The sequence below is a fragment of the Micromonospora sp. WMMA2032 genome (genome assembly GCF_002688545.1).
In the GTDB taxonomy this organism is placed as follows: Bacteria; Actinomycetota; Actinomycetes; order Mycobacteriales; family Micromonosporaceae; genus Micromonospora; species Micromonospora sediminicola.
The window spans coordinates 513,154-626,249 of sequence record NZ_CP024052.1; the positions used below are offsets into that span (position 1 = coordinate 513,154).

Annotated in this window: 101 protein-coding genes, 6 pseudogenes and 1 riboswitch (2 of these 108 only partly in view); of the genes and pseudogenes, 73 read left to right on the forward strand and 34 right to left on the reverse strand. The window is 74.9% G+C overall.

Annotated features, from left to right (window positions below; translation table 11 throughout):
* From CO540_RS02285 to CO540_RS02300, 4 genes are all read left to right on the forward strand, one after another.
* Positions 1-2,788 carry the 3' portion of a helix-turn-helix transcriptional regulator gene (locus tag CO540_RS02285; protein WP_099160706.1) on the forward strand. The gene continues 152 nt to the left of window position 1, outside the view, so only the last 2,788 of its 2,940 coding nucleotides appear in the window; its start codon lies beyond the left edge, outside the window; its stop codon occupies positions 2,786-2,788.
* 112 nt (positions 2,789-2,900) lie between these two features.
* Positions 2,901-3,671 carry a DUF5995 family protein gene (locus tag CO540_RS02290; RefSeq protein WP_091574122.1) on the forward strand — a complete coding sequence of 257 codons (771 nt, stop codon included), beginning with the start codon at positions 2,901-2,903 and terminating at the stop codon, positions 3,669-3,671.
* Positions 3,672-3,769: 98 nt separating this feature from the next.
* The gene (locus tag CO540_RS02295) at positions 3,770-4,201 is read left to right on the forward strand and encodes a hypothetical protein (RefSeq protein WP_253866376.1); all 432 of its coding nucleotides are present in this window, start codon (positions 3,770-3,772) and stop codon (positions 4,199-4,201) included.
* 63 nt (positions 4,202-4,264) lie between these two features.
* Entirely contained in the window at positions 4,265-6,361 is a 2,097-nt protein-coding gene (locus CO540_RS02300; protein WP_099160708.1) for an APC family permease, read from the forward strand.
* A gap of 67 nt (positions 6,362-6,428) precedes the next feature.
* On the opposite strand, the gene CO540_RS02305 is transcribed toward CO540_RS02300, so the two are convergent.
* The 6 genes from CO540_RS02305 to CO540_RS02330 all read right to left on the reverse strand — a co-directional run bounded on the left by CO540_RS02305 (position 6,429) and on the right by CO540_RS02330 (position 11,682).
* Entirely contained in the window at positions 6,429-7,388 is a 960-nt protein-coding gene (locus tag CO540_RS02305) for a TIGR03557 family F420-dependent LLM class oxidoreductase (RefSeq protein WP_099160709.1), read from the reverse strand.
* A gap of 179 nt (positions 7,389-7,567) precedes the next feature.
* Complete coding sequence (locus CO540_RS02310; RefSeq protein WP_091574126.1) at positions 7,568-7,774, reverse strand: hypothetical protein; 207 nt, start codon at positions 7,772-7,774, stop codon at positions 7,568-7,570.
* Positions 7,775-7,897: 123 nt separating this feature from the next.
* Entirely contained in the window at positions 7,898-9,100 is a 1,203-nt protein-coding gene (locus CO540_RS02315) for a low temperature requirement protein A (RefSeq protein WP_099160710.1), read from the reverse strand.
* 210 nt (positions 9,101-9,310) lie between these two features.
* Complete coding sequence (locus CO540_RS02320) at positions 9,311-10,213, reverse strand: helix-hairpin-helix domain-containing protein (RefSeq protein WP_099160711.1); 903 nt, start codon at positions 10,211-10,213, stop codon at positions 9,311-9,313.
* 234 nt (positions 10,214-10,447) lie between these two features.
* The gene (locus CO540_RS02325) at positions 10,448-10,795 is read right to left on the reverse strand and encodes a TcmI family type II polyketide cyclase (RefSeq protein WP_099160712.1); all 348 of its coding nucleotides are present in this window, start codon (positions 10,793-10,795) and stop codon (positions 10,448-10,450) included.
* Between the two features lie 62 nt (positions 10,796-10,857).
* Complete coding sequence (locus CO540_RS02330) at positions 10,858-11,682, reverse strand: BTAD domain-containing putative transcriptional regulator (protein WP_371682267.1); 825 nt, start codon at positions 11,680-11,682, stop codon at positions 10,858-10,860.
* A gap of 435 nt (positions 11,683-12,117) precedes the next feature.
* Between CO540_RS02330 and CO540_RS02335 the strand changes: the two genes are divergently transcribed.
* The 8 genes and pseudogenes from CO540_RS02335 (at position 12,118) to CO540_RS02370 (ending at position 19,877) form a co-directional block, all read left to right on the forward strand.
* The gene (locus tag CO540_RS02335) at positions 12,118-12,480 is read left to right on the forward strand and encodes a TcmI family type II polyketide cyclase (RefSeq protein WP_091574131.1); all 363 of its coding nucleotides are present in this window, start codon (positions 12,118-12,120) and stop codon (positions 12,478-12,480) included.
* On the forward strand, positions 12,477-14,177 hold the full coding sequence (locus CO540_RS02340; RefSeq protein ID WP_099160714.1) for an acetyl-CoA carboxylase carboxyltransferase subunit alpha: 1,701 nt from the start codon (positions 12,477-12,479) through the stop codon (positions 14,175-14,177). The genes CO540_RS02335 and CO540_RS02340 overlap by 4 nt, the downstream gene beginning before the upstream one ends.
* Positions 14,177-14,650: an acetyl-CoA carboxylase biotin carboxyl carrier protein gene (gene accB / locus CO540_RS02345; RefSeq protein WP_099160715.1), complete on the forward strand. Its 474-nt coding sequence runs from the start codon at positions 14,177-14,179 to the stop codon at positions 14,648-14,650. The genes CO540_RS02340 and accB overlap by 1 nt, the downstream gene beginning before the upstream one ends.
* Positions 14,650-15,993 (forward strand): annotated as a pseudogene (locus CO540_RS02350) (acetyl/propionyl/methylcrotonyl-CoA carboxylase subunit alpha); the annotation flags it as partial. The gene accB and the pseudogene CO540_RS02350, both read left to right, overlap by 1 nt.
* A 254-nt stretch (positions 15,994-16,247) precedes the next feature.
* Positions 16,248-16,955 (forward strand): SRPBCC family protein, encoded by a 708-nt coding sequence (locus CO540_RS02355; protein WP_099160717.1) that lies wholly within the window; start codon positions 16,248-16,250, stop codon positions 16,953-16,955.
* Positions 16,952-17,365: a cupin domain-containing protein gene (locus CO540_RS02360; protein ID WP_099160718.1), complete on the forward strand. Its 414-nt coding sequence runs from the start codon at positions 16,952-16,954 to the stop codon at positions 17,363-17,365. Before CO540_RS02355 ends, CO540_RS02360 begins: the two co-directional genes overlap by 4 nt.
* Positions 17,362-18,633, forward strand: a complete 1,272-nt coding sequence (locus tag CO540_RS02365) for a beta-ketoacyl synthase (protein ID WP_099160719.1) — start codon at positions 17,362-17,364, stop codon at positions 18,631-18,633. Before CO540_RS02360 ends, CO540_RS02365 begins: the two co-directional genes overlap by 4 nt.
* Positions 18,630-19,877, forward strand: a complete 1,248-nt coding sequence (locus tag CO540_RS02370) for a beta-ketoacyl synthase N-terminal-like domain-containing protein (protein ID WP_099160720.1) — start codon at positions 18,630-18,632, stop codon at positions 19,875-19,877. The genes CO540_RS02365 and CO540_RS02370 overlap by 4 nt, the downstream gene beginning before the upstream one ends.
* Before the next feature lie 27 nt (positions 19,878-19,904).
* Here the strand turns inward: CO540_RS02370 and CO540_RS02375 are convergent, their stop codons facing one another.
* The gene (locus tag CO540_RS02375; protein ID WP_099160721.1) at positions 19,905-20,345 is read right to left on the reverse strand and encodes a GNAT family N-acetyltransferase; all 441 of its coding nucleotides are present in this window, start codon (positions 20,343-20,345) and stop codon (positions 19,905-19,907) included.
* 256 nt (positions 20,346-20,601) lie between these two features.
* On the opposite strand from CO540_RS02375, the gene CO540_RS02380 reads away from it, so the two are divergent.
* Complete coding sequence (locus CO540_RS02380) at positions 20,602-21,999, forward strand: class I adenylate-forming enzyme family protein (protein ID WP_099160722.1); 1,398 nt, start codon at positions 20,602-20,604, stop codon at positions 21,997-21,999.
* An 8-nt stretch (positions 22,000-22,007) separates the two neighbouring features.
* On the opposite strand, the gene CO540_RS02385 is transcribed toward CO540_RS02380, so the two are convergent.
* Complete coding sequence (locus tag CO540_RS02385) at positions 22,008-22,613, reverse strand: 4'-phosphopantetheinyl transferase superfamily protein (RefSeq protein WP_099160723.1); 606 nt, start codon at positions 22,611-22,613, stop codon at positions 22,008-22,010.
* A gap of 17 nt (positions 22,614-22,630) precedes the next feature.
* On the opposite strand from CO540_RS02385, the gene CO540_RS02390 reads away from it, so the two are divergent.
* From CO540_RS02390 to CO540_RS02445, 12 genes are all read left to right on the forward strand, one after another.
* Positions 22,631-22,894: an acyl carrier protein gene (locus CO540_RS02390; protein WP_091574142.1), complete on the forward strand. Its 264-nt coding sequence runs from the start codon at positions 22,631-22,633 to the stop codon at positions 22,892-22,894.
* The gene (locus tag CO540_RS02395; RefSeq protein WP_099160724.1) at positions 22,894-23,139 is read left to right on the forward strand and encodes a hypothetical protein; all 246 of its coding nucleotides are present in this window, start codon (positions 22,894-22,896) and stop codon (positions 23,137-23,139) included. The genes CO540_RS02390 and CO540_RS02395 overlap by 1 nt, the downstream gene beginning before the upstream one ends.
* Complete coding sequence (locus tag CO540_RS02400; RefSeq protein WP_099160725.1) at positions 23,132-24,262, forward strand: beta-ketoacyl synthase; 1,131 nt, start codon at positions 23,132-23,134, stop codon at positions 24,260-24,262. The genes CO540_RS02395 and CO540_RS02400 overlap by 8 nt, the downstream gene beginning before the upstream one ends.
* A gap of 119 nt (positions 24,263-24,381) precedes the next feature.
* The gene (locus CO540_RS02405) at positions 24,382-24,882 is read left to right on the forward strand and encodes a beta-ketoacyl synthase chain length factor (protein WP_099164551.1); all 501 of its coding nucleotides are present in this window, start codon (positions 24,382-24,384) and stop codon (positions 24,880-24,882) included.
* Positions 24,879-26,498, forward strand: a complete 1,620-nt coding sequence (locus tag CO540_RS02410; protein ID WP_099160726.1) for a class I adenylate-forming enzyme family protein — start codon at positions 24,879-24,881, stop codon at positions 26,496-26,498. Before CO540_RS02405 ends, CO540_RS02410 begins: the two co-directional genes overlap by 4 nt.
* Positions 26,495-27,760: a beta-ketoacyl synthase gene (locus tag CO540_RS02415; RefSeq protein ID WP_099160727.1), complete on the forward strand. Its 1,266-nt coding sequence runs from the start codon at positions 26,495-26,497 to the stop codon at positions 27,758-27,760. Before CO540_RS02410 ends, CO540_RS02415 begins: the two co-directional genes overlap by 4 nt.
* Before the next feature lie 64 nt (positions 27,761-27,824).
* The gene (hppD, locus tag CO540_RS02420) at positions 27,825-28,925 is read left to right on the forward strand and encodes a 4-hydroxyphenylpyruvate dioxygenase (RefSeq protein ID WP_099160728.1); all 1,101 of its coding nucleotides are present in this window, start codon (positions 27,825-27,827) and stop codon (positions 28,923-28,925) included.
* Complete coding sequence (locus CO540_RS02425) at positions 28,922-29,845, forward strand: phytanoyl-CoA dioxygenase family protein (RefSeq protein ID WP_099160729.1); 924 nt, start codon at positions 28,922-28,924, stop codon at positions 29,843-29,845. Before hppD ends, CO540_RS02425 begins: the two co-directional genes overlap by 4 nt.
* 2 nt (positions 29,846-29,847) lie before the next feature.
* The gene (locus CO540_RS02430; RefSeq protein WP_099160730.1) at positions 29,848-30,645 is read left to right on the forward strand and encodes a DUF3050 domain-containing protein; all 798 of its coding nucleotides are present in this window, start codon (positions 29,848-29,850) and stop codon (positions 30,643-30,645) included.
* Positions 30,642-31,613: a thiamine pyrophosphate-dependent dehydrogenase E1 component subunit alpha gene (locus tag CO540_RS02435; protein ID WP_099160731.1), complete on the forward strand. Its 972-nt coding sequence runs from the start codon at positions 30,642-30,644 to the stop codon at positions 31,611-31,613. The genes CO540_RS02430 and CO540_RS02435 overlap by 4 nt, the downstream gene beginning before the upstream one ends.
* Positions 31,613-32,578, forward strand: a complete 966-nt coding sequence (locus tag CO540_RS02440) for an alpha-ketoacid dehydrogenase subunit beta (protein ID WP_099160732.1) — start codon at positions 31,613-31,615, stop codon at positions 32,576-32,578. The genes CO540_RS02435 and CO540_RS02440 overlap by 1 nt, the downstream gene beginning before the upstream one ends.
* A 3-nt stretch (positions 32,579-32,581) precedes the next feature.
* Positions 32,582-33,931, forward strand: a complete 1,350-nt coding sequence (locus tag CO540_RS02445) for a hypothetical protein (protein WP_099160733.1) — start codon at positions 32,582-32,584, stop codon at positions 33,929-33,931.
* Here CO540_RS02445 and CO540_RS02450 read toward each other — a convergent pair.
* Positions 33,921-34,754, reverse strand: coding sequence for an alpha/beta fold hydrolase (locus CO540_RS02450; protein WP_099160734.1), 834 nt, complete (start codon positions 34,752-34,754; stop codon positions 33,921-33,923). The two genes, CO540_RS02445 and CO540_RS02450, sit on opposite strands and share 11 nt — an antisense overlap.
* Before the next feature lie 58 nt (positions 34,755-34,812).
* On the opposite strand from CO540_RS02450, the gene CO540_RS02455 reads away from it, so the two are divergent.
* On the forward strand, positions 34,813-35,481 hold the full coding sequence (locus tag CO540_RS02455; RefSeq protein WP_253866378.1) for a TetR/AcrR family transcriptional regulator: 669 nt from the start codon (positions 34,813-34,815) through the stop codon (positions 35,479-35,481).
* Positions 35,482-36,170: 689 nt separating this feature from the next.
* Here CO540_RS02455 and CO540_RS02460 read toward each other — a convergent pair.
* Genes CO540_RS02460 through CO540_RS02475 form a run of 4 tightly spaced genes read right to left on the reverse strand, consistent with a single transcriptional unit; the run spans position 36,171 to position 40,142 of the window.
* A complete protein-coding gene (locus tag CO540_RS02460; protein ID WP_099160735.1) occupies positions 36,171-36,896 on the reverse strand; it encodes an SGNH/GDSL hydrolase family protein in 726 nt (241 codons plus the stop codon).
* A 41-nt stretch (positions 36,897-36,937) separates the two neighbouring features.
* A complete protein-coding gene (locus CO540_RS02465) occupies positions 36,938-37,327 on the reverse strand; it encodes an MmcQ/YjbR family DNA-binding protein (protein WP_099160736.1) in 390 nt (129 codons plus the stop codon).
* A gap of 35 nt (positions 37,328-37,362) precedes the next feature.
* On the reverse strand, positions 37,363-38,586 hold the full coding sequence (locus tag CO540_RS02470) for an MFS transporter (RefSeq protein ID WP_099160737.1): 1,224 nt from the start codon (positions 38,584-38,586) through the stop codon (positions 37,363-37,365).
* The gene (locus CO540_RS02475) at positions 38,583-40,142 is read right to left on the reverse strand and encodes a class I adenylate-forming enzyme family protein (protein WP_099160738.1); all 1,560 of its coding nucleotides are present in this window, start codon (positions 40,140-40,142) and stop codon (positions 38,583-38,585) included. Before CO540_RS02475 ends, CO540_RS02470 begins: the two co-directional genes overlap by 4 nt.
* A 309-nt stretch (positions 40,143-40,451) precedes the next feature.
* Between CO540_RS02475 and CO540_RS02480 the strand changes: the two genes are divergently transcribed.
* The 7 genes and pseudogenes from CO540_RS02480 (at position 40,452) to CO540_RS02510 (ending at position 48,426) form a co-directional block, all read left to right on the forward strand.
* Positions 40,452-41,735, forward strand: a complete 1,284-nt coding sequence (locus CO540_RS02480; protein ID WP_172967976.1) for an SGNH/GDSL hydrolase family protein — start codon at positions 40,452-40,454, stop codon at positions 41,733-41,735.
* A gap of 67 nt (positions 41,736-41,802) precedes the next feature.
* Positions 41,803-43,025 (forward strand): annotated as a pseudogene (locus CO540_RS02485) (cytochrome P450).
* Positions 43,022-43,995: pseudogene (locus CO540_RS02490) on the forward strand (alpha/beta hydrolase). Before CO540_RS02485 ends, CO540_RS02490 begins: the two co-directional pseudogenes overlap by 4 nt.
* A pseudogene (locus tag CO540_RS02495) lies at positions 43,988-45,088 on the forward strand (alpha-hydroxy acid oxidase). Before CO540_RS02490 ends, CO540_RS02495 begins: the two co-directional pseudogenes overlap by 8 nt.
* 1 nt (position 45,089) lies before the next feature.
* The gene (locus CO540_RS02500; protein ID WP_099160741.1) at positions 45,090-46,403 is read left to right on the forward strand and encodes a PLP-dependent aminotransferase family protein; all 1,314 of its coding nucleotides are present in this window, start codon (positions 45,090-45,092) and stop codon (positions 46,401-46,403) included.
* 69 nt (positions 46,404-46,472) lie between these two features.
* Entirely contained in the window at positions 46,473-46,724 is a 252-nt protein-coding gene (locus tag CO540_RS02505) for a hypothetical protein (RefSeq protein WP_091574162.1), read from the forward strand.
* Between the two features lie 40 nt (positions 46,725-46,764).
* The gene (locus tag CO540_RS02510; protein ID WP_099160742.1) at positions 46,765-48,426 is read left to right on the forward strand and encodes a ribulokinase; all 1,662 of its coding nucleotides are present in this window, start codon (positions 46,765-46,767) and stop codon (positions 48,424-48,426) included.
* A 37-nt stretch (positions 48,427-48,463) separates the two neighbouring features.
* Here the strand turns inward: CO540_RS02510 and CO540_RS02515 are convergent, their stop codons facing one another.
* The 4 genes and pseudogenes from CO540_RS02515 to CO540_RS02530 form a co-directional block, all read right to left on the reverse strand.
* Positions 48,464-49,900 carry a glycine hydroxymethyltransferase gene (locus CO540_RS02515; RefSeq protein ID WP_099160743.1) on the reverse strand — a complete coding sequence of 479 codons (1,437 nt, stop codon included), beginning with the start codon at positions 49,898-49,900 and terminating at the stop codon, positions 48,464-48,466.
* 18 nt (positions 49,901-49,918) lie between these two features.
* A riboswitch (ZMP/ZTP riboswitch) is annotated at positions 49,919-50,008 on the reverse strand.
* Between the two features lie 45 nt (positions 50,009-50,053).
* Entirely contained in the window at positions 50,054-50,554 is a 501-nt protein-coding gene (locus tag CO540_RS02520) for a hemerythrin domain-containing protein (protein WP_099160744.1), read from the reverse strand.
* 68 nt (positions 50,555-50,622) lie between these two features.
* Positions 50,623-51,485 (reverse strand): annotated as a pseudogene (locus tag CO540_RS31265) (NAD(P)H-hydrate dehydratase).
* Positions 51,469-52,200, reverse strand: coding sequence for a histidine phosphatase family protein (locus CO540_RS02530; RefSeq protein ID WP_091574168.1), 732 nt, complete (start codon positions 52,198-52,200; stop codon positions 51,469-51,471). The pseudogene CO540_RS31265 and the gene CO540_RS02530 overlap by 17 nt, the downstream one beginning before the upstream one ends.
* A 124-nt stretch (positions 52,201-52,324) precedes the next feature.
* Here CO540_RS02530 and CO540_RS02535 point away from each other — a divergent pair, with 124 nt between their 5' ends.
* From CO540_RS02535 to CO540_RS02545, 3 genes are all read left to right on the forward strand, one after another.
* A complete protein-coding gene (locus CO540_RS02535) occupies positions 52,325-52,555 on the forward strand; it encodes a hypothetical protein (RefSeq protein WP_091577528.1) in 231 nt (76 codons plus the stop codon).
* A 131-nt stretch (positions 52,556-52,686) separates the two neighbouring features.
* Positions 52,687-53,016, forward strand: coding sequence for a hypothetical protein (locus tag CO540_RS02540; protein ID WP_099160745.1), 330 nt, complete (start codon positions 52,687-52,689; stop codon positions 53,014-53,016).
* Between the two features lie 35 nt (positions 53,017-53,051).
* Positions 53,052-54,035, forward strand: coding sequence for a DNA polymerase domain-containing protein (locus tag CO540_RS02545; protein WP_099160746.1), 984 nt, complete (start codon positions 53,052-53,054; stop codon positions 54,033-54,035).
* Positions 54,036-54,039: 4 nt separating this feature from the next.
* Here the strand turns inward: CO540_RS02545 and CO540_RS02550 are convergent, their stop codons facing one another.
* Complete coding sequence (locus tag CO540_RS02550; RefSeq protein ID WP_091577530.1) at positions 54,040-54,546, reverse strand: Lrp/AsnC family transcriptional regulator; 507 nt, start codon at positions 54,544-54,546, stop codon at positions 54,040-54,042.
* Positions 54,547-54,618: 72 nt separating this feature from the next.
* Between CO540_RS02550 and pdhA the strand changes: the two genes are divergently transcribed.
* The 4 genes from pdhA (at position 54,619) to CO540_RS02570 (ending at position 60,069) form a co-directional block, all read left to right on the forward strand.
* Complete coding sequence (gene pdhA, locus CO540_RS02555) at positions 54,619-55,824, forward strand: pyruvate dehydrogenase (acetyl-transferring) E1 component subunit alpha (RefSeq protein ID WP_099164553.1); 1,206 nt, start codon at positions 54,619-54,621, stop codon at positions 55,822-55,824.
* Positions 55,824-56,828, forward strand: a complete 1,005-nt coding sequence (locus tag CO540_RS02560) for an alpha-ketoacid dehydrogenase subunit beta (protein WP_099160747.1) — start codon at positions 55,824-55,826, stop codon at positions 56,826-56,828. The genes pdhA and CO540_RS02560 overlap by 1 nt, the downstream gene beginning before the upstream one ends.
* A gap of 53 nt (positions 56,829-56,881) precedes the next feature.
* A complete protein-coding gene (locus CO540_RS02565; RefSeq protein ID WP_253866682.1) occupies positions 56,882-58,315 on the forward strand; it encodes a dihydrolipoamide acetyltransferase family protein in 1,434 nt (477 codons plus the stop codon).
* 482 nt (positions 58,316-58,797) lie between these two features.
* Entirely contained in the window at positions 58,798-60,069 is a 1,272-nt protein-coding gene (locus tag CO540_RS02570) for an Ig-like domain-containing protein (protein ID WP_172967777.1), read from the forward strand.
* Between the two features lie 60 nt (positions 60,070-60,129).
* Here the strand turns inward: CO540_RS02570 and CO540_RS02575 are convergent, their stop codons facing one another.
* Positions 60,130-61,155 (reverse strand): SMP-30/gluconolactonase/LRE family protein, encoded by a 1,026-nt coding sequence (locus CO540_RS02575; RefSeq protein WP_253866384.1) that lies wholly within the window; start codon positions 61,153-61,155, stop codon positions 60,130-60,132.
* A gap of 281 nt (positions 61,156-61,436) precedes the next feature.
* Here CO540_RS02575 and CO540_RS02580 point away from each other — a divergent pair, with 281 nt between their 5' ends.
* Positions 61,437-61,793 (forward strand): STAS domain-containing protein, encoded by a 357-nt coding sequence (locus CO540_RS02580; protein WP_099160749.1) that lies wholly within the window; start codon positions 61,437-61,439, stop codon positions 61,791-61,793.
* A gap of 70 nt (positions 61,794-61,863) precedes the next feature.
* On the opposite strand, the gene CO540_RS02585 is transcribed toward CO540_RS02580, so the two are convergent.
* Both CO540_RS02585 and CO540_RS02590 read right to left on the reverse strand, forming a co-directional pair.
* Positions 61,864-62,232, reverse strand: coding sequence for an FKBP-type peptidyl-prolyl cis-trans isomerase (locus CO540_RS02585; protein WP_091574174.1), 369 nt, complete (start codon positions 62,230-62,232; stop codon positions 61,864-61,866).
* Positions 62,233-62,393: 161 nt separating this feature from the next.
* Positions 62,394-62,951 (reverse strand): DoxX family membrane protein, encoded by a 558-nt coding sequence (locus CO540_RS02590; RefSeq protein ID WP_172967778.1) that lies wholly within the window; start codon positions 62,949-62,951, stop codon positions 62,394-62,396.
* A gap of 216 nt (positions 62,952-63,167) precedes the next feature.
* Between CO540_RS02590 and CO540_RS02595 the strand changes: the two genes are divergently transcribed.
* Positions 63,168-63,866 (forward strand): CBS domain-containing protein, encoded by a 699-nt coding sequence (locus CO540_RS02595; RefSeq protein ID WP_098746209.1) that lies wholly within the window; start codon positions 63,168-63,170, stop codon positions 63,864-63,866.
* A gap of 115 nt (positions 63,867-63,981) precedes the next feature.
* Here the strand turns inward: CO540_RS02595 and CO540_RS02600 are convergent, their stop codons facing one another.
* Together CO540_RS02600 and CO540_RS02605 are read right to left on the reverse strand one after the other, a co-directional pair.
* On the reverse strand, positions 63,982-64,455 hold the full coding sequence (locus CO540_RS02600) for a universal stress protein (protein ID WP_099160750.1): 474 nt from the start codon (positions 64,453-64,455) through the stop codon (positions 63,982-63,984).
* Positions 64,456-64,564: 109 nt separating this feature from the next.
* Complete coding sequence (locus tag CO540_RS02605; RefSeq protein WP_091574176.1) at positions 64,565-65,281, reverse strand: helical backbone metal receptor; 717 nt, start codon at positions 65,279-65,281, stop codon at positions 64,565-64,567.
* 87 nt (positions 65,282-65,368) lie between these two features.
* Here CO540_RS02605 and CO540_RS02610 point away from each other — a divergent pair, with 87 nt between their 5' ends.
* Complete coding sequence (locus CO540_RS02610) at positions 65,369-66,025, forward strand: nitroreductase family protein (protein ID WP_099164556.1); 657 nt, start codon at positions 65,369-65,371, stop codon at positions 66,023-66,025.
* Positions 66,026-66,029: 4 nt separating this feature from the next.
* Here the strand turns inward: CO540_RS02610 and CO540_RS02615 are convergent, their stop codons facing one another.
* The gene (locus CO540_RS02615) at positions 66,030-67,109 is read right to left on the reverse strand and encodes a DICT sensory domain-containing protein (RefSeq protein WP_099160751.1); all 1,080 of its coding nucleotides are present in this window, start codon (positions 67,107-67,109) and stop codon (positions 66,030-66,032) included.
* A 137-nt stretch (positions 67,110-67,246) separates the two neighbouring features.
* Between CO540_RS02615 and CO540_RS02620 the strand changes: the two genes are divergently transcribed.
* Positions 67,247-68,113, forward strand: a complete 867-nt coding sequence (locus CO540_RS02620) for a DUF2726 domain-containing protein (protein WP_099160752.1) — start codon at positions 67,247-67,249, stop codon at positions 68,111-68,113.
* Positions 68,114-68,412: 299 nt separating this feature from the next.
* Positions 68,413-69,681, forward strand: a complete 1,269-nt coding sequence (locus tag CO540_RS02625; protein ID WP_099160753.1) for a hypothetical protein — start codon at positions 68,413-68,415, stop codon at positions 69,679-69,681.
* 277 nt (positions 69,682-69,958) lie between these two features.
* On the opposite strand, the gene CO540_RS02630 is transcribed toward CO540_RS02625, so the two are convergent.
* Positions 69,959-70,306: an Lsr2 family protein gene (locus CO540_RS02630; protein ID WP_099164557.1), complete on the reverse strand. Its 348-nt coding sequence runs from the start codon at positions 70,304-70,306 to the stop codon at positions 69,959-69,961.
* 245 nt (positions 70,307-70,551) lie between these two features.
* Here CO540_RS02630 and lon point away from each other — a divergent pair, with 245 nt between their 5' ends.
* A complete protein-coding gene (lon, locus tag CO540_RS02635; RefSeq protein WP_099160754.1) occupies positions 70,552-72,885 on the forward strand; it encodes an endopeptidase La in 2,334 nt (777 codons plus the stop codon).
* Between the two features lie 61 nt (positions 72,886-72,946).
* Here lon and CO540_RS02640 read toward each other — a convergent pair whose 3' ends face one another.
* Entirely contained in the window at positions 72,947-74,662 is a 1,716-nt protein-coding gene (locus CO540_RS02640) for a DEAD/DEAH box helicase (RefSeq protein WP_099160755.1), read from the reverse strand.
* 115 nt (positions 74,663-74,777) lie between these two features.
* Positions 74,778-75,605 carry a hypothetical protein gene (locus CO540_RS02645; protein WP_099160756.1) on the reverse strand — a complete coding sequence of 276 codons (828 nt, stop codon included), beginning with the start codon at positions 75,603-75,605 and terminating at the stop codon, positions 74,778-74,780.
* 132 nt (positions 75,606-75,737) lie between these two features.
* Between CO540_RS02645 and CO540_RS02650 the strand changes: the two genes are divergently transcribed.
* The 3 genes from CO540_RS02650 (at position 75,738) to CO540_RS02660 (ending at position 78,079) form a co-directional block, all read left to right on the forward strand.
* Positions 75,738-76,880 carry a sensor histidine kinase gene (locus CO540_RS02650; protein WP_099160757.1) on the forward strand — a complete coding sequence of 381 codons (1,143 nt, stop codon included), beginning with the start codon at positions 75,738-75,740 and terminating at the stop codon, positions 76,878-76,880.
* Positions 76,877-77,482, forward strand: a complete 606-nt coding sequence (locus CO540_RS02655; RefSeq protein WP_091574184.1) for a response regulator transcription factor — start codon at positions 76,877-76,879, stop codon at positions 77,480-77,482. Before CO540_RS02650 ends, CO540_RS02655 begins: the two co-directional genes overlap by 4 nt.
* A 63-nt stretch (positions 77,483-77,545) precedes the next feature.
* Positions 77,546-78,079 carry a 2'-5' RNA ligase family protein gene (locus CO540_RS02660; protein ID WP_099160758.1) on the forward strand — a complete coding sequence of 178 codons (534 nt, stop codon included), beginning with the start codon at positions 77,546-77,548 and terminating at the stop codon, positions 78,077-78,079.
* Between the two features lie 37 nt (positions 78,080-78,116).
* Here CO540_RS02660 and CO540_RS02665 read toward each other — a convergent pair whose 3' ends face one another.
* On the reverse strand, positions 78,117-80,312 hold the full coding sequence (locus CO540_RS02665; protein ID WP_099160759.1) for a family 43 glycosylhydrolase: 2,196 nt from the start codon (positions 80,310-80,312) through the stop codon (positions 78,117-78,119).
* A 133-nt stretch (positions 80,313-80,445) separates the two neighbouring features.
* On the opposite strand from CO540_RS02665, the gene CO540_RS02670 reads away from it, so the two are divergent.
* From CO540_RS02670 to CO540_RS02690, 5 genes are all read left to right on the forward strand, one after another.
* Positions 80,446-81,189, forward strand: coding sequence for a helix-turn-helix transcriptional regulator (locus CO540_RS02670; protein ID WP_099160760.1), 744 nt, complete (start codon positions 80,446-80,448; stop codon positions 81,187-81,189).
* Between the two features lie 160 nt (positions 81,190-81,349).
* Positions 81,350-82,432: a cytochrome P450 gene (locus tag CO540_RS02675; RefSeq protein ID WP_253866386.1), complete on the forward strand. Its 1,083-nt coding sequence runs from the start codon at positions 81,350-81,352 to the stop codon at positions 82,430-82,432.
* Positions 82,429-83,223 (forward strand): isocitrate lyase/phosphoenolpyruvate mutase family protein, encoded by a 795-nt coding sequence (locus CO540_RS02680; protein ID WP_099160761.1) that lies wholly within the window; start codon positions 82,429-82,431, stop codon positions 83,221-83,223. The genes CO540_RS02675 and CO540_RS02680 overlap by 4 nt, the downstream gene beginning before the upstream one ends.
* Positions 83,224-83,335: 112 nt before the next feature.
* The gene (locus tag CO540_RS02685) at positions 83,336-84,298 is read left to right on the forward strand and encodes a hypothetical protein (protein ID WP_099160762.1); all 963 of its coding nucleotides are present in this window, start codon (positions 83,336-83,338) and stop codon (positions 84,296-84,298) included.
* Between the two features lie 4 nt (positions 84,299-84,302).
* Positions 84,303-85,916 (forward strand): asparagine synthetase B, encoded by a 1,614-nt coding sequence (locus tag CO540_RS02690; protein ID WP_099160763.1) that lies wholly within the window; start codon positions 84,303-84,305, stop codon positions 85,914-85,916.
* 8 nt (positions 85,917-85,924) lie between these two features.
* Here the strand turns inward: CO540_RS02690 and CO540_RS02695 are convergent, their stop codons facing one another.
* On the reverse strand, positions 85,925-86,791 hold the full coding sequence (locus tag CO540_RS02695; protein WP_099160764.1) for a transglutaminase domain-containing protein: 867 nt from the start codon (positions 86,789-86,791) through the stop codon (positions 85,925-85,927).
* Between the two features lie 131 nt (positions 86,792-86,922).
* Here CO540_RS02695 and CO540_RS02700 point away from each other — a divergent pair, with 131 nt between their 5' ends.
* Both CO540_RS02700 and CO540_RS02705 read left to right on the forward strand, forming a co-directional pair.
* On the forward strand, positions 86,923-87,396 hold the full coding sequence (locus tag CO540_RS02700) for a DUF1203 domain-containing protein (RefSeq protein ID WP_099160765.1): 474 nt from the start codon (positions 86,923-86,925) through the stop codon (positions 87,394-87,396).
* 48 nt (positions 87,397-87,444) lie between these two features.
* Entirely contained in the window at positions 87,445-88,437 is a 993-nt protein-coding gene (locus CO540_RS02705; RefSeq protein ID WP_099160766.1) for a carcinine hydrolase/isopenicillin-N N-acyltransferase family protein, read from the forward strand.
* 77 nt (positions 88,438-88,514) lie between these two features.
* On the opposite strand, the gene CO540_RS02710 is transcribed toward CO540_RS02705, so the two are convergent.
* A complete protein-coding gene (locus CO540_RS02710; RefSeq protein WP_099160767.1) occupies positions 88,515-89,960 on the reverse strand; it encodes an LVIVD repeat-containing protein in 1,446 nt (481 codons plus the stop codon).
* A gap of 139 nt (positions 89,961-90,099) precedes the next feature.
* Between CO540_RS02710 and CO540_RS02715 the strand changes: the two genes are divergently transcribed.
* The 6 genes and pseudogenes from CO540_RS02715 to CO540_RS02740 all read left to right on the forward strand — a co-directional run bounded on the left by CO540_RS02715 (position 90,100) and on the right by CO540_RS02740 (position 96,632).
* Positions 90,100-90,795 carry a DUF305 domain-containing protein gene (locus tag CO540_RS02715; RefSeq protein WP_099160768.1) on the forward strand — a complete coding sequence of 232 codons (696 nt, stop codon included), beginning with the start codon at positions 90,100-90,102 and terminating at the stop codon, positions 90,793-90,795.
* A 272-nt stretch (positions 90,796-91,067) separates the two neighbouring features.
* Positions 91,068-91,310, forward strand: coding sequence for a hypothetical protein (locus tag CO540_RS30090; RefSeq protein WP_141684584.1), 243 nt, complete (start codon positions 91,068-91,070; stop codon positions 91,308-91,310).
* Positions 91,311-91,349: 39 nt separating this feature from the next.
* The gene (locus CO540_RS02725) at positions 91,350-92,573 is read left to right on the forward strand and encodes a sensor histidine kinase (protein ID WP_099160770.1); all 1,224 of its coding nucleotides are present in this window, start codon (positions 91,350-91,352) and stop codon (positions 92,571-92,573) included.
* Entirely contained in the window at positions 92,570-93,235 is a 666-nt protein-coding gene (locus CO540_RS02730) for a response regulator transcription factor (protein ID WP_099160771.1), read from the forward strand. The genes CO540_RS02725 and CO540_RS02730 overlap by 4 nt, the downstream gene beginning before the upstream one ends.
* Positions 93,236-93,382: 147 nt before the next feature.
* Positions 93,383-94,146, forward strand: a pseudogene (locus tag CO540_RS02735) (ABC transporter ATP-binding protein).
* A gap of 5 nt (positions 94,147-94,151) precedes the next feature.
* Entirely contained in the window at positions 94,152-96,632 is a 2,481-nt protein-coding gene (locus tag CO540_RS02740) for an FtsX-like permease family protein (RefSeq protein ID WP_099164559.1), read from the forward strand.
* Between the two features lie 118 nt (positions 96,633-96,750).
* Here the strand turns inward: CO540_RS02740 and CO540_RS02745 are convergent, their stop codons facing one another.
* Positions 96,751-98,157, reverse strand: coding sequence for a serine/threonine-protein kinase (locus CO540_RS02745; protein WP_099160772.1), 1,407 nt, complete (start codon positions 98,155-98,157; stop codon positions 96,751-96,753).
* A 518-nt stretch (positions 98,158-98,675) separates the two neighbouring features.
* Here CO540_RS02745 and CO540_RS02750 point away from each other — a divergent pair.
* From CO540_RS02750 to CO540_RS02785, 8 genes are all read left to right on the forward strand, one after another.
* Positions 98,676-99,308 (forward strand): RNA polymerase sigma factor, encoded by a 633-nt coding sequence (locus CO540_RS02750; protein WP_099160773.1) that lies wholly within the window; start codon positions 98,676-98,678, stop codon positions 99,306-99,308.
* 591 nt (positions 99,309-99,899) lie between these two features.
* Positions 99,900-100,058 carry a hypothetical protein gene (locus tag CO540_RS30720; RefSeq protein WP_253866388.1) on the forward strand — a complete coding sequence of 53 codons (159 nt, stop codon included), beginning with the start codon at positions 99,900-99,902 and terminating at the stop codon, positions 100,056-100,058.
* Between the two features lie 158 nt (positions 100,059-100,216).
* On the forward strand, positions 100,217-101,452 hold the full coding sequence (gene egtA, locus CO540_RS02760) for an ergothioneine biosynthesis glutamate--cysteine ligase EgtA (protein ID WP_099160774.1): 1,236 nt from the start codon (positions 100,217-100,219) through the stop codon (positions 101,450-101,452).
* A complete protein-coding gene (egtB, locus tag CO540_RS02765) occupies positions 101,449-102,777 on the forward strand; it encodes an ergothioneine biosynthesis protein EgtB (RefSeq protein ID WP_099160775.1) in 1,329 nt (442 codons plus the stop codon). The genes egtA and egtB overlap by 4 nt, the downstream gene beginning before the upstream one ends.
* A 9-nt stretch (positions 102,778-102,786) precedes the next feature.
* Positions 102,787-103,533, forward strand: a complete 747-nt coding sequence (gene egtC, locus CO540_RS02770; RefSeq protein WP_099160776.1) for an ergothioneine biosynthesis protein EgtC — start codon at positions 102,787-102,789, stop codon at positions 103,531-103,533.
* 37 nt (positions 103,534-103,570) lie between these two features.
* Positions 103,571-104,536: an L-histidine N(alpha)-methyltransferase gene (gene egtD, locus CO540_RS02775; protein WP_099160777.1), complete on the forward strand. Its 966-nt coding sequence runs from the start codon at positions 103,571-103,573 to the stop codon at positions 104,534-104,536.
* Positions 104,537-104,753: 217 nt separating this feature from the next.
* A complete protein-coding gene (locus CO540_RS02780; protein WP_098744627.1) occupies positions 104,754-105,341 on the forward strand; it encodes a TMEM165/GDT1 family protein in 588 nt (195 codons plus the stop codon).
* A 107-nt stretch (positions 105,342-105,448) separates the two neighbouring features.
* Positions 105,449-105,655 (forward strand): hypothetical protein, encoded by a 207-nt coding sequence (locus tag CO540_RS02785; RefSeq protein WP_099160778.1) that lies wholly within the window; start codon positions 105,449-105,451, stop codon positions 105,653-105,655.
* A gap of 56 nt (positions 105,656-105,711) precedes the next feature.
* Here CO540_RS02785 and nhaA read toward each other — a convergent pair whose 3' ends face one another.
* Positions 105,712-107,013: a Na+/H+ antiporter NhaA gene (nhaA, locus tag CO540_RS02790; RefSeq protein ID WP_099160779.1), complete on the reverse strand. Its 1,302-nt coding sequence runs from the start codon at positions 107,011-107,013 to the stop codon at positions 105,712-105,714.
* 156 nt (positions 107,014-107,169) lie between these two features.
* Entirely contained in the window at positions 107,170-109,020 is a 1,851-nt protein-coding gene (locus CO540_RS02795; RefSeq protein ID WP_099160780.1) for a nucleoside-diphosphate sugar epimerase/dehydratase, read from the reverse strand.
* A 185-nt stretch (positions 109,021-109,205) separates the two neighbouring features.
* Here CO540_RS02795 and CO540_RS02800 point away from each other — a divergent pair, with 185 nt between their 5' ends.
* Positions 109,206-110,654 carry a polysaccharide biosynthesis tyrosine autokinase gene (locus CO540_RS02800; protein ID WP_099160781.1) on the forward strand — a complete coding sequence of 483 codons (1,449 nt, stop codon included), beginning with the start codon at positions 109,206-109,208 and terminating at the stop codon, positions 110,652-110,654.
* Here CO540_RS02800 and CO540_RS02805 read toward each other — a convergent pair.
* Positions 110,635-111,189 carry a low molecular weight phosphatase family protein gene (locus CO540_RS02805; RefSeq protein ID WP_091577562.1) on the reverse strand — a complete coding sequence of 185 codons (555 nt, stop codon included), beginning with the start codon at positions 111,187-111,189 and terminating at the stop codon, positions 110,635-110,637. The two genes, CO540_RS02800 and CO540_RS02805, sit on opposite strands and share 20 nt — an antisense overlap.
* Positions 111,190-111,333: 144 nt before the next feature.
* Between CO540_RS02805 and CO540_RS02810 the strand changes: the two genes are divergently transcribed.
* Both CO540_RS02810 and CO540_RS02815 read left to right on the forward strand, forming a co-directional pair.
* Positions 111,334-112,578: a glycosyltransferase family 4 protein gene (locus tag CO540_RS02810; protein WP_099160782.1), complete on the forward strand. Its 1,245-nt coding sequence runs from the start codon at positions 111,334-111,336 to the stop codon at positions 112,576-112,578.
* 95 nt (positions 112,579-112,673) lie between these two features.
* Positions 112,674-113,096 carry the beginning of a DUF4012 domain-containing protein gene (locus CO540_RS02815; protein ID WP_099160783.1) on the forward strand. 1,362 nt of this gene lie beyond the right edge of the window, so 423 of the gene's 1,785 nt are visible here — the first part of the coding sequence; the start codon lies at positions 112,674-112,676; the stop codon falls past the right edge of the window.

Sequence of the window (113,096 nt, forward strand, 5' to 3'; positions counted from 1 at the left end):
CGAGGTCGGCGAGCGGCTGCGGCAGTCGGGCGCCCTGGTGCTCACCGGCACCTGTCTGGACATCGGCGACGCCTCGCCGTTGCACCCGGTGCGCCAGGCGCTGCGCCGGCTCGACACCGACGTGGCCGAGGCGCGCACCACCTCGGCGGTCCGCGGGCTGTTGCAGGTCTTCGACGAGGAGACCCCGGGCCCGGACGGCGCCGGCGCGCTGCTGGAGCGGGTCTCGCAGGGCCTGCACCTGGTCGCCGGCGGTCGGCCGCTGGTGCTCGTCCTGGACGACCTGCAGTGGGTCGACCGGAGCACCCGCCAGCTCCTGCTCTATCTGCTCGCCGGCCTGGGCGACCTGCAACTGTCCGTGCTCGCCGCGATCCGGGCCGAGTCGCTGCGCGGCGCGCACCCGCTGCGCCGGGTGCTCACCGAGCTGCGCCGGCTGCGGTCGGTGCGGGTGATCGACCTGCTGCCGCTGGACCGCGCCGGCACCGACGAGCTGGCCGCCGCGATCGTCGGCGCGCCGCTGCCCCCCGAGGCCGCCGACCAGGTGTGGCAGCGCAGCGGTGGCAACCCGTTCGTGGTGGAGGAGCTGGCCCGCGACCGGCGCGACGGCCGGGACGGGCTCTCCGACACGCTGCGCGAGGTCTTCCTGGACCGGGTCGACGCGCTGCCCCAACCGGCGCACGCCGTGGTGCACGCGGTCGCCGCCGGGGTGGAGCCGGTCGAGCACTGGCTGCTGGCCCAGGTGGTCCGGCTGCCGGAGGACGAGCTGCTCGACGCGGTCCGTGAGGCGGTGGCGCACCGGCTGCTGGTCGGCGCCGACGACGGCTACCGGCTGCGGCACCGGCTGGTCGCCGAGATCCTCGCCCACGAGCTGCTGCCGGCCGAGCGGGCCGCGCTGCACCGCCGTTACGCCGAGGCGCTCACCGCCGCGCCGGCCGAGCTGCACCAGGCCCGACTGGCCCACCACTGGCGGCAGGCCGGCGAACCGGCCCGCGCGCTGCCGGCCGCGATGGCCGCCGCCCGCGAGGCGGAGCGGCTGCACGGGTACGCCGAGGCGCACCGCCACTGGTCCGTCGCGCTGGCGCTGGCCGCGACCCCCGCCCCGCCGGACGGCGGCCGGCCCGCACCGGTCGAGGTGGACCGCGCCGAGCTGCTCAGCCACGCCGCCGAGGCCGCACACCACAGCGGCGAGCACGCCCGGGCGTTGACCCTGCTGGAGGAGCTGGCCGCCGACGCGTCCGGCCCACCGGCCTGCGCGCTGCACATCCGGCGGGCCCGCTACCTGGCCGCCGCCGGCCGCTCCGCCCCGGCCGAGGAGGAATACCGCCGGGTGCTGGAGTCGGCCGACTGCACCCCGCGCGAGCGGTGCACCGCCGCCGCCCGGCTGGCCGAGCTGCTGCTGCACCTGGGCCGCTACGCCGAGGCCGGCGACCAGGCCCGGGAGGCGCTCGACCTCGCCGCCGACGTGCCCGGCTCCACCTCGGAGGTGGTGCTGGCCAGCGCCGCGCTCGGGTTCAGCGAGGCGTTCCTGGAGGATCAGACCGCCGGCCTGGCGGTGATGCGCCGGGCGCTGGAGACCGCCGAGTCCTCCGGCCGGCCGGAGGACGTGGCCTGCGCCTACCTGCACCTGGCCGAGCTGCTCACCGGCCCGCTGAACATCCTCGAGGAGGGGGTGGTGGTGGCCCGCCGCGGCGCCGAACGGGTCGCCGAGCTGGGTCTCGGTCGCACCTGGGAGACCCGGCTGCTGGCCGTCGCCACCAACGGGCTGTTCCGGGTGGGGCAGTGGGCCGAGGCGGAGAAGGTCGTCGCCACCGCGTTGCGGCACCGCCCGTCCGGCGCCGACGCGGTCGAGCTGCTGCTGGCCCGGTGCCGGCTCTCCGTCGGCTACGGCGACGTCGAGGCCTCCGACCGCGACCTGGAGGCGGTCGCCACGGTGCTGGCCGGCGGTGGCGCCCGGCACGTGCTGCCGATGCTCATCCTGCGCGCCGGGCTGGCCATGTGGCAGGGCCGGCACGACCTGGCCCGGCAGGCCGTCCAGCGGGGCCTGACCGAGAGCCGCTCCGACGACGTGATCGTGCTGGCCACGCTGGCCTGGCACGGGCTGCGCGCCGAGGCCGAGGCGGCGGCCAGCCGCACGGTCGAGGTGGACCCGCCCGCGGTGCGCCGGTTGCGCGAGGTGGTCGAGCGGGTGACCCGCAAGAGCGAGAAGGCCGGCGCGCCGGTGCGCTACGTCGCCGACGGCTTCCTCGCGCTCTGCGACGCCGAGCTGAGCCGGCTCGACGACGGCCGGGGCGACCCCGAGCTGTGGGGCCGGTCGGCCACCGAGTGGGACCGGCGCAACCATCCCTATCCGGCGGCGTACTCGCGGTTGCGGCAGGCCGAGGCGCTGCTGGCCCGGCGCAGCCGGGTGGCCACCGCCGGCAAGCTGCTCCGCCAGGCCCACGCGATGGCGCAGTCGCTCGGCGCGGTGCCGCTGAGCGCCGAGATCCGTACCCTCGCCGGTCGGGCCCGGGTGACCCTGGACGACGCGCCGTCGCCCGCGCCGGTGCCCCGGCCGCGCACGGCGCCGACCGTCCCGACCGCGCCGACGGTGGACGAGCTGGCGGTGCTGACCGCGCGGGAACGGGAGGTGCTGGCCGCGGTCGCCGAGGGGTTGACGAACAAGGAGATCGGTCAACGGCTGTTCATCAGCGAGCGGACCATCGGCGTGCACGTGTCGCACATCTTCGACAAGCTCCAGGTCCGCACCCGGGTGCAGGCCAGCGCGATCTTCCTGCGCAACCGCCCGGAATAGACGTACGTCGGCAATACGTCGTTCTACTGATCCGGCGCGTGTGCGGCGGCTGGCAGGCTGTGCCGCGGAATCGGGTGGCGTCGTGGGGGGCGCCGACCATCGTGGAGGAGAGATGACCGAACCGGTCTGGGGTCCTGTGCACCAGGACATCGTCGGGTTGCTCGCCGACCACCCCGCCGACGTGCCGGCGGTCGTCGACCATCTCACCAAGCTGCAGGACATGCTGGTCCGGCTTCCTCCGCTGGAGGCGAGCTGCCCGCTGGCCGACTTCAACAAGCTCTACCTGGTCATCACCAGCACCGTGCTCGACGGTCTCTACGAGGACCGGTTCGTCGACCCGGCCTTCCTGGCCCGGCTCGACGTGGAGTTCGCGGCGCGCTACTTCGAGGCGCTGCGGTTCTGGACCGACGCCAGCCCGAGCACGCCCAAGGCCTGGTCCTGCCTGTTCAAGCGGATGCGCGGCCCGGACGCCCGCCCGCTGCCCTCGGCCGCCGCCGGGGTCAACGCGCACATCAACTACGACCTGCCGTTCGCGTTGGTGACCACGCTGGAGAGCCTGGAGTCCGAGCCGGTCGACGGCAGCGACCAGCACCGCGACTACCTGGAGATCAACAAGATCTTCGCCGAGCGGATCCCGGAGCTGCGCCGTGGCTACCTGGACCACTGGCAGCTCATGATCGACATGGTCAACGGCGACATCGACGACTGGTACCAGGGCGAGCTGGTGGAGTACACCCGGAACGTGGCCTGGCGCAACGCGCAGAAGATCTGGCGCTGCCGGCACGACCCGGACGCCCGCGAGTGTGAGCGGACGCGGTTGGACGACAACGCCGCGCTGCTCGGCCGGCTGCTGCTGTCGCCCCTCGGGGCGTTCCTGCAGTAGCCGGGACGGGGGGTCCCCGCGTCCCGCCGTCCGGGCGCGGGACGCGGGGACACCGTCCGTCGGGGTGTCGAGCCCGTCCGGCCGGGTACGACGTGGCCGTGCCGCATCCCGCCCCGACCGGCCCGCCCGGCCCGGTCCGCCGTTTCCCGTTCCGCTTCGACCCCGCGTTCCGGGTGCCGCTGGCCCTGCTCGGCGTGCGGCCCGAGACCGCCGCGGTGGAACTCGCCCCGGACGCGCTCGTCGTCCGGTTCGGCCCGTGGCGCCTGCGGACCACCCCGGGCAACGTCGCCGGAGTCGAACTGAGCGGCCCGTACCGCTGGTGGCGGGCGATCGGCCCGCACCTGTCGCTGGCCGACGGCGGCGCGACATTCGGCACCAGCGTCGCCGGCGGCCTCTGCCTCCGGTTCACCGAGCCGGTGCCGGCGCTGGCACCCGGCCCCTGGCCGCGACACCCGGCGCTCACCGTGACCGTCGCCGACCCGGCGGCGCTGCGCGAGGCGCTGGCTCCCGGCACTTCCGGCGGCGCTTGACCGGTTCCGCCGGGCCGCGCCCCGGCCACCGCCTACCGTGATCAGGAGGCCGGAGGGGAGCAGATGGCGCAGGCAGAGGACGGGGAGCAGCCCCGGCGTACGCGGGACCGACGGCGCGAGGCACACGCCGCCGCCGCGGCCCGGGCGGGCCGGCACGCCGAGCACGGCGACCGGTCCGGCCGCGCCCCGGGCACGCTGCCGGAGCGGGTGGAGACGCCGGCCCGGCCGACGGCGCCGGCCGACCGCCTGCACCGCTGGCTGTTCCAGCATCGCGTCGAGCCGGTCGGCCCGGAGATACGGGAGCACCAGGCACGCGCCCACCCGTGGTGGCAGGTGATGTGCCTGACCGGCGTCGACTACTTCTCCACCCTGTCCTACCTGCCCGGCATCGCGGCGGTGGCGGCCGGCGCGCTGAGTCCGCTGGCCACCCTGCTCATCGTGGCGCTGACGCTGTTCGGGATGCTGCCGATGTACCGCCGGGTGGCCCGGGAGAGCCCGCACGGGCAGGGGTCGGTGGCCATGCTGGAGCGGCTGCTGCCGTTCTGGCGCGGCAAGATCTTCGTGCTGGTGCTGCTCGGGTTCGTCGCCACCTCGTGGATCATCACGATCACGCTCTCCGCCGCCGACGCCAGCGTGCACCTGCTGGAGAACCCGGTCCTGCCGGCGTCGTTCCCGCACGGCGCCTCGGCCGCGGTGGCGGTGACCGTGGTGCTGCTGCTGGTGCTGGGTGGCGTGTTCCTGCTCGGCTTCAGCGAGGCGGTGCAGGTGGCCATCCCGCTCGTCGCGGTCTTCCTGGCGTTGAACGCGGTGGTGGTGGCCGTCGGGGTGGCCGAGATCGTCGCCGACCCCGGGCTGCTCGGCGACTGGACCGAACGGCTCACCCGGGTCGGTGGCGCGGGCGACGTGCTGACCACCAGCGTGCTCGCCTTCCCGCTGCTGGTGCTGGGCCTGTCCGGTTTCGAGACCGGGGTGAGCATGATGCCGCTGGTCCGGGGCGACGGCGACGACCCGGAGCGCCGGCTGGCGGCCCGGATCCGCAACACCCGGCGGCTGCTCACCGCCGCCGCGCTGATCATGTCGGTCTACCTGGTCGCCACCACGTTCGTCACCACCGTGCTGATCCCCCCGGCGGCGTTCCAGCCCGGCGGCGGGGCCAACGGCCGGGCGCTCGCCTTCCTCGCCCACGAACACCTGGGCGAGGCGTTCGGCACCGTCTACGACATCAGCAGCGTCCTCATCCTCTGGTTCGCCGGCGCCTCGGCGATGGCCGGGCTGATCAACATCGTGCCGCGCTACCTGCCGTCGTACGGCATGGCGCCGGAGTGGGGACGTGCGGTCCGCCCGGTGGTGCTCGTCTACACCGCGATCAGCATCGCCATCACCGTCGCCTTCCGGGCCGACGTCAACGCCCAGGCCGGCGCGTACGCCACCGGCATCCTGGCCATGATGGTCTCGGGCGCGATCGCGGTGACCATCTCGGCGCTGCGGGCCGGGCACCGGGGTGCCGGCGTCGGGTTCGCGGTGCTCACCGCCGTGCTGCTGTACGCGCTCGCGGAGAACGTCGTGGCGAAGCCCGACGGCATCACCATCTCCGGGTTCTTCATCGCCGGCATCGTCGCGGTCTCGCTGATCTCCCGGGTCACCCGGACCACCGAGCTGCGCGCCGAGCGGATCGAGTTCGACGACGCCGCCCGCCGGTTCGTCGACGAGTCCGTCGCCCGTGACCGGCGGCTGCACCTGATCGCGAACAAGCGGCAGAGCGGCTCGGTCAAGGAGTACCGGGTCAAGGAGCGGGCGCAGCGGTCCATGAACCCGGTGCCGGGCGCCGCCGACGTGCTCTTCCTGGAGATCGACGTGAGCGACCCGTCCCAGTTCAGCCAGGTGCTCAAGGTGCACGGGGTGGAGGTCGGCGACTATCGCATCCTGCGGGCCAGCAGCCCGGCCGCGCCGAACGCGATCGCCGCCATCCTGCTCGCGCTGCGCGACGCCACCGGGGTCCGCCCGCACTGTCACTTCGAGTGGTCCGAGGGCAACCCCATCGCGCACCTGCTGCGCTACCTGATCCTGGGCCGCGGCGACACACCGCCCGTGGTCCGGGAGATCATCCGCAAGTCCGAGCCGGACCCGACCCGCCGCCCCGGCATCCACGTCGGCGGCTGAGCCGCGATGCAAGGAGGGGCCCCTTATTAACAGACGTCTGTTAATAAGGGGCCCCTCCTTGCATCGGCTAGCCGAGCGCGCGGACGCGGGCGAGCAGGTCGCCGGCGCAGAAGTCGAGGAAGCCGTCCGGATCCGGGCCGGCGTTCTGCAGCACGATGTGGTCGTAGCCCGCCTCGACGTACGCCCGCGCCTTCTCCACATGCGGCTCCGGCGCCGGGCCGACGGAGAACTGCTGCCGGATGTGGTGGTCCTCCACCCAGGCGGTGGCCGCGTCGAAGTTCACCGGGTTGGGCAGCTCGCTCATCACCTTCCACCCGGTGACCGCCCAGCGGCTGGTCTCCTTCGCCGCGCGTACCGCCTGCTCCTCGTCGGTGGCCCAGGCCATCGGCACCTCGGCGTAGCGCGGGCCCTGACCGCCGGCCTCCCGGTAGTGCCCGACGATGGACGCCTTCGGCTCGGTGGCGAACAGCCCGCTGCCCAGTTCGGCGGCGAGCGTCGCGGACGCCCGGCCGCTGGCCGCGACGGCGATCACCGGCGGCTGCTCGGGCAGGTCCCACACCCGGGCGTCCTCCAGCTGGAGGTGCCGGCCCTCGTAGGACTGGTAACCGCCCTGCCAGAGCAGCCGGATGATCTCCAGCGCCTCGCGCAGCCGCTCGTGCCGGCCCCGTACGCTCGGGAAGCCCAGCCCGACCACGTGCTCGTTCAGCCGCTCGCCGGCGCCCACCCCGAGCGTGAACCGGCCGTCGGAGATCAGCGCCAGCGTCGCCGCCGCCTGCGCGACGATCGCCGGGTGGTACCGGACCGAGGGGCAGGTGACCCCGGTGGCCAGGCCGAGCGTGCTGGTGCGGGCGGCGATCGCGCCCAGTGCGCTCCAGGTGAAGCAGGAGTGTCCCTGCACCTCCAGCCACGGGTGGTAGTGGTCGCTCATCTCGACGAAGTCGAAGCCGGCCTCCTCCGCGCGGACCGCCTGCCGGATGAGTTCCTGCGGCCCGAACGCCTCCGAGGCGAGCTTGTAGCCGATCTTCATGCCGGGGTTCTCCGTCCCGTCGTCAGCGGACCGCTGCCGTTCCCGCCTGGCCCGACGGCAAACCCCACAAACCCAGCCTCCTAGGACGCCTGACGGATGGTGCGGTGCGCGACTCCGGGCACGGAACGGCCCGCGCTCGCCAGGCGGGCGCGGGCCGAGGGGAAGTACGGGGTGGAGGCCTACTTGGACGGCTCCGGGAGCTTGCAGTCGATCTTCGGGTTGGCGCCGATGTAGTTCAGCGGGCCGGCCACGATGGTGACCAGGATCGTGCCCGCCTCCGCGCAGTTGGTGTCGTCGTTGCCGTAGTAGCCGCGCTGCCCGGCGGCGATCGCGCCGATGATGAGCCAGATGACGACCAGAACGCCGACTATCGAGGTGCCGCGCATCAGTTGCCTCCACTGGGGTTGTGGTGGATTCGAGGTGGAGGGCATGTACCCCGCGCGGGTGATCCGCCAAACGGAACACCGGTGCCGGCACGGCCGATTCCGATTACCTACCGGCGCGGTGACTCAGTGCGGCGGCGCCGGCTCCTCGGGCGGACGGCCGCGGCTGCGCCGGTGGTCGGCGACGGCCACCCCGGCGAGCACCAGCATCGCCCCGACGGCGGCGTAGAGCGGCGCGAGGAACAGCGCCGCCGGCGCGATGCAGAGCAGCACCAGGACCCCGCCGGGGCGCGACAGCGACACTCGGCTGAACACCTCGTACTCGAAGGCGGCCCGACCGGCCAGGAACAGCGCCGGGCCGCCGAGGATGATCGCCAGCCAGGCCGGCGGGGTGTGCCCGGTCGGCTCCAGCAGCACCAGGTCGAAGCCGGCCGCGCTGGTCACCACCCCGGCCACCATCAGCAGATGCGTGTACGGGGCGGTGTTCAGGAACCGGCTCGGCTGGGTCGACCGAGCGATGGCCTCCGGCAGCAGCTCACCGGACTTGTGCACGTAGATGCGCCAGAGCAGCAGCGTGGTGGCGAACGCGGTGCTGAACGCGAGGAGGTTCTCCACCTCCGAGTGGTGCAGGCTGAACACGGTGCCGGAGACCAGCACCGCGTCGCCCAGCGCGATGATGAAGAACTGCTGGTAGCGCTCGGAGAGGTGCTCGGCGGTGACGTTGCGCTGGGCGTCCGGCACCGAGCCCAGGCCGGGCACCGGGTAGGCCAGCCGGAAACCGAGGTAGTCGATGGCCAGCGCCAGCGCCCAGAACCACAGCCGTGCGGCGCCGTGTGCCGCCACCGCCCCGATCAGCCAGGGCACCGCCGACACGGCGAACCAGATGAAGATGCGGATGGCGCGGCGCCGGGTCTGCGGGTGGCGGCGGACCGCCGGCATGAGGAACAGGCCGCGTCCGAGATGGATCGCCACGTACGTGCCGGCGAAGACCAGCCCACGGGCGCCGAACGCCTCCGGAATGGCGGTGGTCATCAGCAGCGCGCCGAACATCACCGCCACGATGAGGAGCTTGATCTCACCGCGCTGCGGATCGTAGAGGTCGGTGACCAGCGTGGTGATCGCCCAGGTCCACCAGATCGCCATCAGCATGACCAGCGACTGGGCGGCCCGCTCCCAACTGACCTCGCCCATCAGGTTGCGCGAGATCAGGGCCAGCGCGACCACGTAGACCAGGTCGAAGAACAGCTCCAGCAGGGTCACCCGGCGCGGCGCCTCCGGATCGCGGACCGGCGGCCGCCGGCCGGCGGGCTCCGGTGTTCCGGTGGGCACGAGCTGCTCCTGCGGGCGGGATCGGGCGCGGCGGGCCGTCCGTCCTGGCCCTTCACCGACCGTAGCGACGCCCGTCCGTCTCCGGTCGGCTTTCCGCCATTCCGGGCAGGTGGCCGGGCCCGTCCGGAACGGGACGGCCGGCGGGGACGCGGGTGAACAGGTCGGGCCGGCGGCGACCATCGGTCACCACCGGCCCGGTGCGGGCGCGGACTACTCGCCCGCGGGCAGGACCTGGTCGGCCTCGGCGCGGGCGCCGGCGAGCACCTTCGCCTGCTGCGGCCAGGTGGCCAGCCCGGGCGCGGCCCGCAGGCCGGCGGCCTTCACGGTCTCCCGCAGCGCCGCCTCGTCCAGCTCGGCGAGCTGGCGGTAGGTGCGGATGCCCGCGTCCTGCAACGCGGTGGCCAGCTTCGGCCCGATGCCCTGGATACGCCGGAAGTCGTCCGGCGTCGCACCGTCCGACAGATCGTTCTCGGCCGAGGCCCGCGGCGCCGGCACCACCGCCGGCGCGGTGTCCGATCCGGTCGGTCCGGCCACCGGCTCCACGGCGGCCACGGTGGCGGGTTCCGGCTCGGCGCCGACCGGCTCGGTGACGGCGGGCGACCGCGGGTCGGCGGGTTCGGCGTCGACGCCCACCGGCGCGGGCTCGACGGGCGCGGACTCCGCGACCGGCTCGGGCGCGACCGGGGACGGCTCGGCGCTGATGCCGACCGGCTCGCGGTCCGGTTCCGCCGCGGCGACCGGTTCCGGCGCGGCGACCGGTTCCGGCGCGGCGACCGGCTCGTCGACAGTCACGGGCCCGGCAGCGGGGGTCACGGGCTCCGAGGCGGTCACGGGCTCCGAGGCTTCCGCCGGCTCCGAGGCGGCGGCCGGCTCCGTGGTGGTCGGCGCGGGCTGGTCGGTCACGGCGGCCGGAGCCGGCGTCTCGTCGACCACCGCGGCCGGACGGGGCTCGTCGACGACGGCGGTCACCTCGGGGGCCGGGGTGGCGGCGGCGTCCACAGTGGGCGCGGAGCTGCCGGCGCCGGCCCGACGGCCGCTCACCACCCAGCCGACGACCAGTCCGATGAGCAGGGCCAGGATCACGACCAGCCACTGCCCGAAGCTCGACGGCATGGCCTACCTCCTTCTATGTGCGTGCACGACGGTCACGAGAAAACTCGGGGCAGCTTCGCACACGCGCGCACGGGGCGACAGGCAGGCCGGGGGTCGGGCGTCGACGGTGGGATCGGCCGTGTCGGCCGGTGGTCGGTGGATGACCGAGCGTGTGCCGTCGGCGATGGGGGAGGGCGCCCCGGGACCTGGTGCCGTGCGGGGTCCCGGGGCGCCCCGTCCGTCGCCCGTGGCCGGTCAGCGGATCCGGTCGGGCGTGGGGGTGTCGGCGGCGTCCCAGCTGTAGAAGCAGCCGGCCACGGCGTCCCGGGGGGAGTGCCAGGTCGGCAGGTACGGCGAGGTGTGCGCGGAGAGCCGCTCGTTGACGCGTTCGTAGAGCGGGTGGTCGCGCAGGTCGGCGGCGAGGTCGGGCGCGACGTCGCCGGTCTCCATCAGGTGCACGCACAGGTCGTGCAGGTAGTAGAGGGACCGGTGCCGGATCCCGGTGAGGTGGGGCAGCTCGGTCGCGTCGGACTCGGCGAAGATCTGTGCCACCCGGCCCTGCGACCCGGGCACGATCCGGCTGACCACCAACAGTCGACTCATCGGGACCCCTCTCGCCGCGCTGCTGCTGCGTCCACGGTGCCGGCCCGGCTGTCACCTCGCCGTCACGGCGTACCCCTGGGTATTGATGGCGGTGGTGCGGCGCGTTGCGGGCGGGCGGGGCCGGCGGGCCGGCCGCGGTCGGCCCGCCGTTGCGGCGGTTCCGGCCGGCTGGCCCGACGGATCGGGGCGAGGGTGTCGTCCAGCAGGGCCGTCATCGCCGGGGAGGGTTCCAGGCGCAGTTCGCGCAGGAGCAGGTCCCGGTAGACGTAGAAGGAGTGCACCGCCTCGAACGCGTTGCCCTCGGCCAGGTGGATGCGGACGACCAGGCGGTGCGGGGTCTCCCGCAGCGGCTCGGCCGCCATCGCCTCCAGCGCGGCCTCCAGGGCCTCTCCGTGGCGGCCGGCGGCGAGGTGGTTGCCGGCCAGTTCCTCCAGCATGTGCAGGCGGAGCTGGCGGAGCCGTTCCCGTTCCAGCAGGACCCAGTCGTCGTACCAGCCGGGGAGCAGGTCGTGCCGGCCGGCGCCGGCGGCGCCCCGGGGGGTCGCGCCGTCGCGGACCCGGGCGGCGGTCACCACCAGCTCGTCCACGTCGAGGTGGACGGTGGGTCCGAGGCGTACGGTGTCGCCGCCGGTGCGCAGCGGGCAGCACGGGTCCTGGCGCAGCCGCCACAGGGCGGTCCGCAGGGAGGAGAGCGCCCGTTCCTCGGAGGTCTCGGGCCAGAGCAGCCCGGCGAGGTGGCTGCGGGTGGCGCCGGGGCGCAGCCCGATGAGGGCGATGACCCGTTGCAGGCCCCGGGGCACCACCACGGGCACGCCGTCGTGCAGCAGCTGGAAGCCGCCGAGCAGGTGCAGTGACACCCGGGGGGCGGGGTCGCCCGCCGTCGGCATCCTCGAACCACCGGACACGGCGCACCCCCCTGCACCGGAACATTCGTCCCGACCGTCCTGTGTGTTGCCCGGCTCTGCTCGCCCGCGACCCCGGTGTCGGAACGTTCCGCCTCGGCCGGAGAGGTCCGTCGCGGCCGGGCTGACCGAGACGAAGAATATCAACGCCTGTTACTCTCAGTCAACGGCCCGCAACATCGATGACAGTCCGTAACTGACTCGTAAGTCGCCCGTGATCTGCGAAAAAGTGTCGCCAACGAGAAGCGGAACTCGATCTTCCCATAGGCCACGCACAGTTTGCGTCAACGCAGCGTCACCATGTTTCCGCTCTGCTCGTGCCCGGTTGACGCCCGGGTGACGCCCCCGGCGGCACCGTGAGCCATCCGTGCGGCGCGACCGGTTCGCCGCGCACCGGGACGTACGCAGGGGAGGCCGCGAATGGACCGCTCGCTCATCGTCGCCAAGGTGGTGCCCACCGCCGAGGACCGGGTCGCCGAGATCTTCGCCGAGTCCGACGCGACCGAACTGCCCGGCCTGGTCGGCGTGCGGCACCGCTCCCTCTACCGCCTGCACGACCTCTACGTCCACCTGCTGGAGACGGAGTCGCCGGCGCAGGGCGCGGTCGAGGACGCGCGGGGGCATCCCGAGTTCGTCCGGATCAGCGAGCGGCTGCGGCCGTACATCTCGCCGTACCTGCCGACCTGGCGCTCGCCGCGCGACGCCATGGCGCACTGCTTCTACCGGTACGACGCCCCGGGTCACCAGGCCCACCGGTACGACGCCGCCGGGCGGCGGCCGTGACCACCACGGCACCCCGGGACGAGCAGCTCTGGTCGCGGTGCGACGGCTGCGCCTCGCTGCTCTACCGCAAGCGGCTGCGCCGCAACCTGGACGTCTGCCCGGAGTGCGGCTCGCACACCCGGCTGGACGCGCCGGACCGGGTGGCGCAGCTGGTCGACCCGGACTCGTTCACCCCGCTGCCGGACCGGGCGGTACGGGTGGACCCGATCGACTTCGTCGACGCGGTGCCGTACCCGCACCGGCTCGGCGCGGCGCGCGCGGGCACCGGCCTGGACGAGGCGGTGCTCTGCGGCACCGCCCGGCTCGGCGGGCACCCGGTGGCGCTGGCGGTGATGGACTTCCGGTTCCTCGGCGGCAGCCTCGGCTGCGCGGTCGGCGAGCTGATCACCCGCACCGCCGAGCGGGCGCTGGCCGACGGCTGCCCGCTGGTGCTGGTCACCGCGTCCGGCGGGGCGCGGATGCAGGAGGGCGCGCTGTCGCTGATGCAGATGGCCACGGTCAGCCAGGCCCTCGCGGGCCTGCGCGAGGCGGGACTGCTGACGGTCAGCGTGGTCACCGACCCCACGTACGGCGGGGTGGCCGCGTCGTTCGCCACCAACACCGACCTGGTCCTCGCCGAGAGCGGCGCCCGGTTGGGCTTCGCCGGTCCGCGGGTGATCCGCCAGGTCACCGGCGCCGCGTTGCCCGAGGGCTTCCAGACCGCGGAGTATCTGCTGCGCCACGGCCAGGTCGACATGGTGGTGCCCCGGCACGCGCTGCGGGGACGCCTGGCCGCGGTGCTCGCCGCCGCCGACGCCGGCCGGCGACCGCCGGTGACCCGCCCGGCGCAGGCGTCGCCGCCGCGCCCGGCCGCCCCGGCGCCCCGCGACGCCTGGGAGACGGTACGCGTGGCCCGGCACCCCGGCCGGCCGACCACCCTCGACTACCTGGAGACCGCGTTCGACGGCTTCGTCGAGCTGCACGGCGACCGGCTCGGCGCGGACTGCCCGGCGATCGTCGGCGGCATCGCCCGCCTGGACGGCCGGCCGGTGATGGTGATCGGCCACCAGAAGGGACACACCACCGCCGAGCTGGTGGCCCGCAACTTCGGCATGGCCAGCCCGGCCGGGCACCGCAAGGCGTTGCGGCTGGCGCGCCTGGCGGCCCGGCTCCGGCTGCCCGTGGTGACGCTGGTGGACACGCCGGGCGCCGACCCGGGGGTCACCGCCGAGCAGCAGGGCCAGGCGGCGGCGATCGCGGAGAACATCCTCGCGCTGAGCGTCCTGCCCACCCCGGTGGTCGCGGTGGTCACCGGGGAGGGCGGCAGCGGCGGCGCGCTGGCGCTCGCGGTCGCCGACCGGGTGCTCATGCTGGAGCACGCCGTCTACTCGGTGATCAGCCCGGAGGGCTGCGCCGCGATCCTCTGGCCGGACAGCTCCGCCGCGCCGCAGGCCGCCCGGGCACTGCGCCTCACCGGCGCCGACCTGTGCCGCCTCGGCGTGGTCGACGAGCTGGTGCCCGAGCCGTACCCGGCCGCGCACGGCGACCCGGTCGGTGCGGCCGAGCTGCTGGGCCGGGCGGTCGCGGCGAACCTCGCCCCGCTGCTCTCGGTGCCCCCGGCCACGCTGGTACGCCGCCGCCGGCAGCGCTTCCGCCGCTTCGGCGCGGCCCGCTCCACGGCGACCCCGCCGGTCGACGGCCCGGCGGAGGTGGCGTGATGGCGGACGCCGGACCCGAGCAGGTGTTGGACGGGCTGCGCCGGCAGGCCCGCAAGCTGGTCGCCGACCTCGACGGACCGGTGCGCCGGGTGCGGCTGCGCAGCGGCGAGGCGCTGCTGGAAGTCGAGTGGCACGATCCGGTGCCGCCGCCGAGGACGGACGCCGACCCCGCCGCGTCGCCCGTGGGGCCGGCCGCGCAGGCGGCGCCGGCGACCGACCGGGCGACGGTACGGTCCCCGGTGGTCGGCACGTTCTACCGCGCCCCCGAGCCCGGGGCGATGCCGTTCGTCGCGGTCGGCGACCTGGTCCGGCCGGGCCAGGTGATCGGCATCGTCGAGGCCATGAAGCTGATGAACGAGGTGACCGCCGGCCAGGCCGGACGGGTGGCCGAGGTGCTGGTGGAGGACGGCAAGCCCGTCGAGTACGACCAGCCGCTGATCGCCCTGGACCCGGTCACCGGACGGGACGCCTGATGTTCGACAAGGTGCTGATCGCCAACCGCGGCGAGATCGCGTTGCGGGTGCTGCGCGCCTGCCGGGAGATGGGCGTCCGGACGGTGGTGGTGCACTCCAGCGCCGATGCCGACTCGCTGCCGGTGCGGCTGGCCGACGAGGCGGTCCGGATCGGGCCGGCGGCCAGCCGGCGCAGCTACCTCAACGCCGCCGCGATCGTCGAGGCCGCCCGGCAGACCGGCGCGCAGGCCGTCCACCCCGGCTACGGCTTCCTCTCCGAGGACGCCGACTTCGCCGAGATCTGCGCCGAGAACGGGCTGGTCTTCATCGGCCCGCCGCCGCAGGTGATGGCCGCGCTGGCCGACAAGTCCACCGCCCGCGCGTTGATGAGCGGCGCCGGCCTGCCGCTGCCGCCGGGCAGCGTGCGGACGCTGCCGACCGCCGCCGAGGCACAGGAGGTGGCCGCCGAGGTCGGCTACCCGGTCATCGTCAAGGCCGCCGCCGGCGGGGGCGGGCGCGGGATGACGGTGGTGCGCACGGCCGCCGAGCTGCCCCGCGCGTACGCCCGCACCCGCGCCGCCGCGCAGGTCGCGTTCGGCGACGACCGGGTGTACGTCGAGCGGTACCTCGCCGACGCCCGGCACGTGGAGGTGCAGGTGCTCTGCGACGCCCACGGCAACGGCGTCCACCTGGGCACCCGGGACTGCTCGGTGCAGCGCCGGCACCAGAAGCTCATCGAGGAGGCACCCGCGCCCGCGCTGCGACCGGCCACCCTGGACACGCTCGCCGAGGTCGCCCTGCGCGGCGCGCTGTCGGTCGGCTTCACCGGCGCCGGCACGGTCGAGTTCCTGGTGGACGAGGCGGAACGGGCCCACTTCCTGGAGATCAACTGTCGGATCCAGGTGGAGCATCCGGTGACCGAGATGATCACCGGCGTCGACCTGGTCCAGGAACAGTTGCACGTGGCCGCCGGCACGCCGCTGCGTCTGCGGCAGTCCGACGTCCGGCCGCACGGGGTGGCGATCGAGTGCCGGGTCAACGTGGAGGACCCGGACCGCGACTTCGCGCCCGCGCCCGGCCGGCTGGAGCGGTTCCGGCCGCCGGGCGGCCCGTTCACCCGGGTCGACACGCACGGCCACGTCGGCTACCTGGTCAGCCCGCACTACGACTCGCTGCTGGCCAAGGTGGCGGTCTGGGCGCCGGACCGGGACGCCGCGCTGGACCGGCTCGACCGGGCGCTGGCCGAGTTCGACGTGGCCGGCCCGGGGGTGCGCACCACCATCCCGTTCGCCCGGCGGGTGCTGCGCGATCCCGCGTTCCGGGCCGCCCGGCACACCACCGGCCTGGTCGAACGCCTGCTCGCCCCGGCCGCTGACGCCGCCGCCGACGTCGTGCCCGCCGGGAGCGCCGACGAGGCCGTGCCCGTGGGGAGCGCCGACGCCGCCGGTGGGGTCGACAGCGCGCCGGCCGTCGGTCGGACCGACGGCGCCGTCCACGCCGACGCCGCCCGGCCGAGGCTGCGCTCGGCGGTGCCCGACCCGCGCGCCGAGACCGACCCGGCCGGCCGTACCCCCGTTCCCGCCGCGCCCGCCGCCGGCCCGACCACCTGGAGGAACCGATGACCGTCGCCCCCGACCGCCCGCTCGCCAGCGAGATCACCGACATCCTGGTGACGCACTGCGGCCTGGACCCCGACGCCGCCGCCAGCACCCCGGCCGCGAGCCTGGAGGAGCTGGGCATGGACTCCCTGGCGCTGCTCGAGCTCTCCGCGGTCGTGGCCGACCGGTGGCGGGTGAAGATCCCCGAACAGGCCGGCCAGCTCAGCATCGCCGGCGTCGCCGACCTGGTGGCCCGCAGGGCGGACCCGCCCGGGCACACCGAGAACGCGATCGACATCGACGCACCGCTGCCGTTGGTCTGGGACATCACCAACGACGTGGCCCGGTGGACCGAGCTGTTCACCGAGTACGCGCTGGTGGAGATCCTGCACGCGGAGGGGGACACGGTCCGCTTCCGGCTCACCATGCACCCGGACGAGAACGGCGTGGCGTGGAGCTGGGTCAGCGAGCGCACCGCCGACCCGGCGACCCGGCAGGTGCACGCCCGCCGCGTCGAGACCGGGCCGTTCGAGTACATGCGCATCCACTGGCGGTACGAGGAGGTCGACGGCGGCACCCGGATGACCTGGGTGCAGGACTTCGCGATGAAGCCCACCGCGCCGGTCGACAACGCCGGCATGACCGCACGGATCAACACCAACAGCAAGGTCCAGCTCGCCGTGATCAAGGAGCGGATCGAGCGGGCGCACGCGGGAGGCGCGCGATGACCGACATCACCACCGCCCGGGTATCCGTCCACGACGTGTCCGCCGACCGCCGTCGCGGCGGGGAGCTGCGGGTGCTGCTCGGCCCGAAGACCGTCGGCAGCACCTCCGGCTTCATGGGCGTGGCCGCGCTCGCGCCGGGGGAGCGGATCGCCGAGCACTACCATCCGTACAGCGAGGAGTTCCTCTACGTGGCGCGTGGCGCGATCACCGTCGACCTGGACGACGTCGAGGTGCCGCTGGCCGCCGGGGAGGCGCTCTACGTGCCGAAGTACGTGCGGCACCGGCTGCGCAACACCGGCGACGAGCCCGCCGAGGTGGTCTTCCACCTGGGGCCGCTCGCGCCCCGACCGGAACTCGGCCACGTCGACACCGAGAGCGCCGCCCCCCCACCACCGCGGGAGCCGTCGTGACCGGCCGGCGTACCGTGGTCACCGGCGTCGGCGTGGTCGCGCCCGGCGGCGCCACCCGGGACCGCTTCTGGAAGACCATCACCGAGGGGCGGACCGCCACCCGGCGGATCAGCTTCTTCGACCCGTCGCCGTTCCGCTCGCAGATCGCCGCCGAGTGCGACTTCGACCCGGACGCCGCCGGGATCACGCTGGCCGAGCGGCAGCGCGCCGACCGGTACGTGCAGTTCGCGCTCGCCTGCTCCGCCGAGGCGCTCGCGGACAGCGGGTTGACGCTCACCGACGCCGAGCGGGAGCGGGCCGGCGTGGTGCTCGGCACCGCCGTCGGCGGCACCATGGCCCTGGAGCAGGAGTACGTCCGGGTCAGCGACTCCGGCCGGCACTGGCTGGTCGACCACGCCCTCGGCGGGCCGTACCTCTACCAGGCGCTGGTGCCCAGCAGCCTGGCCGCCGACGTGGCCTGCCGGCACGGGCTGCACGGCCCGGCCCAGGTGGTCTCCACCGGCTGCACCTCCGGCATCGACGCGATCGGGTACGCCCACCAGCTCGTCGCCGACGGCGAGGCCGACGTGGTGCTCGCCGGGGCCGCCGACTCGCCGATCTCCCCGGTCACCGTCGCCTCGTTCGACGCGATCGGCGCGACCAGCCCGGACAACGACGACCCGGAGCACGCGTCCCGGCCGTTCGACGCCGACCGGCACGGGTTCGTCCTCGCCGAGGGCGCGGCGGTGCTGGTGCTGGAGGAGGCCGAGCACGCCCGCCGCCGGGGCGCGCACGTCTACTGCGAGGTCGCCGGCTACGCCAGCCGCAGCAACGGTTTCCACATGACCGGCCTGCGTCCGGACGGCGCCGAGATGGCGGTGGCCATCACCGACGCGCTGCGCCAGGCCCGGCTCGCCCCCTCGGCCGTGTCGTACGTCAGCGCGCACGGCTCCGGCACCCGGCAGAACGACCGGCACGAGACGGCGGCGTTCAAGCGGGCGCTCGGCCCGGCCGCGTACCGGGTGCCGATCAGCTCGATCAAGTCGATGGTCGGGCACTCGCTCGGCGCGATCGGCTCGATCGAGATGGCCGCCTGTGCGCTGGCCATCGAGTACGGCGTGGTTCCGCCGACCGCCAACTGGGCCACCCGCGACCCGGAGTGCGACCTGGACTACGTGCCGAACGAGGCCCGGGAGGTGCCGGTGGACGTGGCGTTGTCGGTGGGCAGCGGCTTCGGCGGCTTCCAGTCCGCGATGGTGTTCCGCCGGCTTGCGGTGACCCAGTCATGACGGCGCGGGCGGTGGTGACCGGCATCGGCGTGGTTGCGCCGAGCGGCGTCGGCACGGACGCGCACTGGTCCACCGTGCTGGCCGGCACCCGGCGCACCGGCCCGATCACGCTGTTCGACCCGGCGCGCTACCCGACCCGGGTGGCCGGCGAGGTGGCCGACTTCGACCCGGCCGGGTTCACCGACCCCCGGCAGCGGGTGCAGACCGACCGCTGGACCCACCTCGGCTTCGCCGCCACCCGGCTGGCGCTGGCCGACGCCGGCCTGCCCGAGGTGTCACCCGACCCGTACGGCTGGGCGGTCACGCTGGCCAGCTCGTCCGGCGGGAACCTGTTCGGGCAGCGGGAGCTGCAACGGCTCTGGGGCGGCCCGACCCGCACGGTCGGGGCGTACCAGTCGATCGCCTGGTTCTACGCGGCCAGCGTCGGGCAGCTGTCGATCCGGCACCAGTTCAAGGGGCCGTCCGGGGTCACCGTGTCCGAGTCGGCCGGCGGGCTGGACAGCCTGGCGCACGCGGTGCGCACCATCCGCCGGGGCACGCCGGTGGTCGTCGCCGGGGCGACCGAGTGCCCGCTGAGCCCGTACGCGCTCGCCTGCCAACTGCGCTCCGGCCTGCTCAGCGACGTCGCCGACCCGGAGCGCGCGTACCGGCCGTTCGACGCCGCGGCCAGCGGGTACGTGCCGGCCGAGGGCGGCGCGGTGTTCGTGGTGGAGGAGCTGGGGCACGCGCTGGGCCGGGGCGCGCGGATCTACGGGGAGATCACCGGCTGGGCGGCCACCCACGATGCCGCCCCCACCGACCCGGAGGCCGGACCCGACCCGACCCACTACGCCCGGGCGCTGCGCCTGGCCCTGGACCGGGCCGCGGTCCGTCCGCACGACGTGGACGTGATCTGGCCGGACGCGCTCGGTGTGCCGGCGTACGACCGGGCCGAGGCGAGCGCGCTGCGGGCCGTGTTCGGCGACCGGACCCCGCCGGTGACCACGCAGAAGCCGTTGACCGGCCGGGCCCACCAGGGCGGGTCGGCGCTGGACGCGGCCACCGCGCTGCTGGCGTTCCAGCGGGGCGTGCTGCCCGTCTCCGCCGGCCCGGACGACCCGGCGCCCGGGTGCGAGCTGACCTTCCTGCGCGAGCCCCGCCGGCCGCGCAGCCGGATCGCGCTGGTCGGCGCGCGCGGCTTCGACGGGTTCAACAGCGCGCTGGTGCTGCGCGGCGCCGCGCCCCCGCCGACCGGGGAGGGCTGACCGGGCAGTCCGGTCCGGTGTGCCGGGTCACGACGGCCGCGCCGCCAGGTAGGCCGTCTTGGCGTCGCCGGAGAACCCGCAGGCCCGGTAGAAGGCGTGGGTCACGGGCCGGCGTGACCCGGTCATGAGCATCGCCTTGTAACAACCGGCGTCCCAGGCGGCCTGGAGCGTGCCGGCCATGATCCGCTTGCCCAGACCGGTGCCGCGCCGCGACTCGTCGACGACGACGTTCTCGATGACCGCGTAGGGGGACGCCGATCGGCTGATGTTCGGGATCACGTTGAGGTACGTGGTGGCGACGACGGCACCGTCCAGGTCGAGCACGAACAGGTGCAGCCCCGCGGTGGCCAGGATCCGCGCGAAGGCCCGCGCGTCGGAGCCGTCGGTCAGGTGCGGGTCGTCGGGGTTCAACTGCCGGTAGAGGCGGACGATCTGCGCGAAGTCGCTGTGCCGGGCCACACGGAACATGCCCCGAGCGTAGCCATCGGCCGGACCGCGACGCACTGCGCGCAGCACAGCGTCGGGCGGCCGGCGGGCTACCTTGCCGGCGTGCGTCCGATCCTGCCTGTCCGATCGATCCTGGGCAATCCACCAGCCGCTGTTTTGGATCTAGCCATTTGCATCTGGCGATGCCGAGAAGGGCCGCCGTAGGGTTCCGTCAGCACCCCGAAAGACGTACCCGGTGGGCGGATCCGCCCACATCGAGGCTGGGCGGTGGCCGGTCGTGAGTGCACATCCCGTGGCGGACGATCCCGCGTCGACGACGGTGGACTGGGTGGACGACATCCTGTTCACCGGCCGCGACACCGACGTGTGTCTCCGCCTGCCGGAGCCGGTCGACAAGGGCACGCTGCGTCGCCTCGTCGGCGAGGCGCAGGCCCGCCTGACCGGGGCCGGGCTGCGTCCGGGCGGCGCCGCGGCGCTGCGCCTGCCGCCCTCCCTGGCGTACGTGGCGCACCTGCTGGCCACCTGGCGCGCCGGCGGCCAGGCTGTGCTGCTCGACCACCGGCTCACCGACCACGAGGTCGACCGGGCCCTGCGCCGGCTCACCCCGCAGGTGGTGGTCGCGCCGGTCCGCACCGGCGGCGGCGCGCTGCGCGTCTTCGTCGACGTCACCGCCGGCGTCACGTCCTACTCCGACCGTCCCGCCGGCAGCCCGCACGCGGTGATCCAGCTCAGCTCCGGCTCCACCGGCCCGTCCAAGGTGATCGGCCGCACCGCCGCCGACCTGGTCGCCGAGGTGCGCCGCTACACCCGGATCGACGGCGTCGCGCTGCCCGGCGAACGGATCATCCTGCTGCCGTCCATGGTGCACGTGCTCGGCCTGGTCGGCGGCCTGCTCTACGGCCTGCACGCCGGGGTCGAGCTGTGCCCGCCGGAGCGGCTCGGCGGCGACGCGATCCTCGCCGCGGTCGCCGCCCAGGACACCCCGGCCACCGTGCTCGGCGTGCCGTTCCACATCGGACTGCTCGCCTCCACCGTGCCCACCGGCCCGCTGCCGCAGCTGCGTCGCATGACCACCGGCGGCGAACTGGTCCCGGCCGCGGTCGCCCGGGCCTTCACCGACCGGTACGGCGTCCCCCTGGGCAACATGTACGGGATGACCGAGGTCGGGGTCATCGGCACCGACCTGTACGGCGCGCACCGCCCCGCCGTCGCCCCCGCCCCCGGCATCGAGGTGCGGGAACGCGACGGCGAGCTGTGGGTCAGCTGCCCGGCCAACCCGTACGTCGGGCTCGCCGACCCGACCCGCTGGGCCGACGGCTGGCTGCACACCCGCGACGCCGGCGCGGTCGACCCCGGGACCGGGCTGGTCACCGTGCGGGGGCGGCTCGACTCGCAGGTGTCGGTCGGCGGCCTCAAGGTCGACCTCACCGAGGTGGAGGCCACCGTGGCCGGGCTGCCCGGCGTCACCGCCGCCGTGGTGGTCTGGGACGACGGGATCAGCGCCTACGTGCAGACCGACGGCACACCCACCGAGGAGACGCTGGACATCCTGCTCGCCGAGCGGCTGGCCGGGTTCAAGCGGCCCCGCACGCTGCACCTGCTCGAACAACTGCCCCGCACCACCACCGGGAAGCTGGTCCGCGCGGTGCCGGCCCTGCGGGAGGCGGCGTCGTGACCGGCCCGCTAGGCGAGCACCACCCCGACCGGCCCGGCGGCGCCGAGCACCGCGACCGCGAGCACCAGATCGTCCCCACCGGCGGGATGACCGACGCGCGCGTCCGGACGCCCGGGGACCGGCCACAGCTCGCCGCCGCCGTGCGGGGGCGGCATCCGGCGGCGCAGCCCGCCGCCGCGCAGCCCCCGACCGAGCGCCTTGCCGACCGCCTCCTTCGCCGTCCACAGGCGCAGGAAGTCCAGCTCCCGCCCGGTCTCGTCACGGGCCGCCAGCCAGTCCGCCTCGTCCGGGGCGTACCAGCGGCGGGCCAGGGACGTGGCGGGCAGCGGACGGCGCCGCTCCACGTCCACCCCGACCGGGCCGGCCGCCCGGGCGGCCACCACGACCACCCCGTCGACGTGGCTGACGCTGACCGGCAGCGTCCGCCCGTCGTCGGCGCGCACCTCCGGGCGCCCGCCGGGCCTCCGGTCCACCCCGATCCCCGCCTCGGGCCGGCCGAGCAACGCGCCACCCGCGCGCCTGAGCAGCCGCCGCGTCAGCTCCCGCTGGTCGCCGGTGGCACGGCCGGTCCACACGTACACGGTGTCCCGACCGGGCACCGGTAGCTGGTTCACGGAAAGAGGTTAACCCCATGCGCGACGAGGTCCGCACCTTCGTCATCGAGCAACTGGCCGACATGAACTACGACGTCGAGGACCTCGACGACGACACCACCCTGGGCCCCTCCGGCGTCGACCTGGAGTCGCTGGCCCTGGCCGACCTCGCGGTCCGGGTCGAGGACCGCTACGGCCTGAAGTTCGCCGACGACGAGTCGGAGAAGCTGGCCCTGATGACGGTCGGCGAGTTCACCACCATGGTGGCCGACCGCGCGGCCGCCGACGGCGACGACTCCTGATGTCCGGTCGGCCCGACCTGGGGCGAGCTGACCTGGTGAGCATGCTCGCCGAACTGACCGCGAAACCCGTCGACCGGGTGCCCGACCGGATCGGCTCGATGGAGCTGGCCTGGCTGGTCCACCTCGTCGAGCAGCGCTACGACCGCCGGCTGGAGCTGAGCGACGACCAGCTCGCCGGCATCCGCACCGTCGACGACGCGTTGGCGATGTTCCGCAGCTCGCTGACCGCTCCCGCAGATGGCTGAGCGGGAGACCGTACGGATCACCGGCACGCACGCGCTCAGCGCCCTCGGCAGGGGCGCCGACGCGCTGCTGTCCGGGGTGCTCTCCGGCGCCCCGGCGTTCGGGCCGGTGCGCCGCTTCGACACCACCGGCCGCCGGGTCACCGTGGCGGCCACCCTGCCGGAGGTCGGCACGCTCGCCGCCGAACTCACCGACGCGATCGACGCCGCCGCCCGGGCCGCCGGGCTGGGCCGGGCCGACCGGGCCGGGTCCGCCCTGTTCCTGGCCACCCACGGCGGGCCGCACTCGCTGCCCGTACCCCTGGGGCGGGACGAGCCGACGGTGCCGGCGCTCGCCGGTCACCTGGCCGCCCACTGCGGGCTCGGCGGGCCCACCCGGATCTACACCACCGCCTGCGTCTCGGCCAGCACCGCGGTCGCCGACGCGGCCACGCTGATCCACCGCGGCGACCTGGACCGGGTCGTGGTCGCGGCCGGCTACCTGGTCGAACCCGACCAGTACGCGCTCTTCGACGCCGGCCGGGCGCTCGCCGCCGACGGCGCGGTCCGGCCGTTCAGCGCCGGCCGCACGGGGCTGCTGCTCGGCGACGGGGTGGCCGCGGTGGTGCTGGAGTCGGCGGGCGCCGCGGCCCGGCGGGACGCCGAGACGCTCGCGACGGTGGCCGGGTGGGGCCGGGCGGGGGACGCGTACCACCCGTGCCAGCCGCATCCGGACGGGACCGGGCTGGCCCGGGCGGTCGAGGCGGCGCTGCGCCGGGGCGGGCTGCCCCCGGACGCGGTCGGCTACGTCAACGCCAACGCCACCGGCACCCCGTTCAGCGACGCCTCCGAGGCGGCGGCGCTGACCCGGGTGTTCGGCGCGGACGCCGGCCGGCTGCCGGTCAGCTCCACCAAGTCGGTGCACGGGCACGCGCTGGAGGCGTCCGGTCTGCTGGAACTGCTGGTCACCGTGCTGGCCCTGCGGCACGGCAAGCTGCCGGTCACCGCCGGCTGGCTCGGCCGCGACCCGCAGTGCCCGCTGGACGTCATCCGCGACGCACCCCGCCCCGCGCGTACCGCACACGCCCTGACCCTCAACGCCGCCTTCGGCGGCGCCAACACGGCCCTCCTGGTGAGCACCTCATGACCGCCCCCACTCCCACCCCCCACCCTGGCTCCCCGCGATCTTGCACTTCCGGCCCCGGCGAAACGGGCACAACGCCCGCCGAGGGGGCACCAACCGCAAGATCGCGCAACGACGGGGTGGTGGTGCTCGCGGAGGCGCGGTGGCCCGAGGCGGGGGACGGGGGTGCGGGGCCGGCGGGGGTGCCGGGGTTCGTGCACTCGCCGTTCGCGCCGCTGGTGGCGGCGGTGGCCGAGCGGTGCCTCGCGCGGCGGTACGGGGACGGGCCGCTGCCACCGGGCAACCGGACGGCGGTGGTGCTGGTCAGCACCGGCGGGGACTCCGCCAGCGCGGCGCACGTGCGCGCCACGGTGGCCGCCGGTGGGCGGGTCGGGCCGCTGTTCTTCTTCCAGTCGGTGCCGAACAGCGTGGCCGGGCACGTCGCGGTGCGCCGGGGACTGGACGGGCCGGTGGTGTGCCTGAGCCCCACGGGGGACCCACGGGCCGCGGGTGAGGCCGAGGCGGACCTGCTGCTGCACGACGGCGACGCCGCGCAGGCGTTGCTGATCCTGATCGAACTGGCACCGGACGGCACGTCGGGCGAGGCGACCGCGGTGCTGCTGGGGGAGGAGACACGTCAATGAGGACGAAGGGACTGCGCGGCGCGCTCGCGGCCGACGCCGAGCTGGGCGCGGGCAACGTGCTCGCCCGGGTGCTGGCCCACGGCGCCGACCCGGACGGCCCGGGGCTCACGTTCGACACCGAGGTGGACGGCCACCCGGCCGAGACCCCGCTGACCCTGGGCCAGCTCGACCGGATGGTCGCCGCCCGGGCGGCCTGGCTGCACGAGCGCGGGGTGACGCCACGCGACCCGGTCGCCGTCTGGGCCGGCACCGCCGCCGACATGGTGCTGTCGTTCCTGGCGCTGACCCGTCTCGGCGCGATCCCCGCGCTGATGAACGGCAGGCTGCGCCCGGAGATCGCCGCCGAGTACATCCGCCGGCTGCGGGCCGCCGGGGTGCTCGCCGACGCCGAACGGGCCACCGCCCTGGCCGGCCACGACCTGGGCGCACCGATGCTCGGCGAGCCGGCGCGGGCCGGCGCCGGCGACCCGGCCGCCGCGCCCGCGCACTACCGGCACCACCCGGACGACCCGATCGTGATCACCCACACCTCCGGCACCACCGGCGTGCCGAAGGCGGTGCTGCACTCGCACGCCAGCCTGTTCGCCGCCACCCGGCACCTGCTGTCCATGCCGCAGGCGCAGGGCACCACCCGCATCCTCAACGCGTTGCCCGCCCCGCACACCGCCACCGTGCTCATGGTCAACCAGGCGCTGGGCAACCGGGCCCAGATGTACCTGCTGTCCGAGCAGGGCGGCGAACGGGTGCTGGACGCGATCCAACGCTGGCGGCCCGACGGCGTGTTCGGGTTCTCCGTCACCTGGGCCGAGCTGGCCCGCTTCGACCTGTCCGGCTACGACCTGGACTCGGTGCGGCTGTGGTTCAACACCGGCGACTGCTCGCACGAGCCGCACGTACGGCGGCTGGTCGCGGTCGGCTCGCGGGACGTGGTCACCCGCGAGGGCGTGACCCGGGTGCCCGGGTCGGTCTTCATCGACGGGCTCGGCTCCAGCGAGATGGGGCACTCCATGTTCCACGTCACGCACACCGTCGACACCAACCGGTACGGGCGCTGCGTCGGCCGGCCGTACCGGTTCACGACGGTGGCCGTGCTCGACGCCGAGGGCAACGAACTGCCCGCCGGTCAGGTCGGCTGGCTGGGCATCGACTCGCCGTCGCTGTTCCGCGGCTACTGGAACGATTCGGTCACCACCTACCGGTTCCGGCTGCGCGGCTGGTACCTCACCGGCGACCTGGTGTACGCCGACGACGACGGCCGCTACTACCACCTGGACCGGGCGGTCGACTCGGTCGAGGTCGGCGACGGGAAACGGTTCTTCACGGCGCTGTCCGAGGAGCGGATCCTCGCCGCCTGCGCCGACGTCACCGACTGCACGGTGGTGATCGTCAAGGCGGACGACGGCACGGTCACCACCGACGTGCTGCTGGAGTTGGCCGCCGGGGCCGACCCGGACGCGGACCGCACCGCGCGGATCCGCGCCGCGCTCGGCCCGGACGTGGCCGCCACGCTGCGCCGGGTGGTGCCGGTCCGCGCCGACGACATCCCGGTCACCGTCACCGGCAAGGTCCGCAAGGTGGCGCTGCGGGAGCGCTACCTGACCCAGGCCCCGTCGTGACCGCGCTGATCACCGGCATGGGGCTGTTCACCCCGGCCGGGCGGGGCGTCGAGGAGACGTTCGCGGGGCTGCTGTCCGGCCGCTCCGGGCTGCGTCGCCCACCCGAGGGCCACCCGGCGCGGGACAGCCTGGAGGTCGCCGGGGTGCTGCCGGAGATCGACCCGCGCACCGTCGCGTCCGGGCCGGAGACCAGGGTGCTCGACCGGATCGTGCTGCTCGCCCTGATCACCGCGGCCGAGGCGCTCGCCGACGCCGGCATCGAGGTGGGGCGCGACGTCGACCCGGACCGGATCGGGGTGATCATCGGCGGTGTCGGCGGGATGTCCACCCTGGAGAGCCAGGTCCTGGCCCGGGCCGCGCGCGGCCGGGCGGCGGTCAGCCCGTACCTGCTCACCGGGATCCTGCCGAACATGCCCTCGGCCCGCGTCGCGATCGCGCACGGCATCCGCGGCTACAGCTCGGCGGTGGGCACGGCCTGCGCCTCCGGCGCCCAGGCCGTCGCCGACGGGGTACGCCTCATCCGCGCCGGCGAGGCCGACGTGGTGGTGTGCGGGGCGAGCGAGGCGCCGCTGTTCGGCACGTTCGCCGACACGTTCGGCAACGCCCGGGCGCTGGCCCGCGGCTGGGACGAACCCACCGAGGCGAGCCGGCCGTTCGACAAGCGGCGCAACGGGTTCGTGCTGGCCGAGGGCGCGGCGCTGCTGGTGCTCGAACGGGCCGGGCACGCCGCCGCCCGGGGCGCGACCGGCTACGCCGAGGTCGCCGGCTACGGGGTGAACACCGACGCCTACCACCCGACCGCGCCCCGGCCCGACGGCGCGGGCGCCGCCGCGTGCATGCGTCGGGCGCTGGCCGGCGCCGGTGTCGGGCCGGACGACGTCGGTTACGTCAACGCCCACGGCACCGGCACGAAACGCGGAGACGTCGCCGAGACCACCGCGCTGGCCGAGGTGTTCGGCGTCGGCGCGGTGGCGGTCAGCTCCACCAAGGCGCTCACCGGACACCTGCTCGGCGCCTCCGGGGTGCTGGAGGCCGCGGTCACCGCGCTGGCGCTCGGGCGCGGCCTGCTGCCGCCCACCTACCACCTGGACGACCCGGACCCGGAGTGCGAGGCGGACCACGTCCGCGCCGCGCCCCGGCCCACCCGGACCGACCACGCGCTGACGAACTCGTTCGGGTTCGGCGGCCAGAACGTCAGCCTGCTGCTGCGCCGGCTCCCGGAGCCGGCCCGCCGGGCCGCCACCCCGGTCGCCGCCGGCTGACCGTACTCCATCCCGGGCGTCCGCCCGGGTCGTGATCACGGGGGGAACAGGGGGAAACCCGTCCATGCACATCAACGGCATCGACCATCTCGAACTGTACGTGGGGGACGCCCGGCAGGCGGCCTTCTACTTCGACACCGCGGTCGGGTTCCGGCTGCGCGGTCAGGGCGGACCGGAGACCGGGCTGGCCGGGCAGCGTTCGCTGCTGCTGGCCCAGGCCGGCATCCGGCTGCTGCTGACCACCGGCCTGTCCGCCGAGCACCCGGCCGCCACCTACGTGCACCGGCACGGCGACGGCATCGCGGTGGTCGCGCTGGCCGTCGACGACGCCGCCGGGGCGTACGCGGAGCTGGTGGCCCGGGGTGCGACCGGGGTGACGCCACCGCGGACCTTCACCGACGGGAACGCCGAGGTGGTGCTCGCCGAGGTCGGCGGCTTCGGCGACGTGCTGCACCGGCTCGTCGAGCGGCGCGGTGACCACGACGTGTTCCTGCCCGGCGCGATCGAGCCGGTGGCCGCCCCGGACGGCGACGCGCTGCTGGCCGAGGTCGACCACCTGGCGGTCTGCGTGCCACCCGGGCAGCTCGACGAGACGGTCGCGCACTACGAGAAGGTGTTCGGCTTCGCCGAGATCTTCACCGAACACATCGAGGTCGCCGGCCAGGCGATGAACTCCAAGGTGGTGCAGAGCCCGTCCGGGCAGGTCACCTTCGTGCTGCTGGAGCCGGACACGGGTGCCCGGGCCGGGCAGATCGAGGACTTCCTGCGCTGGCACGCCGGCGCCGGGGTGCAGCACCTGGGGCTGCGCACCGACGACATCGTCACCGCGGTCGGCGCGCTCGCCGGCCGGGGGGTGCGGTTCGCCCGCACGCCCGGCGCCTACTACGACCACCTGGAACAGCGGGTCGGTCGGCTGGACGCGCCGGTGGACCGGCTGCGGGAGCTGAGCATCCTGGTCGACTCCGACCACGACGGGCAGCTCCTGCAGATCTTCACCGAGTCGATGCACGTGCGCCGCACCCTCTTCCTCGAACTCATCGAGCGGCGCGGGGCGCGCACCTTCGGCAGCGGCAACATCAAGGCGCTCTACGAGGCCAAGGAACGCGAACTGACCGCGGCGGGGGCGATCCCCGCCGCCGCGGCCGGAGGAGGGGTTGGAGCATGACCACCATCGATCCCGGGTTGACCGCCGAGGAGGAGGCGTTGCTGCCCTCCGACGACGACGTCCGGCACTACGCCGAGCACGGCTGGTACCTGTCGAAGAAGCTGCTCACCGACGACGAGGTGGACGAGCTGGTCGCCGCCACCGACCGCTACTACGCCGGGGAACGCGACCGGCGGCTGCCGGTGCGCCCGCCGAAGCTCGCCTACTGGGAGCCGTCGAAGGGCGACGTGCAACGGCACAACGACTACGTGCACCACGAGCACGACGGCATCGCCCGGATCCTGCGCAAGCCGCTGATCGGGGCGGTCGCCGCCCGGCTCGCGCGGGCTTCCGAGATCCGGATCTTCCAGTCGACGCTGATCTGGAAGCCGCCGATCGCCGGCGAGCCGTCCAACATCGTGCCCTGGCACTTCGACAAGCACTACTGGGCGTCCTCGTCGTCGGAGCACATGCTCACCGCGTTCATCCCGTTCCACGACTGCGGCGAGGAGATGGGCACCATCACCATGGTCGACGGCTCGCACCGCTGGCGGGAGATCGGCGCCGACGACACCGTGGTCCGGCACTTCGCCGACCGGGACCGCGGCCAGCTCGAGGCGATGCTCGCCGAGAACGCGGCCCACAACCACGCCGAGATCCGCAAGATCCCGATGGTGATCCCCAAGGGACACATGAGCTTCCACCACTGCCGCACCTACCACGGAAGCGGCGCGAACGTCAGCGGGCGGCCCCGGCGGGCGATCTCGCTGCACCTGCAGGACGGCGACAACGCCTGGCGGGAGTATCCGCTCTCCGACGGCACGCTCGCCGCGTACAACCACGACGTGCTGGTCCGCCGCACCCACGAGGGGCGGCCGGACTACGCGGACCCCGATTACTGCCCGGTCATCTGGCGCGACCGCGCCCAGCAGGGAGGCTGACAATGTCACGGTACGACTGGGGTAGGACGCACCCGGGCATCGAGCGGCTGGAGCGGGCGGTGACCGAGCGCCGCGACGTGGTGGTCAAGCACCCGCTCTACGCCAACCTGGACACCCACGACGCGCTCGTCACGTTCATGGAGCACCACGTCTTCGCGGTCTGGGACTTCATGTCCCTGCTGAAGTCCTTGCAGCGCCAGCTGACCTGCGTCACCGTGCCGTGGATCCCGACCGGCCCGACCGGCAGCCGCCGCCTGATCAACGATATCGTCATGGTCGAGGAGAGCGACGAGCTGGGCGAGGGCTACATCAGCCACTTCGAGCTGTACGTGCGGGGCATGACCGAGGCCGGCGCGGACACCACGGCGGTGGAGAAGCTGGTCGACCTGCTGCGGGCCGGCCGGCCGGTGACCGAGGCGCTCGGCGCGGCCGGCGTGCCGGCCCCGTCGGCGGCGTTCGCCGGCACCACCTGGCGGATCATCGAGACCACCCCGGTGCACTGCCAGGCGGCCGCGTTCGCGTTCGGCCGGGAGGACCTCATCCCGGAGATGTTCACCCAGGTCGTCGCCGTCAACGAGCGCAGCAACCGGCTGAACACGTTCGTCGACTACCTGGAGCGGCACATCGAGGTCGACGGGGAGCAGCACACCCCGATGGCCATGCAGATGCTCGCCGACCTGTGCGGCGACGACGACACGAAGTGGCAGGAGTGCGCGGACACGGTGAACGCCGCGCTGACCGCCCGCGCCCGCCTCTGGGACGACATCCTCGCCGCGATCAAGGAGGGCCGTCCGGCGTGACCGACTCCGACCCGGTCCGGCTCTACCGGACGGTCCGGCTGATCCGCCGCTTCGAGGAGCGGGCGATCGAGCTGGTCGACTCCGGGGAGATCGTCGGCGGCATCCACCCGTACCTCGGGCAGGAGGGGGTGGCCGCCGGGGTCTGCGCGGAGCTCGCCGCCGACGACCTGGTCACCGGTACCCACCGCGGGCACGGGCACGTGCTGGCCAAGGGCGCCGACCCGGCCCGGATGCTGGCCGAGCTGTGCGGCCGGGTCACCGGGCTCAACCGGGGCCGGGGCGGGTCGATGCACGCCGCCGACTTCGGCGTCGGTGTGCTCGGCGCCAACGCCATCGTCGGGGCCGCCGGCGCGATCCTCACCGGTGCGGTGTGGGAGCGCCGGCGGCGCGGCGCCGACATCGTCGGCGCGACGTTCTTCGGCGACGGCGCGGTCAACGAGGGCATGCTGCTGGAGGCGTTCAACCTGGCCGCGCTCTGGCGGGTGCCGGTGCTGTTCGTCTGCGAGAACAACGGCTGGGCCACCACCATGCCGGTCGCCGGCGCGGTCGCCGGCACGATCGGCGGCCGGGCCGCCGCGTTCGGCATGCCGGCGTCCGCCGTCGACGGGCAGGACCCCGAGGCGGTACGCGAGGTCACCGCCGCCGCCGTCGCGCGGATGCGCGCCGGCGGCGGCCCCGAGCTGATCGAGGCGCACACCCACCGGTTCGACGCCCACCACACCTTCGAACACCGGGTACGCCTCGACTACCGCCCGCCCGAGGAGGTGGCGGCCGGGCGCTCCCGGGACCCGGTCGACATCCAGGGCGCCCGGCTGCCCCCGGCGGTACGCGCCGAGGTCGACGCCGCCGTCGAGGCGGTCCTCGACGCGGCCGTCGACTTCGCGCTGGCCGGACCGCACCCCGACCCGGCGACCGCCCTGGACCACCTGTACGCCAGCGGGCTCACCGCCCGGACCGGAGGTGGCTGATGCCCCGGCTCTCCTACCGCAGGGCGCTCACCCGGGCGCTCGCCGACGAGATGACCCGCGACGAGTCGGTCGTGGTGCTCGGCGAGGACATCCGGGTGGCCGCCGCCAACGTCACCACCGGCCTGCTCAAGAGGTTCGGCCCGGACCGGGTCCGCGACACCCCGCTGTCCGAGCAGGCGTTCACCAGCTTCGCCACCGGCGCGGCGCTGGCCGGGGCCCGCCCGGTGGTGGAGTTCCAGATCCCGTCGTTGCTGTTCCTGGTCTTCGAGCAGATCGTCAACCACGCGCACAAGTTCCCGCTGATGACCGGCGGCCAGTGCGCGGTGCCGGTCACCTACCTGGTGCCCGGCTCCGGCTCCCGCACCGGCTGGGCCGGGCAGCACTCCGACCACCCGTACGCGCTGTTCGCCCACGTCGGGGTGACCACCGTGGTGCCGGCCACCCCGGCCGACGCGTACGGGCTGCTGGTCTCCGCGATCCGCTGCGACGACCCGGTGGTGGTCTTCGCGCCGGCCGGCGCGCTCGACCTGCGGGCGGACGTCACCGACCTCGTGCCGGTGCCGTTGGGCCGTGGCGTGGTCCGCCGGCCGGGTGACGACGTCACCGTGGTCGCCGTCGGGCACCTGGTGCACGACGCGCTCGCGGTCGCCGACGAGCTGGCCGACCAGGCGTCGGTGGAGGTCTTCGACCCCCGCACGCTGTACCCGTTCGACTGGGACGGGCTGGTGGACTCGGTGACCCGTACCGGGCGACTCGTCGTGGTCGACGACGGCAACCGGTCCTGCGGCATCGCCGGGGAGATCATCGCGACCGTGGTCGAGCGGGTCCGACTGGCCGCGCCACCCCGGCGCGTCACCCGGCCCGACGGTGCCGTGCTGCCGTTCGCGCCGGCCCTGGACCGGGCCGTGCAGCCCGGCCGGGACCAGCTCGCCGCCGCCATCCAACTGACCCTCAAGGACGGATGAACCATGGACCCGAACTACCCGTGGCCGCCGCTCGGCCAGGCGTGGACCGACCTGCCCGAGTCCACCCGCGCGGCGATGGTGGCGGCCGGCGCCGAGACGTGGGAGAAGATCTTCCACGGTCGGGCCACCTACAACAGGCAGTGGCGGCTGGCCCGCCCGCCGGTGCTCACCGCGGACGCGTTCGGCGAGCTGAACGAGGTCTGCGACCGGATCGCCCAGCTCATCCTGGAGGCGTGCCGGCGCCGCGCCGGCACCGCCGGTGAGCTGCGCCGGCTGCTCGACGTGCCGGAGGGGGAGACCCGCCTGCTCGACCCGGACGAGGCGCTGCACGACGGGCTGCTCGCCGCGTACCGCCCGGACGTGCTCTTCTCCGGCGGCGTGCCGTGCATCGTGGAGTACAACATCGACAGCAGCCTCGGCGGCGGCTTCGACGCCGACACGGTGATCCAGCGCTACGCGGAGCTGTACCGCTCGCGCGACCTGCTCGACGGCCTGCGGCCCGCGCCGTCCCTGCTGGACCAGCGGTTCGTGGCGATCCGGGACACGCTCGGCCTGCCCGAGGGCGCCCGGGTGGCGCTGCTGATGGACTTCGAGGCGGACTATCCCGGGCTGGACGACCCGGAGACGTTCATCCGTATCCTCTCGCCGCTGGTCGACCAGGCCCGGCCGTTCGGCATCGACCTGGTCATCGCCCCGCTCGCCACCGCCACGCTGGACGAGGAGAGTCGGCTCGTCGTCGGCGGCGCGCCGGTGGACGCGCTGTTCCGGTTGTTCGTGCCGAACCGGGTCACGCCCAGCGCCGGCCTGGACGCGGTGGCCGGCGCGCTGGCCGCCGGGACACTGCCGATGTTCGTCAGCAGCGCGGCCTGGCTGCTCAGCAACAAGCTCAACTACGCCTGGCTCTGGGCCGACCTCGACCTGCTGCCGGAGCCGGACCGGGCGCTGATCCGCCGTTACGTGCCGCACACCGTCGCGCTCACCGCCGACCAGCTCGACCGGGCGCTGGCCGGGCAGGCCGACCTGGTCGCCAAGCCGGCCGGCGGCTCGGCCGGGCACGGGGTGCTGATCGGCCGGGAGATGAGCGCGGTGGCCTGGGAGGACGGGGTGCGCGCCGCGATCGACGCGGGCGGCAACATCCTGCAGCGCTATCACGAGGCGGACCGGGTGGCGATGGACTTCGTGCAGATCGAGACCGGGGAGACGGTCACCGCCGAGGTGCCCTGGAGCCTCGCCCCCTACCTGTTCGGGCGCACCGGCTCCGGTGCGCTGGCCCGGGTCGGCTATCCCGGTTGCGAGGGCGTGCTCAACCTGGCCCGGGGTGTCCTCATGACCGGCGTTCTCCTCACCGACTGATCCCGCCGACGGCCGGGGTGGTGAAGAAGGCGGCCAGCGGGGTGGTGAGGGCCGGCGGGGCGACGGCGATGCCGTTGTGCGGGCTGCCGGGGACACGCAGCGTGCGGGCCCGGGGGAGGACGGTGGCCAGGAGGTCGTTGGTCTCGGTGAAGAACGGTGCGGCCTTGGCGCCGCTGATCAGCAGCGTCTCGGCGGTGATGCCGGCGTACTGCTCGGCCGGCCCCTCGTGGGCCACGATCTGGCGTGACTCGGCGAGCGTCATGCCCACCAGCGAACCCATCGTCCGGCCGACCTCGGTCCGCAGGAACGCACGGGTGAGGGCCGTGCGCACCGCCAGCGGAAGCCGGGACGCGGCGGACTGCGGGTTGACGGCGGCGGCCACGATCGCCAGGGCGCGGGCGGTGTCGCCGGCCCGGACGGCGGCGTCGGCCGGATCCAGGAACGCCGTCGACATGCCGTGGCCGTCGAGTCGCAGCGGGGCGTCGTAGACCGCGATCCGCTCCAGCGGCAGCCGCAACGCGGCGCGCAGCACCACGAACGCGCCGTAGCTGTGCCCGACCGCCCAGCGGGTGCCGGTGTGCGCGAGCACCGCGCCGAGGTCGTCGATCTCCTGCTCCACCGTGTACGGCTCGCGCCGTGGCGGCGCGTCCGCCCGACCTCGCCGGTTGTACAGGTGCACGGTGAACCGGTCGGCGAGCCGGGCGGCGAGGCGACGGTACTCCGCGATCGTCACCCCGCCGCCGTGCACCACCACGAGCCCCGGCCCGGTGCCCGTGGAGTGCACGACGATGCCCGCGCCGTCCGGCGCCGTGATCCGGTGCATGACTGTCCCCTCTCCGCCCGGCAAACTGCGAACGTCGTTTGCAGTTTACAGTGGGAGGGTGAGCGACGCATCCACCGGAGGGTCGATCTGGTCCCGGCCCCGGCGCGGCACCCGCGGCCCGACCCCGACGCACGGCCGGGACGAGATCGCCGCCGCCGCGGTCGCGCTGGCCGACGCCGGCGGGCTGGACGCCGTGTCGATGCGCGCGGTGGCCGGCGCGCTGGGCATGGCCGCCGGCTCGCTCTACCGGCACCTGTCCTCCCGCGACGACCTGCTGGACCTGATGGTCGACCGGTGCGTGGGAGAGTTGCGGCCGTACCCGACCGACGACGGGAGCTGGACCGACCAGTTCCTCCTGCTGGCCCGCCGCCAACTCGCGCTGCACCGTCGCCACCCGTGGCTGCCGGACGCGCTCGCCCGACCGGCGGTGCCCGGGCCGAACACGCTCGCCTACTTCGACGCCTGCCTGCGCATCCTGGCGCCGGTGCCGGCCGGCGTCGCCGCGAAGTTCGAAGCGATCGCCATGGTCACCGGCGTGGTCTCGCTCTTCGCCCGCAGCGCGGCGGCCACCGGCACGGTGACGTTCGACCACGTCGACCTGGCGGACTACCCGCACCTGGCGGCGGCGTTCGCCGCCCCCGCGCCGGCCCTGCCGCCCGGGGACGACCTGTTCGCCCGCACGCTGCGCGCGCTGCTCACCGGCCTCCTGACCGCCGACCGGCCCTGAGGTGCCCTGCCGGCCACCGACGGGCGGTTCCTGGTGTGCCCGACCGCGCCTGGTCGTGTCCGGTCTCGGTGGTGGCGTTCGGGTGGGGCGGCGTGATGCGTCTTCGACTGTCTTTCGAGGGGCGGTTCCTGGCGTGCCTGACCGCGCCTGGTCGTGTCCGGTCTCGGTGGTGGCGTTCGCGTCGGGCAGCGCGACGCGTTTCCACTGCCTTTCGAGCTGATATCAGAAACGACTCAGAGCGTGCCGGCCACGGGCGGATCCCGGCGACGGCGTCGGTGAGTCGTTGGTGATATCAGCTCGAAAGGCATTCGCAGGTGATCGGCCTCCGCCACAGGCTCCGGGAGTCGTCCAGCCCGGCCGGGCCCGGCGCGTGTGCTCGCGCGAACCCGGCCCATGCCGGAGTCGCCGGCCCGACCGCGCCGTGAGCCGCACGCCTGAGCCGCACGCCTGAGCCGCACGCCTGAGCCGCACGCCTGAGCCGCACGCCTGAGCCGCACGCCTGAGCCGCACGCCTGAGCCGCGCCGTGAGCCGCGCCGCCTGAGCGCGTCGCCTGAGCCGCGCCGCCTGAGCCGCGCCGCCTGAGCCGCGCCGCCTGAGCGGCGCGCCTGAGCCGCTCACGTCCGGACCCGACCGGCGCGCAGAGCCGCGCCACGGACGGCGTCGGGCCGGGGCGGGCCGGTGGGGCCGGCTATGTGGCGGGGGTCGGTCCGTGCCGGAGATCGTCGCCGGCGGGTGGCCGGGAGGTGTCGCGGGTGGCGAGGACGCGCAGCGTCTCGGCGGTCGCGACCGCGTCGCTACGGGCGCTGCCGTGCCGGCCGTCGCCGCTGTAGAGCGACGGGTCCGCGACCAGCGGATGGTCGGTCAGGTGCACGTGCAACGTGCCGAGGCGCTGCGCCACCGCGCGGGTGTGCGTGGACAGCCGGCGCATCCGCTCGCCCAGGCCGGCCCGCAGCGCGTCCGGCACGGCCGGGCTGTGCGACACGTCGAACATGCCCACCGTGATCACGTCCGCCCCGGCGTCGCGCAACGCGGCGACCATCGCGGACAGTTCGGCGTCGACCGCGTCCGGGTCGTAGCCGGGCCGGAACGCGTCGTTGCCGCCGCACACCACCAGCGCCAGGTCCGGGCCGAAGGCCAGCGCGTCGGTCAGTTGGGTGGCCCGTACCTCGTGCGCGCGCAGCCCACGCCGACCCAGGTTCAGGTATGCCAGATCGGGCCGCACCCCGCGTAGCTCGGCCGCGATCCGGTCGGCCCACTGGACGTCCGGGTAGCCGTCGACCGGCTCGCAGAGCCCCTCCGCGACGCTGTCGCCCAGCACCACGAACCGGTGCCACGGATGCCCGCGCAACAGCTCGCCCGCCTCACCGGGGCGCAGGCACCACGGGTCCGTCGCCTCGGTCAGCGTCGATGGCATGCCCGGCAGGCTAGCCGAGCCGACGCGCCGGAGGAAGACCGTCAGGCGCCGGCCCGGTGCGCGGCGGCGAGCCGCTTCGGGGCGCGGGCATACCACGCCTCGGTGAGCAGCTCGGTCAGCTCGGCCGCCCCGATCCGGTCGAGCCGCACCAGCACCGCCGGGTAGCCGTCGAGGTGGGGCACGGTGAAGTAGACCGCCGGGTCGTCGGCGAGCAGTGCCTCCTTGGCGCCCAGGTCGGGCACCCGGGCGGCGAGGATCGGCCCGTCGGGGGCGGCGTCGCCGAGCGCGTCGAGGTCGGCGCGGCGCAGCGGCCGTTCCCAGGCGAACATCTTGTCACGCACCCGCCACGCCGGCAGGTCGTCGTAGGACCCGCGCTCGGTGGTCTCGGGCAGGGCCAGCGCGACCCGCCGGACGTCGTCCCAGCTCGCCATGGGCCGACCCTACGCCCACCCACCGACACCGCCGCTCAGGCCGGCGTGGCCGCGACCGGCTCCGACGCCGGGCGGTCGGTCGACGAGCGGGCGAACAGCAGCGGCACCACGGTGAGCACCAGGCAGGCCACCGCCATCACCAGCAGCGCCCGGTGCAGCCCGAGCGCCGCCACCGACCAGCCGCCGAGCAACGCGCCGACCGGCAGGCCCAGGAAGGCCACCGAGCCGGAGATGCCCAGCACCCGGGTCTGCAACGCCTCCGGCACCCGCTGGTAGAGCGCCGCGCCGAGCAGCGGGTTCACCGCCGCGATCCCGATGCCGGACAGGAACGTCACCACCAGCACCACGACCAGGTCGTCGCTGAGCGCCAGGGCGAGCAGCCGGGGCGTGCCGCTGAGCGCCAGCCCCAGCGCGAACACGGCCTGCCCCGGCAACCGCGTGCCGAGCACGGTGAACAGCAGGTTGCCCAGCAGCGCGCCGGCGGAGAACACACCCAGCAGCAGCCCGAACCCGGCCGGGTCGCCGAGCACCTCACTCACCCAGAGCGGAATCCAGACCGCGACGCTGGCGTTGGCGAACATGTTGGACGCCGACACCACGATCAGCATGGTCAGCAGCGTCCGATCGGTGCGCAGGTACGCGAAGCCGCCGCGCAGCGCCCGCAGATAACGCTCCCGGGGCGCCGGGTGCGCCGGCGTCGGCGGCCGGACCAGCAGCCCGATCAGCAGCGCGCACACCGCGAACGTGGCCGCGTCGATCCAGATCGCCCGGGTCAGCCCCACCCAGTCGATGAGCAGACCGCCCAGCACCGCGCCGAACAGCGTCATGCCCCGGGCCAGCCCGTCGTAGGCGGAGGTGAGTCGGATCAACGGCACCCCGGCCCGCTCCGCGGCCGGCTTGAACAGCACGTGCTTGACCCGGTCGCCGATGCCGCGCAGCCCGCCCGCGACGGCCACCAGCACCAGCAGCGTGCCGAACCCCAGCCAGGGCGCCAACGCCACCACCGCCATCGCGGCGGCGCTCGCGGCGTCCACGACGACGGAGGTACGGCGTACCCCGAACCGGTCCGCCCACGGGGTGGCCAGCGCGCTGGAGAGCATGTACGGCAGCGTCTCCGCGGCCGCGACCAGGCCCATCCGGGTGGGGCTGCCGGTGGTCTCCAGCACCAGCCAGGGGATGGCGACCACCGAGATCCGGGTGCCGAGGTTGGACAGCAGGTCGGCGCCGACCAGGGTGTACAACTCCCGGCGCGGGTTCACGCCGAGGTCCCCACCGAGTCGGTGTCGGCCGGGTGCGCGGCGGCGTACCGGGCCCGCAACGCCCGTTTGTCGACCTTCGCGGACCGGTTCAGCGGCAGTGCGTCGACGAACTCCACCGCGCCCGGCGCCCACGTCCCGCTCAGTTCCCGGGTCACCAACGCGATCAGCTCGTCGCCGGTGACGGTCGCGTCCGGCGCGGGCACCACGTACGCGTGGGGCAGTTCCCCGGCCACCGGGTCCGGCACGCCGATCACCGCGGCGGCGCGGACCTCGGGGTGGCCGGCGAGCACGTCCTCGATCGGGCGGGAGTAGATCGGCCAGCTGCGCTGCCGGGTGAGGATCCGGTCCTGCAGCCGGTCGACCAGGTAGAGGAACCCGTCGGCGTCGAGGTGGCCGATGTCCCGGGTGCGCACCCAGCCGTCGACGAGCGACTCGGCGGTCAGCTCGGGCTGCCCGTGGTAGCCGGCGAAGCTGAGCTTCGTGCGCACCCACACCTCGCCGTCGACGCCGGCCGGCAGCACCCGCCCGTCGGCGTCCCGGATCTGCACCGTCACGTCCCCGTACGGCCGGCCGCAGGACCGCAGCCGCTCCGGATGCTCCGGGTCCTCGGTGAGCCCGGGCAGCGCGCAGATGACCACCGCCTCGCTGAGCCCGTAGACGATCCGTAGGCACGGGCCGAACCGGGCGATCGCCTGACGCAGCCGGGCCGGCGCGGCCGGCCCGGCGCCCACGTTGAACATGAACATCGCGGAGAAGTCGGCGCCCGGCAGGTCGGGGTGGTCGAGCACCTCGTAGAGCATCGGCGGGGTGACGAACGTGGAGGTGAGCCGCTCGGCGTCCACGGTGGCGACGAACGCGGCCGGGTCCCACCGCTCGCGCAGGAACAGCACCCCGCCGGTGAACAGGTTGAACAACGTGGTGATCTGGCCGCTGGCCAGCCACATCGGCGAGTGCGACAGGTGTCGCAGCAGCGGGAACCCGGCGCCCCGGAAGTCGGCGGCCAGCGCGAGCACCTGCCGGTAGAAGCTCTCCCGGTGGTGCACCAGCTTCGGCGTGCCGGTGGTGCCGCTGGTCTGCAGGAACGACTCCGGCGCGGGCACGTCGGCCGGCGGCGGCGCCGGCTCCGCGCCGCCGGCGGTCAGGTCCGGCCCGGCGCCGCCCGGCCCGAGGCAGAGCACCGGTACGCCGGCCAGGCCCGCGGCGAGCTGCCCGCCCAGCGGGTCGCGCGGGTCGTGCACGAAGACCTCCGGTTCGGCCAGCGCGACGAACTCGTCGATCTCGCGGCGGGAGGTGACCGGGGCGATCCACATGCTGCGGCAGCCGAGCAGGTGCAGCGCGAGTTGCAGCAGCGGCCCCTCGAGCGTGTTGCCGAGCATCACCAGCACCGCCGCGCCCGGCCGTACGCCGTGCCGGCGCAGCGCGGCGGCCAGGGCGCGCACCTCGGCGGCGACCTGGGTGTAGGTCAGCCGGCGGTCGCCCGCCACCAGCGCCTCCCGATCACCGAATCCGGCGAACAGGTCCAGCGCCTCGTGCACGTAGTTCGGGCGGTCGGTCATGGCAGCCCCCATCGTGGTCCGCGAACGGCGTCCGGGCAGGTCGGAGCCGGGATACGACGGCAGGTGCCAAAGTCGGCGACCGCACCGCCGCCGGTTCCGAGCCTAGGCATCGGCGGTCCACGGCGGACAGAGCCGATCGGCGTCGGCTCGCGCCCCCCGGGCATTTGATCAGGTCGATCAGGTTGATTGACGCTCGTCATCGCAGACGGCTAGTTTCCCGTCCATCGACCGGGCGGTGACGCCGACCGCGCCACGCCCGGGGCTGCCGACCATGGAGGATCGATGCCGACCCCGAAGAGATGGCACGTCATAGCTTCCGCCGCAACGCTGCTGCTCGCCGGCACCCCGGCGGTGACCGCGAGCGCCGGCCCCACCGACACCGACCGCGCCGGGCACGGGCGCGCGGAGTGGGCCGGGAGCTGGGCCGCGGCGGTGACCCGCGGCAACACCGTGGGGCTGACCAACACCGGCCTGAACGACCAGAGCATCCGGATGACCGTGCAGACCACGGTGGGCGGTCCCCGGCTGCGGGTCCGGCTCACCAACCTCTACGGCGAGCAGGCGGTGAAGGTGGGCCACGCGACGATCGCCCGGCCGAACACCGCCACCACCGACGACCTGTCCGACGTCGACCCGGCCAGCGTCCGCGAGCTGCGGTTCTCCGGCGGCACGTCGGCGACCATCAACAAGGGCGCGGAACTGCTCAGCGACCCGCTGCCCTATCCGGTGGCCGAGCAGGAGGACCTGGTGGTCACCCTGTACTTCCCGGTGCTCACCGGCCCGGTCACGTTCCACGGCCAGTCCCGGGTCACCAACTTCATCGGCGCGACCGACCTGACCACGACCCCGGGCGGCGCCGGATTCACCGTCAAGCCCAACTGCTGCTGGATGTTCCTCTCCGGCATCGACGTCGAGCGGCGGGCCACCCCGGGCTCGGTGGTGGTGCTCGGCGACTCCATCGGCGACGGCAACGGCAGCACGGTCAACACCGACCAGCGGTGGCCGGACCTGCTCGCCGAGCGCCTGATCGACGCGCGTCCGGAGGTCCGCACCCCGGGGGTGCTCAACCTCAGCCTGGCCGGCAACCGGCTCAACCACGAGGGCACCGAGCCCGGCGCGGGCGGCTTCCCCGGCTACTACGAGCTGGGCCCGAACGCGTTGGCCCGGCTCAACGAGGACGTGTTCCCGCAGACCGGGGTGCGCACCGTCATCACCCACCTGGGCATCAACGACATCTGGATGAGCGGCGACAGCGCGGAGGCGATCATCGCCTCGCTGCGGCAGCTCAACCAGCAGGTCAAGGCCCGCGGCCTGACCAGCCTGGTCGGCACGATCACGCCGTACGAGGGCAACGGCGGGCCGGGGGTGTGGACCGAGGAGAAGGACGCCACCCGCAACGCGGTCAACACCTGGCTGCGTGGCGCCGGGCGGGCCGAGTTCGACGGCGTGCTCGACTTCGACGCCGTGCTGCGGGACCCGGCACGGCCGAGCCGGCTGCTGCCGGCGTACGACGCCGGGGACCACATCCACCCGAACGACGCGGGCGCGCGGGCGATGGCGAACGCCGTCCCGTTGCGGCTGCTCGGGCTGTGACACCGGGCGGGGGCGGCGTCGGCACGGCGGCCGCCCCCGCCGCCATTCCTGGGGAGGAACGACCGCCGTGGACGTCAGCGAGATCCTCACCGGCCTGTACAGCGAGCAGGGCCGGCAGAACCCCTATCCCTTCTACGCGCCCTGCACGCGCACGGGCCGATCAACCACATTCCCGTCCGGGCCGAGCACAGCACCGTGACCGCCGTCGCCGGCGGCTACGACGTGGTGGACCGGATCCTGCGCGATCCCGACTGGTACAAGGGCCTCCCGCCGGGCTGGGAGGAGCAGGAGATCCTGCGTACCTTCCTCACCTCGATGATGTTCGTCAACCCGCCGGACCACACCCGGATGCGGGCCGTCTTCGCGAGGACCTTCACGCCGCGCCGGCTCGGCGCGCTGGAGCCGGTGGTGGTGCGGATCGTGGAGGAGCGGCTGGACCGGATGGCCGAGGCCGGCGGGCACGGCGCCGAGGTCGACTTCGTCGCCGACTTCGCGTACCCGGTCCCGGCCCTGGTGATGGCCGAGTTCGTCGGCCTGCCGGCGGCGGACCTGGCCTGGTACCGGCAGCGGGTCGACTGGATCGACGAGTACATGGACGTCTCCGGCAAGACGCCGGAGCGGCTGGCCCGGGCCAACCAGGCCGCCGAGGAACTGCGGGTCTACTACCGGGACCTGATCGCCCACCGGCGCCGCTCACCCGCCACCGACCTGATCAGCGGGCTGGTCGAGGTGCTCGACGCGGGCGACGTCGACCTCACCGAGGACGAGCTGATCAGCAACCTGATCGTGCTGTTCAACGCCAGCTTCGTCACCACCGTCTACATGTTCAGCAACGGGCTGCCGCTGCTGCTGGACCACCCCGAGGTGACCGCCGCGCTGCCCGGCGACGACGCGCTGGCCCGCGGCTGCGTGGACGAGGTGCTGCGGATGGAGAGTCCGGTGCACTTCCTGGCCCGCTCCGCGCCCGCCGACACCGACGTGGACGGCGTTCCGGTCGCGCGCGACGACAACGTGCTGCTGCTGATCGCCGCCGCCAACCGGGACCCGGCCCGGTTCCCCGACCCGGACCGCTTCGATCCGCGCCGCGCCGGGCCGCCGTCGCTGGCGTTCGGCGTCGGGCTGCACTTCTGCCTCGGCTCGGCGGTGTCCCGGCTGGAGGGACGGATCGCGCTGCCCCGGCTGTTCGCCCGGTTCCCCCGCCTCACCGTCACCCAGCCCTGGACCTACAGCGGGAGCCTGTTCCTGCGCGGCATCGACAAGCTCTTCGTCACCACCGGGGAGGCCGGATGACGCTCGACCCGCAGGTCCTCGCGTGGCGGGCCGCGCGCGCCGCCACCGGCACCGCGCCGCTCTACACCCAGACCCTCGCCGAGGCCCGCGCCGCCGACCTCGCCGCGATCCGCGCCGGCTCCGGCGCGGTCGAGCCGGTCGCCGAGGTACGCGACACGCACGTGCCCGGCCCGGGCGGGCCGCTGCCGGTGCGGATCCACCGGCCGCCCGGCGACGGCCCGCTGCCCACGCTGGTCTGGTTCTTCGGTGGTGGCTGGACGCTCGGCAGCGTGGACACCGCCGACGGGATCTGCCGCCGCCTGGTCAACCTGGCCGGCTGCCAGACCGTGACCGTCGGCTACCGGCTCGCCCGGAACACCCGTTCCCGGCCGCGGTGGAGGACTGCCACGCCGGGCTGCGCCACGTCGCCGCGCGGGCCGACGAGTTCCGCGTCGACCCGGGCCGGCTCGCGGTCGGCGGCGACAGCGCCGGCGGCAACCTGGCCGCCGCGGTGACGCTGCTGGCCCGCGCCGACGGCGGTCCCCGGCTCGCCGCCCAGGTGCTGGTCTACCCGAACACCGACCAACGCCCCGGCGAGCGCCCGACCGACGACGAGGACCCGCTGCTGTTCAACCGGCACTCGGTGCGGTGGTACCGGGACCACTACCTCGCCGACCCCGGCGACGCGGCCCACCCGCTCGCCTCGCCGCTGCTCGCCGAGAACCTGTCCGGACTGCCCCCGGCGCTCGTGGTCACCGCCGGGCACGATCCGCTGCGCGCCGAGGGCCGGCGGTACGCCGAGCGGCTGCGGGAGGCCGGCGTGCCCACCGAGACGGCCGACTACCCGGGCATGGTGCACGGCTTCTTCGCCATGCCCGGCGTGTTCGACGCCGGCCGCGAGGCCCAGGAGCGGGCCGCCGCGTTCCTGCGTCGGCGGTTCGGCCTCGACCCGGCACCGGCCCCGGCGAGCGTCGGGACCGAGCATGGCTGAGTCCGGTTCGTTCGTGCCGCCGGTCAGCCTGGCCGACTTCGCCGCGTTGGCCGGGCGGCGCTGCCGGCCGACGTGTGGGACTTCGTCGACGGCGGCAGCGGCACCGAGACCGCGCTGGCCGCGAACCGGGCCGCGCTGGACCGGGTGGCGGTGCTGCCCCGGATGCTGGCCGGTGTGGACGACCCGTCCACCGGGGCGGCGCTGCCGGGCGGCCCGGCCGCGCTGCCGGTGGCGGTCGCGCCGATGGCGTACCAGCGGTTGCTGCACCCCGACGGCGAGCCGGCGCTCGCGGCGGCGGCCGGCGTGGCCGGCGTGCCCTACGTGGCCAGCACGCTGTCCAGCACGCCGATCGAGGAGATCGCCGCCACCGGCGCGACGGTCTGGTTCCAGCTCTACTGGCTGCGCGACCGAGGCCTGGTCGCCGACCTGCTGGACCGGGCGGCGGCCGCCGGCTGCGCCGCGCTGATGGTGACCGTGGACGTGCCGGTGCTCGGCCGTCGGCTGCGCGACGCACGCAACGGCTTCGCGCTGCCGCCGCACGTCACCGCCGCCAACCTGCCCGGCGACCGGGACGACCTGGCCCACCAGGGCACTCCCGGCGTGTCCGCGGTGCAGGCGCACACCGGCGCGGTCTTCGCCCCGGCGCTGGGCTGGGCCGACCTGGCCTGGCTGCGGGCGCGTACCCCGGTGCCGTTGCTGGTCAAGGGCATCCTGGACGCGCGCGACGCGGTCCGCGCGGCGGACGCCGGCGTGGACCGCGGTGGTGGTCTCCAACCACGGCGGCCGGCAGCTCGACGCGCCCCCGGCCACCGCCACTGTGCTGCGGAGGTCGTCGACGCGGTGGCGGAGCGGTGCGCGGTAATGCTGGACAGCGGCATCCGCAGCGGCACCGACGTGCTGCGGGCGCTCGCCCTCGGCGCCACCGGTGTGCTGGTCGGCCGGCCGCTGCTGTGGGCGCTCGCAGCCGGCGGCCGGGCCGGCGCCGAGGCCGCCCTGGCGCTGCTCGCCGCCGAGCTGCGCGACGCCCCTCATCCTCAGCGGCTGCCCGGACCCGGCCGCGGCCCGGCGGCTGCGCACCCGGATCGGAGGCTGACGTGGAGCCGGTGGACCTGGCCGTCACGGCGCTGCACGGCAGCGTCGACGACCCCGCGCTGAACTCGATGAACTTCCTTAACGAGGTGGCGCAGCACTACCCGGAGGCGGTGTCGCTGGCCGCCGGCCGGCCCTACGAGGAGTTCTTCGACTCGGCGCTGCTGCACGCGCACCTGGACCGGTTCCGCCGGCACCTCGCCGACGACCTCGGCCTGGACCGGGCGCAGGTCGACCGCACGCTGTTGCAGTACGGGCGGACCAAGGGGATCGTGCACCACCTGATCGCCCGGCACCTGGCCGTGGACGAGCGGATGAGCGTCGACCCGGAGACGATCGTGGTGACGGTCGGCTGCCAGGAGGCCATGTTCCTGGTGCTGCGCGCGCTGCGGGCCGACCCGGCCGACGTGCTGTTCGCGGTCGCGCCCACGTACGTCGGGCTCACCGGCGCGGCCCGCCTGGTCGACCTGCCGGTGCGCCCGGTGGCCGGCGGGCCGGACGGGGTGGACCTGGCCGACCTGCGCGCCGGGGTGCGCCGGGCCCGCGCCGAGGGGCTGCGGCCCCGGGCCTGCTACGTGATGCCGGACTTCGCCAACCCGTCCGGGGTCAGCATGGACACCGCGCACCGCCACCGGCTGCTGGACCTGGCCGCCGCCGAGGACCTGCTGCTGATCGAGGACAACCCGTACGGCCTGTTCCCGGCGGCCGGCACGGACCGGCGGCCGACGCTCAAGGCGCTGGACACCGCGCGGCGGGTGGTCTACCTCGGCTCGTTCGCCAAGACCGTGCTGCCCGGCGCGCGGGTCGGCTACGTGGTCGCCGACCAGCGGGTGGGCGGCTCCGACGGCACGGTCGGCCCGCTCGCCGACCAGCTCGCGAAGATCAAGAGCATGGTCACGGTGAACACCTCGCCGATCAGCCAGGCGGTGATCGGGGGCGCGCTGCTGGCGCACGACTGCTCGCTGGTGGCCGCCAACGTGCGGGAGCGGTCCGCGTACGCCCGCAACCTGGGTCACCTGGTCGACGGCCTGGCGCGGCGCTTCCCGGCTGGCGGGCCGGTGCGCTGGACCGTGCCGGCCGGCGGCTTCTTCGTGGTGGTCACCGTGCCGTTCCCGGTGGACGACGCGCTGCTGCACCGCTCGGCCCGCGAGTACGGCGTGCTCTGGACGCCGATGGCGCACTTCTACGACGCCGGCACGCCGGTGCGCGCGCTGCGCCTGTCGGTGAGCGCGGTCACGCCGGCGCAGATCGACCTGGGCCTGGACCGGCTCGCCGCGCTGGTCGGCGACGTGACGGCCGGCGTGGGTGCGCCGGCGTGACGGCGCACTGTCGCCGTTCCGGCACCACCCGTGTTCCCCGGCGCGGCGCGCTCCGTTGATAATGGACGGATGGTTGCCTGGGAGTACGCGTTGCTGGTCCGTCGCTATCAGGGGCAGGGCCGCAATTTCCACGTCACGTTCGTCTGGTACGGCCCGGACGGCTCGCGCTCCGACGTGACCGCGTACGGCGACACCGCGATCGCCCACCTCAACCGGGTCGGCCGCGAGGGCTGGGAGCTGGTCTCCGCCGCCGAGGACGTGAACAACGTGCAGGGCAGCACCGAGGTGCACCGCTACCACCTCAAGCGCCCGCTGCGCTGACCCGATAGCGTCTCCCCGCCGGCAGGGGAGGGGAGCAGCGGTGGGTCGCTACGTGGTCGGGGTGGACCTGGGCACGCTCTCCGGGCGGGCCGTGGTGGTCGACGTGGTCGACGGCGCCGAGCGGGGAAGCGCGGTGCACGCCTACCGGCACGGAGTGCTGACCGAGCGGCTCCCGGGCGGGCCGGCGCTGCCGCCCGGCTGGGCGCTGCAGGACCCGGCCGACCACGTGGAGGTGCTGCGGACCGCCGTACCCGCCGCCGTCCGTGCCGCCGGGATCGATCCGGCCGAGGTGGTCGGCGTCGGGGTGGACGCCACCTCGTGCACGGTGCTGCCCACCCTGGCCGACGGCACCCCGCTCGCCGAGCTGCCCGACCTGCGGGACCGGCCGCACGCCTGGCCGAAGCTCTGGAAGCACCACGCCGCCCAGCGGCAGGCCGAGCGGATCACCGCCCTGGCCGAGGCGCGCGGCGAGAGCTGGCTGGCCCGCTACGGCAGCCGGGTGTCCGCCGAGTGGCAGCTGGCCAAGGCACTGGAGGTGCTGGAGGAGGACCCGGTCGTGTTCCACCGGGCCCGACACTGGGTGGAGACGGCGGACTGGCTGGTCCGACGGCTGTGCGGGCGGGCCACCCGCAACGCCTCCGCCGCCGGGTTCAAGGGGCTGCGGCAGGACGGCCGTGACCCGGACGCCGGCTTCCTCGCCGCGCTGCACCCGGAGCTGCCCGGCCTGCTGGCGAAGCTGGACCACGGCCCGCTGCTGCCGCCGGCCGCCCGCGCGGGCCTGCTGACCGGGGAGGCGGCCGGCTGGACCGGCCTGCCCGCCGGCGTCCCGGTCGCGGCCGGGGCCATCGACGCGCACGTGACCGCGGCGGCGGCCCGGACGGTCGCGCCCGGCCGGATGCTCGCCGTGCTCGGCACCAGCACCTGCCTGATCCTGAACGCGGAGCACCGCCACGAGGTGCCCGGCGTCTGCGGGGTGGTCGCGGACGGGGTGACCGCCGGCCACTGGGGCTACGAGGCCGGGCAGAGCGGGGTCGGCGACATCTTCGCCTGGTACGTCGAGCGCGGGCTGCCCGCCGCGTACGCCGAGGAGGCCGCCCGGCGCGGCCTGTCGCCGCAGGACCTGCTGGACGCGCTCGCCGCCGACCAGCCGGTCGGCGGGCACGGGCTGCTGGCGCTGGACTGGCACAGCGGCAACCGTTCGGTGCTGATGGACCACGAGCTGAGCGGCGTGCTGGTCGGGCTCACGCTGGCCACCCGGCCGGAGGACATCTGGCGGGCGTTGCTGGAGGCGACCGCGTTCGGCGCCCGCACCGTGCTCGAGGCGTTCGGGTCCGCCGGCCTGGCCGTGGACGAGCTGACCGTGGCCGGCGGTCTCACCGCGAACCGGTTGCTGCTGCGCGTCTACGCCGACGTGCTGCGCCGCCCGCTGCACGTGCTGGCCGCCGCGCACCCGGCCGCGCTGGGCGCGGCGATCCACGCGGCGGTCGCCGCCGGCGTGTACCCGGACGTGGAGCGCGCCTCGGCGGCCATGGGCGCGGCACACCGCGAGACGGTCCATCCGGACCCGGCCCGCGCCGACGCCTACGACGACCTGTACGCCGACTACCGCGCCCTGCACGACCACTTCGGCCGGGGCGGCACCGACCTCCTGCACCGCCTCCACGCCCGCCGCGCCCCCGCCGACCCGCCCTCCCCACGGTGACCGGGGAGTTCGGGTCGGCGGCGGCAGCCGGTCGGAGTCAGGCCAGGTCGACGGTGGGGTAGAGGGGGAAGGGGGTGAGCAGGTCGGCGGCCTGCTTGCCGACCTGCTCGGCGACCGCCGGGTCGAGGACGTACTTCGCCTTGGACGCGGCGCCGTCCGGGCCGGTGCCGGCCGTGGTCTGGCTGAGCACGGTGTGGATCAGCTCGGCGGTGGCGTCCATCTCGGTGGCGCCGAGCCCCCGGGTGGTCAGCGCCGGGGTGCCGATCCGGATGCCGGAGGTGTACCAGGCGCCGTTCGGGTCCTGCGGCACCGCGTTGCGGTTGGTCACGATGCCGGAGTCGAGCAGCGCCTGCTCGGCCTGCCGCCCGGTCAGCCCGTAGTTGGACACGTCGATGAGCACCAAATGGTTGTCGGTGCCGCCGGTGACCAGCGTCGCGCCCCGGCGCAGCAGCCCGTCGGCGAGGGCCTGGGCGTTGTCGACGATCCGCTGGGCGTAGTCGGCGAAGTCGGGGCGCCGGGCCTCGGCCAGCGCGACCGCCTTGGCGGCCATCACGTGCGGCAGCGGGCCGCCGAGCACCATCGGGCATCCCCGGTCGACCTGGTCGGCCAGCTCCGGACCGCACAGCACCATGCCGCCGCGCGGGCCGCGCAGCGACTTGTGCGTGGTGGTGGTGACGATGTGCGCGTGCGGCACCGGGTCGAAGTCGCCGGTGAAGACCTTGCCGGCGACCAGCCCGGCGAAGTGCGCCATGTCGACCATGAAGGTGGCGCCGACCGAGTCGGCGATCTCCCGCATGATCCGGAAGTTCACCTTCCGGGGGTACGCCGAGTAGCCGGCGACCAGGATCAGCGGCCGGAACTCGCGGGCCGCCTCGGCCACCCGGTCGTAGTCGATCAGCCCGGTCGCCGGGTCGGTGCCGTAGCTGCGCTGGTCGAACATCTTGCCGGAGATGTTCGGCCGGAAGCCGTGGGTGAGGTGGCCGCCGGCGTCCAGCGACATGCCGAGCATCCGCTGGTCGCCCAGCTCCCGGCGCAGCGCGAACCAGTCCGCCTCGGTGAGGTCGTTGACGTGGCGGGCCTGGGCCTTCTTCAGCGCGGGGGACTCGACCCGGTCGGCCAGGATCGCCCAGAAGGCGACCAGGTTGGCGTCGATGCCGGAGTGCGGCTGCACGTATGCGTGGGCGGCGCCGAACAGCTCCCGGGCGTGTTCGGCGGCGAGCGCCTCGACGGTGTCCACGTTCTGGCAGCCGGCGTAGAAGCGCCGACCGACGGTGCCCTCGGCGTACTTGTCGCTGAACCAGTTGCCCATGGCCAGCAGGGTCGCGGGGGAGGCGTAGTTCTCGCTGGCGATCAGCTTCAGCGACTCGCGCTGGTCGGCCAGCTCCGCGCCGATGGCGTCGGCCACCCGCGGCTCGACGGCGCGGATCACCTCCAGCGCGCTGCGGAAGGCGGTGGACTCGGCGTTGCGCGACATGCGACCTCCTGGTGACGTGCGGAAGGCCCAGGCGCTCGGCATGCGTCCTCATGACGAGGCCGCTCCCCGATGGTGCTCCATCTCCACGCGCCAGTCACGGCCCGCGCCGATCCTACCGGGTGGGCCCGCGCCGGACCTGCGGGGTTGGGCCGCTCAGGCGACGACGGCGTCGCGCGCCTTCTTCAGCGCCTTCGGGGCGGTCGGCGTCGTCGGGGCCTTCGGCCGCAGGTCGAGCATCCGCTGGCCGATCTCCTGGAGCTGGTTACGCCCGAGCGCCTCGCGGACCTTCGGGAACCACTCCTGCTCCTCCTCCTCGACGTGGTGCAGCACGTTCTCGATCAGCACCGTCGTCTTGGCCACGTACCGTTCGTCGTCGGCGTCCATGGTGAACAGCTCGAAGCAGAGCACGTCCGCGACGTGGTGCTCCTCGTACGACTCGAGGATGTCGTCCTCGACGTCCGGCACCAGCTTGCGGACCTCGGGGTACATCACCTCGTTCTCCAGGTAGGTGTGCACCGTCAGGGCCTCGAGGATCTGCGTGACGATCTTCCCGTGCGCGCCCGCCGGGCCGTCCTCGGCGTCCTGGAACGCCTTGAACAGGCGGCGGATCTCCTTGTGGTCCTCCTTGAGCAGGACGATCGCGTCGGTGGACACCGGTGCCTCCTAGGGTCGACTGATGTCGGCCCCCGTACCCCCGACCGGATCGGCACAAACCGTGCGGATCACACCGTGGCCAGCGTGTACGGGATCTCGTCGAGCAGCTCGCGGGCGAGGAAACCGATCCGGCCGTAGCGGGGGACCAGCCGCTGCCCGCTCACCGCGTGCGCGAACGCGGCCCAGCAGGCGGCCTGCGCGGGGTCGGCGCCCCGGGAGAGCAGCCCGGCGAGCAGTCCGGCGCGCACGTCGCCGCTGCCGGAGGTGCCCAGCCCGGCGTCCCCGCTCTCCTCCCGCCAGGCCCGGCCGTCCGGGGTGGCGATGTGGCCGTAGAGCGAGACCACCGCGTCGTAGCGGCCGGCCAGCTCGATCGCCTCGGCGTCCAGGTCGTCGCCGGGGTCGCGGTCGAGCAGGTGGCGGGCCTCGGTGAGGTTGGGGGTCAGCACCACCCTGCGGCCCGAGCCGACCAGCAGGTCCGGCTCGTGGCTGAGCGCGCCGAGCGCGTACGCGTCGAGCACCAGCGCGGTCTCCGGCCCGGCCGCGTCGAGGACCAGGCGCAGCAGTTCCCCGGTGGTGTCGATGTCGTTCAACCCGGGCCGACCGTCACCACGTCCGCGTCGGCGACCAGCCCGCCGAGCAGGTCGCCGGGATCGCCCCGGACCGCGCCGTCGCGGTTCTCCGGCAGGCCGACCACCAACGCCTCGGGCACCTGGATGCTGAGCGCGGCGGCGGTGGACTCGGCGGCGGCGAGTTGCAGCACGCCGGCGCCGGCGCGCAGCGCGGCCACGCCGGCCAGCAGCACCGCCCCGGGCGTGAACCGGGAGCCGCCGACGACCAGCACCGTGCCTCGGGCCTCCTTGCCGCCGGTCGGTACGGGCAGCGCCCAGTCCCGCAGCAGCGCGGGGGTGATCACGTCAGACCGGCTCGGCATGGACCTCGTCCTCCCTGGTGGGTTGCGCCCCCTGCCGGTGCAGGTGGGTGACGTCGTTGAACAGCTCCGGCGTGAGGCGGCCGGACTCGTCGGCGCGCCAGCCGGTGACCGAGCAGTTGGCGATCACGTGGTCACGGGTGAGCGCCATCAACTCCTCCTCGGTGAGCCCCTCCACCAGGTAGCGCAGCAGGAACACCAACGCGTCGTGGCCGAACAGCAGCACCCGCCCGCCCTCGTGGTCGCGGCGCAGGTCGCCCAGCAGGGCCCGCAGCCGCAGCGCCACGTCGGTCCAGGACTCGCCGCCCGGCGGGCGGTAGTAGAACTTGCCGAGCCGGGCGCGTCGCTCGGCCTCCTCGGGATGGCGCCGGCGCACGCCGTGGCCGGTCAACCCGTCGAGGATGCCCAGCTCCCGGTCGCGCAGCCGTTCGTCGCGGCTCATCGGCACGCCGGTCCCGGCCAGGGCCAGCTCGGCGGTGCGCACCGCCCGCAGGTACGGCGACACCACCGCCACGTCCGGCCGGCGCCCCTCGGGCAGGCCGGCCAGCCACCGGCCGGTCGCCCGGGCCTGCTCCTCGCCGGTCGACGACAGCGGCACGTCCGCGTCCCGGTGGGTGAGGTCGATCAGCTCGGCGCCGGACGTCTCGGCCGCGGTGGCCGCCACGTTCGCCGTGCTCTCGCCGTGCCGGACGATCCAGAGCGATGCCAACTCCGCCATGCGGCCTCCGGTACCCGGGGTCCGGGACGGGTAACCGTGCCGGTCGCCACCGTGCGTGAACGTGCCGGGAAGGGGTAAGCGGGCGGTTCCGGAAGTCGACACAGGGAGGTGTGCCGTGGCGACCATGGTCCGTGAGCCGATGAGCCCGGTGAAGGACAAGAACTACGACCTGATCCACGCGCTGCAGATGTCACTCCAGCACATCTGGCAACTGGAGACGTACATCGCGGACGCGGAGGACCGGGGCGACTCCGAGCTCGCCACCTGGTTCCGCAAGATCCAGGAGAACAACCGCAAGGCCGGCGACCAGGGCAAGAAGCTGCTGGCCGAGCGCCTGCAGCGGGAGAACGGCTGACCGTCTTCCCGATCGGCCGGGTGGGTGCGCCCACCCGGCCGACGCGTGCCCGGGCGAGGGACAGCGCCGTACGCATCGATCCGGCAGGATGTCCGGCAGGCCGGGGCGGTCCCGGTCGCCGGGGGGCGGGCATGTCGACGGTGGTCCGGGGTCTGCGCGAGGCGCTGGTGCTCTTCGTGATCGCGGCGGTGGTGATCGCGGTCGCGGTCGGCATCTGGGTCGCGGTCGCCGGTGGTGACTTCGTGCACCGGCTCGGCGCGTCGTTCATCCTGGCCGGCCTCCTGATCGGGGTGACCGGCGACCTGACGCTGAGCCGGATCGGCATGCTGGACGCGCGGTCGGCGTTCGGCCTGCCGCCCGAGCGGGACGACGGCGGCGGCGGGCGGGTCCTGACCGGTGTCGGCGTCTTCCTCTTCGTCTCGGTGCCGCTGATCGTGGTCGGGGCGCTGCTGATCACCTGACGAGATGCCCGCGTGCGGCCGGTCCACGTCGTACGGTGTGGGGCGTGGCGACCACGGCGGCCGAGGAACTCCGGGTGGGGGAGCGGCTGGTCCGCGTCTCCAGCCCCGACAAGCCCTACTTTCCCGAGCGCGGGCTGACCAAGCTGGACGTCGTGCGCTACTTCCTCGCCGTCGGTGACGGCATCCTGCGCGCGCTGCGGGACCGGCCGACCATGCTGGAACGCTGGCCGCGCGGGGTGTTCGAGGGCGCGAAGGTGGCCACCCGGCAGACGAACAAGGGCGACGCGTTCTACCAGAAGCGGCTGCCGGCGGGCGCGCCCGACTGGGTCCGCACCGCGCACATCACCTTCCCCAGCGGCCGGACCGCCGACGAGGTGGCCCCGAGCGAGCTGGCCGTGGTGATCTGGGCGGCCAACCTCGGCACGCTGCGGTTCCACCCCTGGCCGGTGTCGAAGGCCGACGTCGAGCGCCCCGACCAGCTGCGCATCGACCTCGATCCGATGCCCGGGGTGGACTTCGCGCAGGTGGTGCCGGTGGCCCACGAGGTGCGGGCGTTCCTCGCCGAGCTGGGCATGGAGGGCTTCCCGAAGACCACCGGCGGTCGTGGCATCCACGTCTACCTGTCGATCGAGCCGCGCTGGAGCTTCGGGGAGTGCCGGCGGGCGGTGCTGGCGCTCGGCCTCCAGATGCAGCGCCGGCTGCCCGACCTGGTCACCACCACCTGGTGGCGGGACCAACGCGACCGGCCGGTCTTCGTCGACTACAACCAGATGGCCCGCGACCACACCATGACCTCGGCGTACTCGATCCGGCCGACGCCGCGGGCGCTGGTCTCGGCGCCGCTGGACTGGGCCGAGCTGGACGACGCCCGCCCGGAGGACTTCGACGTGGTGAGCATGCCGGCCCGGTTCGCCGAGCGCGGCGACCCGCACGCCGGCCTGGACACACGGCGATATTCCCTGGAACGCCTGCTGGAGCTGGCCGACCGCGAGGGCCTGGAGTCACCGCCGGAGCGTTGAGCGCTCAGGCCCAGGGGCTCAACGTGCCGTCGAACTCCTCGAAGACCAGCCAGGTGCGGGTGGAGAGCACCCCGGCGATGCTCTGGACCCGGTCCAGCACCACGTCGCGCAGCGTGGCGTTGTCCGGCGCGCGCACCAGGGCGAGCACGTCGTGCTCACCGCTGAGCAGCGCCGCGTGCTCGATGTAGCGCACCTGGGCCAGCTCGGCGGAGACCTCCCGCCAGGTGTTCTGCTCGATGGTCAACGCGATGTAGGCCGACGTGCCCAGGCCGGCCGGCTCCGGGGCGACCCGCGCGGTGAAGCCGGTGAGCACGCCGTCGCGCAGCAGCCGCTCCACCCGGGCGTACGCGTTGGTGCGCGAGACGTGCACCCGTTCGGCGAGCGTCCGGATGGACAGCCGGGCGTCGGCGACCAGCTCCCGCAGGATCCGCCGGTCGACCTCGTCGAGCGGCCCGACCGAACGTCCCGTTCCGCCCGCCCCGCCCGGTGTGGTGCCGGTCTCCTGGCTCACTCCGCCCGCCTCCCCGTGCCATTCGTCCCGCGTTCATCCCGGATGTTGAGTCAATCATCCCTGAGCAGGAGCATAGGGCCACCACACGTCCAGGAGGTCCCCGCCGTGACGACCACACCCCAGGCGGTCCGCAGGGCATCCCCGCGCACCCGCCGGCCGGCCACCCCGGCCGCTCCCGACCCGACGGCCGGCCTGCTGCCGCAGTCCGAGCCGGTCCGGCTGCTGAATCCGGACGGCACTCCGCTGCCGCCCCGCGACGACTACCCCGAGCCGCCGGTCGAGACGCTGCGCGAGATGTACCGCCGGATGGTCGTCGGCCGCCGCTTCGACACCCAGGCCACCGCGCTGACCAAGCAGGGCCGGCTCGCCGTCTACCCGTCCGCCCGGGGCCAGGAGGCCTGCCAGGTCGGCGGCGTGCTGGCGCTGCGCGACACCGACTGGGTCTTCCCGACCTACCGGGAGTCGATGGCGCTGACCGCCCGCGGCCTCGACCCGGTCGAGGTGCTCACCCTGCTGCGCGGCGACTGGCACTGCGGGTACGACCCGGCCGTCACCCGCACCGCGCCCCAGTGCACCCCCCTCGCGACCCAGTCCGTGCACGCCGCCGGCCTCGCCTACGGCGAGTCCTACCAGGGGCGGGACACCGTCGCGCTGACGTTCATCGGCGACGGCGCCACCAGCGAGGGCGACTTCCACGAGGGCGTCAACTTCGCCGCCGTGTTCAAGGCCCCGGTGGTCTACCTGGTGCAGAACAACAAGTACGCGATCAGCGTGCCGCTGTCCCGGCAGACCGCCGCGCCGACCCTGGCCTACAAGGGCGTCGGCTACGGCGTGCCCAGCGAGCAAGTCGACGGCAACGACCCGGTGGCCGTCCTCGCGGTGCTGAACCGCGCCGTCGCGCACGCCCGCGCCGGCAAGGGCCCCTACCTGATCGAGGCGCACACCTACCGGATGGAGCCGCACACCAACGCCGACGACCAGACCCGCTACCGGGACGCCGAGGAGGTCGAGGCGTGGCGCGACCGCGACCCGATCGCCCGTCTGGAGGCCTACCTGCGGGCCCGCGGCGTGCTGGACGACGCGGCCGTCGCGGCCGTCGCACAGGAGGCCGAGGAGTACGCCGCCGCGCTGCGCCGCCGGATGGACTCCCAGCCCACCGTCGACCCGCTGAGCCTGTTCGACCACGTCTACGCCGAGCCGACGCCGCAGCTGGTCGAGCAGCGTGAACTGGTCCGGGCCGAGCTGGAAGCGGCCCGCGACGAGGAGGGGGACGCCTGATGGCCACCATGACCATGGCGAAGGCGCTCAACGCCGCGCTCGCCGACGCGATGCTCGACGACGAGCGGGTGGTCGTCTTCGGCGAGGACGTCGGCCAACTCGGCGGCGTCTTCCGGATCACCGACGGGTTGCAGGCCCGCTTCGGCGACAAGCGCTGCTTCGACACCCCGCTCGCCGAGGCGGGCATCGTCGGCTTCGCCGTCGGCCTGGCCATGTCCGGGCTGCGGCCGGTGGTCGAGATGCAGTTCGACGCGTTCGCGTACCCGGCGTTCGAGCAGATCGCCTCGCACGTGGCGAAGCTGCGCAACCGCACCCGCGGCGCGCTCAGCGTGCCGATGGTGATCCGGGTGCCCTACGCCGGCGGCATCGGCGGCGTCGAGCACCACTGCGACTCCTCCGAGGCCTACTACGCGCACACCCCGGGGTTGAAGGTCGTCACCCCGGCCACCGTCGAGGACGCGTACTCCCTGCTGCGCGCCGCTGTCGACGACCCCGACCCGGTCGTGTTCCTGGAGCCGAAGAAGCTCTACTTCGGAAGCGGCGAGGCGGAGCTGCCGGCGCGCACCGCGCCGATCGGCACCGCCGTCGTGCGCCGCCCCGGCACCGACGCCACCCTCGTCGCGTACGGGCCGGCGGTGCCGGTGGCGCTGGCCGCGGCCGAGGCGGCCCGGGAGGAGGGCTGGGACCTGGAGGTGGTCGACGTGCGCAGCATCGTGCCGTTCGACGACGCCACCGTCACCGCCTCGGTACGCCGCACCGGACGGTGCGTGGTGATCCAGGAGGCGCAGGGCTTCGCCGGCGTCGGCGCCGAGATCGCCGCCCGGGTGCAGGAGCGATGCTTCCACGCGCTGCACGCCCCGGTGCTGCGGGTCTCCGGACTGGACATCCCCTACCCGGCGCCGATGCTGGAGCACACCCACCTGCCCTCGGTCGACCGGGTGCTGGACGCCGTCGCCCGGCTGCAGTGGGACGACCAGCCCGACACCCGGTGGGTGGCGGCATGAGCGAACGCACCGAGCGAAGCGAGGGCCGTGAGGCCATGCCCGGCCGGCACGGCATGAGCGCCGCTGTCGGTACACGCGACTTCCTCCTGCCGGACCTGGGGGAAGGGCTGAGCGAGGCGGAGATCGTCGAGTGGCGGGTCGCCGTCGGTGACGTGGTCACCGTGGACCAGAGCGTGGTCGAGGTGGAGACCGCCAAGGCCGTCGTCGACGTGCCCTGCCCGTACCCCGGCCGGGTGGTGGCCCTGCACGGCGCGGCGGGCGAGGTCCGCCCGGTCGGCCAGCCGCTGATCACCATCGAGCCGCTCGACGGCGACGACGCCCCGGACCCGCATGCCACCTACCGCGAGGAGGAGCGGGCCGGCTCCGGCAACGTCCTGATCGGGTACGGCACCGGCCACGGCGGTCCGGGTCGGCGGCGACGTCGACCCCGCCTCGCGGTGGCTTCCGAGCCCGCCCCGACGGCCCCCGCGGCCGTCCCGGCCGGTCCTGCGGCCCCGACGGGTCGCGCGGTCCCGGGTGGCTCGTCGACGCCGCCCGGCTCGCTCGCGGCCGCGGACCGGGACTCCGAACCGGCGCGGGCCTCCGGACCGGCGGCGGCGCCGCTGGTCATCTCGCCGATCGTGCGGCGGCTGGCGAAGGAGCACGGGATCGACCTGGCGTCGGTGCGCGGCACCGGCCCGGGCGGCGTGATCCGCCGGGTCGACGTGGAGGCGGCCCGGACCGCTCCGCCAGCCCGGCTGGCCGCCGTGCCGGACGCCCCGGACGCGCACGTCGGGCTCGCCCCGACCGGCGACGGCGACGTGGTCGTCCCGCTCACCGGCATCCGCAAGGTGATCGCCGACAAGCTCTCCCGCAGCCGGCGGGAGATCCCCGAGGTGACCATCTGGGTGGACGTGGACGCGACCGGGCTGCTGGAGACCCGGGCCGCGATCAACGCCGCCTCCCCGGACGCGCCGGTGAGCATCCTCGCCCTGCTGGCCCGGATCTGCCTCAGCGGGCTGCGGCGGTACCCGCAGCTCAACGCGCGGGTCGACACCGAGGGGCAGCGGATCGTCCAGTCCGCCGGGGTGCACCTGGGCATCGCGGCGCAGACCGACCGCGGGCTGGTGGTGCCGGTGCTGCGCGACGCCCAGCGGCTGACCACCCGGGAGCTGGCCGCCGCGCTCGCCGAGACCACCGCGTCGGCCCGTGCGGGCACGCTGCCCCCGGCGCGGCTGAGCGGCGGCACGTTCACGCTCAACAACTACGGCGTCTTCGGGGTGGACGGTTCCACGCCGATCATCAACCACCCGGAGGCGGCGCTGCTCGGCGTCGGCCGGATCGTGGACAAGCCCTGGGTGGTGGACGGACAGCTCGCCGTCCGCAAGGTGACCCAGCTCAGCCTCACCTTCGACCACCGGGTCTGCGACGGCGGGGTGGCCGGCGGGTTCCTGCGCCACGTGGCCGACTGCGTCGAGCAGCCGGCCCTGCTGGTCGCCAACGTCTGACCCCCCGCCCCCGGCCCCGGCCCCCACCGAGGGGGCCGGGGCCGCTCGCGTCCCCGCCGCCGCGCCCGCGATCTTGCACTTGCTGCCCTCGATGTGCCCGATTCGCACCCTTCTCGAGGGCCGCAACTGCAAGATCGCGGCAGTGGTGCGGGTGGCGTGGGTGTGAGCCGGCTCGACCGGCGTGCGACGTCCAGCGCTGCCCGTCTCGCCGGGCCGGCCCCCCGTCGATCATGAGGTTGGCGGGGGCGAATCGGGGGCGTGCGCCGTCAACTTCATGATCGACGGATGAGGGGCGGGCGGGGCGCGGGGCGGGCGGTGGTGCGCGAATCGGGCGGAGGGGGCGTGGGGCGCAAGCCGGGACGGGAATTACCTGTCCGGCACGATTCGCGCAGCCGTTTCCGAGCAATTCCGCCGAAGGTGCCACAGCGTGACGCCGGGCCTACAGAATGTGGGCGAGGGGACGCGGAAATGGGGGGCGAAATATGTTTGTGAGGCGACGACTGACGCTATTCGCGATGACTGTCGCAGTCGCGCCACTGGCGGTCGGCGCGTGCACCGCCGGCCCGAAGTCGGTGGCGCGCAAGGCCGAGGCGGCCCCGCCGTCGGTCACCGTGACACCGATCGACCGGGCCCGGGACGTGCCGATCAGCGCGGAGGTGGGCACGAAGGTCAGCAACGGCAGGGTGACCGCTGTGAAGCTCACCGACGACAAGGGCCGCCCGGTGCCGGCGCAACCGCGCGAGGACGGTTCCGGCTGGGTGCCGGACCGCCCGTTGGCGAATTCCCGGGCGTACACGGCCGAGGTGACCGTTACCGGCGATTCCGGAAAGACCACCACGCGCAAGACGACGTTCACGACGATGGCCAAATCCACCAAACCGGCCATCACCAGTGAATTGTATTTCCGGGACAACCAGACGTACGGGACGGCGATGCCGGTGGTGCTCGGTTTCGACCCGCCGATCCCGGAGCAGGCCCGCGCGGACGTGCAGCGCCGGCTGTTCGTCAAGACCGACCCGCCGCAGCCGGGCACCTGGTCCTGGGTGGCCGACGGCAAGCAGGCCGAGTACCGGGCGCCCGACCGGTGGAAGCCGGGTACGAAGATCAGCGTGCGCAGCGCGCTGGAGGGGCTGCCCATCGGCAAGGAGGCGGTGGGCGACGCGGACCGGGTGGCGTCGGCCAAGGTGGGGCGGCAGGTGTCGCTGGACATCGACAACACCACCAAGCAGATGGCCGTCTACCAGGACGGCAAGCTGCTCAAGAAGGTCCCGGTCAGTCTCGGCAAGCCGAGCACGCCGAGTTCCAGCGGCACCATGGTGATCATGGAAAAGCACGAGCACACCACGTTCGACACCCGGGGTGAGCCGGACGGCGGCTACGTGGTCGACGTGGACGACGCCCAGCGACTGACCTGGGGCGGCGAGTTCATCCACTCGGCGCCGTGGTCGGAGGGGGAGCAGGGCTTCAACAACACCTCGCACGGCTGCACCAACGTCTCGGCCACCGCCGCGGACTGGCTGATGGGCATCACCCAGGTCGGCGACCTGGTGACCGTCAAGGGCACCGAGGTGCAGCTCCAGCAGGGCAACGGCTTCACCGCCTGGAACGTCGGGTGGAACGAGTTCGCCAAGGGCAGCGCGCTGCCCGTACCGGCGGGCCTGAAGCCCACGCAGAGTCCGACGCCGCACCCGGGCGCGGTGGCCGGCGGGTCGTCGCCCGCCCCGGCCCCGAGCCGGAGCAACAGCGGCGGCTGAACCGGGGGAGGAACGGCCACCGGGCCGGCGTCGCGTCCGCGGCGCCGGCCCGGCGCCGTCTCAGTCCAGGTCGACGCGGGCCACGCCGGTCGCGGTCAGGCTGCCCAGCCAGAGCTGCCGGCCGTGCTGCCGCACGCCGGTGACCATCGGGTACGCCCCGCTCGGGCCGTGCAGCGTGCGCAGCACCCGCCCCGCGTCGTCGACCAGCGCGACCAGCCCGTAGCGGCGGGGCTGCGGCTGCACCGCGCCCGGCAGCAGGGCGACGATCTGCCGCACCCGGGGATGGGGCAGCAGCCGCTCCATGATCGGCAGGCGTGGGCTGGGCAGCGCGATCCAGTACGTCCCGTCGCCGACCGCGGAGACGTTGTCCGGGTAGGCCGGCAGGTCGGCCAGCACGGTGGCCCGCCCGCCCGGCAGCTCGACCCGCAGCAGCCGGTGGGTGGCGGTCTCGACCAGCATCAGCGCCGACTCGTCCGGGGTGAGGGCCAGCCCGTTGGGGAAGTAGAGCCCGTCCGCCACCACGTCGGTGCGCCCGCTGCGCCGGTCGTAGGCCAGCACCCGGCCGTTGGGTCGGTGCTCCAGCAGGTCGCGTTTCCACTGGGACAGCGGGAACCGGTCGGAGCTGTCGGTGAAGTAGACGGTGCCGTCCCGGGCGACCGCCGCGTTGTCGGCTAGGTGCACCGGCGGCCCGCTGCCGGTCAGCTCGTGCACCGCGCCGGCCGGGTCGACCCGCAGCAGCCCCCGGTAGGCGTCGCAGACCAGCAACCCGCCGTCGACCGGGTCCAGCTCGATGCCGAGCGGCCGGCCGCCGGTCTCGGCGAGCAGCGTGGGCCGGGTGCCGGCCGGGGCGTCCGCCGGCCACCACCAGAGCCGGCCGTCCTCGTCGCCGCTGATCGCCCGGCCCTCGGCGTCGACGACCACGTCCTCCGGCCCGTGCCCGCCGGCGGGCAGCGGCAGCAGGTCGGCGCGATCGAGGCGGGTGTCGCCGGGGGCCCAGGGCCCGTCCAGCGGCGGCGGCACGGTGGCCGGCTCACGGACCGGCCGGATCAGCAGGGGCGCACGCGGGCGGGGCACAGACACGGCCATCGGCTCATTGTGGCCCGGCCGACGCGTCGACGGCAGTCCCGGCCGGCGTGTCCGCGTGGCGGGCCGGTCCGTGGGGCCGGCTGCTCGCGCTCAGAGGGCTGCCGGCGGCGCGGGCGGGTGGGCTGCGGCCTCGCGCGGGCCGGTCCGGAGAGGGCCCGGTGCGGAGCCGGCGGGCGGCTGCGGGATGACCCTGAGCGGCCTCGGGGTCGGCACCCGGGCGCTACCCGGAACCCCCGCGCGGACGTGGCGGAACTGTCGGTGGGCGCCGGTAGGTTTGCCGCATGGCAGACAGCGGCGACCGCTTCCACGTGGCGACGGAGGTGCACGACCAGGTGGTCGTGCTGCGCCCGGTCGGCGAGATCGACATCGCCACCGTGACGGCGTTCCGGGCCGCGCTCTGGGCGGCGCCGGCGCGGCCGGTGCTGCGGGTCGACCTGTCCGGCGTCAGGCTGCTCTCCGCGGCCGGGGTGCGCGCGCTGGTCGCCGCGCACCTGCGGGTGCGGGCACGCGGCGGCGAGCTGGTGCTGGTCGACCCCGACCCGGTGGTCTCCCGGGTGCTGCGGGTGACCGGGCTGCACCGGGTGCTCCCGGTGCGCGAGTCGACCCGCCCGTCGGAGCTGCTCGCCTGCGCGGCCTGACCGCCGCCGGGCCGCCGACACGCCGCCGGGCCGCCGGCGCGATGCCGACGGCCCGGGGGACGGGGAGCGCTCAGCGCACGCCGAGCAGGTCCACCACGAAGACGAGCGTCTCGTTCGGCTTGATGACGCCGCCAGCGCCGCGGGCGCCGTAGCCCAGGTGCGGCGGGATGGTGAGCCGGCGCCGGCCGCCCACCTTCATGCCGATCACGCCCTGGTCCCAGCCGGCGATGACCTGGCCGCCGCCGAGCGGGAACTCGAACGTCTCGCCCCGGTTCCACGAGGCGTCGAACTCGCGGCCGGTCGAGTGCGCCACGCCCACGTAGTGCACGCTGGCCAGCTGGCCCGGGCGGGCCTCCGGGCCGTCGCCGACCGTGATGTCCTCGATGACGAGATCGGCGGGCGGCGCGCCCTCGATCGGGCCAACCTCGGGCTTGTCCATGAGCGGGTCTCCTCGGTGCTGACGGTGTGGTCACCGTCGATCCTGCCCGATCGCGACCGGCCGATACGCGCCGGTCCCCGCCGGGGCGCGGCGGGGGCGTACGACCGGGCGGGCGCCGCCTGTCGGCGACGCCCGCCCGGGGCGACCTGCTCTCGGTTACCTCACTTCAGCCAGGGGAGGCGCTGGACCAGGGGGAGCTTCGCCCAGGCGCGGCCGAGGCCGAGGGTGTTGCCGGCGCCGACCAGAGCCAGACCGGCGAGCAGGCCCGCGTAGATGAGGTGGTCGTCCATGAAGGGGTTGTTCTCGGGAGGCAGCACCGCCGTCCACATCAGGACCAGGAGCAGCCCGCCGGTGGCGGCGGCGATCCGGGTGCCGATGCCGAGCAGCAGGGCCACGCCGATGCCGAGCAGGCCGAGCATGAACAGCCAGTCCGCCCAGGCCGCGCCGGCGATGTCGTGGTAGATGTCCGCGAACGGGCCGGCCACCGCGTTGCCCAGGAAGCCCTTGGTCGGGCTGCCGCCGTTGATCCAGGCGTTCTTCGCCGGGGTCTCGTGCCCCAGGCCGAACATCTTGTCGAGGAAGGCCCAGAGGAACGTCCAGCCCAGGGCGAGCCGCAGCCCGGCCCAGACGTACCGGGTGGCCTTCTGGCGGGGGGTCTCGGCCGCCGGAGCGATGGTGGCGGCGGGGGTCCGCTCGATTGTCGCGGTCATGGTCTCCACGTCCCTTCTGTGCCTCGCACCGCGTTCCCGGTGGCACCTTCATTCCACTCCCCGGCGAGGGCCGGCAGCAGGGCCGACGGTGCCCCCGTGACCGGGTCCTTGGTCCCGTCCCGACCCGGTCCGGACGGCCCCCGGCGGACCGGTCCGCCGCCTCTGCCCGGGCGCCCGGGCGGCGGCCTAGCGTCGCTGGTGCAGGCCCGGCACGAGGAGGTCGTGATGAGGACGTGGCAGGTGGCCGACGTGATGACCAGGGACGTCGCGACGGTGGGCGAGGACACCCCGTACCGCGACGTCGTCGACGTGCTGGTCCGGGAACGGGTCAGCGGGGTTCCGGTGGTGGACTCGTTCCACCGCGTGCTCGGGGTGGTCTCCGAGGCGGACCTGCTGCACAAGGTGGAGCGCTCCGGCCACCCGGACGAGCGGCGGGTCTTCGAGGGGCGGCGCCGGCGTACCGCCCGGGAGAAGGCGGGCGCGCTGGTGGCCCGCGACCTGATGACCGCGCCGGCGGTCACCACGCACGAGCGGGCGTCGCTGGCCGCGACGGCCCGGCTGATGGACCGCGAGGCGGTCAAGCGGCTGCCCGTCCTCGACGACCTGGGCCGGCTGGCCGGCATCGTGACCCGGGGCGACCTGCTCCGGGTGCACCTGCGCACCGACGCGGAGATCCGCGAGGACGTGGTGCACGAGGTGCTGCGTCGGGTGCTCTCCGTGCGGGACGGCCTGGTGACGGTCCAGGTCCGCGGCGGGGAGGTCACCATGGACGGACGGCTGGACCGGCGCAGCGCCGTCGACCTCGCCGGACGCCTGGCGGGCCAGGTCGCCGGCGTGGTCGCGGTGCACAACGCCGTCGGGTACGACGTGGACGACACCACCCTGATGGAGCTGGACCCGGTGCACGCCACCCCGATCGCCTGACCGTCCCCGTTCCGGGCCCCGCCGACGCCGGTGGGGCCCGGGACGTGTCGGGCGTCCGAGCCCGCAACCGGCGACGGCCGCCCCACAGTTGGGGCGGCCGTCGCCGTGCCGACGGTCAGCCGCGCAGCGCCGGCTCGGTGGAGGCCCGGGCCGCCGGGACCGGCACCGGGACCACGACCACCGGGCAGCTCGCCTTGCGGACGCACTCCTCACTGACCGAGCCGAGCACGGTGTGCCGCAGCCGGTTGTGCCCGTGGCTGCCCAGCACCAGCAGGTCGGCCGTACGGGCGGCGGCGGTCAGCACGTCCGCCGGCCGGCCCTCGGCCACCTCCCCGGCGACCGGGTGGCCGGCACCCTGCCGCCGGACGAGGTCCGCGATCGCCCGGTCGAGCAGCTCCTCCGCGTGTCGCCGCTCGTCGGTCGGGTTCGTCGCGGTGGTCGGCCCCGCCTCGATGCCGTCCCACCGCCAGGCGACCACCGCCTGCACCGTGCCGCCGCGCGCCGCCGCCTCGTCGGCGGCCCAGTCCAGGGCGCGCCGGCCGCCGTCCGACCCGTCGACGCCCACCACGATCAGTCGGTTCTGGTTCATGGCCCACTCCCTTCGTCCTGCCCGCAGTGCACACCCGCGGCGGCGACCCCGGACAGGCGCGAAGGACCCGATCGGGCGGGCCGTCCGTCCCGCCCGCGGCGGCGACGGGTCAGACCGGGGCGGCGAGCTGGGCGGCGAGCAGCGCCGGCGCCTCGGCCAGCGAGGGGCCGTACCAGGTCAGGTGCCGGCCCGAGACCAGCACCGAGGGCACGCCGGGGAACGCCTCCGGCCCGTCGTCGGCGGTGAACCGGTACGGCTCGTCGGGCAGCACCACCAGCTCGGGCGCGCGGGCGCGCAGGACGTCCAGCGCCGGTCGGGGATAGCGCTCCGGATCCCCGGCCCAGCCGTTGACCACACCGAGCCGGCGCAGCACGTCCCCGGCGAACGTGTCCCGGCCCAGCACCACCCAGGGGCGCCGCCACACCGGCACCACCGCGGTGCGGACCCGCGCCGGCGCGGGCGGGGCGGCCCAGGCCCGGCGGGCCGCCCGCAACCACGGCGGCTCGTCCGGCGCGCCGATCGCGGCGACCAGCTCGCCGAGCTGGTCGAGGGCCTCCGGCACGGTACGCGGGAAGGTGACCCGCACCGGCACCCCGGCCGCGCGCAGCGCCTCCGCGTCGGCCAGCCGGTTCTCCTCCTCGTTGAGCAGCACCAGGTCGGGCGCGAGCGCCAGTACCCGGTCCAGGTCGGGATATTTCGTCCCGCCGACCCGGGTCACGTCCAGCCCGTCCGGGTGGGTGCACCAGTCGGTCGCGCCGACCAGCACCTCCGGGCGGGTCGCCGCGACCGCCTCGGTCAGCGAGGGAACCAGTGACACCACGCGCACGGTCGTCCTCCTCGTACCGCCCATCCTGGCGCATCGACGGCCGCCGGTCGGGTGGCCGACGCCGGGGGACCGGTCGACAATGAGCGGATGCCTCCGCGCCCCGCCGCCCTGCCGGCCCCCGACTACGGCGTCCCACCGGCCGAGGCGCTGCCCCGGGCCCGTGAGTTCGCCGACCAGCTGGTCCGCCGACGCACCGTACGCGACTTCAGCGACCGGCCGATCCCACCCGGGGTGCTGGCCGAGGCGTTGCGGGCCGCCGCGTCGGCGCCGAGCGGGGCGAACCGGCAGCCGTGGCGGTTCGTGGTGCTGACCGACCCGGCGCTGAAGCGACGCCTGCGGGCCGCCGCCGAGGCCGAGGAGCGCGTCTTCTACGAGCGGCGTGCGCCGGAGGAGTGGCTGGCCGCGCTGGCCCCGCTCGGCACCGACGCCAGCAAGCCGTTCCTGGAGACCGCGCCGGCGGTGATCGTGGTGTTCGAGGTGCACCGCGGGCCCGGGTCGCCCCGGCCCTACTACGTCAAGGAGTCGGTGGGGATCGCCGTCGGGTTCCTGCTCGCCGCGCTGCACCACGCCGGGCTGGCCACGCTCACCCACACGCCGAGCCCGATGCGCTTCCTCAACGAGCTGCTCGACCGGCCGGCCGAGGAGCGGGGCAACCTGATCATCCCGGTGGGCTATCCCGCGCCCGACGCGACGGTGCCGGACATCGACCGGAAGCCGCCGACCGAGGTGGTGCTCTGGCGCTGACCGGTCAGCGCACGGCGGGCGCCGGCTCGGGTTCCAGGCCCGCCACCGGCACGCCCTGCCGCACCGCCCACTCCACCGCGGCCCGCAGGTCCGCCGTGGGCAGCGGCCGCCGGGTGGTCACCGCCACGGCCGCGTGCACGGTGTACGCGAGGAACGGGTACGACCGGGCCAGCTCACCGATGGCCTCGTGCAGCCGTGCGACCACGGCCAGCGCCTCCGGCTCGCCGAGCGCCGGCAGGACGAGCTGGAACTCGTTGTCGGCGACGCGGACCGCCCGGTCGACCGGGCGCAGCACGCCGGTGACCGCGGCCAGGACGGCCTGACCCTCCCGGGCGACGCTGCGCCGGCCGAAGCGTTCCGGCGCGCCGGCCGGCTCGTCCACCCGCAGGCCGACCAGGGCCACCGGCAGCGTGCCGGAGGCGGTCACCCCGTCCGCGCCGGTCCACCGGCGCAGGCCCGGCTCGTCGAGCATGCCGTCGGTCGGCTCGACCGCGCGCACGCCCCGGTCGCCGCGCCGGGCCAGCAGCCGCAGCGCCGCCTCGGCCCGGGACTCGCCCGGCCCGGCCGGGATCTCCCGTACCCGGGCGACCGCCTCGTCCAGCGCGGACCGGGCCGCGGCGGGCAACCGTTCGGCGAGCCGCTCCCGCAGCCGGATCACCTCGTGCAGCGCCTCGTCCCGGCGGAATCCCCACCGCCCGTCGAAGAGCCGGCCGGACTCGAGCGTCGGCGCCGGCCCGACCTCGCCCCGGTCGTACGCCACCAGGGTGGCGCCGAAGCGCGGGGTCAGCGCCACCACGCTCCACTCCCGGGCCAGATCCTCGGCCTCGTCCAACGCCACCCCGTACGTCCGGTCGGGCAGGTCGGGCGGGGGGCCACCGACCATGCCGACCACGGTGGTGGCGGCCCGACCGGCGATCCGCCGGTAGACCTCGCGCTCCCGGTCGAAGTACGGCAGCCGCTGGAAGAGCGCGAGCACCACGAGTGGGCCGTCCTCGGCCTCGGCCAGCGCGGCGCGTTCGATGGCGTGGGATACGGCGACGAGACTGCGTTTGGTGAATCGCTCCGGGGTCCGTCCGCTGTGCACCCGCCGAGCCTAGAGGGCCGGACCGGGTGGCGCACCGGCCGGCGGGTGCCCGGATTCGCCCGCACCGCCGAGGCGGTCACCATGATCGACGCCCTACACTCGGGCGTCGAGGCGAGCGACGGACGGATTGTGGCGAGATGACGAGCACCGGCAGCGTGGCCGTGTCCTGGTTGCGGCCGGTCCCGCCGGGCGTGCCGTCCCGGTTCACCCGGGCCGGCCAGGTCGGCTACGCCGACCGGCGCCTCGGCGAGCTGGTGCAGGGACGCCCGCCGGGGGTCACCGGCAGTCAGTGGAGCACCGCCGGCCGCGCCGGCCTCGACCTGGTGGTGTGCGCGGCCGACACGGGACTTCCGCGTTTCGCGGTCAGGTTCACCACGCCGGCGGCCGACGGGTCGCCGGCCCGCCGCGCGGAACGGCTGACCGACGCGGTCTGCGCCGCCGTCGGACTGCCGCTGGTGCGGGTCGAGTCGCCGACGCTCGGCGGTGCGGACCAGGCACGCCGGTTCGCCGAGTACGTCGTCGACGCCCGGGCCTACGCCGCGGGGACCGACCCGGACGACGGGGACACGATCGGGTTCCGGGACATCGAGGGCCGGCTCCCGGACGGCCGGCGGGGTCCGGTCAACGACCTCGGCGCGTTGGCCCGGGTCGACGCGGTCGAGGCGTACGTGGCGGGCCGGCTGGCCGACCCGATCGTGCGCGGCCTGCACGTGCGCTGGACCGACGGCCCGGCGGAGGGCTGGGGCTGGGTCGAGGTGCGGCCCGGCCGGTGCCTCGTCGAGCGGGTCCGGCTGACGTCCCGGGGGTTCGCGTGCGGGGTGGAGCCGGGTCGGCTCGCCGAGGACCTGGCCGTGGCGGCGCTGGGGGAGCGGCTGCGTGACCTCGACGCGGCGGCGCCGTCCCTGGTGGACCGGGGCGACCTGCGCGGGCAGGTGCGACGCCTCGCCGAGCGGCGGGACTCGTTCGACGGCGGTTTCGCGTTCGACCACCTCTGGGTCGACTGAACCGGGCCGTCGCGACCCGCCGATTTTTTTCCGATCTCCGGTTGAACCTTCGCCGTCGGCTCTCCGTACCTAAGCGGGAATGGACGCAGATCTTCCCGCCGCGCCCGGACGGCGCGGAGACGGTGCGGAAAGGGCACCGTCGGCCATTGACGCGCGACCCGTACGTCGCAGTGATCTCACCCCGAGGATTCGTCGTTCCGCCGGGATCACCAGTCAACTACCGGATCGAGAAGGAGAGCAATTCGATGCGCAGGTCCACACGGGCGCGCCGGTCATCCGGTAGCGCACGGAGCAAGCGGATGCTGGCCGTGGTCGGCACGCTCGCGGTCTTCGGCGGCATCGTCGCCGTCACCCAGATCTCGTCCGCCCAGGACCGGCGGACGAGCACCCGTGCCGCCTCGGCGTCCTGTGTGGCCCCGAGCCCGGGGGCGACCGCCCCGGGCGGCCAGGGCAGCACCACCCGCACCTGGCAGAACGGCCGCTGGGTCCGTAACCACTGGGGTGACGGGCAGATGTCGTCGGCCGAGTGTCAGCAGACCCGGGGCGGCGGCGCGGGCGCCGGCACCCCGACCGTGGCCTGCCCGGACGTCCGCGGCAAGCTGCCGCAGGTGCCCGGCCGGGCCCGCGCCGAGGTGGACCGCAACCTGGCACTGCTGGAGAGCCAGATCGCCGAGGCGAACCGGCGGCTCGCGCGGGACGGCCGCAACGGTGGCGACTTCATCAACAACGCCATCCTCCGTCCGCTCGCCGACAAGCGCACCGCGACGATCAACCGGATCGCCACCGCGATCGGCCGGGGCGGCCAGCGTCCGCAGGGCCTGGAGCAGCTCGCCGCGTGCGCCCTCGCCGACAACGCCCAGAACGGCGGCGGCCAGAACGGCGGCGGTCAGAACGGCGGCGGTCAGAACGGCGGCGACAACGGCGGTCAGAACGGTGGCCAGAACGGCGGGAACAACAACGGCGGCCAGAACGGCGGCAACAACGGCGGCCAGAACGGTGGCAACAACAACGGCGGCAACAACGGCTTGGAGGTGCTCGCCAAGGACTGCAGCGGCAGCCAGCTGGAGGCGCACAACGGTTTCCAGAACGGCAACCGGTGCGTGAGCACCGCATTCGGTGAGGTCGGCGCCGCGGCGAACAACCCCTCGCTGCTCATCACCCAGTTCCCGAACCAGGTGCAGCGCAACCAGCCGTTCACGCTCCGGGTCACCACGAAGAACCTGGTGCGGGACCGCTTCCTCGCCGCCGGTCAGGGTGGCTACTACCTGGAGAGCTCGCTGCTCAACGGCCAGGGTCTGGTGCGCGGCCACTTCCACACCGCCTGCCGGATGCTCGGCAGCACCCGGCAGCCCCCGAACCCGCAGGACGTGCCCGCGTTCTTCGTCGCGACCGAGGACGGCCGGGGCGGGTCCCAGCCGGACGACGTGCTGATCCAGATCCCGGGCCTGCCGGAGTCCGGCCTGGCGCAGTGCTCGGTCTGGGCCGGTGACGGCTCGCACCGCATCCCGATGATGGAGCGGGCCAACCAGACCCCCGCCATCGACGTGGTGCGCATCCAGGTCAACTGACCCGATCGACCGACGGCCGGAGCCGCCCGGGACCCCTCCCGGGCGGCTCCGGCCGTCGGTGCGTCCGAGTCGTCGATCAAGGAGTTGGCGTCCCGGCCCGCGCCGACTCCCGACGCGAACTCCTTGATCAACGGAGGGGGGCGGTAGGGCGGGTGGGCGGGAAAATTGGTGCCGGTGGGATCGGGGGGTGTGAAAATTGTCGACCTGGAAAAAGTCGACGGGGCCACGCCGATTTCTCAGCGTGACCCCGGGATGCCCGACGGTGAACCGGGAGGGTTCAGCGGTTCTTGTAGGCCTCGACGACCGAGACCGGGATGCGACCCCGCTCGGAAATCTCGTAGCCGTTCTTGGTGGCCCATTCGCGGATGGCGCGGTTCTGCTCGCGGTCCATTCCCGAGGTGCTCGGCCGGGTCGCGCGCCGGGTCGCCCGGCCGGTGTCGGCCGGGCCGCGACCGATCCGCCTGCCAGCGCTGATGTACGGGTCCAGCGCCTTGCGCAGGACGCCGGCGTTCTCGTCGGAGACGTCGATCGTGTAGGCCACGCCGTCCAGGCTGAACTCGACGGTCCGATCGGCCTTTCCGCCGTCGAGGTCGTCGGTCAGAACGGTGATTACTTTCCTTGCCATCGCCATTACTCCCTGTGTCGGGCGGGGTGTGGCTAAGAGTTTGACCTACCAAGCGGTAATTTCGCAACAATACCCGACTCCTTCCATTCGGCGGGTCGCGTAAACGGCGGCGCGGCAAATGGGTCGACAGGCGGGAGGGGCGACGCGGGCGGGGCGTGGGCGTGGCGTGGGTCACAAGCCGGAACAAGGGGCACGGTTTGTTACTTGAGCCAGACACGCTCAACCAACGTGATGGCAGGTGTTCGATGGCAACTCTTCCGGTACTTCCCCTGACCGACGCCGTCCTGCTGCCCGGGATGGTCGTCCCGGTGACCCTCGACCCGACCACCCAGGCCGCGGTCGACGCGGCCCGGGCCACCGGCGACAGGCAACTCCTGGCCGTGCCCCGCATCGACGGCGAGTACGGCTCCGTCGGCGTGGTCGCCACCATCGAGAAGGTCGGCCGGCTGCCCGACGGTGAGCCGGCCGCCGTGGTGCGCGGTCTCGCCCGTGCCCGCATCGGCTCCGGCGTACCCGGCCCCGGCGCGGCCCTCTGGGTCGAGGCGACCGCCCTCGACGAGCCCGCCCCCGCCGGCCGGGCCCGGGAACTGGCCCGCGAGTACCGGGCGCTGATGACCTCGGTGCTCCAGCAACGCGGCGCCTGGCAGGTCATCGACGCCATGGAGCGGATGACCGACCTCTCCGAGCTGGCCGACTCGGCCGGCTACGCGCCCTGGCTCAGCCTGGCGCAGAAGACCGAACTGCTCGCCGCGCCGGACGTCACCGCCCGCCTCGAGCTGCTGGTCGGCTGGGTGAAGGAGCACCTGGCCGAGCAGGAGGTCACCGAGCAGATCACCAGCGACGTCCGCGAGGGGCTGGAGAAGTCCCAGCGCGAGTTCCTGCTCCGCCAGCAGCTCGCCGTGATCCGCAAGGAACTGGGCGAGGACGAGCCGGACGGCTCCGCCGACTACCGCTCCCGGGTCGAGTCCGCGGACCTGCCCGAGAAGGTGCGCGAGGCCGCCCTGCGCGAGGTCGGCAAGCTGGAGCGGGCCAGTGACGCCTCACCGGAGGCGGGCTGGATCCGTACCTGGCTCGACACCGTCCTCGAGATGCCGTGGAACACGCGTACCGAGGACAACACCGACCTGGCCGCGGCGCGGGCGGTGCTCGACGCCGACCACGCCGGGCTGACCGACGTGAAGGACCGCATCCTGGAGTACCTCGCGGTGCGCAACCGCCGCGCGGAGCGCAACCTCGGCGTGGTCGGCGGTCGCGGCTCCGGCGCGGTGCTCGCCCTCGCCGGCCCGCCCGGCGTCGGCAAGACCAGCCTCGGCGAGTCGGTCGCGCGGGCGCTCGGGCGTACCTTCGTCCGGGTCTCGCTCGGCGGCGTCCGCGACGAGGCGGAGATCCGGGGCCACCGGCGCACCTACGTCGGCGCGCTGCCCGGCCGGATCGTGCGGGCCCTGCGGGAGGCCGGCTCGATGAACCCGGTAGTGCTGCTCGACGAGGTCGACAAGCTCGGCGTGGGCTACTCCGGCGACCCGGCGGCGGCCCTGCTGGAGGTGCTCGACCCGGCGCAGAACCACACCTTCCGCGACCACTACCTCGAGGTCGACCTCGACCTGTCCGACGTGTTGTTCCTGGCCACCGCCAACGTGGTGGAGTCGATCCCCGGCCCGCTGCTGGACCGGATGGAGCTGGTCGGCCTGGACGGTTACACCGAGGACGAGAAGGTGGCGATCGCGCGGGACCACCTGCTGCCCCGGCAGCGGGAGCGGGCCGGGCTCACCGCCGAGGAGGTGACCGTCGCCGACGAGGCGCTGGCGCTGATCGCGGGTGAGTACACCCGGGAGGCCGGGGTCCGGCAGCTCGAACGGGCGCTCGCCAAGATCCTGCGCAAGGTGACCGTGGCGTTGGCGTCCGACCCGGCGCCGGTCCGGGTCGACACCGGCAACCTGGCCCGCTACCTGGGCCGGCCCAAGTTCACCCCGGAGTCGGCCGAGCGGACGGCGGTGCCCGGCGTGGCGACCGGCCTGGCGGTCACCGGCGCCGGCGGCGACGTGCTCTTCATCGAGGCGACCAGCATGGAGGGCGAGCCGGGGCTGACCCTCACCGGTCAGCTCGGCGACGTGATGAAGGAGTCGGCGCACATCGCGCTGTCGTACCTGCGCTCCAACGGTCGACGGCTCGGCATCGACCCGAACGCGCTCGCCGGGCGGCGGATCCACGTGCACTTCCCGGCGGGCGCGGTGCCCAAGGACGGGCCGAGCGCCGGCATCACCATGGTGACCGCGCTGGCCTCCCTGGTGACCGGCCGCCCGGTGCGGCCGGAGTTCGGGATGACCGGCGAGGTGACGCTCTCCGGCCGGGTGCTGCCCATCGGCGGGGTGAAGCAGAAGCTGCTCGCCGCGCACCGGGCCGGCCTGACCGAGGTGATCATCCCGAAGCGCAACGAGCCGGACCTGGACGACCTGCCGGCCGAGGTGCGCGAGGCGCTGACCGTGCACACCCTGGCCGACGTCGCGGACGTGCTCGCGCTGGCGCTGCGCCCGGCCGACGTCGACGCGCAGACGCTCGGCGGCCAGCCCGTCGCCGCCTGAGGTGAAAGGAAGGGCCCCCTGTTAACGCCTCGTGCATGGCAGGGGGCCCCTCTTAACCGCCTTACCGGTGGTCGTCGCCGTCGCGGTCGCGGCGGACGGTGGCTTTGCGCCCCTTGATGGTGCTGCCCCGCAGGCCCCGGATCACCTCGTCGGCCATCGCCTGCGGCACCTCGACCAGCGAGAACCGGTCCGCGATCTCGATCGAGCCGATGTCGCGCCCGTTGATCCGGGTCTCGCCGGTGATCGCGCCGACCAGGTCCTGCGGCCGTACCCCGGCCCGCCGGCCCAGCCCGATGAAGACCTGCGTGGTGCCCGCGCCCCGGGACCGGGTGCCACCGCGCCGGTCCCGGCTGTCGTACCCGGGCCGCGCCTCCCGGTTCGGACGGACGGCGACCTGGGGGATCTCCTCCTCGTCGGCCGTGCCGGGCAGGGTGGCCTCGTGGGCCAGCCGGACCGCGGCGAGCGCCACCTCCATCAGGTCGAACTCGTCGGTCAGCGACTCGACGACCGCCCGGAACGGCTCCAGGTCGTCCTCCAGCAGCGACTCCCGTACCGCGGCCTGGGTCAGCTCGAAGCGCCGGGTCCGCAGGTCGGCCACCGTGGGGATCTTGTCGACCGAGATCCGCTGGCCGGTGACCCGCTCGATGGTCTTGAGCATCCGGTGCTCACGCGGCTCGGCGAGGGTGATCGCCACACCCTCCCGCCCGGCCCGGCCCACCCGGCCGATGCGGTGCACGTACGACTCCGGCGCCGAGGGCACGTCGTAGTTCACCACGTGGGTGAGCTGCTCGACGTCCAACCCCCGGGCCGCCACGTCGGTGGCGACCAGCAGGTCAGCGGTGCCGGCGCGCAGCCGACCCATCACCCGGTCCCGCTGTTCCTGGCTCATCCCGCCGTGCAGCGCCTCGGCCCGGTAGCCGCGGCCGTTCATCGTCTCGGTGAGCCGGTCGACCTCCTCCCGGCTGCGGCAGAACACGATGGCGGCGGTCGGCGACTCCACGTCCAGCACGCGACCCAGCGCGGCCGGCTTGTGCGCCCGCGCCACCAGGTACGCGCTCTGCCGCACCCGCGGCGCCGCCCCGGCCACCGCCTGCTCCCGCTCGATCCGGATCCGGACCGGGTCGGTCAGGTGCTGGCGGGCGAGCCCGTCGATGCGGGCCGGCATGGTGGCCGAGAAGAGCACCGTCTGGCGGCCCTCGGGGGCGTGCTCCAGGATCGCCTCGATGTCCTCGGCGAAGCCCATGTCGAGCATCTCGTCCGCCTCGTCCAGCACCACCGTGGCCACCGAGCCCAGCCGCAGCGTGCCCCGGGCGATGTGGTCGAGGGCCCGGCCGGGCGTCGCCACCACCACGTCCACCCCGTGGTCGAGCGCACGCAACTGCCGGCCGATCGGCTGCCCGCCGTAGATCGGCAGCACCCGGGCGCCGAGGTCCTTGCCGTAGCGGTGGAACGCCTCGGAGACCTGCACGGCCAGTTCCCGCGTCGGCACCAGCACCAGCGACACCGGGTCGCCGCCCGGCCGGTCCGCCGGCATGCGCTGCAGCAGCGGCAGGGCGAACGCGGCGGTCTTGCCGGTGCCGGTGGCCGCCTGCCCGAGCAGGTCCCGACCGGCCAGCAACGGCGGGATGGCCTCGCGCTGGATCGGGGTCGGCTCCTCGTAGCCGAGGGCGGACAGCGCGCCCAGCAGTTCGGTGCGCAGCCCGAGATCCGCGAAGGCGGTGGCGTCCTCGGCGTCGGCGGGAAGGGCGGGGTCGGTCGGGGTCGGTGCGGAACTCATGTGGCAAGCCTTTCATCACCGCCGGACGGTGGTCGCGGCGACCGGCGTAAACGTTCGCCGCGCCACCCCCGGCGTCCGTGCGGGTGAGCCGGCCCGGCCCCGTGACCGGGCCGGCTCACCCGGACGTGACGGCCAGCAGGGTGGTCACCCCCACCGCCACGTCCAGCGCGATGCACCACTGCGCGTACCCGCGTGGCACCACCCCGTCGGCGCGGTGGTGCCACAGGTCCCAGCCGGCGTGCCCGAGCCAGCCCAGGCCGACGAGCGTGCCGGCGACCCCGGCCGGCGCGGCCAGCGCCACGGCCGCCAGGCCACCCCAGACGGCCAACCCCAGGAGCTGGACGGCGAGCTGACGCCGGTCGCCGAACCGCCGTCGCCAGGCGCCGAGGACCAGGTAGCCGCCGGGCAGCACGAGCAGCGTCCACGGCGAGAACACCGTCGGGGCGAACCACAGGTCGGCGGTCATGAGCAGCGCCAGCCCGACCGGCCAGCGACGGGCCACGGCCGCCGCCACCGGGTGTCGGCGGGGCGGCGCGGCGACCGGGTGGCGGTGCCGCAGCGCCACCAGCGCCATCGCCGGCACCATCAGCAGGTGCCCGCCGAGCAGCAGCGCGTCGTCCCCGACCCACCCCGCCCACCAGGGCGGCAGGAGCAGCAGGAACGGCACGTACATGGCCGCGCTCATCTCCCCGGTGGCGGCCCACGCGTCGCCCCGGTACCACATCCAGGCGACCATGCCCAGCGCCATGTCGGTCGCCATCACCAGCGCGCCCACGTCCGGCCGGGCCAGCATGCCCGCGCCGCCCAGCAGGACCCCGCCCACCCGCCACAGCGGGCCGAGCAGCACCATCCCGGCCACCATCGCCACGGCCATCCCGGCCAGGTGCCGGGCCCGTCCCCACCCGGCCCACCGCCGGGGTACGCCCACCGTCATCTCCGTCATGCCCCGACCCTGCCCGGGCCGGGCGCACCGGGACAGGCGCGTCCGTCACCGGAAATCCGTGCGGGACGCACGGGTCGGCCGTGACATTTCGCAGCGGTCCGCCGGGACCGGCACCACCTAGGATCGGCGGGCATGACAGTCGATTCGGCGGACCACCGGCTGCGCCGGGCCCGGCGGGTCACCCTGCTGTCGCTGGCCACGAACGTGTGGACCACGGTGCTGCTGCCCGCCGTCGGCCTGGCCCGGGAACCGGATCCGCTGCGGGCGACGCTCGGCGCCGTCGGCCTGCTCGCCTTCACGGCGGCGCAGGTGGCGGTGCTGCACGCGGCGGTGACGCCGTGGCTCGCCACGGCCGCCCGGCGGCGCCGGCACGTCGCCCTGGTGGCGGCCGCGCTGCTCAGCCTGCCCCTGGTCGGCCCGGTCGCGGCGGGCGCGTGGCCCACCTGGGCCTGGCTGGGCGCCTCCCTGGTCGGCATGACACCGCTGCTGCTCCGGCCCGCTACCGGGGTCCTCGCCGCGGCGGGCGTGCTCGCGGTCTCGGCGGCGGTCACCGCGACGACCGGGGGACCGGTGCCCACCGCTCTGCTGGTCACCGGCGGGGTGGGCGCCGGCATCGCCGCGCTCACCGGGGTGCAGGTCTGGTTCTGGGACGTGCTCGTGGAGGCCCGGCAGGGCCAGGCGGCCCGGGCCCGGCTGGCCGCGGCCGAGGAGCGGCTGCGCTTCGCCCGCGACGTGCACGACCTGCTCGGGCACGACCTCACGGTGATCGCGCTCAAGGCCGAGCTGGCGGAACGGCTGGCGCCGGTGGACGGCGAGCGGGCCGGCCGGGAGGCGGCGGAGGCCCGGCGACTCGCCGCGTCGGCGCTGACCCGGGTACGGGCGGCCGTGCACGGCTACCGCACCGTCGACCTGGCCGAGCAGGTGGCCGCGGTGGGGGAGGTGTTGCGCTCCAGCGGGGTCCGCTGCACCGTGGTGCCGCCGGCGGGCGACCTGCCCGCCCCGGTCGCCGCCGACCTCGCCGCCGTGCTGCGGGAGGCCGGGACGAACGTGCTGCGGCACAGTCGGGCCGGCTGGTGCCGGATCGAGATCACCCGGGAGGACGGCCTGGTGACCCTGACCGTACGCAACGACGGGGTCCGTGACGCCGGGCCGGACCGGCTCAGCGGCGGCCTGCGCGGGCTGGCCGACCGGCTGGCCCCGGCCGGCGGACGCGTGCGGGCGTCCGCCGAGGACGGCGTGTTCAGCCTGGTGGCGACCGTGCCGGTGACGTCGTGATCCGGGTCCTGCTGGCCGACGACGAGGAGCTGATCCGGCTGGCGCTGGCCGCCCTGCTCGACCTGGAACCGGACATCGAGGTGGTCGCGCACGCCGCCGACGGTCGCGCCGCCCTGGCCGCGGCGCTGGCCCACCGCCCTGACGTCGCCGTCCTCGACCTGGAGATGCCGCCGCCCGGCGGCGTGGCGGTCGCCGCCGAACTCGCCCGGGCGCTGCCCGCGTGCGCGCCGGTGATCCTCACCGGGCACGGCCGGCCCGCCCAGCTTCGACCGGCGCTGGCCGCCGGCGCCCGTGGCTTCCTCGCCAAGGGCGCTCCGGGCGGCGCGCTGGCCGACGTGATCCGCCGGGTGCACTCCGGTGCGCGGTACGTCGACCCGGCCCTCGCCGCCGACGCGCTGACCCTGCCCGAGTGCCCGCTGACCCCGCGCGAGCTGGAGACGCTCCGGCTGGCCGAACTCGGCACTCCGGTCGCGGTGATCGCCCGACGTACCCACCTGGCCGCCGGGACGGTCCGCAACCACCTGAGCGCGTGCGTGCAGAAGCTCGGCGCCGCCGACCGGGCCGAGGCGGTCCGGCGGGCCCGGGAGGCGGGATGGCTCTGATCCGTCCCGGTCGGCCGGCCCTTCGGGGCGTCGTGGCTGACCGACGGCGACTAGCCTGATCATGTGCGGACGGTCGAGTTGCTCTGCTCGCCGGAGCTGGACGCGGCGGTGCGGGCGGCCTGGGACCGGCTCGCCGCCGCCGGCCTGCCCAGCCTGGCCCGCAACACGCACCCGACGAACCGGCCGCACCTGACGCTCGCCTCGGTCGACGAGTTCCCGCCCGGCGCCGAGCAGCGCCTGGCCGACCTCTGCGACGCCGCGCTGCCGCTGCCGGTGCGGCTGGACCGGCTGGCCGTCCTCGACGGCAGCGCCCCGCTGGTCTGGCTGGTCCACCCGACACCGCAGCTGGTCGCGCTGCACGGCGCGGTCTGGGACGTGCTGGCCGAGGCGTCCGGCCCGCACCCCTGGCACCTGCCCGGGCGCTGGGTGCCGCACCTGAGCCTGGCGCTGCGGTTCCGGGGCGCGGACCGCCGCCTCGCCCGGGCGGTCGCCGGAGCGGACCGCCCGGGCGGCGCGTTCGTGGCGGCCCGCAGCTACGACGGGGACACGCGCACGGTCTCCGAGCTGGCCGGGACCTGCCCGCGTCCGGACCGCTGAGCGGGGCCGCCCGCGAGGTGCGGGCGGCCCCGGCGGGTCAGCGGTGGAAACGCAGGTAGTCGAACTCGGCCGTCACGGCGGGCGTGGCGCCGCCGTGCGCGACCAGCCCGATCCGGGGCGTGGTGTCGGCCGGGAACGTCCACACCGCCCCCCACGTCCAGTGCTTCCCGTCGCGGCTGGAGCCGGCGCGGAACTCGTGTTCCCCGGTGACCCGGTCGACGTGGTGGGCCAACCGCAGCCAGGTGGTGGTGCCCGGCGTGCCGACGATGCTGCCGCCGTACACCGGCTGCCCGGCGAAGGGCAGCTCGTAGCCGTACTCGACCTGACGGGTGTTCCAGATCGCCACCTGGGTCAGCCGGGCGAACCGGTCGTCGTCGACGTACGCGACCAGGCCCGCCTGCTGGTAGTTGCGGACCGTGTCCTCGCCCAGGTCGAGCGTCACCTTCGTCTCGGCCACGTAGTCCCCGGCGGGCGCGTCGCGCAGCAGCACCCCGGCGGTGTTGCCGGTGCCGGACAGGTCGGCGTCCTGCACCGGCCAGCGCAGCGCGCCGCCGGCCACGGTGACGGCCGGATCCGGGCGTACCCAGCGCCAGGCCGGGTCGAGCCCACCGGTGAACTCGTCGGAGAAGCCGCGCAGCACCGGGCCGACCCGGGGCGGCGCGACCGGGTGCCGGACCGGGCGGTACAACCGGGCGGCGCTGACGTTGTCGAACTCGGCCGGCCCGCCCTGGGCCCGCAGGACCAGCGCACCGGTCGTGGGGCGGGGGAGCCGGAGCGACACCCGGGCGACCGGGTCGCCGAGGCGGGACGGGCTGAGCGTGGCGACGAGCTGCCGGCCGCGTACCTCGACCGCGAGGGTGTGCCGGTGGGTCAGGTCGGTCCCGGCGGGCAGCGCCGTCGCGGCGGCGCCGGCGGTCAGCCGGCCGCCGCCGACCCGGACGTCCACGCCGCCGAGCCGCAGCCCGGCGGTGGCCGCGCCGGTCAGCCGCAGGTCGGTCTCCGCCCGCAGGTCGCCGCCGATCCCGGTACGCGAGGCCAGCGCCCCGGTGCCGGTCAGCACCCCGCCGGCCGCCCGCCACGTGCCGCTCTCGACCCGCCAGTCGCGCAGGTCGGACGTGGCGAAGCGGGCGTCGACGCGGCCCGTGGTGACCGGCGCGGGGCGGGCGCCGTCGGAGGGGCCGGCGCCGGCGTTCACCGTCGGCCAGCCGTCGATCCAGTCGAGCCGGTCCAGCAGCATCGGCCGCTCGTTGACGCCGAAGGGCTCGTCCAGGTAGGGGTCGGCCCGGTCGATCGCGTGGTAGGCGATCCAGTCCTGCCCGGACAGGTCGGTGAGCACGGCGTTGTGGCCGGTGCCGATCCAGCGGTTGCCGTTCTGGGTCAGCACCGGGGTGCCGCCGGCGCGGGAGACGTCGAGGCGCTGGCCGTCGCGGTCGGTGAACGGGCCGCGCGGGTCACGGGCCCGGCCGACCTGGACGGAGTAGCCGGTGGCCGGGCCGGCGCAGCAGTTGGCGGTGGAGGCGAAGAGGTAGTACCAGCCGTCGCGGCGCACCACGTAGGCGCCCTCGAACTTGTTGTCGATGGCGACCGGGGTCGGCGTGCCGACCGCGCGCAGGCCGTCGGGGGACAGTTCGGTGACCGCGATGCCGCCGTAGTAGCTGCCGTAGTAGAGCCAGGACCGGCCGTCGGCGCCGGTGAGCTGGCTCGGGTCGATGGTCCACAGGTAGCCGCCGCCCGCGCCGGGACGCGGGGCGACCACCGGCTCGTCGGCGAACGTCCACGGTCCGGCCGGGCTCGGCGCGGTGGCCACCCCGACCGCGGTGTCGAAGGTGTCGGCGGAGACGGTGGTGTCGGTGACGGTCATGTACATGACCCACCGCCCGCCGAGCCGGCGGACGTCGGGCGCCCAGAACGCGGCGCCCGGCGCGGCGTACGCGGGCCGGTGGTCGGGGGCGAACGCGTCGCCGACGTAGCTCCAGTCGACCAGGTCGGCGGAGCGGGCGATCGGCACCCGGTGCGGTGTTCCCTCGCCCTCGCGCAGCGGGTCGGAGGTGCCGAAGGCGTACCAGAGCCCGTCGTCGCCGCGGACCACGACCGGGTCGGCGAAGGTGTCGGCGAACCCGGCGGAGACCGGGTTGCGGTAGCGGTCGGGCCCGGCGGCGGGCGCGGGTGACGCGCCGGCGAGCAGAAGGGTGAGGACGGCGGCGAGCACGCCGCCGCGGCGGAGGTGTCCCATCAGGCCTGCCTTGGAGGTAGACGGAGGTCACTGCGGTGCACCCGTTTGTACAACGTTGGATACAACGATGTAAAGAGCCGCCTCGCGCCACCTTCCGGTCCGGCCCGAACCGTGGCCGTGCCAGCATGGTCCGATGACCACCCGCGCCGACGGCCGAGGGCTGGCCGGACTCGCCGCCCTGCTCGCCGATCCCACCCGGGCCGAGTTCTGTCTCGCCCTGCTCGACGGACGCGCCTGGACCGCCGGTGAGCTGGCCCGCCGCGCCGGGGTCGCGGCCTCCACCGCCAGCGATCACCTCACCCGGCTGGTGCGCGGCGGCCTGCTGGCCGAGGAACGGCAGGGCCGGCACCGGTACGTCCGCCTGGCCGACCCGTCGGTCGCCCAGCTCCTCGAGGACCTGACCGCGCGGGCGCCCGCCCCGGCCACGCCGCCCCGCACGTTGCGCGCCGCGTCGGCCGGCGCCGCCCTGGCGTACGCCCGGACCTGCTACGACCACCTCGCCGGGCGACTCGGCGTGCTGCTGCACGACGCGCTGCTCGCCCGCGGTGTGCTGGACCGGGCCGGCGGCCTCGCGCTCACCCCGGCCGGGATGTCCTGGCTGGCCGAGGTGGGCGTGCCGGTCGAGCGGCTGCGCGCCGCCCGTCGACCGCTGGTGCGCGACTGTCTGGACTGGACCGAACGGCGGCCGCACCTGGCCGGCGCGCTCGGCGCCGCGTTGTGCGGGCGCTTCCTCGACCTCGGCTGGATCGCGCGGGGGACCGGTCGGGCGGTGCGGCTCACCCCGGCCGGGCGGGACGGCCTCGCCGCCGCCCTCGCGCTCGACCCGGGGCTGCTCGCCCCGCCCACCTCCCGCGACACCGGCCCCGCCCGCGCCTGATCCGCCCGCCCGTCCCGTCCGCCCCGGCGGCCCGGTCCGCCTGATCGAGGCCAGGTCGGCGAGCTGGTGGGGTCGACGTGCCCCTGACGCCGCCAGCTCGCCGACCTGGCGCGGCGATCGTTCGGTCCGGACCGAACGATCGGCGTCCTACGGTCGGGTGGTGGACCTACCGACGATCACGGCCGCCCCGGGCACGCCGGCCTGCGGACCGCCGACCCGAGGCGACGACGGCTGGCTGGTCACCCGGCACGCGGACGTCATCGCCGCCCTGACCGATCCCCGCTGCGTGGTGCCGCCCGCCGGGCCGCCCGGCGTCGCCGGCTCGCTGGCCTGGCTGCGCGCGTCCGTCAGCCGCTTCAGCCCACCGGAGCGTCACCCCGGCCGGCGGGCGATCGCGGTGGCGGCGCTGGACGAGCTCGACCCGCGGGACCTGTCCCTGGCCGCCGCACGGCGGACCGGCGAGATCCTCGACCGGTCGGCGTCGCCCGTGCCGCCCCTGTTAAGAGGGGTCCCTTGCACTACCGGAGGCGTTAACAGGGGGCCCTTCCTTGCACCCCGGGTGGAGGTGATGGGGGCGCTGGCGCGGGGCGTACCGCTGGTGGTGCTGGGGGAGCGGCTCGGCCTGGCGGATCCGGCGGCGGCCGCCCCGGCGGTGACGGCGGTGGCCGCCGCCTACCATCCGGGCGCGGCGCCGGCCGCGCTCGCGCGGGCCGACCGGGCGGTGGCCGCGTTGGTGGCGATGTCGCCACCGGCGCCGGCCGAGGTGACCGCGAACCGGATCGGGCTGCTGGTGCAGGCCGCCGACGCCACGGCCGGGCTGATCGGCGCGGCGGTCCGGCACGGGCTCACCGCGCCGGCCGGGCTCGCCACCGCCGCGCTGCTCGCCGAGGTGCTGCGGCTCGACCCACCGGTACGCGCCACCCGCCGGATCACCACCGCCGCACTCGACCTGGGCGGCCGGTCGATCCGGGTCGGCGAGCCGCTGCTGCTCCGCTTCGACGCGGCGAACCGGGACCCGGCCGTCCATCCGGAGCCGGACCGGTTCGTGGTCGACCGGTCCGGTGGGGCGCTGACGTTCGGCGCCGGCGCCCGGGGCTGCCCGGGGTCGTGGCACGCGTTCGCCCTGGCCGCCGGTGTGGTCGACGTGCTGCGCCGCCGCTGCGCACCGGTCGACGCTCCGGTCAGCTACGCCCCGCATCCGACGCTGCGCGTCCCGACCCGTCTCGAGGTGACCCTGCGATGAGCGACCGCCACGCGGCCTTCCGCGCGCTGCACCGGCCCGGCCGCCCCCTGCTGCTGCCCAACGCCTGGGACCACGCGTCCGCGGCGGCGCTCACCGCCCGGGGGCATGCCGCGATCGGCACGACCAGCCTCGGTGTCGCGGCGGCCGCCGGTCGGCCGGACGGCGCCGGGGCGACCCGGGCCGAGACCCTGGACCTGGCCCGTCGCCTGCGGCACCTGCCGGTGCTGCTCACCGTCGACGTGGAGGACGGCTTCGACGAGGAGCCCGCGGCCGTTGCCCGCTACGTCGGCGAGCTGGCCGCCCTGGGAGTGGTGGGGGTGAACCTGGAGGACGGCCGTCCGGACGGCACCCTGACCCCGGCGCCGCTCGTCGCGGCGAAGATCGCGGCAGTACGCGCGGCGGCGCCGGGGCTCTTCGTCAACGCCCGCACCGACGCGTGGTGGCTGGACGTGCCGGCGCCGCTGGCCGAGGCGCGGCGCCGGGCGGCGGCGTACCGGGCGGCGGGCGCCGACGGCTTCTTCGTCCCCGGCGCGCCCGACGACACGGTCGGCACGCTGGTGGCGGAGGCCGGACTGCCGCTGAACGTCCTGCACCGGCCGGGCGGGCCGGACCTGGACCGCCTGGGCCGGCTCGGGGTGGCCCGGGTGAGCACCGGTTCGCTGCTGTTCCGGGCGGCCCTGGGTGCGGCGTTGCGTCGGGTCGACGCGGTCGCCGCCGGGGCGGACACCGGCGAGCCGGCCGCGCCGGGGTACGCCGAGGTGCAGCAGCTGTCACGGCGGTTCGCCACCTGATCGGGCACCTTCGGAGGAGATAGGAGGATTGTTCTCGGAGGTACCTTCTCTGGTGATTACGGTGAGTGCAGGTTTCATCACGCCGTGTCCTGCCCGAGAGGGGACGGAGACCATGCGAGTGCCCAGCCGAAGCCCCGGTCGCCAGCCCGGTCCCGCCGTCGCGTCCACCGCCCCCGCCGCCCGCCGGCTGCCCGCCGGAGGGCGGCGGACCACCGCCGCGCCCGACCTGGCCGCGTACCGGTCGGCCGTGGCGGAGCTGCTGGTCGAGGTGGGCGCGCTGGCCGACGCGCCGTCGACCACCGCCCGACAGGTGCTGCTCGACCAGCGGCTGCGCGAACCGGCCGTCGCGGCGGTCCTCGACGCCACGCCCCAGGGGCTGGTCGGCGCCCGGGAGACGCTGCTGCTGGAGATGGCCCGCTACCAGCCCAACGCGCGCAGCTCGGCGCACGACCTCACCGCGCTGGTCCGGATCTACCTGCTCTCCCGCATCGACGTGCTGTGGTGGCGGGACAGCCCCACCTTCCTCACCGACGAGCAGGTCCGCACCAGCACCGAGCTGGTCGACCTGGAGTGGCTGCGCCGCCGCGGCCTGCTCGACTTCCGCTACCAGGAGCAGCCCGCCACGGTGCTCGGGCGGGGCCTGCGGGCGGTCCGCCGCCGGCTGCGCCCGGACGCCACGCCCCGCACCGCGGGCCTGCTGTTCCGCCGCGCCCGCCGCGAGATGATCGCGTTCCTCAACGACCTGGGCCGGGAGTTCGCCGCGGCCGGCCCGCCCGGCACGCCGCCGCTCTGGGTGACCAGTCTGGCCCGCAGCGCCGAGCACCAGTATCGGCTGCGCCGGCTGGGATACGCCGCGATGGTGCCCAGTGGGCACTGCCTCGGCTGGGCGGCCGACGTGGAGCTGGCGTGGTACGAGCGCTTCGGGGCCCGCACCACCCTGGCCGGGCTGCTGCTGGCCCGCCAGGAGGCCGGTGAGATCAACGTCATCGACGAGGGACAGGCCTGGCACGTCTGCCTCGCGCCCGTGGCCCGCCGCCGGTTCCGGCGGGCGTACGAGGCCGAGATGGGGGTGTGACCCGGTGTGCGGGATCGCGCTGAGCATCGGCCCCGAGGCCGACCCGGCCACCTTCCGGCGGATGCTGGCCGCGCTCGCCCCGCGCGGGGAGGTCACCGAGACCCGGCAGGAGAACGGGCTGCTGGCCGGCGTGCGCCGGCTGCGGATCGTGGACCGGGACCGGGCCGTGCAGCCCTGGGTGTCGCCGGACGAACGGCACCTGCTCTGCTTCAACGGCGAGATCTTCAACCACCACGAGCTGCGCGCCGAGCTGACCCGACTCGGGCACGAGTTCCGCACGCTCGGCGACACCGAGGTGGTGCTTGCCGCGTACCGCCAGTGGGGCGGGGACGCGGTACGCCGGCTGCGCGGCGAGTACGCGTTCGTCGTGGTCGAACGCGACGCCGGCCGGGTGTACCTGGCCCGTGACCCGCTCGGGGTGAAGCCGCTCTACTGGTCCCGCGTGCCCGGCTGCCTGCACCTCGCCTCCGAGGTGAAGGCGCTGGTCGGGCACGGCGCCCCGATCAATGAGGTGCCGCCCGGCCACCACGGCTGGGTCGAACCCGACGGCCCGGTCCGGCCGCGCCCGCACGTCGACCTGCTCACGCTCGGCGCCGGGCTGCCGGTGATCGACGACCCGGACGAGGCCGCCCTGCTCGTCCGGGTCGCGCTCACCGACGCCATGCGGATCCGGTTGGACACCGACCTCACCGTCGGGGTGGTGCTCTCCGGCGGCCTGGACAGCTCGCTGGCGCTGCTGCACGCCCGGGAGTTGCACCCCGACTGCGTGGCGGTGACCATCGGCGTCCCGGACAGCCCCGACGTCGCGTACGCGCGGCGGCTCGCCGCCGACCTCGGCGTGCCCCACGAGGTGATCGAGCTGCGCCCGCGCGACATCCGGCTCGCCGACGTGCGCGAGGCGATCCGGATCTCCGAGCTGACCGAGTACGGCGACATCATCAACGCCGTGGTCTCGGTGCCGATCTTCCGGCGGCTGCGGGAGCTGGGCGTGAAGGTGGTGCTCACCGGCGACGGCTCGGACGAGGTGTTCGGCGGCTACCCGATGTACCACCGGGTCGGGCCGGAACGCTCCCGCCGGCTGTTCCTGCACAAGATCCGCAACCTGTGCCGGACCGAGTTGCAGCGGGTGGACCGGGCGAGCATGGGGCACGGCGTGGAGGCGCGGGTGCCGTTCCTCGACCTCAGCGTCGTCGAACTGGGGATGCGACTGCCGCTGGACCTCAAGCTGCGCGACGGGCAGGAGAAGTGGATCGTCCGGCGGGCCTTCGCCGACCTGCTGCCCGACTACGTCCGGCGACGGCCGAAGAACCCGATGTCCTACTCGTCGGGCCTGCACGAGCGCGCCCGGCTGTACAAGCCGCTCTTCGCCCGGCTGCACCGCTCCTTCGGTTACGACCTGCTCGAACCGGTCCGGCGGGACTTCGACAGCGTGCTCACCCGGTGCGGCAACGACCTCGACCGGGCCATCGCCGAGGGCCTGGCCCGGCCCGACTACACGGTGCTGGAGCACGCCCGCGACCTCGTCGGCGCCGCCCGGTGGAACGCCGCCCCGATGGTGCGCCGGCTGGTCAACCCGCGCCGCACGCGGGGCGGGGACGAGGCGCCCCTGCCGGGGTAGACCGGGGCTCAGCGGCGCAGGTCGACGGTGGTGACCGTGCCGGTGACCGGGTCGACGCTGCGGACCGTCCCGTCCGGGCGCAGCCGGGTGTCCGACGCGTACCGGTCGGCCAGCTCCCGCTCGGCGGCGGCGTCACCGGCGTCGGCGGCGAGCAGCAGCGCGGCGATCTCGTCGGTGAGCGCGAGGTCGGCCTCGGTCGGGTCGTCACTCATCGTGCCGAAGCCGTCCCAGAGCAGCAGCTCGTCCTTGCGCCGGTGGGCCAGCTCGTGCAGCACGTAGACGCGGACGAACCAGGCGCCCCGGATCGGCAGGGCCGGGTCCACCCCGTACCGGTCCGGGTCGACCCGGCCCGCCCGGTACGCCGTCCAGACCCGGGCCGCCGAGTCGAAGTGCCCCGCCTCCGGGTCGATGTCGTAGCCGTCGAACGGCCGGGGGTCGGCGGGGTCCAGCTCCGGATCCGCCCAGACCCAGCGCTCGCCGTTCCACCACTCCGCCAGCACGTGGTCGTGGTGCCAGCCCGGCACGAAGTAGCTCGCGAAACCGACCCGGCTGCGGGCGGGCACGCCGTGCTGGCGCAACGCGGCGACGGTGAGCAGCGTGTGGTCGCGGCAACACCCGGCCACCCGCTCCGCGACGGGTCGCGGCGCGCTCAGCGGCAGCGGGAACCGGGACTGGTCGGTGTCGAGGATCCGGTCCAGCCAGCGCAGGTTGGCCTCGCCGCGCCGGGCGTCGGACAGCTCGACGCCGCCGGCGCGGTAGTGGACGATCACGTTGCGGGCGGCCGCCGAGGCGCCGGCGACGTCGCCGGGGACCGCGTCGAGCAGCGCGGCGTGGTGGCGGGGATCGCTGTACGGGGAGTGGGTCCGATAGTCCATCAGTCGATTGTCGACCCACGCGACCGCGCCACGGGTGCCCGGACGGCGGCCGGGCGGCCGGAATCTCCGGCGGGTAACGCCAGGTCCGATGGCCGCCAGCGCCACGGCCGGCGCCGGGCCACGCTGGACGGGTGACGACGACCCGTACCGCCTTCCTGATCCGCCCGCTGCCGGCCGAAATCCTGGCCGACCTGCGCCGCACCGGCCGCGACGCCGGCGGGCAGCCGCCGGAGCGGCACCGGGCCGGCGGCGGCGAGCCGCTGCGCTGCTGCCTGCGCGACGCCGAGGCGGGCGAACCGCTGCTGCTGTTCGGCTACGCGCCGCCGCTGCCGCCCGGCCCCTACCGGGAACTCGGGCCGGTCTTCGCGCACGACGCGGCCTGCGCCGGGCCGGCGGAGGTGACGGCCTACCCGGTGGGCTGGCGCGGACGGCCGCAGGTGCTGCGGGCGTACGACCGGCGGGGCCGCATCGTCGGCGGCCGCCGGCACGACGGCGACGCGCCGGAGGCGGTGGTCGCCGAGCTGTTCGCCGACCCGGCGGTGGACGTCCTGCACAGCCGCAACGTGGTGTACGGCTGCTGGATGTTCGCGGTCGTCCGGGGCTGACCGGTTCCTCGATGGACACCGGTCGCCGTCTCTCCTAGCGTCGCGGGTATGCGGAGGACGCTCGTCGCCACCGGGCTCGCGGTGCTCCTGATCGCCACGGCGTGCGCCGACGGCCGTGGGGCGGGCGGCGCGCCCGGGCCCGGCACCTCGACCGCCTCCCGGCAGGATCCCGACCAGGTCGCGCGGACCCTGGCCAGCCTGCGCCGGGTCGACGACCTGCCGCTGTACGAGATGACCTACGTCGGCGACTACGACCCGACCGTGGGGGTGCCGGGCGCCACCCCGCCCAGCCCGTTCGGCTGCTCGCTGTTCGCCGCGCTGGCCGACCGGGACCGCCCGTTGTTCGCCCGCAACTTCGACTGGGAGCCGAACCCGGCGCTGGTGCTGCGCACCGACCCGCCGGACGGCTACGCCTCGATCTCGCTGGTGGACATCTCCTACCTCGGGGTCGCCGCCGACCCGGCCGGGGACCGGCGGCTGCTCGACGCGCCGCTGCTGCCCTTCGACGGGATGAACGAGCGGGGTCTGGCGGTCGGGTTGGCCGCCGACGACGGCGCGCGGGCCGACCCGGTGCCCGGACGCCCCACCGTGGGTTCGGTGCGCATCCTGCGGCTGGTGCTCGACGCGGCCGCCACCGTGGACGAGGCGGTCGGCGTCTTCGCGCGGCACAACCTGGACTTCGCCGGCGGCCCGGCGCTGCACTACCTGCTCGCGGACGCGACCGGGGAGTCCGCCGTGGTCGAGTTCGTCGACGGGAGCATGCGCGTCGACCGCCGCCGGGGTCCGTGGCAGGCGCTGACCAACGTGCCGACCGTCGGGGTCACCGACCGGGACCTGCGGCGCGACCACCGGTACGGGGTGCTGGCGACGGAGCTGGACCGGGTCGGTGGCGCGCTGGACGCCGCCGGGGCGCTGCGCCTGCTCGCCGCCGTCCGGCAGCCGCACACCCGCTGGTCGGTGACGTACGCGCTGCGCAGCGGCGAGGTGCGGGTGGTCACGGCGGGCGGCGGGATCCGGGACTACCGGTTACCGATGGGCTGACCCGGGCCCGGCGCCCCGATGGGCTGACCCGGGCCCGGCGCCCCGAGGGGGTGCCGGGCCCGGCGACGGTCAGCGGGTCACCAGCTCAGGTAGCCCGCCTGGGTCTGCACGTTCAGCTCGGGCACCAGGAGGAACTGGGCCAGCCAGGTACGCGGGTCACGCAGCTCCAGCACGTCCAGTCCCTTCTGGATGTCGCTGGAGTAGATGTGGCCGTTGTACCAGTAGGCCGACCAGGACCCGCCGGTGCGCAGCTGCGTGGCGTCCAGCGGCCCGCGTTCCCAGTAGGCGATCTCCTTCGGCTGGCGGGAGTCGGTGAAGTCCCACACCGAGATGCCGCCCTGGTACCAGGCCTGGACCATGATGTCGCGGCCGGGCACCGGGATCAGCGAGCCGTTGTGCGCCACGCAGTTCTCGGTGTCCGCGTTGACCCGCGGGATCTTGTAGTAGCTGCGGAACTCCAGCTTGCGGGCGTCGCCGCGGCCGGTGATGTCGTAGATGGCGTCCGCGCCGCGGTTCGGCCCGACCACCTCGTTGCAGGTCGCCGCGCCGCCGCCGCCCAGCTCGTCGGTGAAGACGACCTTGGTGCCGGCGTTGTTGAACGTGGCCGAGTGCCAGAACGCGAAGTTCTCCGCGTCGGTGACCCGTTCGATCACCCGGGGCGCCTCGCGGTTCTTGATGTCCAGCAGGACGCCGTCACCCATGCACGCGCCCGCCGCCAGGTCCTTCGACGGGTACGCGGTGATGTCGTGGCAGCCGGTGGTCGCGGACGTCTGGCCCGGGATGCCCGGGTAGCCGCCGTCCGGGAAGAGGTTGGGGGTGGCGACCACGGACGCCGAGGTGGGGCTCTTCACCGGGACCTTGACGATGGAGATCGAGTCGTGCGGCGGCTGGCAGTCCGGGAACTCGGCCCGCGGGCTGTACGAGGAGACGTACAGGTAGACGTTGCGCCGGTCCTTGCCCGGCACCAGCGTGTGGGTGTGCGAGCCGCAGGCCGTCTCCACCGACTTGATGTAGCGCGGGTTGCGCTTGTCGCGGATGTCGAAGATCTTGATGCCCTCCCACGACTCCTTGACCGACGCCGGCTGGCTGGTGCTGGCGCACGAGTCGTCGTTGCGGGAGGAGTCGGTCGACAGGAAGAGCAGGTTCCCGTGGACCGAGATGTCGTTCTGCGAGCCGGGGCAGAGCACCTGCGAGACGATGGTCGGCCGGCTCGGCCGGGAGACGTCGTAGATGACGAAACCCTCGTAGTTGCCGGCGAACGCGTACCGGCCCTGGAAGGCGATGTCGGTGCCGAGGGCGGACGTGGTGTCGAAGGGCGCCTGCTTCGGCAGGTTGGCCACCTGCCGCAGGTTGGGGCTGCTGGAGATCTCGTCGACACCGGGGACGGCGCTGTCCACGGTGGCCGGGGCCGCCCGGGGGACCTCCTGCGCGCTGCTCGGCGGCGCGGCGATCACGCCGGCGAGCAGCAGGCCGGCGGCGGCGAGACCGACGATACGGGTACGGGACGTGCGGATGCTGATCATCGGCAACACCCTTCGAAAGGGGGATGATGATTCGCCACACCTTACCGACTTATGACGTTCATCAATGTGATCCCGGTCACATCCGGGAACTTTCGTCTATGGATAGGATCGCTTTCACCTCGACCGGAGGGAGGGTCGTATGACCGGCCGGCAGGCACGCGTGTGGTGGGCCGTCACAGCGCTGGCAGCGCTCCTGGTGATCGGCGGGCTGGCCCTGACCGGGCGCGGCGACACCCGCCCGGCGGCGACCCGGCCGAGCCCGGCCGGCGCCGTCCCGAGCCCGACGGGCAGTGTCTCCGCCCCGCCCGTGCTGGTCCCCGGCCGCCCGGGCGAGTCGGCGGCCACCCGCCCCGCCGCGGAGGTCCGCGACGCCGCCCCGCCGCGGTGGAACGGCCTGGACGTCTGGTACGTGCGGATGATGATCCCGCACCACGAGCAGGCGCTGGAGATGGCGAAGCTCGCCCCGGACCGGGCCGCAGACCCCCGGGTGCGAGCCGTCGCCGACCGGATCCGGGCCGCCCAGGGGCCCGAGGTCGGCGTGCTGCGCGCCTGGCTGAGCACCCGTGACCTGCCGGCCGAGGTGGCCGGCCACGACCACGCCACCATGCGCGGGATGCAGTCCGCCGAGGCCATGCGGCAGCTCGCGGACGCCCGGGGCGCGGCGTTCGACACGTTGTTCGTGCGGATGATGACCGCCCATCACCAGGGCGCGGTGGTGATGTCCACCGATCTGCTCAAGGTGGGCGCCGACCAGGTCATGCAGGAATTCGCCAACGCCGTCGCGGTCGAGCAGTCCGCCGAGATCACCCGCATGCGCGCCCTCCTCCCGTCCTGACCCACCCACCCCACCCGTCGATCATGAAGTTGGCGGCGACATGCCGGACGGTGAAGGCAGTCAACTTCATGGTCGACGGCGTACTTCCGGAGGGCGACCGGGCGTCGGTACTCTCACCGCTCATGATCAGTCTGCCCGGGAGGTGGCGGAAGCGCGACGGGGAGCAGCCTGCGGCGACGCCGTGGGTGGGGCTCGCCGTCGGGATCGGGAGCGAGCTGCTGCCGTCCGCCACGGCCGACCTTCTCGCGCACCTCCGTCGTACGGTTCCTGCCGTGCCTGTCACGCCCGACGAGGGCACTCGGATCCGGGCCGTGGTCGGGTCCCGGTCCGACGCCGACCTGGTGGCCGCCGGGCTCCGTGACTGGGCGGCCGGGGCCGAGGACGGGTGGACGTTGACCGTGACGGGTTCTGGTCTTCCGGCGGGCGAGTGGACCAGGTTCTCCCAGCTGCGCGGCAGCTTCGCCGCCGAGAACCTGGCCTGGGCCGTGTCGGAGGCGGCCGGCGTCGGCGGCTGACGCGGTGGGCATCGACGCGCGCGCCACCCCGTACGCTGGGTGACCGTGGACCGCCTGATCCTCGGCCGCCCGCTGCGCGGTGTCGCCTTCGACGCCGCCGTCTCCGGGCTGGTCGTCCTCGTCGCCGTGCTCGGCCTGCTGGCCGAGCAGGGCGGCCTGCCGGCGTTCGCGGTCGGCGTGGCGATGGCGGCGGTGCTGTTCTTCCGGCGGACCCACCCGTCCCTGGTCGCCGTGGCGGTGGCCGCGCTCGCGCTGGCCCAGGTGATCGTCGGCTGGGGCCCGCTCGGCTACGACATCGGCGTGCTGATCGCCCTCTACAGCGTGGTCAAGTACGCCGACCGGGCGCGCGACGGCATCCTGGCCGGGATCGGCGCGGCGATCGGCGTGCTGCTCTCCGCGCTCTCCTGGCCCGGGCCGGCGCCCTGGTGGGCGGGGGCGCTCTACTACGGCCTGGTCACCGGCGCGGTCTGGCTGGTCGGGCTGAACGTGCGGACCCGCCGGCTCTACGTGCTCAGCCTGGAGGAGCGGGCCGCGACGCTGGAGCGGGAGCGGGAGGCGGAGTCCCGGGCGGCGGTGGCCGAGGAGCGCACCCGCATCGCCCGGGAGCTGCACGACGTGGTCGCGCACAGCATGGCCGTGATGATCGTGCAGGCCGACGGCGTGCGGTTCACCCTGGACCGGGACCCGGCGACCGCGCGGGAGGCCGCGAAGGTGGTGGCGGACACCGGCCGGCAGGCGCTGGAGGAGATGCGGCGGCTGGTCGGGGTGCTGCGCGAGCCGAGCCGCCCGGAGCCGCCCGCGGTGACCGACGAGCCGGCCGCCGAGCCGGCGCACCGGCGTCCCGCGCTGGTGGAGCTGCCCGCGTTGCTCGACCGGTTCCGCGCCGCCGGGCTGCGGATCGCCTGCGCCGGCGCCGGCACCCCGGTGGCGCTGCCGCCCGGCCTGGAACTGACCGTCTACCGGGTGGTGCAGGAGAGCCTGACCAACGCGCTCAAGCACGCCGGCGTGGGGGCGTCGGTCGAGCTGACGCTCGACTGGGACGCCGACGCCGTCGTGGTCCGGGCCGTCGACGACGGGCGCGGCCGCCCGGTGGTGCGGCCGGCGCCGTCCGGCGGGCACGGCCTGGTCGGCATGCGGGAACGGGTCGGGGTGTACGACGGCAGCCTCGCCGCCGGACCGACGCTGGCCGGCGGTTGGCGGGTGGAGGCGCGACTGCCGCTGCCCGCGCCGGCCGGCACCGAGGAAGGGAGCGCGGCGGCGTGACCGTGCGGGTGATGATCGTCGACGACCAGGCGCTGGTCCGTGCCGGATTCCGGATGGTGCTCGACTCCCAACCCGACCTGGCCGTGGTCGGTGAGGCGATCGACGGCGCGGACGCGCTGCGGGTCCTGGACCGGGTCGAGGCCGACGTGGTGGTGATGGACCTGCGGATGCCCACCATGGACGGGGTGGAGGCGACCCGGCGGATCTGCGCCCGTTCCACCGGCGGGCGTCCCCGGGTGCTGGTGCTCACCACGTTCGACACCGAGGCCGACGCCTTCGCCGCGCTGCGCGCCGGGGCGAGCGGCTTCCTGCTCAAGAACGTGCCGCCGGAGGACCTGCTCGCCGCGATCCGGGTGGTCGCCGAGGGTGACTCGGTGGTCGCCCCGTCGATCACCCGGCGACTGCTCGACCGCTTCGCCGGCCAGCTCGGCCCCGCTCCGGTCCAGGACCCGCGACTGGCCCAGCTGACCGAGCGGGAGCGGGAGGTGCTGCTGCTCGTCGCGCAGGGGCTGTCCAACGCGGAGATCGCCGGGCGGGTGCACGTCGCGGAGGCGACGGTGAAGACGCACGTGGGCCGGATCCTGGCCAAACTCCAGCTCCGCGACCGGGTCCAGGCCGTGGTGCTGGCGTACGAGAGCGGGCTGGTCACACCCGGCGGATGACCCGGCGTACGCCTCGGGTCGTACGGGTCCGCCGGTCGGGGGCGACCGGGGGAGTACCGAGGTCGCGCGCGCAGGTGGAGATGGCCGGCCGGGTGCCGGCCATAGCGTCGGAAGGGTCAGCAGACCGTCTCCGACAGGAGCACCACGTTGTCCGCAACCCCGACCACCGGCGTCGCCGTCGCCGCCCGTGCGCTGCACATGGAGTACGGCGCCGGGCCGAACCGGGTCGTCGCCCTCGACGGCGTCGACCTCGACCTGGGCGCCGCCCGCTTCACCGCCGTGATGGGCCCTCCGGCTCCGGCAAGTCCACCCTGCTGCACTGCCTCGCCGGCCTGGACCGGCCGTCGGCCGGCACCGTCCGCATCGGCGAGGCCGACCTGGCCCGCCTCGACGACCGCCGGCTGACCCGGCTGCGCCGGGACCGGATCGGCTTCGTCTTCCAGAGGTTCAACCTGCTGCCCACGCTCACCGCGCAGGAGAACATCGTCCTCCCGTTGGCCATCGCCGGCCGGCGACCCGATCCGGCCTGGCTGCGGCAGGTGGTGGCCGCCGTCGGCCTGACCGACCGCCTCGACCACCGGCCGGCCGAACTCAGCGGCGGGCAGCAGCAGCGCGTCGCCGTGGCCCGCGCACTGGTCACCCGGCCGTGGGTCGTCTTCGCCGACGAGCCGACCGGCAACCTGGACTCCCGCTCCGGCGCCGAGGTGCTGCGGCTGCTGCGCGAGGCCGTGGACACCCTCGGTCAGACCGTCGTGATGGTCACCCACGACCCGGCCGCCGCCGCGTACGCCGACCGGGTGGTCTTCCTGGCCGACGGCCGGCTCGTCGACGAGGTGCACGCCCCGACCACCGCCCGGGTCCGCGAGGCGCTGAGCCGGCTCGAACCGGCCGCGACGCCGGTGGGGCGGTGACCGGGATGCTGCGCCTGACCCTGCGCCAGATCCGCGCCGACGGCCTGCGGCTGCTGCTGTCGTCGCTGGCGGTCGTGCTCGGCGTCGCCTTCGTCGCCGGCACCCTGATGGTCACCGACGGCATGCGGGCCGGGGCGTACGCGCGCGCCGGCGCGTTCGACCGGCACACCGACCTGGCCGCCTACGCCGGCCGGGTGCCCCTGTCGCCGGCCCTGGTCGACCGGGTCCGCGCGGTGGACGGGGTCGCCGCGGCCGCGGGGGAGCTGACCGGCAGCGCCGGGGTGGTCGGCGCCGACGGCCGGCCCGTGCTCGGCTACGCCGTGCTCGCCGCGATCCCCACCGAGCCGGCCCTGCAGTCGTACGACGTGGTCGCCGGCCGGCTACCGCAGCGCGCGGGCGAGCTGGTGCTGGACGAGAAGACCGTCGCCGAGCAGCGCTTCACCCTCGGCGGGCCGGTGTCGGTCGGCGGGGTCGGCGGGGCGGCCCGGGCGTACACCCTGGTCGGCGCGGTCGACGTCGCCGGCACGTCGCGCGACGTCGGCGGGCCGTTCATCGGCCTGGTGGGCGCCGACGCCCTCGCGGTCGGCGGCGACCGTGGTTACGGGCGGATCATGGTGGCCGCGCGCCCCGGGGTGGACACCCGGGCGCTGGCCGACCGGGTCCGGGCGGTGGTCGGCCCGGGCGTCACGGTCCGGGACCGCGCGGCCGTCCTCGACGCGGCGGTCGCCGACGCCGTTCGCGACCTGCGGCAGTTCGAGCTGCTGCTGGGCACCTTCGCGGCGGTGGCGGTGGTGGTCGCCGGCTTCGTGATCGCCAACACGTTCGCCATCGTGCTCGCGCAGCGGTCCCGGCGCACGGCGTTGCTGCGCCTGGTCGGCGCGACCCGGGGGCAGGTCTACCGGGCCACGCTGGTCGAGGCGGCGCTGACCGGGCTGGTCGCCTCGACGGTCGGGGTGGCGGTGGGCACGGCGCTGGCCGCCGGTCTCGGCGCGTTGCTCGGGGCGACCGGAGCGACGGCCGCCGGCGGGGTCACGGTGACGACCCGGACGGTGCTGCTCTCCCTGGCACTGGGCACGCTGCTCACCGTGCTGGCGGCCGCGTTGCCGGCCTGGCAGGGCACCCGGATCGCGCCGGTGGCCGCGCTGACCGACGCGGCGACCCGGCCCGCCCGCCCGGCCGGCCGGATCCGGCTCGGCGTCGGGGCGCTGGCCCTCACCGCCGGGGTGGCGGCGTTGCTCGGCGCGGGGGCGACCGGCCAGGTGCCGTTGGTGGCGGCCGGCGGGTTGCTGGCCTTCGGCGGCATCGTGGCCTTCGGCCCGGTGCTGGTGCCGGCGCTGGTCCGGGCGCTCGGCGCGCCGGTGCGCGCGGTGGTCGGCGCGCCGGGCGCCCTGGCCGTGGCGAACGCGGTGCGCAACCCGCGCCGGGTCGCGGCCACCGCCACCGCGATGGTGATCGGGATCGGCCTGGTCTCGGCCTTCGTGGTCGGCGCGGGCAGCGTCAAGACCGGCATCGAGCGCGCGGTGGACGCCCGGATCGGCGTGGACTTCCTGGTCACCGGCATCGGTGGGGAGCTGCCGGCGCCGCTGGCCGGTGAGCTGGCCGCCCGGCCGGAGCTGGGCGTCGTGCACGAGCAGCGCAGCCGGGTGTCGGACGGCGTGCAGGTGCGGGCCGCCCACCCGGCCCTGGTCCGGCGGACGCTGTCCGCGGTGGACGCCGGCGACCCGGGCGCGTTCGGGCCGGGCTCGGTGCTGGTGCACCGCGAGCTGGCCGCCGCCCGGGGCTGGACCGTCGGGGACACCGTCACCGTCGCCGGGCGTCCGTTCCGGGTCGCCGCCGTGGTGGCCGAGGACCGGCCTGCCCTGGCCGGCAGCCCGGTGCCCGACGGGTACGTGGTGGACGTCGTCGACGCGGACTTCACCCGGCTCTTCCCCACCGAACGCGGTCATCTGGCCGAGGTGGATCCCGCCGACGGGGTGGACGTGGACGTCGCCCGGGCCGCCGTGGAGTCGGTGGTCGCCCGCTACCCGACCGTCAACCTGATGGACCAGGCCGCCTACAAGAAGATGCTGACCGGCACCGTCGACATGGTGCTCGGTCTCGTCACGGCGCTGCTCGGCCTGGCCGTGGTGATCTCGCTGGTGGGGGTCGCCAACACGCTGAGCCTCTCGGTGGTGGAGCGGACCCGGGAGAACGCCGTGCTGCGGGCGGTCGGCCTGAGCCGGGGCGGGATGCGGGCGGTGCTCGCGGTCGAGGCCGTGCTCACCGCGGCGGTCGGCACGCTGCTCGGTGTCGCGCTGGGCGTCGGGGTCGCCGCCGGGGCGATGGCCGTGGTGGCCCGCATCGGCGGGGACTTCACGCTGGTGCTGCCGTGGGGACGGCTCGGTCTGATCGTCGCGGTGGCGGTGCTCGCCGCCCTGCTCGCCTCGGTCCTGCCGGCCCGGCGGGCGCTGTCCCGGCCGGTGGTGGCGTCGCTCGGCGCCGACTGACGTCGGCCACCGTCGTCCGGACGCCGACGAGCCGGTCCCGCCTCGACGGCGGGACCGGCTCCGTGCGTGCCTGCGACGGTTCGGTCCCGCCGCGTGGACGGGCCCGGTCCGGGGTCGCTCAGGGGCGGGAGACGGGTTGGCCGCCGGTCCCACCGTCGTCCCCGCCGCCGCCCTCGGCGGGGGCGGTCGTGGTGGTGGTCTCGGTCGGCGTGGCGGGATCGGTCGGCGTCGAACTGGTGGCCGGCGGACTGCTCGGCGCGGTCGGCGGCGTCGACGGGGCGCTCGACGGGCTGGGCTGGCCCGAGGCGCTCGGCGAGGCGCTCGGCGTCACCGAGGTCGACGCCGAGGGCTTGCCGCCCGGGCCGACCGGGCGGTAGGTGTAGTCGTCCTCGACCGTCGACGGCCCCTCGGTGACGGCGGTGTCGGCGACGGAGTTGCTCGGCGCCACCGCGGGCGCCGTGGAATCGAGCTGGGTGGCCGGCGCCTCCGCGTCCTTGGCGGCGGCCACCAGCGCGCCCAGCGCGGTCACCGCCACCAGCACGGCGCCCAGTGCGCCGACCAGGGTGCCGCGACGACTGCGGCGGCGCGCCGGCGCGACCGCGGCGGCCGGCCGGGCGACCGGCTGGTCGTCGCGGGTCCGCCCCGGCCCGGCCGCGCCGCGCAGGGCGACCGGCACCGTCGCGGCGGGCGACTCGGTGCGCGCCGCCCGGGCCGCGTCGGCCATCGCCGCGGCGCTCGGGTAGCGGTCGGCCGGGTCCTTCGCCAGCGCCCGGGCGACCAGCTCGCGTACCGCCGCCGGGATCTCCGCCGGCAGCTCCGGCGGCGCGTCGTCGAGGTGTCGCACCGCGACCTGGAGCGGGTTGTCCCCGGTGAACGGCGGGCTGCCGGTGAGGCAGCAGTAGGCGACCGCGCCGAGCGCGTACACGTCCGTGGCGCCCGAGACGGGGCGGCCGGCGGCCTGCTCGGGGGCCATGTAGAGGGCGGTGCCGGGCACCGCGTTCGTGCTGGTGATGCTGGTGACGTTGGTCGAGCGGGCCACCCCGAAGTCGACCAGGACCACGGTGCCGTCCTCCTGCACCAGCAGGTTGCTCGGCTTGACGTCGCGGTGGACGATGCCGCGGCCGTGCGCCCCGTGCAGCGCCTGGGCCACCTGGGCCACGATCGACATGGTCTCGGCGACCTCGAGCTGCCCGGCCGCCTCGATCCGCCGGGACAGCGGCTCACCGGCGACGAACTCCATGACCAGGTAGTCGGCCCGGCTGCCGTCGGGCAGTTCGTCCTCGCCGCAGTCGAAGACCTGGACCACGCCCGGATGACGCAACGACGCCATGATCCGCGCCTCGGAGCGGAACCGGGCGATGAAGTCGGGATCGGAGACCAGCGCGGGAAGAAGCACCTTCACCGCGACCGGCCGACCGAGCACCAGGTCGGTGGCACGCCAGACGTCGCCCATGCCGCCGGTGGCGACACGGTCTTCCAGGCGGTACCGACCGCTGAGTACGACGTCGGAGGTGAGCATTCCCATACCGTACCCACCGCGGCCCCGGAGTATTTCCCGCGATCTCTCCCGTCGCGGTCGGCGAGCGGTTCCGGCCCGGTCATCCGAACGGCCGAGGCCGGTTTCGGCCGTGGGCGCACCGTGACCGACCGGGTACGATCGGCCATAATGTGTCCGGACGGCGGCGGATGTCCGGCTCGTTCGGTCGGGATCCGCCCGTTTCCTCCGGTTCGGCGGCGACCGGGCGGTGGTCTTCGTTACACCGACACGCCGATCCGCTCGGTAGACATTTCTCTCCCTTTTCCCGGCTCTTCGTGGCTTGCCGGCCAGCGGGATCCCCTCCTAGCGTTGGCCCGGCTCCCGGCCGCCCCACGACGTCGGTACGGTATGTCCGCCGACGGCCGCGCTGCGCGGCAGTGTCCATGCGCACCGGTCCCGGGCCGGTGCCGATCAGCTCAGCGGGGGGCGGGGGTGCGAATGACGGTGCGGTCTCCCGCGCGGGCCGACGCCCGGCCGGCGAGCCCGGTCCCGCCGGGGCGGCGCCCGTGACCCCGGACCTGAACGAGGCGGTCGCCGCCGCGCGGGCGGGCGACGAGGAGGCGTTCCGTCACCTCTACCGCAGCCTCCAGCCGGCCCTGCTGCGCTACCTGACCGCCCTGGTCGGCGCCGACGCCGAGGACGTGGCGTCGGAGACCTGGCTGCAGATCTCGCGCGACCTGCCGTCGTTCACCGGCGGCGAGTTCCGGGCCTGGGCGGTGACCGTCGCCCGCAACCGGGCCATGGACCACCTGCGCCGGCAACGACGGCGACCCGCGGTGCCGGTGCCCGTGCAGGCCCTCAACGACCTGGCCTCGGACGCCGACACCGCCGACCGGGCGGGGGAGGCGATCGGCACCGAGAGCGCGCTGGCGCTGATCCGCACGTTGCCGCCGGCCGAGGCGGAGGCGGTGATGCTGCGGGCCGTCATCGGCCTCGACGCGGAGACCGCCGGGCGGGTGCTGGGCCGGCGCGCCGGCGCGGTGCGTACCGCCGCCCACCGCGGGCTGCGCCGCCTGGCGGCGCTGTTGGAGCGCTCGGCCGAGGGCGCCCCGAACGGTGTCCGGGAGACGTCCGCGCCCCGCCCCCGCACCGACCGCCGCGCGCCGCACGCGCCCGAGGCCGAGCCGGCGGAGGGCTGACGTGAGGAGAGACGGCATGCACCCGCGCCGGCCCGACGACCGGACGGAATCCGACCGCCTTCTCGACGCGGCACGCCTCGGCGCGCCGGCGCCCGACGACGGCGATCCCCTGAGCCGGCTGCTCGCCGCCGCGGCCGCCCCGGCCTCCGCCGACGAACTCGCCGGCGAGGAACAGGCGCTCGCCGCGTTCCGGGCCGCCCGCGCGGCGCCCCCGCCGGTCCCCGCGCCACGCGCGCGCCGGCGTCTCCGGGTCGCCGCCGCGCTGTCCGGGCTCGCCGCCACCGCGGTCGCCGGGGTGGCCTTCGCGGCCGTGGGTCTGGACCGGAACCAGGAACCGACGGCCCCGCCGGCGCCGACCACGGCGGGCCCGTCCGGTACCGGCCCGTCCGGTGCCGGCCCGTCGCGACCGGCTCCCAGCACCCCGACCGGTGAGGCGTCCGGCGCGGCGACGTCCCCGCCGCCGCCCCGCCGTCCCGCTCGGCCACCGCGCCGCCGGTCGACGGCCGGCTCGCCGGTCACTGCCGCGCCTATCTGGCGAAGCCGGAGCGGCAGCGGGCCAAGGCCCTGACCACGCCGGGCTTCGCCGACCTGGTGGCCGCCGCCGGTGGCGCCGACCGGGTCGAGGGCTACTGCCGGGAGCTGGTGCCGTCGGCGGCCGGGAAGCCGCCCAAGCCCAAGCCCACCCCGGAGTCGAAGTCGAAGTCGAAGCCTCCGGGCCCGCCCGACGACGAGGACGACGACCAGGACTGAGCGTCCGGCGCAATCGGATTCCGGACAAAATTTCATCTTCCCGGGCGCGCGAAATCCGTCTGCTAGACAGAGGATGGGGGGACGCGCGGACCCGTGCCGTACCCGGCCGGGTCCCGGGCGACAACGACGTCGTCCGTCTCCGGGAGAGGAGCCGTCACGTGGTGATGTCGCCGGAGCTGGACCGGGTCACCGTCCTGGGGGACGAGGCCGCGGCCCGCGGGCATCTGGCCCGCATCTGTTTCAAGACCGGGCCACCCACGCTCACCGGCGTCGAACTGGAATGGACCGTGCACGACGCCGCGGACCCGGCCCGTCGGGTCGACCGCGAGCGACTGCGCGAGGCGTTGGGACGGCACAGCCCCGTCACCGTCGACCCCACCAGCCCGGCCGACGAGCTCCGGCGCGGCGGAACCGTGACCGTGGAGCCGGGCGGGCAGGTGGAGATCTCCGCCGCGGCGCGACCGTCGGTCGCCGCGCTCATCCTGGCCACCGAGGCCGACGCCGCCGAGCTGCGCGCCCTGCTGGACGCCGCCGGGCTGGTGCTGGGACGCACCGGGATGGATCCCTGGCGGTCCCCGCGACCGGTCGTGGAAACTCCGCGCTACCGCGCCATGCGCCGCGTCTTCGACCGGCGGGGCCCGGCCGGGCGGGCCATGATGTACAGCACGGCCGGGCTCCAGGTCTGCCTGGACGTCGGCGAGCCCGGGCAGGTGGCCGAGCGGTGGGCCGCCGCGCACGCCGTCGGGCCACCGCTGCTGGCCGCCTTCGCCACCGCCGACCGGCACGCCGGCCGGCGCACCGGTTGGGCGTCCGCCCGGATGGCCGCCTGGCTGGCCATCGACCCGGCGCGTACCCGCCCGGTCTGGTCACCGGGCCGCGCCGACCGTGACCCGGTGGCGGCCTGGACCGAGTACGCGCTGGCCGCGCCGCTGCTCTGCGTCCGTGACGACGGCCCGGACTGGTCCACGCCGCCGGGCGTCACCTTCGCCGACTGGCTGGCCGGGGCGCTCGACCGCCCACCCACCACCGACGACCTCGACTACCACCTCAGCACGCTGTTCCCGCCGGTGCGCCCGCGCGGCTACCTCGAGCTGCGCTATCTGGACGCCCAGCCCGGGCGGGAGTGGACCGTGCCGCTGGCGGTGCTGGCCGCGCTCTTCGCCGACCCGGCGACCACCAGGGAGGCGCTGGCCGCGGCCGGGCCGGTGGCCGACCGGTGGAGCGCGGCGGCCCGGCGCGGGTTGGCCGAGCGCCCGCTGGCGACCGCCGCGGCGGCCCTGTTCGACCTGGCCCTCGCGGCCCTGCCCCGGCTCGACCTGCCGGCCGGGCTGCACGACGAGATCGACCGAGCGATCCGGCGGCGCCGTGCCGTCGCGGAGAGGGGACACCGGTGACCACGACCGAGCGCCCGGGTACGGACGCCGAGCAGCTGCGCGGCCGGATCGCCGCGGAGTTGGAGCGCACCCGCGCCCGTACCGCCCTGCTGACCGACGCGGTGGACGACGACGACCTGGTCCGGCAGCACTCCACACTCATGTCGCCGCTGGTCTGGGACCTGGCGCACGTGGGCAACCAGGAGGAGCTGTGGCTCGTCCGCGACGTCGGCGGCCGTGAGCCGGTGCGCCGCGACATCGACGACCTCTACGACGCCTTCAAGCAACCGCGCAAGGACCGGCCCGCGCTGCCGCTGCTGCCCCCGGCCGAGGCGCGCGCCTACGTGCGCACGGTCCGGGACAAGGTCCACGACCTGCTCGACGGCATCCGCTTCACCGACCGCCGGCTGGTCGAGGACGGTTTCGCGTTCGGCATGATCGTGCAGCACGAGCAGCAGCACGACGAGACCATGCTCGCCACCCACCAACTGCGCGCCGGAGCGCCGGTGCTGGACGCCCCGCCCCCACCCGAGCCGCGGGCCCGGGTCGGCGGGGAGGTGCTGGTGCCGGCCGGCCCGTTCACCATGGGCACCTCGACCGACCCGTGGGCGCTGGACAACGAGCGGCCCGCGCACACGGTCGACCTGCCCGCGTACGCCATCGACGCCGCGCCGGTCACCAACGGGCAGTACCGCGCGTTCATCGCCGACGGCGGCTACGACGAGCCGCGCTGGTGGAGCGAGGCCGGCTGGCGGCACCGGGTCGAGGCGGACCTGAGCGCGCCGCTGCACTGGCGGCGCGACGGCGACGGGTGGGCGTACCGCCGGTTCGGCCGCTGGTCCACGGTCCGCGACGACGAGCCGGTGGTGCACGTCTGCTGGTACGAGGCCCAGGCGTACGCGGCCTGGGCGGGCCGGCGGCTGCCCACCGAGGCGGAGTGGGAGAAGGCCGCCCGGTGGGACCCGGCGACCGGCCGCTCCCGCCGCTACCCGTGGGGCGACCAGGACCCGACCCCCGGCCACGCGAACCTCGGCCAGCGGCACCTGTGGCCGGCGCCGGTCGGCGCGTATCCGGACGGCGCCTCGCCGCTCGGCGTGCACCAGCTCGTCGGCGACGTGTGGGAGTGGACGTCGTCCGCGTTCCGGGGGCATCCGGGATTCACCGCGTTCCCCTACCGGGAATACTCGGAGGTCTTCTTCGGCGACGACCACCGGGTGCTGCGCGGCGGCTCGTTCGGCACCGACCGGGCCGCCTGCCGGGGCACGTTCCGCAACTGGGACTACCCGATCCGGCGGCAGATCTTCAGCGGGTTCCGCTGCGCCCGCGACGCCGGCGGAGAGGAGTGAGCCGGCCCGATGTGCCGCCACCTCGCGTACCTCGGTCCACCGGTGCCCCTGGGGAGCCTCCTGTTCGACCCGCCGTACGGGCTGCTGCGCCAGTCCTGGGCGCCGCGGGACATGCGCGGCGGCGGCACCATCAACGCCGACGGCTTCGGCGTCGGCTGGTACCCGGGCGGCGGCGACCCGGTGCGCTACCGGCGGGCCCAGCCGATGTGGAGCGACACCACTCTGCCGGAGCTGGCCGCCGTGACGTCGACCGGGGCGGTGTTGGCCGCCGTCCGCTCCGCCACGGTGGGGATGCCGCTGCACGAGACGGCCGCCGCGCCGTTCGCCGAGGGGCGCTGGCTGTTCAGCCACAACGGCGTGGTGCGCGGCTGGCCGGACAGCCTCGTCCCGTTGGCCGAGGGCCTGCCCGTGCGTGACCTGCTCACGTTGGAGGTGCCCACCGACTCGGCCCTGCTCTGGGCGCTGGTCCGGCACCGGCTCCGCGGCGGCGCGGCGCTCGACGAGGCGGTGGCCGACACCGTCGCGGCGGTCGCCGCGGCCGCGCCCGGCTCCCGGCTGAACCTGCTGCTCACCGACGGCACGACGGTCGTCGCCAGCGTGGCCGGGCACGCGCTGTCCGTACGACGCGGGCCGGGTTCGGTCCTGCTGGCCTCCGAACCCTTCGACGACCACCCGGACTGGCAGCCGGTGCCGGACCGGCGGCTCGTGGTGGCCACCACGGCCGGGCTCGACATCCGGGAACCGACCACCGCCTGACCGGCCGAATCCACCGGTAGGACAGAGAGGACACGTGATGGGCGCGGAACCGCTGGAGATCCACCTGGAGGATCAGGACCTCGACCGGGGGCTGCGGGAGGACGTACGGGTCGGGCTGACCGCCACACCGAAGTGGCTGCCGCCGAAGTGGTTCTACGACGCCCGGGGCAGCGAGCTGTTCGAGGAGATCACCCGACTGCCGGAGTACTACCCGACCCGGGCCGAGCGGGCGATCCTGGCCGCGCACGCCGACGACGTCGCCACGATGACCGGGGCGAAGACGCTGATCGAGCTGGGGTCGGGCTCGTCGGAGAAGACCCGACTGCTGTTGGACGCGTTCACCCGGCACGGCGACCTGGGCACCTTCGTGCCGTTGGACGTCTCGGTCAGCGCCCTGCGGCAGTCCACCGAGCAGATCGCCGCCGCGTACCCGGGGTTGCGGGTGCGGGGGATCGTCGGTGACTTCACCCGCCACCTGGACCGGCTGCCGACCGGTGGCCGGCGCCTGGTGGCGTTCCTCGGCGGCACGATCGGCAACCTGATGCCGGTGGAGCGGGCCGAGTTCCTCACCGCGATGCGGGCGGCGCTGGAGGCCGGCGACTGGCTGCTGGTCGGCACCGACCTGGTCAAGGACCCGGCCGTGGTGGTGCCCGCCTACGACGACGCGGCGGGCGTGACGGCCGAGTTCAACCGCAACGTGCTCCGCGTGATCAACCGGGAGCTGGGCGCGGACTTCGACCTCGGCGCGTTCCGCCACGTGGCGCTCTGGGACCCGGAGCGGGAGTGGATCGAGATGCGGCTGCGCGCCGAGCGTCCGACCCGGGCGCGGGTGCTCGACCTGGACGTGGCGTTCGCCGAGGGTGAGGAGCTGCGCACCGAGGTCTCGGCGAAGTTCCGCCCGGAGGGGATCGCGGCCGAGCTGACCGCCGCCGGGTTCGACCGGCAGGCGTTCTGGACCGACCGCGCGGGCCTGTTCGGGGTGAGCCTGGCCCGGGCCGACTGAGGCCCCGGCCACACCCGGCGACCGGGCCCGGGGGCGATCGGCTAGGCTGGCGGCGCGAAGGGGAGTAGCCCCCAATGTCGTGGTCGACACACTGGTGCGTTCCGCATCCGGCCACGCGGCCTCGGTTCCCGAGGCGGGCGAGACCTTCGACTCAGGCTGTCGCAGCCGGGTCGAGGGCGCCCCTGTCTCTCCTCCCGGCTTGATCGGGAAGGTTCACATGGAGGGTTTCCTCGTCGCGCTGGTGGTCAGCTTCGGCGTCATCTTCGTCGCCGAGCTGGGGGACAAGTCCCAGCTCATGGCCCTGACGTTCGCCACGCGTTTCCGGCCCGTGCCGGTGCTCATCGGCATCACGATCGCCACGGCGGTCGTCCACCTCGCCTCGGTGGCCATCGGCTACGGCCTGAACGCGGCCCTGCCCACCGGGTGGATCTCGCTCATCGCCGGCCTGGCGTTCCTCGGCTTCGGCGCCTGGACGCTGCGCGGCGACAAGCTGACCGAGGAGGAGAAGCGCAAGGCCGAGCGCAGCACCAAGTCGGCGATCGTCGCGGTCGGTGTGGCGTTCTTCCTGGCCGAGCTGGGTGACAAGACCATGCTCGCCACCATCACGTTGGCGACCAAGTACGGCTGGTTCGGCACCTGGCTCGGTTCGACGCTCGGCATGGTCGCCGCGGACGCGCTGGCGATCCTGGTGGGCCGGATGCTCGGCCGGCACCTGCCGGAGCGGGCGATCCGCTACGGCGCCGCCGTGCTCTTCGCCATCTGCGGCCTGTGGCTGGTCTTCGAGGCGATCAGGGAGCTGAACTGACGCCGGTGGCGTTCGGATGATCAGGCCCGGTCCCGGTGGGTAAGTGTCCGGGAGGCGGCGCCGTGGCGCGCCGCCGCCAGGATTCGGACGACCGGGAGGTTCCGCGCATGAGCAGGCACGACGAGCCCAACGAGTACGGCTTCGCAGGCGGTGCGACCGCCCCGGAGCCGCCGGCCGGCGGACGCGCGGACGAGCGGGACCGCGCCGAGCAGGTCGCGGTGCCCGGTGACGATCTGACCGAACCGGTCGCCGACGCGCTCGAGGAGGAGACCCAGGACGAGCACGAGGCCCGTCCGGCCGAGCGCCGCCGCTGACGCCCGGGCCGCCGGCCGCCGATCCCGCACCGGGGTCGGCGGCCGGCGCCTTCGCGTCAGGCGGATTCCTGCTGGTAGACGTCCGGAATGCCGTCGCCGTCGGCGTCGCGGCTCTCCCGCTCGCTGATCCGCCGGTAGACCCGGTTGCGCCGGACCAGCACCAGGGCGGCCAGAGCGGCGGACACCACCGAGCCGAGCAGCACGGCCACCTTGACGCCGTCCTCCTCGGGGCTTCCCGCGCCGAACGCCAGCTCACCGATGAGCAGTGACACGGTGAAGCCGATGCCGGCGAGGAGCGCCAGGCCCACCAGGTCCGCCCAGGTGATCTCCTCGTCCAGTTCCGCGCGGGTGAACCGGGCGAGCAGGTAGGTCGAACCGAACACCCCCACGACCTTGCCCAGCACCAGCCCGGCAGCCACCGCCACCACCACCGGGTTGGTGAGGGTTTCGCCCAGGTCCACGCCGACCAGGGTCACGCCCGCGGCGAAGAAGGCGAAGACGGGTACCGCGAAGCCGGCGGAGACGGGCCGCCATCGGTGCTCCAGCCGCTCCGCCAGCCCGGGCGCCCCGCTCCGGCTGGGCAGGACCGGGACGGTGAAGCCGAGCAGCACCCCGGCTACCGTGGCGTGCACACCGGAGGCGTGCACCAGCGTCCAGGCCGTCACCGCGAGCGGGATCAGCGCCCACCACCAGGTCCGCCGCCGCTGCACCAGCAGCCCGAACGCGGCGATCGGCAGCAGCGCGCCGAGCAGGGGCAGCGGGTGGAAGTCGGCGGTGTAGAAGATCGCGATGATGGTGATCGCGAAGAGGTCGTCGACCACCGCGAGGGTGAGCAGGAAGGCCCGCAGCCCCTGCGGCAGGTGCGAGCTGACCACGGCCAGCACGGCGAGCGCGAACGCGATGTCGGTGGCGGTGGGGATCGCCCAGCCCCGCGCGCCGGCGCCGCCAGCGCTCAGCGTCACCGCCAGGTAGATCAGCGCCGGCGCCACCATGCCGCCGATCGCGGCCACCACCGGCAGGAGGGCGCGTCGCGGGTCGCGCAGATCGCCGGCGACGAACTCCCGCTTGAGCTCCAGGCCCACCACGAAGAAGAAGATGGCCAGCAGGCCGTCGGCGGCCCAGGTGCCGAGGCTGAGGTCCAGGTGCAGCGACGTCCCGCCGGGCCAGGGCACCCAGTCGCCCAGTGCCGCGTACGCCGAGCGCCACGGTGAGTTGGCCCAGACCAGGGCGATGACCGCGCCGAGCAGCAGGAGCCCACCACCGACCGTCTCGGTGCGCAGCACGTCGGCCAGGAAGCGGGCCTCGGGCCAGGATCGGCGGGAGAACAGACGGGACGACTGCGAAGTGCGGTCGGGCATGCGGCATCCGATCGGGAGCAGGGGTCGACAATGTGATTGCCGACCAGGCTTCCCGGCACACCATGGTCAACCCTAACGGCGGGTCCGGCCGTCGGCGAGCCGAGCCGGTGGGACGCTCCTCTCATCAGGTGAACGGGGCGTCCCACCGTCGGTGGCTCAGCGCTGTCCCGGCAGGGCCGGCAGGGAGGAGCCGATCGTCTCGCAGAACGCCGCCATCCGTTTGATCAACTCGTCCTGGTCGGCGTACGGGTCGAGCGCGCGCACCTCGTCCGGGTCGAGCGCCGGCACCGGCACGTGCGAGATCAGCGGGTGCAGCGGGCGGGTGTCCACCTCGTCGGCGCCGAACAGGTGCTCGTGCAGTTTCTCGCCCGGCCGCAGCCCGGTGTAGACGATGTCGACCGGGTGGTCCGCCTCGGCGGCGAGCCGGCGGGCCACGTCGGCGATCCGCACCGGCTCGCCCATGTCGAGCACCAGCGCCTCGCCGCCGCGTCCGATCGTCGCGGCCTGCAGGACCAGGTGCACGGCCTCCTGCACGGTCATGAAGTAGCGGGTCACGTCGGGGTGGGTGACCGTGATCGGGACCCCGGCCCGGATCTGGGCCTGGAACGCGGTCAGCACCGACCCCCGACTGCTGAGCACGTTGCCGAACCGGACACTGAGGTAGGTGCCGCCCATCCGCTCGGCCTGGTGGGCGGTGAGCCGTTCGGTGATCCGCTTCGAGTAGCCCAGCACACTGGTCGGGTTGGCCGCCTTGTCGGTGGAGATGTTGACGAACTCGGCGACGTCCCGGCACGCCTCCAGCACGTTCAGCGTGCCCAGGATGTTGGTCTTGATCGCCTCGCCCGGGTGCCGCTGGAGCATGGTCAGGTGCTTCAGGGCGGCGGCGTGGAACACCACGTCGGGCTGCCGGTCGGCGACGATCCGGGCGATCCCCTCGGCGTCCCGGATGTCGGCCAGGATCAGTTCGGGGCCGTCCAGCAGGGCGCGGCCGTGCAGCGACATCTGGAGCGCGTGCAGCGCGGACTCGTCCCGGTCGAGCATCATCAGCTCGTCCGGCTCGCAGCGGGCGATCTGCCGGCACAGCTCCGAGCCGATCGAGCCGCCCGCGCCGGTGACCAGCACCCGGCGGCCGGCCAGCCCGCCCCGCTCGACGGTCAGCTCGGCCACCCGCTGGGCCCGGCCCAGCAGGTCGGTGAGCTGGAGGTCGCGGACGTCGGTGGCGGCGACCGGTCGGTCGAGCAGCTCCCGCACCGGGGGCAGGACCTTGAACGCGGCCCCGGCTTCGAGGGTGCGGGTCCGCACGTCGCGCAGCAGCTGCGGGTCCGAGCCGCTCATCGAGAAGATGACGGTGCGCGCCTGGGTGGCGCGGATCACGGCGCCGACCTGTTCGCGGCCGCCCAGCACGCGCAGCCCCTCCAGCCGCAGCCCCCGGCTCTCCGGGGCGTCGTCGAGCAGCCCCACCGGCCGGTAGCTGCTGTCCGGGTCGTGCAGCAACGCCCGGACCAGCCGTTCGCTGGCCGCGTCGACGCCGTAGACCAGGCAGCGTTCGGCGTGTCGCGCCGCCGGGCGGTGCCGGTCGGCGTGGGCCCGCCACAGTCCGCGGGCGGTCGCCATCAGCACCAGCGCGACGGCCCCGCCGACCAGCGGCGTGGTCGCGGGGACCGGTCGCTCGGCCCAGGGGAGCACCCCGGCGACGGTGATCAGGGCGGCCAGCGCGACGGTGGCGGCCAGTCCCCGGGCATCGCCGGCGCTGCCGATCGGGTAGCGGCCGTAGACCTGCGAGCGCAGCAGCGTGAGCAGGGCGTACAGCGTGGCGCAGGCGAGCGCCACGCCGAGGACCCGGCCGCTGAGGGCGGCGGTCAGGTCGAACTCGTACCGGGTCCACGCCGCGCCGAGAAATCCTCCGCACCACGCGGCCGTGTCCAGCGTTAACAGGGAGAGGGTGGCGGCGCGGTGGGTGGTTCGTCCGCGGGGTCGCACGACGTCGGCGGTGGTTTCACGATCCATGGGCTGCCTCGGTGTCCTATCCAGATTGAACGGAATTAGGCCGTATGTGCCTGTTCGGTCGTTTACATTCGTCCAGTCACCTAACGTGGCGAATAGGCGATTCGATCCTGGCACGGCTACTGGTGTTTTTAGGGGGCTTTCGTGCAGTTTCATCGGCAGACCGGCGTGTCGCGAGGGGGAGCGTGATGGACGTTCTCGGCTACCTGCGCCTGGTCCGACGCCACTGGTGGATCGTGCTGGTCACGGTGATGCTCGCGCTGGGCACCGCCGCGCTGGTGACGGTCCGGACGGCGCCTCGCTACGAGGCCTCGGTGACGTTCTTCGTCACCACACCCAGCCAGGGGGTCACCGACGCCTACCAGGGCAGCCTCTTCCTCCAGCAGCGGGTGAAGTCCTACGGCGACCTGCTCACCAGCGACCGGCTGGCGCAGAGCGTGGTGGCCGATGCGCCGCTCGGCCTCACCGCCGACCAGGTACGCAGCCGGATCACCACCTCCGCCAAGCCCGATACCGTCCTGCTCAACGCCACCATCACCGACACGGACCAGACCCGGGCGCTCAAGACCACCGAGGCGCTCGCGGCCAAGTTCACCGAGCTGGTCCGAAAGGTGGAGACGCCGCCGGACGGCAAGTCGCCGCCGATCAAGATCGAGGTGGTGAGCGGCCCTCGGGTGACGTCCAGCCCGGTGTCCCCCCAGCCGGTGCGCAACCTGGTCCTCGGCGGCCTGCTCGGCCTGCTGGCCGGTGCCGCGCTCGCCGTGCTGCGCGGGCTGGCCGACGTGCGGATGCGCGACGCCGCCGCGTTGCAGCGGGTCACCGGCAGCCCGCTGCTGGGCGAGATCCCCTTCGAGTCCGGCGCGAAGGCGGCCCCGTTGATCGTCGGCGACGCGGCCAACTCGCCGCGGGCTGAGGCGGTCCGCAAGCTGCGCACCAACCTGCGGTTCGTGGACGTGCACGAGCCGGCCCGGGTCATCGCGGTCACCAGCGCGTTGCAGGGCGAGGGGAAGACCACGATGGCCTGCAACACGGCCATCGCGCTGGCCGAGGCCGGGTGGCGGGTGCTGCTGATCGACGCCGACCTGCGCCGGCCCAAGGTGGCCGACTACCTCGGCCTCGACGGCGGCGTCGGCCTCACCGACGTGCTCGTCGGCGACGTGCAGGTCGGTGACGTGGTGCAGCGTTGGGGCGAGAAGTCGCTGCTGGTGCTGCCCAGTGGCGCCGCCCCGCCGAACCCCAGCGAACTGCTCGGCTCCAAGGCGATGGCCGACCTGCTGGTGGCGCTGCGCGAGTCGGCGGACATCGTGGTCATCGACACCGCGCCGCTGCTGGCGGTTACCGACGGCGTGGTCGTGGCGGTGCAGGCCGACGGCGCGTTGCTGGTCACCCAGCAGGGGCGGACCTCACGCAGCCAGGTGGCCGCGGCCGCGCACGCGCTCAGCTCGGTCTCGGTGCGCCTGCTCGGTTGCGTGCTCAACATGGCCAAGGTGGCCAAGGCGGACGCCTACCAGTACGAGGCGTACAAGGTGGTCGTGCCCGCCGCGCCGTCCGTGCCCACGGACCGGGCCGGCACCCGGCGGGGTGGGCAGCCGGCCGTGGGCGACCGGACGCAGGAACTCACCCGGCTGTCGCGATGAGCGCCAGCACCGGCCGGATCGACCGCTCGATCTCCTCGGCGCAGCGGCGGAAGTCGGCCGGGGAGCCACCGATCGGGTCGCGCAGGTCGTCCGCGCCGGGTGCGGCGGGTTGCATCCGCCCCCGGGCGCGGACGGCCGCCGCCACCGCCGCCCGCAGCGGCGTGTCCGCCGTCGCCCCGGCCGGTTCGGCCGCGGCGGCGAGCCGGGCGAACTGGCGCAGCGTGAAGGTCCGGGTCAGCGCCGCCGGGGCCAGCGCGGTGCAGGCCGAGCGCTGCCGCCGGGTCGCGGTCAACACCAGCGCCGCCCCGGCCAGGTGTTCCGGACGGAGCCGGCGGGTGCGGAACGCCGCCGCGTCGGCCCCGGTGCCGGCCGCCACCTCGACGGCGTACGGATGCATGGCGGCGCCGTCGACCGCGTCGGTCCCGGCGCTGGTCACCACCACCGGTAGGTCGGCCAACAGGCGGCGGGCGATGAACTCGGCCATCGGGGACCGGCACATGTTGGCGTGGCAGACGAAGAGCACCCCGTCGACCATCTGCACCCCTCTCGTCGGCGCGGTCGCGGGACACGGTGCCGCGACGGCGTTCTTCCGGCGGTCGCGGCCGGACGCAGAGGGGATGCGGGCATCGTACGCGGTGCGGACGGCGGCGGTCTCGCAGGCCGCGCCGGGAGCGCGGCCATGAAGATCGGCATCCTGTCCTACCACTTCCCGCCGGAGCCGGCGTTCATCCCGGGCAGCCTGGCCGAGGAGTTGGCGGCCCGCGGCCACGAGGTGCGGGTGCTCACCGGCTTCCCGGACTACCCGGGTGGTCACGTCTATCCCGGTTGGCGACAGCGGTGGCGGCACCAGACCCACAGCGAGCGGCTGACCGTCCGTCGGGTGCCCCGGTACGCCCGCGGTGAGGCCTCGCCCGGGGCGCGCACGGCCGCCTGGCTCTCCTTCGCCGGCAGCGTGGCGGTCGCCGGGCGGCGCTACCTGCGGGACGTCGACGCGCTCTACGTCTTCCAGCACCCGGCGGTGACCTTCGCCGCGGCGGGTCTGCTGCGGCTGCTCGGCCGGGTGCCCACGGTGCTGCACGTGCAGGACGTCTGGACGGGGGAGGAGCCGTCCCGGCCGGGGGAGAACCGGCGCTGGGCGGACCGGTTCGACACGAGCCTGCGCCGGCTCTACCGGGAGGCCGCCGCGGTGGCGGTCACCGCGCCGTCCATGCGCGACCTGGTGGTCGCCGCCGGGGCGGGGCCGGACCGGGTGCGTACCGTGCTCAACTGGACCGACGAGCGCATCTTCCGCCCGGCCGAGCCCGGTCCCGCGGCCCGTCGCCTGATCCGCCGGGACGACCGCTGCCTGGTGATGCACGCCGGCACGATCGGCGTACGGCAGGGTCTGGAGACCGCGGTCCGCGCGGCGGCCGCGCTGGGCGACCGGATGGACCTGGTCCTGGTCGGTTCCGGTGCACAGGAGCGGCGGGTGCGGGGGCTCGCCGCCGACCTCGGCGCCGACAACGTCCGGTTCGTCGAGTGGCGGTCCCCGGTGGACATGCCGCAGTTGTACGCGACCGCCGACTACCAGCTCGTCATGCAGCGCGACGTGCCCGAATTGCGCGGCACCGTGCCGGGCAAGCTGCAGGCCGCCTTCTCCTGTGCCGCGCCGGTGGTCGCCTCGACCGGCGGGGACACCGCCGAGCTGGTGGAGCGGGCGCGCGCCGGCCTGTCCTGCCCGCCGGAGGACTGGGCCGCGCTGGCCGACCGGTTCTGGCTGGCCGCGGCCATCCCGCGGGCCGCACGGGTGGAGATGGGCCGTCGCGGTCGGGACGCCTACCTGCGGGAGATGTCGTTGCGGGCCGGGGTGGACCGGATCGAGGGCTTGTTGCGCGAGGCGTCCACCGCCATGGCGAGGCGAACAAACCTCGCAGTGGGGCGATAAAGCTCAGGAGCCCCCAAAACCCGACGAACGCCTGCATTTTCGTGCTAGAAAGCAGTCAATGCGTTCAGTGTCCGATTCGACACGTAGGGGGAACAGTGACGGAACGCGGTGCTTCGCCTGGTCGGCGGCGGCGCTCGCGGCGGCGCAGCCGGGCCCGGGTCCGCCGGATCCTGCTCGTCGGCCTGGTCGTGGTCTCGGTGCTGCTGACCACCGGAGGCTGGGTCGCGTTCCGGGGCTGGCAGGCCCGTGCCCACCTGGTGAACGCCGCCGGGCTGGCCAAGGAACTCAGCTCCCAGGTGCTCGACGGCGACGTGGCCCGCGCCCAGCGGACCCTCGCCGCCCTGCAGGAGCAGGCCACCGCGGCGCGCGGCGCGACCGGGGACCCGGCCTGGTGGGTCGGCCAGCGGACGCCGTACGCCGGCGACGACCTCACCGCGGTGCGGGAGATCTCGGTGGCGGTGGACGACCTGGCCCGGCTCGCCTTTCCCACCCTCCTCCGGGTCGATCTCGCCTCGCTG

What these genes read in the sequence shown, in the direction of transcription:
- egtD (WP_099160777.1), top strand. Translation starts at nt 103,571, where the DNA reads ATGGGCGCGGAACCGCTGGAGATCCACCTGGAGGATCAGGACCTCGAC.
- CO540_RS02570 (WP_172967777.1), top strand. Translation starts at nt 58,798, where the DNA reads ATGTTTGTGAGGCGACGACTGACGCTATTCGCGATGACTGTCGCAGTC.
- nhaA (WP_099160779.1), bottom strand. Translation starts at nt 107,013, where the DNA reads ATGCCCGACCGCACTTCGCAGTCGTCCCGTCTGTTCTCCCGCCGATCC.
- CO540_RS02580 (WP_099160749.1), top strand. Translation starts at nt 61,437, where the DNA reads ATGGCAGACAGCGGCGACCGCTTCCACGTGGCGACGGAGGTGCACGAC.
- CO540_RS02595 (WP_098746209.1), top strand. Translation starts at nt 63,168, where the DNA reads ATGAGGACGTGGCAGGTGGCCGACGTGATGACCAGGGACGTCGCGACG.
- CO540_RS02475 (WP_099160738.1), bottom strand. Translation starts at nt 40,142, where the DNA reads ATGACCGACCGCCCGAACTACGTGCACGAGGCGCTGGACCTGTTCGCC.
- CO540_RS02375 (WP_099160721.1), bottom strand. Translation starts at nt 20,345, where the DNA reads ATGTTCCGTGTGGCCCGGCACAGCGACTTCGCGCAGATCGTCCGCCTC.
- CO540_RS02625 (WP_099160753.1), top strand. Translation starts at nt 68,413, where the DNA reads ATGCTGGCCGTGGTCGGCACGCTCGCGGTCTTCGGCGGCATCGTCGCC.
- CO540_RS02460 (WP_099160735.1), bottom strand. Translation starts at nt 36,896, where the DNA reads ATGCCATCGACGCTGACCGAGGCGACGGACCCGTGGTGCCTGCGCCCC.
- CO540_RS02515 (WP_099160743.1), bottom strand. Translation starts at nt 49,900, where the DNA reads ATGTCGCGCAACGCCGAGTCCACCGCCTTCCGCAGCGCGCTGGAGGTG.
- CO540_RS02715 (WP_099160768.1), top strand. Translation starts at nt 90,100, where the DNA reads ATGACCGGCCGGCAGGCACGCGTGTGGTGGGCCGTCACAGCGCTGGCA.
- CO540_RS02360 (WP_099160718.1), top strand. Translation starts at nt 16,952, where the DNA reads ATGACCGACATCACCACCGCCCGGGTATCCGTCCACGACGTGTCCGCC.
- CO540_RS02440 (WP_099160732.1), top strand. Translation starts at nt 31,613, where the DNA reads ATGCCCCGGCTCTCCTACCGCAGGGCGCTCACCCGGGCGCTCGCCGAC.
- CO540_RS02505 (WP_091574162.1), top strand. Translation starts at nt 46,473, where the DNA reads ATGGTTGCCTGGGAGTACGCGTTGCTGGTCCGTCGCTATCAGGGGCAG.
- CO540_RS02530 (WP_091574168.1), bottom strand. Translation starts at nt 52,200, where the DNA reads ATGGCGGAGTTGGCATCGCTCTGGATCGTCCGGCACGGCGAGAGCACG.
- CO540_RS02535 (WP_091577528.1), top strand. Translation starts at nt 52,325, where the DNA reads ATGGTCCGTGAGCCGATGAGCCCGGTGAAGGACAAGAACTACGACCTG.
- CO540_RS02645 (WP_099160756.1), bottom strand. Translation starts at nt 75,605, where the DNA reads ATGACGGAGATGACGGTGGGCGTACCCCGGCGGTGGGCCGGGTGGGGA.
- CO540_RS02390 (WP_091574142.1), top strand. Translation starts at nt 22,631, where the DNA reads ATGCGCGACGAGGTCCGCACCTTCGTCATCGAGCAACTGGCCGACATG.
- CO540_RS02400 (WP_099160725.1), top strand. Translation starts at nt 23,132, where the DNA reads ATGGCTGAGCGGGAGACCGTACGGATCACCGGCACGCACGCGCTCAGC.
- CO540_RS02800 (WP_099160781.1), top strand. Translation starts at nt 109,206, where the DNA reads ATGGACGTTCTCGGCTACCTGCGCCTGGTCCGACGCCACTGGTGGATC.
- CO540_RS02780 (WP_098744627.1), top strand. Translation starts at nt 104,754, where the DNA reads ATGGAGGGTTTCCTCGTCGCGCTGGTGGTCAGCTTCGGCGTCATCTTC.
- CO540_RS02310 (WP_091574126.1), bottom strand. Translation starts at nt 7,774, where the DNA reads ATGCGCGGCACCTCGATAGTCGGCGTTCTGGTCGTCATCTGGCTCATC.
- CO540_RS02330 (WP_371682267.1), bottom strand. Translation starts at nt 11,682, where the DNA reads ATGCCGACGGCGGGCGACCCCGCCCCCCGGGTGTCACTGCACCTGCTC.
- CO540_RS02705 (WP_099160766.1), top strand. Translation starts at nt 87,445, where the DNA reads ATGCGGAGGACGCTCGTCGCCACCGGGCTCGCGGTGCTCCTGATCGCC.
- CO540_RS02425 (WP_099160729.1), top strand. Translation starts at nt 28,922, where the DNA reads ATGACCACCATCGATCCCGGGTTGACCGCCGAGGAGGAGGCGTTGCTG.
- CO540_RS02665 (WP_099160759.1), bottom strand. Translation starts at nt 80,312, where the DNA reads ATGGGACACCTCCGCCGCGGCGGCGTGCTCGCCGCCGTCCTCACCCTT.
- CO540_RS02610 (WP_099164556.1), top strand. Translation starts at nt 65,369, where the DNA reads ATGCCTCCGCGCCCCGCCGCCCTGCCGGCCCCCGACTACGGCGTCCCA.
- CO540_RS02785 (WP_099160778.1), top strand. Translation starts at nt 105,449, where the DNA reads ATGAGCAGGCACGACGAGCCCAACGAGTACGGCTTCGCAGGCGGTGCG.
- CO540_RS02560 (WP_099160747.1), top strand. Translation starts at nt 55,824, where the DNA reads ATGGCCACCATGACCATGGCGAAGGCGCTCAACGCCGCGCTCGCCGAC.
- accB (WP_099160715.1), top strand. Translation starts at nt 14,177, where the DNA reads ATGGCGGACGCCGGACCCGAGCAGGTGTTGGACGGGCTGCGCCGGCAG.
- CO540_RS02465 (WP_099160736.1), bottom strand. Translation starts at nt 37,327, where the DNA reads ATGGCGAGCTGGGACGACGTCCGGCGGGTCGCGCTGGCCCTGCCCGAG.
- CO540_RS02630 (WP_099164557.1), bottom strand. Translation starts at nt 70,306, where the DNA reads ATGGCAAGGAAAGTAATCACCGTTCTGACCGACGACCTCGACGGCGGA.
- CO540_RS02300 (WP_099160708.1), top strand. Translation starts at nt 4,265, where the DNA reads ATGGCGCAGGCAGAGGACGGGGAGCAGCCCCGGCGTACGCGGGACCGA.
- CO540_RS02650 (WP_099160757.1), top strand. Translation starts at nt 75,738, where the DNA reads ATGACAGTCGATTCGGCGGACCACCGGCTGCGCCGGGCCCGGCGGGTC.
- CO540_RS02670 (WP_099160760.1), top strand. Translation starts at nt 80,446, where the DNA reads ATGACCACCCGCGCCGACGGCCGAGGGCTGGCCGGACTCGCCGCCCTG.
- CO540_RS02585 (WP_091574174.1), bottom strand. Translation starts at nt 62,232, where the DNA reads ATGGACAAGCCCGAGGTTGGCCCGATCGAGGGCGCGCCGCCCGCCGAT.
- CO540_RS02410 (WP_099160726.1), top strand. Translation starts at nt 24,879, where the DNA reads ATGAGGACGAAGGGACTGCGCGGCGCGCTCGCGGCCGACGCCGAGCTG.
- CO540_RS02370 (WP_099160720.1), top strand. Translation starts at nt 18,630, where the DNA reads ATGACGGCGCGGGCGGTGGTGACCGGCATCGGCGTGGTTGCGCCGAGC.
- CO540_RS02445 (WP_099160733.1), top strand. Translation starts at nt 32,582, where the DNA reads ATGGACCCGAACTACCCGTGGCCGCCGCTCGGCCAGGCGTGGACCGAC.
- CO540_RS02740 (WP_099164559.1), top strand. Translation starts at nt 94,152, where the DNA reads ATGCTGCGCCTGACCCTGCGCCAGATCCGCGCCGACGGCCTGCGGCTG.
- CO540_RS02430 (WP_099160730.1), top strand. Translation starts at nt 29,848, where the DNA reads ATGTCACGGTACGACTGGGGTAGGACGCACCCGGGCATCGAGCGGCTG.
- CO540_RS02600 (WP_099160750.1), bottom strand. Translation starts at nt 64,455, where the DNA reads ATGAACCAGAACCGACTGATCGTGGTGGGCGTCGACGGGTCGGACGGC.
- CO540_RS02325 (WP_099160712.1), bottom strand. Translation starts at nt 10,795, where the DNA reads ATGAGTCGACTGTTGGTGGTCAGCCGGATCGTGCCCGGGTCGCAGGGC.
- CO540_RS02565 (WP_253866682.1), top strand. Translation starts at nt 56,882, where the DNA reads ATGAGCGCCGCTGTCGGTACACGCGACTTCCTCCTGCCGGACCTGGGG.
- CO540_RS02795 (WP_099160780.1), bottom strand. Translation starts at nt 109,020, where the DNA reads ATGGATCGTGAAACCACCGCCGACGTCGTGCGACCCCGCGGACGAACC.
- CO540_RS02540 (WP_099160745.1), top strand. Translation starts at nt 52,687, where the DNA reads ATGTCGACGGTGGTCCGGGGTCTGCGCGAGGCGCTGGTGCTCTTCGTG.
- CO540_RS02640 (WP_099160755.1), bottom strand. Translation starts at nt 74,662, where the DNA reads ATGAGTTCCGCACCGACCCCGACCGACCCCGCCCTTCCCGCCGACGCC.
- CO540_RS02695 (WP_099160764.1), bottom strand. Translation starts at nt 86,791, where the DNA reads ATGGACTATCGGACCCACTCCCCGTACAGCGATCCCCGCCACCACGCC.
- CO540_RS02395 (WP_099160724.1), top strand. Translation starts at nt 22,894, where the DNA reads ATGTCCGGTCGGCCCGACCTGGGGCGAGCTGACCTGGTGAGCATGCTC.
- egtC (WP_099160776.1), top strand. Translation starts at nt 102,787, where the DNA reads ATGTGCCGCCACCTCGCGTACCTCGGTCCACCGGTGCCCCTGGGGAGC.
- lon (WP_099160754.1), top strand. Translation starts at nt 70,552, where the DNA reads ATGGCAACTCTTCCGGTACTTCCCCTGACCGACGCCGTCCTGCTGCCC.
- CO540_RS02620 (WP_099160752.1), top strand. Translation starts at nt 67,247, where the DNA reads ATGACGAGCACCGGCAGCGTGGCCGTGTCCTGGTTGCGGCCGGTCCCG.
- CO540_RS02805 (WP_091577562.1), bottom strand. Translation starts at nt 111,189, where the DNA reads ATGGTCGACGGGGTGCTCTTCGTCTGCCACGCCAACATGTGCCGGTCC.
- CO540_RS02335 (WP_091574131.1), top strand. Translation starts at nt 12,118, where the DNA reads ATGGACCGCTCGCTCATCGTCGCCAAGGTGGTGCCCACCGCCGAGGAC.
- CO540_RS02320 (WP_099160711.1), bottom strand. Translation starts at nt 10,213, where the DNA reads ATGCCGTCGAGCTTCGGGCAGTGGCTGGTCGTGATCCTGGCCCTGCTC.
- CO540_RS02575 (WP_253866384.1), bottom strand. Translation starts at nt 61,155, where the DNA reads ATGGCCGTGTCTGTGCCCCGCCCGCGTGCGCCCCTGCTGATCCGGCCG.
- CO540_RS02355 (WP_099160717.1), top strand. Translation starts at nt 16,248, where the DNA reads ATGACCGTCGCCCCCGACCGCCCGCTCGCCAGCGAGATCACCGACATC.
- CO540_RS02305 (WP_099160709.1), bottom strand. Translation starts at nt 7,388, where the DNA reads ATGAAGATCGGCTACAAGCTCGCCTCGGAGGCGTTCGGGCCGCAGGAA.
- hppD (WP_099160728.1), top strand. Translation starts at nt 27,825, where the DNA reads ATGCACATCAACGGCATCGACCATCTCGAACTGTACGTGGGGGACGCC.
- CO540_RS02745 (WP_099160772.1), bottom strand. Translation starts at nt 98,157, where the DNA reads ATGGGAATGCTCACCTCCGACGTCGTACTCAGCGGTCGGTACCGCCTG.
- CO540_RS02290 (WP_091574122.1), top strand. Translation starts at nt 2,901, where the DNA reads ATGACCGAACCGGTCTGGGGTCCTGTGCACCAGGACATCGTCGGGTTG.
- CO540_RS02710 (WP_099160767.1), bottom strand. Translation starts at nt 89,960, where the DNA reads ATGATCAGCATCCGCACGTCCCGTACCCGTATCGTCGGTCTCGCCGCC.
- CO540_RS02685 (WP_099160762.1), top strand. Translation starts at nt 83,336, where the DNA reads ATGCGAGTGCCCAGCCGAAGCCCCGGTCGCCAGCCCGGTCCCGCCGTC.
- CO540_RS02450 (WP_099160734.1), bottom strand. Translation starts at nt 34,754, where the DNA reads ATGCACCGGATCACGGCGCCGGACGGCGCGGGCATCGTCGTGCACTCC.
- CO540_RS02680 (WP_099160761.1), top strand. Translation starts at nt 82,429, where the DNA reads ATGAGCGACCGCCACGCGGCCTTCCGCGCGCTGCACCGGCCCGGCCGC.
- CO540_RS02810 (WP_099160782.1), top strand. Translation starts at nt 111,334, where the DNA reads ATGAAGATCGGCATCCTGTCCTACCACTTCCCGCCGGAGCCGGCGTTC.